General features: G+C 66.0%; 106 protein-coding genes, 2 tRNA genes and 3 rRNA genes (2 of these 111 running past the window's edge). 70 read left to right on the top strand and 41 right to left on the bottom strand.

All coding sequences use genetic code 11. The annotated features are described in order from the left end of the window. From flhF to P4826_RS10150, 10 genes are all read right to left on the bottom strand, one after another. On the bottom strand, positions 1 to 49 hold the 5' portion of the coding sequence (flhF, locus tag P4826_RS10195) for a flagellar biosynthesis GTPase FlhF (protein WP_317700304.1). The gene continues 1,559 nt to the left of window position 1, outside the view; the window shows 49 of its 1,608 coding nt (coding positions 1-49); its start codon is at positions 47 to 49; the stop codon falls past the left edge of the window. Further along, positions 46 to 2,136, bottom strand: a complete 2,091-nt coding sequence (flhA, locus tag P4826_RS10190) for a flagellar biosynthesis protein FlhA (RefSeq protein WP_317700303.1) — start codon at positions 2,134 to 2,136, stop codon at positions 46 to 48. Before flhA ends, flhF begins: the two co-directional genes overlap by 4 nt. After that, positions 2,133 to 3,305 carry an EscU/YscU/HrcU family type III secretion system export apparatus switch protein gene (locus P4826_RS10185; protein ID WP_317700302.1) on the bottom strand — a complete coding sequence of 391 codons (1,173 nt, stop codon included), beginning with the start codon at positions 3,303 to 3,305 and terminating at the stop codon, positions 2,133 to 2,135. Before P4826_RS10185 ends, flhA begins: the two co-directional genes overlap by 4 nt. Positions 3,306 to 3,384: 79 nt before the next feature. After that, a complete protein-coding gene (locus tag P4826_RS10180; protein ID WP_317700301.1) occupies positions 3,385 to 3,678 on the bottom strand; it encodes a type II toxin-antitoxin system RelE/ParE family toxin in 294 nt (97 codons plus the stop codon). Next, positions 3,678 to 3,875, bottom strand: coding sequence for a type II toxin-antitoxin system RelB family antitoxin (gene relB / locus P4826_RS10175; protein ID WP_317700300.1), 198 nt, complete (start codon positions 3,873 to 3,875; stop codon positions 3,678 to 3,680). The genes P4826_RS10180 and relB overlap by 1 nt, the downstream gene beginning before the upstream one ends. A 340-nt stretch (positions 3,876 to 4,215) precedes the next feature. Beyond that, positions 4,216 to 4,860, bottom strand: coding sequence for a protein phosphatase CheZ (locus tag P4826_RS10170; protein ID WP_317700299.1), 645 nt, complete (start codon positions 4,858 to 4,860; stop codon positions 4,216 to 4,218). Between the two features lie 2 nt (positions 4,861 to 4,862). Beyond that, positions 4,863 to 5,249 (bottom strand): chemotaxis response regulator CheY, encoded by a 387-nt coding sequence (gene cheY, locus P4826_RS10165; protein WP_317700298.1) that lies wholly within the window; start codon positions 5,247 to 5,249, stop codon positions 4,863 to 4,865. A 65-nt stretch (positions 5,250 to 5,314) separates the two neighbouring features. After that, a complete protein-coding gene (gene motB / locus P4826_RS10160; protein WP_317700297.1) occupies positions 5,315 to 6,253 on the bottom strand; it encodes a flagellar motor protein MotB in 939 nt (312 codons plus the stop codon). A gap of 15 nt (positions 6,254 to 6,268) precedes the next feature. Next, entirely contained in the window at positions 6,269 to 7,129 is an 861-nt protein-coding gene (gene motA, locus P4826_RS10155; RefSeq protein ID WP_317700296.1) for a flagellar motor stator protein MotA, read from the bottom strand. A 158-nt stretch (positions 7,130 to 7,287) separates the two neighbouring features. Next, positions 7,288 to 8,766, bottom strand: coding sequence for a flagellin N-terminal helical domain-containing protein (locus tag P4826_RS10150; RefSeq protein ID WP_317700295.1), 1,479 nt, complete (start codon positions 8,764 to 8,766; stop codon positions 7,288 to 7,290). A gap of 341 nt (positions 8,767 to 9,107) precedes the next feature. On the opposite strand from P4826_RS10150, the gene P4826_RS10145 reads away from it, so the two are divergent. The 4 genes from P4826_RS10145 to P4826_RS10130 all read left to right on the top strand — a co-directional run bounded on the left by P4826_RS10145 (position 9,108) and on the right by P4826_RS10130 (position 13,018). Continuing rightward, on the top strand, positions 9,108 to 10,544 hold the full coding sequence (locus P4826_RS10145) for a flagellin N-terminal helical domain-containing protein (RefSeq protein WP_317700294.1): 1,437 nt from the start codon (positions 9,108 to 9,110) through the stop codon (positions 10,542 to 10,544). A 217-nt stretch (positions 10,545 to 10,761) separates the two neighbouring features. Then, positions 10,762 to 12,204 (top strand): flagellar filament capping protein FliD, encoded by a 1,443-nt coding sequence (fliD, locus tag P4826_RS10140; protein WP_317700293.1) that lies wholly within the window; start codon positions 10,762 to 10,764, stop codon positions 12,202 to 12,204. 70 nt (positions 12,205 to 12,274) lie between these two features. Then, the gene (gene fliS, locus P4826_RS10135) at positions 12,275 to 12,715 is read left to right on the top strand and encodes a flagellar export chaperone FliS (RefSeq protein WP_317700292.1); all 441 of its coding nucleotides are present in this window, start codon (positions 12,275 to 12,277) and stop codon (positions 12,713 to 12,715) included. A gap of 3 nt (positions 12,716 to 12,718) precedes the next feature. After that, on the top strand, positions 12,719 to 13,018 hold the full coding sequence (locus P4826_RS10130; protein ID WP_317700291.1) for a flagellar protein FliT: 300 nt from the start codon (positions 12,719 to 12,721) through the stop codon (positions 13,016 to 13,018). 112 nt (positions 13,019 to 13,130) lie between these two features. On the opposite strand, the gene P4826_RS10125 is transcribed toward P4826_RS10130, so the two are convergent. The 3 genes from P4826_RS10125 to fliE form a co-directional block, all read right to left on the bottom strand. Continuing rightward, a complete protein-coding gene (locus tag P4826_RS10125) occupies positions 13,131 to 13,586 on the bottom strand; it encodes a type II toxin-antitoxin system VapC family toxin (RefSeq protein WP_317700290.1) in 456 nt (151 codons plus the stop codon). Further along, a complete protein-coding gene (locus tag P4826_RS10120) occupies positions 13,583 to 13,825 on the bottom strand; it encodes an antitoxin (protein ID WP_317700289.1) in 243 nt (80 codons plus the stop codon). Before P4826_RS10120 ends, P4826_RS10125 begins: the two co-directional genes overlap by 4 nt. Before the next feature lie 216 nt (positions 13,826 to 14,041). After that, complete coding sequence (gene fliE, locus P4826_RS10115; RefSeq protein ID WP_317700288.1) at positions 14,042 to 14,353, bottom strand: flagellar hook-basal body complex protein FliE; 312 nt, start codon at positions 14,351 to 14,353, stop codon at positions 14,042 to 14,044. A 176-nt stretch (positions 14,354 to 14,529) separates the two neighbouring features. Between fliE and fliF the strand changes: the two genes are divergently transcribed. From fliF to fliR, 13 genes are all read left to right on the top strand, one after another. After that, positions 14,530 to 16,224 (top strand): flagellar basal-body MS-ring/collar protein FliF, encoded by a 1,695-nt coding sequence (gene fliF, locus P4826_RS10110; RefSeq protein ID WP_317700287.1) that lies wholly within the window; start codon positions 14,530 to 14,532, stop codon positions 16,222 to 16,224. A gap of 30 nt (positions 16,225 to 16,254) precedes the next feature. Then, positions 16,255 to 17,250 (top strand): flagellar motor switch protein FliG, encoded by a 996-nt coding sequence (fliG, locus tag P4826_RS10105; protein WP_317700286.1) that lies wholly within the window; start codon positions 16,255 to 16,257, stop codon positions 17,248 to 17,250. Continuing rightward, entirely contained in the window at positions 17,237 to 17,980 is a 744-nt protein-coding gene (locus tag P4826_RS10100; RefSeq protein WP_317700285.1) for a FliH/SctL family protein, read from the top strand. Before fliG ends, P4826_RS10100 begins: the two co-directional genes overlap by 14 nt. Continuing rightward, positions 17,970 to 19,370, top strand: coding sequence for a flagellar protein export ATPase FliI (gene fliI / locus P4826_RS10095; RefSeq protein ID WP_317700284.1), 1,401 nt, complete (start codon positions 17,970 to 17,972; stop codon positions 19,368 to 19,370). The genes P4826_RS10100 and fliI overlap by 11 nt, the downstream gene beginning before the upstream one ends. Before the next feature lie 5 nt (positions 19,371 to 19,375). Continuing rightward, a complete protein-coding gene (gene fliJ, locus P4826_RS10090; RefSeq protein WP_317700283.1) occupies positions 19,376 to 19,834 on the top strand; it encodes a flagellar export protein FliJ in 459 nt (152 codons plus the stop codon). A gap of 5 nt (positions 19,835 to 19,839) precedes the next feature. Continuing rightward, positions 19,840 to 21,237, top strand: coding sequence for a flagellar hook-length control protein FliK (locus P4826_RS10085; RefSeq protein ID WP_317700282.1), 1,398 nt, complete (start codon positions 19,840 to 19,842; stop codon positions 21,235 to 21,237). Between the two features lie 158 nt (positions 21,238 to 21,395). After that, entirely contained in the window at positions 21,396 to 21,977 is a 582-nt protein-coding gene (locus tag P4826_RS10080; protein WP_317700281.1) for a flagellar basal body-associated FliL family protein, read from the top strand. Between the two features lie 25 nt (positions 21,978 to 22,002). Then, positions 22,003 to 23,007 carry a flagellar motor switch protein FliM gene (gene fliM, locus P4826_RS10075; protein ID WP_317700280.1) on the top strand — a complete coding sequence of 335 codons (1,005 nt, stop codon included), beginning with the start codon at positions 22,003 to 22,005 and terminating at the stop codon, positions 23,005 to 23,007. After that, positions 22,997 to 23,446, top strand: coding sequence for a flagellar motor switch protein FliN (gene fliN / locus P4826_RS10070; protein ID WP_317700279.1), 450 nt, complete (start codon positions 22,997 to 22,999; stop codon positions 23,444 to 23,446). Before fliM ends, fliN begins: the two co-directional genes overlap by 11 nt. A 10-nt stretch (positions 23,447 to 23,456) precedes the next feature. Next, positions 23,457 to 23,795 carry a flagellar biosynthetic protein FliO gene (locus tag P4826_RS10065; RefSeq protein ID WP_317700278.1) on the top strand — a complete coding sequence of 113 codons (339 nt, stop codon included), beginning with the start codon at positions 23,457 to 23,459 and terminating at the stop codon, positions 23,793 to 23,795. After that, a complete protein-coding gene (gene fliP, locus P4826_RS10060; RefSeq protein ID WP_317700277.1) occupies positions 23,788 to 24,543 on the top strand; it encodes a flagellar type III secretion system pore protein FliP in 756 nt (251 codons plus the stop codon). Before P4826_RS10065 ends, fliP begins: the two co-directional genes overlap by 8 nt. A 172-nt stretch (positions 24,544 to 24,715) precedes the next feature. Continuing rightward, positions 24,716 to 24,985 carry a flagellar biosynthesis protein FliQ gene (gene fliQ, locus P4826_RS10055; protein ID WP_317700276.1) on the top strand — a complete coding sequence of 90 codons (270 nt, stop codon included), beginning with the start codon at positions 24,716 to 24,718 and terminating at the stop codon, positions 24,983 to 24,985. Positions 24,986 to 25,091: 106 nt separating this feature from the next. Beyond that, entirely contained in the window at positions 25,092 to 25,862 is a 771-nt protein-coding gene (gene fliR, locus P4826_RS10050) for a flagellar biosynthetic protein FliR (protein WP_317700275.1), read from the top strand. 98 nt (positions 25,863 to 25,960) lie between these two features. Here the strand turns inward: fliR and P4826_RS10045 are convergent, their stop codons facing one another. Both P4826_RS10045 and P4826_RS10040 read right to left on the bottom strand, forming a co-directional pair. Further along, positions 25,961 to 26,590 (bottom strand): response regulator, encoded by a 630-nt coding sequence (locus P4826_RS10045; RefSeq protein ID WP_317700274.1) that lies wholly within the window; start codon positions 26,588 to 26,590, stop codon positions 25,961 to 25,963. After that, on the bottom strand, positions 26,587 to 27,708 hold the full coding sequence (locus tag P4826_RS10040) for a hybrid sensor histidine kinase/response regulator (RefSeq protein WP_317700273.1): 1,122 nt from the start codon (positions 27,706 to 27,708) through the stop codon (positions 26,587 to 26,589). The genes P4826_RS10045 and P4826_RS10040 overlap by 4 nt, the downstream gene beginning before the upstream one ends. A 110-nt stretch (positions 27,709 to 27,818) precedes the next feature. On the opposite strand from P4826_RS10040, the gene P4826_RS10035 reads away from it, so the two are divergent. The 7 genes from P4826_RS10035 (at position 27,819) to P4826_RS10005 (ending at position 34,175) form a co-directional block, all read left to right on the top strand. Further along, complete coding sequence (locus tag P4826_RS10035) at positions 27,819 to 28,268, top strand: hypothetical protein (RefSeq protein WP_317700272.1); 450 nt, start codon at positions 27,819 to 27,821, stop codon at positions 28,266 to 28,268. Between the two features lie 67 nt (positions 28,269 to 28,335). Beyond that, positions 28,336 to 28,698 (top strand): response regulator, encoded by a 363-nt coding sequence (locus P4826_RS10030; protein ID WP_317700271.1) that lies wholly within the window; start codon positions 28,336 to 28,338, stop codon positions 28,696 to 28,698. Between the two features lie 52 nt (positions 28,699 to 28,750). Continuing rightward, complete coding sequence (locus tag P4826_RS10025) at positions 28,751 to 30,880, top strand: chemotaxis protein CheW (RefSeq protein WP_317700270.1); 2,130 nt, start codon at positions 28,751 to 28,753, stop codon at positions 30,878 to 30,880. A 36-nt stretch (positions 30,881 to 30,916) separates the two neighbouring features. Continuing rightward, entirely contained in the window at positions 30,917 to 31,405 is a 489-nt protein-coding gene (locus P4826_RS10020; RefSeq protein WP_317700269.1) for a chemotaxis protein CheW, read from the top strand. Beyond that, on the top strand, positions 31,405 to 32,316 hold the full coding sequence (locus P4826_RS10015; RefSeq protein ID WP_317700268.1) for a CheR family methyltransferase: 912 nt from the start codon (positions 31,405 to 31,407) through the stop codon (positions 32,314 to 32,316). Before P4826_RS10020 ends, P4826_RS10015 begins: the two co-directional genes overlap by 1 nt. An 11-nt stretch (positions 32,317 to 32,327) precedes the next feature. Beyond that, positions 32,328 to 33,047, top strand: coding sequence for a chemoreceptor glutamine deamidase CheD (cheD, locus tag P4826_RS10010; protein WP_425605160.1), 720 nt, complete (start codon positions 32,328 to 32,330; stop codon positions 33,045 to 33,047). A gap of 18 nt (positions 33,048 to 33,065) precedes the next feature. Further along, a complete protein-coding gene (locus P4826_RS10005; protein WP_317700266.1) occupies positions 33,066 to 34,175 on the top strand; it encodes a protein-glutamate methylesterase/protein-glutamine glutaminase in 1,110 nt (369 codons plus the stop codon). A gap of 6 nt (positions 34,176 to 34,181) precedes the next feature. Here the strand turns inward: P4826_RS10005 and P4826_RS10000 are convergent, their stop codons facing one another. Next, positions 34,182 to 36,068, bottom strand: a complete 1,887-nt coding sequence (locus P4826_RS10000; RefSeq protein ID WP_317700265.1) for an ATP-binding cassette domain-containing protein — start codon at positions 36,066 to 36,068, stop codon at positions 34,182 to 34,184. A 539-nt stretch (positions 36,069 to 36,607) separates the two neighbouring features. Between P4826_RS10000 and P4826_RS09995 the strand changes: the two genes are divergently transcribed. The 12 genes from P4826_RS09995 to P4826_RS09940 all read left to right on the top strand — a co-directional run bounded on the left by P4826_RS09995 (position 36,608) and on the right by P4826_RS09940 (position 49,070). Then, positions 36,608 to 38,135, top strand: a 16S ribosomal RNA gene (locus P4826_RS09995). An 89-nt stretch (positions 38,136 to 38,224) separates the two neighbouring features. Then, a tRNA-Ile gene (locus P4826_RS09990) sits at positions 38,225 to 38,301 on the top strand. Positions 38,302 to 38,331: 30 nt separating this feature from the next. Then, a tRNA-Ala gene (locus P4826_RS09985) sits at positions 38,332 to 38,407 on the top strand. Between the two features lie 342 nt (positions 38,408 to 38,749). Continuing rightward, a 23S ribosomal RNA gene (locus P4826_RS09980) occupies positions 38,750 to 41,622 on the top strand. Between the two features lie 126 nt (positions 41,623 to 41,748). Next, a 5S ribosomal RNA gene (rrf, locus tag P4826_RS09975) occupies positions 41,749 to 41,861 on the top strand. Together the 16S, 23S and 5S rRNA genes with 2 tRNA genes alongside form the textbook arrangement of a ribosomal RNA operon. 125 nt (positions 41,862 to 41,986) lie before the next feature. Next, positions 41,987 to 42,394 carry a MerR family transcriptional regulator gene (locus tag P4826_RS09970; RefSeq protein ID WP_317700264.1) on the top strand — a complete coding sequence of 136 codons (408 nt, stop codon included), beginning with the start codon at positions 41,987 to 41,989 and terminating at the stop codon, positions 42,392 to 42,394. 89 nt (positions 42,395 to 42,483) lie between these two features. Beyond that, a complete protein-coding gene (locus tag P4826_RS09965) occupies positions 42,484 to 43,674 on the top strand; it encodes an isovaleryl-CoA dehydrogenase (protein WP_317700263.1) in 1,191 nt (396 codons plus the stop codon). A gap of 31 nt (positions 43,675 to 43,705) precedes the next feature. After that, complete coding sequence (can, locus tag P4826_RS09960) at positions 43,706 to 44,368, top strand: carbonate dehydratase (RefSeq protein WP_317700262.1); 663 nt, start codon at positions 43,706 to 43,708, stop codon at positions 44,366 to 44,368. 33 nt (positions 44,369 to 44,401) lie between these two features. After that, positions 44,402 to 46,228: a bifunctional isocitrate dehydrogenase kinase/phosphatase gene (gene aceK, locus P4826_RS09955; RefSeq protein WP_317700261.1), complete on the top strand. Its 1,827-nt coding sequence runs from the start codon at positions 44,402 to 44,404 to the stop codon at positions 46,226 to 46,228. Then, complete coding sequence (locus P4826_RS09950) at positions 46,225 to 47,415, top strand: acetyl-CoA C-acyltransferase (protein WP_317700260.1); 1,191 nt, start codon at positions 46,225 to 46,227, stop codon at positions 47,413 to 47,415. The genes aceK and P4826_RS09950 overlap by 4 nt, the downstream gene beginning before the upstream one ends. A 92-nt stretch (positions 47,416 to 47,507) precedes the next feature. Continuing rightward, the gene (locus P4826_RS09945) at positions 47,508 to 48,638 is read left to right on the top strand and encodes an acyl-CoA dehydrogenase family protein (RefSeq protein WP_317700259.1); all 1,131 of its coding nucleotides are present in this window, start codon (positions 47,508 to 47,510) and stop codon (positions 48,636 to 48,638) included. A gap of 15 nt (positions 48,639 to 48,653) precedes the next feature. Continuing rightward, a complete protein-coding gene (locus P4826_RS09940; RefSeq protein ID WP_317700258.1) occupies positions 48,654 to 49,070 on the top strand; it encodes a YchJ family protein in 417 nt (138 codons plus the stop codon). A 54-nt stretch (positions 49,071 to 49,124) separates the two neighbouring features. Here P4826_RS09940 and P4826_RS09935 read toward each other — a convergent pair whose 3' ends face one another. Further along, positions 49,125 to 50,630 carry an ABC transporter substrate-binding protein gene (locus P4826_RS09935; protein WP_317700257.1) on the bottom strand — a complete coding sequence of 502 codons (1,506 nt, stop codon included), beginning with the start codon at positions 50,628 to 50,630 and terminating at the stop codon, positions 49,125 to 49,127. A gap of 95 nt (positions 50,631 to 50,725) precedes the next feature. Between P4826_RS09935 and P4826_RS09930 the strand changes: the two genes are divergently transcribed. From P4826_RS09930 to P4826_RS09920, 3 genes are all read left to right on the top strand, one after another. Beyond that, positions 50,726 to 52,705: a GGDEF domain-containing protein gene (locus tag P4826_RS09930; RefSeq protein ID WP_317700256.1), complete on the top strand. Its 1,980-nt coding sequence runs from the start codon at positions 50,726 to 50,728 to the stop codon at positions 52,703 to 52,705. A gap of 39 nt (positions 52,706 to 52,744) precedes the next feature. Further along, complete coding sequence (locus P4826_RS09925) at positions 52,745 to 53,404, top strand: HAD family hydrolase (RefSeq protein WP_317700255.1); 660 nt, start codon at positions 52,745 to 52,747, stop codon at positions 53,402 to 53,404. A gap of 110 nt (positions 53,405 to 53,514) precedes the next feature. Beyond that, entirely contained in the window at positions 53,515 to 56,490 is a 2,976-nt protein-coding gene (locus P4826_RS09920) for an EAL domain-containing protein (RefSeq protein WP_317700254.1), read from the top strand. A gap of 11 nt (positions 56,491 to 56,501) precedes the next feature. Here P4826_RS09920 and P4826_RS09915 read toward each other — a convergent pair whose 3' ends face one another. Beyond that, positions 56,502 to 57,287, bottom strand: a complete 786-nt coding sequence (locus P4826_RS09915; protein ID WP_317700253.1) for a hypothetical protein — start codon at positions 57,285 to 57,287, stop codon at positions 56,502 to 56,504. Positions 57,288 to 57,756: 469 nt separating this feature from the next. Here P4826_RS09915 and P4826_RS09910 point away from each other — a divergent pair, with 469 nt between their 5' ends. From P4826_RS09910 to P4826_RS09895, 4 genes are all read left to right on the top strand, one after another. After that, positions 57,757 to 58,551: a quinoprotein dehydrogenase-associated SoxYZ-like carrier gene (locus tag P4826_RS09910; RefSeq protein ID WP_317700252.1), complete on the top strand. Its 795-nt coding sequence runs from the start codon at positions 57,757 to 57,759 to the stop codon at positions 58,549 to 58,551. After that, entirely contained in the window at positions 58,548 to 59,525 is a 978-nt protein-coding gene (locus tag P4826_RS09905) for a quinoprotein relay system zinc metallohydrolase 1 (RefSeq protein WP_317700251.1), read from the top strand. Before P4826_RS09910 ends, P4826_RS09905 begins: the two co-directional genes overlap by 4 nt. A gap of 163 nt (positions 59,526 to 59,688) precedes the next feature. Continuing rightward, positions 59,689 to 60,012 (top strand): c-type cytochrome, encoded by a 324-nt coding sequence (locus P4826_RS09900; RefSeq protein WP_317700250.1) that lies wholly within the window; start codon positions 59,689 to 59,691, stop codon positions 60,010 to 60,012. An 8-nt stretch (positions 60,013 to 60,020) separates the two neighbouring features. Continuing rightward, on the top strand, positions 60,021 to 60,233 hold the full coding sequence (locus tag P4826_RS09895) for a hypothetical protein (RefSeq protein WP_317700249.1): 213 nt from the start codon (positions 60,021 to 60,023) through the stop codon (positions 60,231 to 60,233). 242 nt (positions 60,234 to 60,475) lie between these two features. Here the strand turns inward: P4826_RS09895 and P4826_RS09890 are convergent, their stop codons facing one another. From P4826_RS09890 to pqqA, 7 genes are read right to left on the bottom strand one after another with little or no spacing between them, the layout of a single operon-like run. After that, positions 60,476 to 61,744, bottom strand: coding sequence for an FCSD flavin-binding domain-containing protein (locus P4826_RS09890; protein ID WP_317700248.1), 1,269 nt, complete (start codon positions 61,742 to 61,744; stop codon positions 60,476 to 60,478). Continuing rightward, positions 61,744 to 62,106: a c-type cytochrome gene (locus tag P4826_RS09885; protein WP_317700247.1), complete on the bottom strand. Its 363-nt coding sequence runs from the start codon at positions 62,104 to 62,106 to the stop codon at positions 61,744 to 61,746. The genes P4826_RS09890 and P4826_RS09885 overlap by 1 nt, the downstream gene beginning before the upstream one ends. A 23-nt stretch (positions 62,107 to 62,129) precedes the next feature. After that, positions 62,130 to 63,263 carry a pyrroloquinoline quinone biosynthesis protein PqqE gene (pqqE, locus tag P4826_RS09880; protein ID WP_317703672.1) on the bottom strand — a complete coding sequence of 378 codons (1,134 nt, stop codon included), beginning with the start codon at positions 63,261 to 63,263 and terminating at the stop codon, positions 62,130 to 62,132. Beyond that, a complete protein-coding gene (gene pqqD, locus P4826_RS09875) occupies positions 63,247 to 63,549 on the bottom strand; it encodes a pyrroloquinoline quinone biosynthesis peptide chaperone PqqD (protein WP_317703671.1) in 303 nt (100 codons plus the stop codon). Before pqqD ends, pqqE begins: the two co-directional genes overlap by 17 nt. Further along, a complete protein-coding gene (pqqC, locus tag P4826_RS09870) occupies positions 63,539 to 64,276 on the bottom strand; it encodes a pyrroloquinoline-quinone synthase PqqC (protein WP_317703670.1) in 738 nt (245 codons plus the stop codon). The genes pqqD and pqqC overlap by 11 nt, the downstream gene beginning before the upstream one ends. A gap of 21 nt (positions 64,277 to 64,297) precedes the next feature. Next, the gene (gene pqqB, locus P4826_RS09865) at positions 64,298 to 65,215 is read right to left on the bottom strand and encodes a pyrroloquinoline quinone biosynthesis protein PqqB (protein ID WP_317703669.1); all 918 of its coding nucleotides are present in this window, start codon (positions 65,213 to 65,215) and stop codon (positions 64,298 to 64,300) included. Positions 65,216 to 65,272: 57 nt separating this feature from the next. Further along, positions 65,273 to 65,347, bottom strand: a complete 75-nt coding sequence (pqqA, locus tag P4826_RS09860; RefSeq protein ID WP_068167214.1) for a pyrroloquinoline quinone precursor peptide PqqA — start codon at positions 65,345 to 65,347, stop codon at positions 65,273 to 65,275. Positions 65,348 to 65,429: 82 nt separating this feature from the next. On the opposite strand from pqqA, the gene P4826_RS09855 reads away from it, so the two are divergent. Then, a complete protein-coding gene (locus tag P4826_RS09855; protein ID WP_317703668.1) occupies positions 65,430 to 66,485 on the top strand; it encodes an alpha/beta fold hydrolase in 1,056 nt (351 codons plus the stop codon). Here the strand turns inward: P4826_RS09855 and P4826_RS09850 are convergent. The 5 genes from P4826_RS09850 to P4826_RS09830 all read right to left on the bottom strand — a co-directional run bounded on the left by P4826_RS09850 (position 66,449) and on the right by P4826_RS09830 (position 72,267). After that, the gene (locus P4826_RS09850) at positions 66,449 to 66,877 is read right to left on the bottom strand and encodes a c-type cytochrome (protein ID WP_317703667.1); all 429 of its coding nucleotides are present in this window, start codon (positions 66,875 to 66,877) and stop codon (positions 66,449 to 66,451) included. The two genes, P4826_RS09855 and P4826_RS09850, sit on opposite strands and share 37 nt — an antisense overlap. 82 nt (positions 66,878 to 66,959) lie before the next feature. Then, entirely contained in the window at positions 66,960 to 67,559 is a 600-nt protein-coding gene (locus P4826_RS09845) for a pentapeptide repeat-containing protein (protein ID WP_317703666.1), read from the bottom strand. Between the two features lie 88 nt (positions 67,560 to 67,647). Beyond that, complete coding sequence (locus tag P4826_RS09840; RefSeq protein ID WP_317703665.1) at positions 67,648 to 69,537, bottom strand: methanol/ethanol family PQQ-dependent dehydrogenase; 1,890 nt, start codon at positions 69,535 to 69,537, stop codon at positions 67,648 to 67,650. Positions 69,538 to 69,705: 168 nt separating this feature from the next. After that, positions 69,706 to 70,230 (bottom strand): cytochrome b, encoded by a 525-nt coding sequence (locus P4826_RS09835; RefSeq protein ID WP_317703664.1) that lies wholly within the window; start codon positions 70,228 to 70,230, stop codon positions 69,706 to 69,708. 24 nt (positions 70,231 to 70,254) lie between these two features. After that, positions 70,255 to 72,267, bottom strand: a complete 2,013-nt coding sequence (locus P4826_RS09830) for a sigma-54-dependent Fis family transcriptional regulator (RefSeq protein WP_317703663.1) — start codon at positions 72,265 to 72,267, stop codon at positions 70,255 to 70,257. 336 nt (positions 72,268 to 72,603) lie between these two features. On the opposite strand from P4826_RS09830, the gene pedF reads away from it, so the two are divergent. Then, positions 72,604 to 73,089: a cytochrome c-550 PedF gene (gene pedF, locus P4826_RS09825; RefSeq protein ID WP_317703662.1), complete on the top strand. Its 486-nt coding sequence runs from the start codon at positions 72,604 to 72,606 to the stop codon at positions 73,087 to 73,089. A gap of 165 nt (positions 73,090 to 73,254) precedes the next feature. On the opposite strand, the gene P4826_RS09820 is transcribed toward pedF, so the two are convergent. The 5 genes from P4826_RS09820 to P4826_RS09800 all read right to left on the bottom strand — a co-directional run bounded on the left by P4826_RS09820 (position 73,255) and on the right by P4826_RS09800 (position 80,099). Continuing rightward, positions 73,255 to 74,283, bottom strand: a complete 1,029-nt coding sequence (locus tag P4826_RS09820; RefSeq protein WP_317703661.1) for a catalase family peroxidase — start codon at positions 74,281 to 74,283, stop codon at positions 73,255 to 73,257. Positions 74,284 to 74,372: 89 nt separating this feature from the next. Then, positions 74,373 to 76,505 (bottom strand): TonB-dependent receptor domain-containing protein, encoded by a 2,133-nt coding sequence (locus P4826_RS09815; RefSeq protein ID WP_317703660.1) that lies wholly within the window; start codon positions 76,503 to 76,505, stop codon positions 74,373 to 74,375. A gap of 118 nt (positions 76,506 to 76,623) precedes the next feature. Then, the gene (gene exaC / locus P4826_RS09810) at positions 76,624 to 78,150 is read right to left on the bottom strand and encodes an acetaldehyde dehydrogenase ExaC (RefSeq protein ID WP_317703659.1); all 1,527 of its coding nucleotides are present in this window, start codon (positions 78,148 to 78,150) and stop codon (positions 76,624 to 76,626) included. A 178-nt stretch (positions 78,151 to 78,328) separates the two neighbouring features. Continuing rightward, positions 78,329 to 79,000 (bottom strand): glutathione S-transferase family protein, encoded by a 672-nt coding sequence (locus P4826_RS09805; protein ID WP_317703658.1) that lies wholly within the window; start codon positions 78,998 to 79,000, stop codon positions 78,329 to 78,331. A 58-nt stretch (positions 79,001 to 79,058) separates the two neighbouring features. Then, complete coding sequence (locus P4826_RS09800) at positions 79,059 to 80,099, bottom strand: AraC family transcriptional regulator (protein ID WP_317703657.1); 1,041 nt, start codon at positions 80,097 to 80,099, stop codon at positions 79,059 to 79,061. Between the two features lie 141 nt (positions 80,100 to 80,240). On the opposite strand from P4826_RS09800, the gene P4826_RS09795 reads away from it, so the two are divergent. The 14 genes from P4826_RS09795 (at position 80,241) to P4826_RS09730 (ending at position 93,577) form a co-directional block, all read left to right on the top strand. Beyond that, a complete protein-coding gene (locus P4826_RS09795; protein WP_317703656.1) occupies positions 80,241 to 81,953 on the top strand; it encodes an AMP-binding protein in 1,713 nt (570 codons plus the stop codon). Positions 81,954 to 81,975: 22 nt separating this feature from the next. Continuing rightward, the gene (locus P4826_RS09790; RefSeq protein WP_317703655.1) at positions 81,976 to 83,580 is read left to right on the top strand and encodes a carboxyl transferase domain-containing protein; all 1,605 of its coding nucleotides are present in this window, start codon (positions 81,976 to 81,978) and stop codon (positions 83,578 to 83,580) included. 9 nt (positions 83,581 to 83,589) lie between these two features. Continuing rightward, the gene (locus tag P4826_RS09785; RefSeq protein WP_317703654.1) at positions 83,590 to 84,369 is read left to right on the top strand and encodes an enoyl-CoA hydratase/isomerase family protein; all 780 of its coding nucleotides are present in this window, start codon (positions 83,590 to 83,592) and stop codon (positions 84,367 to 84,369) included. Positions 84,370 to 84,377: 8 nt separating this feature from the next. Then, complete coding sequence (locus P4826_RS09780; protein WP_317703653.1) at positions 84,378 to 85,097, top strand: DUF4126 domain-containing protein; 720 nt, start codon at positions 84,378 to 84,380, stop codon at positions 85,095 to 85,097. Continuing rightward, positions 85,098 to 87,119, top strand: a complete 2,022-nt coding sequence (locus tag P4826_RS09775) for an acetyl/propionyl/methylcrotonyl-CoA carboxylase subunit alpha (RefSeq protein WP_317703652.1) — start codon at positions 85,098 to 85,100, stop codon at positions 87,117 to 87,119. Positions 87,120 to 87,156: 37 nt separating this feature from the next. After that, positions 87,157 to 88,077: a 2-hydroxyacid dehydrogenase gene (locus tag P4826_RS09770; protein WP_317703651.1), complete on the top strand. Its 921-nt coding sequence runs from the start codon at positions 87,157 to 87,159 to the stop codon at positions 88,075 to 88,077. A 33-nt stretch (positions 88,078 to 88,110) separates the two neighbouring features. Next, on the top strand, positions 88,111 to 89,019 hold the full coding sequence (locus tag P4826_RS09765; RefSeq protein ID WP_317703650.1) for a hydroxymethylglutaryl-CoA lyase: 909 nt from the start codon (positions 88,111 to 88,113) through the stop codon (positions 89,017 to 89,019). An 80-nt stretch (positions 89,020 to 89,099) separates the two neighbouring features. Continuing rightward, the gene (locus tag P4826_RS09760; RefSeq protein ID WP_317703649.1) at positions 89,100 to 89,330 is read left to right on the top strand and encodes an AbrB/MazE/SpoVT family DNA-binding domain-containing protein; all 231 of its coding nucleotides are present in this window, start codon (positions 89,100 to 89,102) and stop codon (positions 89,328 to 89,330) included. After that, positions 89,320 to 89,664: a type II toxin-antitoxin system PemK/MazF family toxin gene (locus P4826_RS09755; protein ID WP_317703648.1), complete on the top strand. Its 345-nt coding sequence runs from the start codon at positions 89,320 to 89,322 to the stop codon at positions 89,662 to 89,664. Before P4826_RS09760 ends, P4826_RS09755 begins: the two co-directional genes overlap by 11 nt. A gap of 25 nt (positions 89,665 to 89,689) precedes the next feature. After that, on the top strand, positions 89,690 to 90,193 hold the full coding sequence (locus P4826_RS09750; RefSeq protein WP_317703647.1) for a YbaK/EbsC family protein: 504 nt from the start codon (positions 89,690 to 89,692) through the stop codon (positions 90,191 to 90,193). After that, complete coding sequence (locus tag P4826_RS09745; protein WP_317703646.1) at positions 90,190 to 90,450, top strand: DUF1289 domain-containing protein; 261 nt, start codon at positions 90,190 to 90,192, stop codon at positions 90,448 to 90,450. Before P4826_RS09750 ends, P4826_RS09745 begins: the two co-directional genes overlap by 4 nt. Continuing rightward, positions 90,447 to 91,088, top strand: coding sequence for a DsbA family protein (locus tag P4826_RS09740; protein ID WP_317703645.1), 642 nt, complete (start codon positions 90,447 to 90,449; stop codon positions 91,086 to 91,088). Before P4826_RS09745 ends, P4826_RS09740 begins: the two co-directional genes overlap by 4 nt. Positions 91,089 to 91,097: 9 nt before the next feature. After that, complete coding sequence (locus P4826_RS09735; RefSeq protein WP_317703644.1) at positions 91,098 to 92,915, top strand: putative nucleotidyltransferase substrate binding domain-containing protein; 1,818 nt, start codon at positions 91,098 to 91,100, stop codon at positions 92,913 to 92,915. Next, positions 92,912 to 93,577: a 3'-5' exonuclease gene (locus P4826_RS09730; protein WP_317703643.1), complete on the top strand. Its 666-nt coding sequence runs from the start codon at positions 92,912 to 92,914 to the stop codon at positions 93,575 to 93,577. The genes P4826_RS09735 and P4826_RS09730 overlap by 4 nt, the downstream gene beginning before the upstream one ends. Before the next feature lie 129 nt (positions 93,578 to 93,706). Here P4826_RS09730 and P4826_RS09725 read toward each other — a convergent pair whose 3' ends face one another. Both P4826_RS09725 and P4826_RS09720 read right to left on the bottom strand, forming a co-directional pair. After that, positions 93,707 to 95,443 carry a cation acetate symporter gene (locus tag P4826_RS09725; protein ID WP_317703642.1) on the bottom strand — a complete coding sequence of 579 codons (1,737 nt, stop codon included), beginning with the start codon at positions 95,441 to 95,443 and terminating at the stop codon, positions 93,707 to 93,709. Beyond that, complete coding sequence (locus P4826_RS09720) at positions 95,440 to 95,748, bottom strand: DUF485 domain-containing protein (RefSeq protein WP_317703641.1); 309 nt, start codon at positions 95,746 to 95,748, stop codon at positions 95,440 to 95,442. Before P4826_RS09720 ends, P4826_RS09725 begins: the two co-directional genes overlap by 4 nt. 314 nt (positions 95,749 to 96,062) lie before the next feature. On the opposite strand from P4826_RS09720, the gene P4826_RS09715 reads away from it, so the two are divergent. The 3 genes from P4826_RS09715 to P4826_RS09705 all read left to right on the top strand — a co-directional run bounded on the left by P4826_RS09715 (position 96,063) and on the right by P4826_RS09705 (position 99,248). Beyond that, positions 96,063 to 97,745, top strand: coding sequence for an MFS transporter (locus tag P4826_RS09715; protein ID WP_317703640.1), 1,683 nt, complete (start codon positions 96,063 to 96,065; stop codon positions 97,743 to 97,745). A 216-nt stretch (positions 97,746 to 97,961) separates the two neighbouring features. Beyond that, a complete protein-coding gene (locus P4826_RS09710) occupies positions 97,962 to 98,945 on the top strand; it encodes a porin (protein WP_317703639.1) in 984 nt (327 codons plus the stop codon). Positions 98,946 to 99,086: 141 nt separating this feature from the next. Then, entirely contained in the window at positions 99,087 to 99,248 is a 162-nt protein-coding gene (locus P4826_RS09705) for a hypothetical protein (protein WP_317703638.1), read from the top strand. Positions 99,249 to 99,314: 66 nt separating this feature from the next. On the opposite strand, the gene P4826_RS09700 is transcribed toward P4826_RS09705, so the two are convergent. Then, positions 99,315 to 100,427: an ABC transporter substrate-binding protein gene (locus P4826_RS09700; RefSeq protein ID WP_317703637.1), complete on the bottom strand. Its 1,113-nt coding sequence runs from the start codon at positions 100,425 to 100,427 to the stop codon at positions 99,315 to 99,317. Between the two features lie 121 nt (positions 100,428 to 100,548). On the opposite strand from P4826_RS09700, the gene uvrA reads away from it, so the two are divergent. Then, positions 100,549 to 106,623 carry an excinuclease ABC subunit UvrA gene (gene uvrA / locus P4826_RS09695; RefSeq protein ID WP_317703636.1) on the top strand — a complete coding sequence of 2,025 codons (6,075 nt, stop codon included), beginning with the start codon at positions 100,549 to 100,551 and terminating at the stop codon, positions 106,621 to 106,623. A gap of 158 nt (positions 106,624 to 106,781) precedes the next feature. Here the strand turns inward: uvrA and P4826_RS09690 are convergent, their stop codons facing one another. From P4826_RS09690 to P4826_RS09680, 3 genes are read right to left on the bottom strand one after another with little or no spacing between them, the layout of a single operon-like run. Continuing rightward, positions 106,782 to 107,117, bottom strand: coding sequence for a carboxymuconolactone decarboxylase family protein (locus P4826_RS09690; RefSeq protein ID WP_317703635.1), 336 nt, complete (start codon positions 107,115 to 107,117; stop codon positions 106,782 to 106,784). A gap of 18 nt (positions 107,118 to 107,135) precedes the next feature. Next, entirely contained in the window at positions 107,136 to 107,597 is a 462-nt protein-coding gene (locus tag P4826_RS09685) for a carboxymuconolactone decarboxylase family protein (RefSeq protein WP_317703634.1), read from the bottom strand. A gap of 19 nt (positions 107,598 to 107,616) precedes the next feature. Continuing rightward, complete coding sequence (locus P4826_RS09680; protein WP_317703633.1) at positions 107,617 to 108,006, bottom strand: DUF488 domain-containing protein; 390 nt, start codon at positions 108,004 to 108,006, stop codon at positions 107,617 to 107,619. Positions 108,007 to 108,152: 146 nt separating this feature from the next. Between P4826_RS09680 and P4826_RS09675 the strand changes: the two genes are divergently transcribed. The 7 genes from P4826_RS09675 to htpX all read left to right on the top strand — a co-directional run. Beyond that, positions 108,153 to 108,458 (top strand): monooxygenase, encoded by a 306-nt coding sequence (locus P4826_RS09675; protein ID WP_317703632.1) that lies wholly within the window; start codon positions 108,153 to 108,155, stop codon positions 108,456 to 108,458. A gap of 3 nt (positions 108,459 to 108,461) precedes the next feature. Beyond that, positions 108,462 to 108,827 (top strand): hypothetical protein, encoded by a 366-nt coding sequence (locus P4826_RS09670; RefSeq protein WP_317703631.1) that lies wholly within the window; start codon positions 108,462 to 108,464, stop codon positions 108,825 to 108,827. A gap of 70 nt (positions 108,828 to 108,897) precedes the next feature. Next, positions 108,898 to 109,122, top strand: a complete 225-nt coding sequence (locus P4826_RS09665) for an antitoxin MazE family protein (RefSeq protein WP_317703630.1) — start codon at positions 108,898 to 108,900, stop codon at positions 109,120 to 109,122. Beyond that, the gene (locus P4826_RS09660; protein ID WP_317703629.1) at positions 109,119 to 109,445 is read left to right on the top strand and encodes a type II toxin-antitoxin system PemK/MazF family toxin; all 327 of its coding nucleotides are present in this window, start codon (positions 109,119 to 109,121) and stop codon (positions 109,443 to 109,445) included. The genes P4826_RS09665 and P4826_RS09660 overlap by 4 nt, the downstream gene beginning before the upstream one ends. Positions 109,446 to 109,607: 162 nt before the next feature. Next, positions 109,608 to 110,651 carry a dihydroorotase gene (gene pyrC, locus P4826_RS09655; protein WP_317703628.1) on the top strand — a complete coding sequence of 348 codons (1,044 nt, stop codon included), beginning with the start codon at positions 109,608 to 109,610 and terminating at the stop codon, positions 110,649 to 110,651. After that, on the top strand, positions 110,633 to 111,418 hold the full coding sequence (locus P4826_RS09650) for a DUF3025 domain-containing protein (RefSeq protein WP_317703627.1): 786 nt from the start codon (positions 110,633 to 110,635) through the stop codon (positions 111,416 to 111,418). Before pyrC ends, P4826_RS09650 begins: the two co-directional genes overlap by 19 nt. 86 nt (positions 111,419 to 111,504) lie before the next feature. Continuing rightward, positions 111,505 to 111,798: the start of a protease HtpX gene (gene htpX / locus P4826_RS09645; RefSeq protein ID WP_317703626.1), read on the top strand. 576 nt of this gene lie beyond the right edge of the window; only the first 294 of its 870 coding nucleotides appear in the window; the start codon lies at positions 111,505 to 111,507; the stop codon falls past the right edge of the window.

Here is a 111,798-nt window from a genome sequence, read left to right as displayed (position 1 = left end):
TGGCCAGGGCCTCGCGGGCGGTGGGGGCGGTAAAGCGTTTGATGTTCATGACGATGCACCTTGGAGGATGGGGCCGATGCGGATGGTGTGGGTTTCAGGAATCTCGCTGTGCGCCAGCACCTGCAGGCGCGGCGCCACGCGGCGCACCAGACGGGCGATGGGGCTGCGAATCACGTCGGGCACCAGCAGGCAGGCGGGCATGCCCAGTTCCTCCTGCTTGAGCGCCACCTCGGCCGCCTTGTGTGTCAGCAGGTCGGCCACGCCCGGATCCAGCGCCTGGCCATTGGCATTGGAGAGGGCCTGCACCAGCAGGCGCTCCAGCCCGGGTTCGATGGCGATCACGGCAAGCTCGCGCGTCGGTCCGTAGATCTGCTGCACGATGGCCGGTGCCAGGGCAATGCGCACGCGCCGTGCCAGCTCGGCGGGGTCGGTGATGCTGGCGGCATGCTCGGCCAGGGTTTCGATGATGGTGCGGATGTCGCGGATGTGCACGGACTCTTCCAGCAAGAGCTGCAGCACTTTCTGGAACGTCGTGATCGAGACCATCTTGGGAACCACTTCTTCTATGAGCTTGGGGGCCAGCTTGGCCACATGCTCCACGAGCTGCTGCACCTCGGTGCGACTCAGGAGCCTGGCGGCCTGTACTTGCATCAAGTGTGACAAATGGGTGGCCATCACGGTTTCCGGATCAACCACCGTAAAACCCGCCATTTGTGCCGCTTCCTTGTGCCCGGCATCGATCCAGTGCGCCGGCAGGCCGAAGGCCGGGTCGGTGGTGGGCGTGCCAATCAGCGGCGTGGAGATGCCGCCGGGGTTGATGGCCAGGAACATGCCGGGAAAAGCCTCGCCCTCGCCCACCACCACGCCACGCAGCAGCACGCGGTAGCCGCTGGGTTTCAGTTCGAGGTTGTCGCGCACATGCACCGGCGGCGGCAGAAAACCCACCTCTTGGGCAAACTTGCGCCGCACGCCCTTGATGCGCGTGAGCAGGTCGCCCTGGCGGTTCTTGTCCACCAGGGTGATCAGGCGGTAGCCCAGCTCCAGGCCCAGCAGATCCACGGGTTGCAGGTCGTCCCAGCTGGCCTCGCCATCGCCCATGGGGACGGGTGGTGCCTCGGGCTCGACGGCGGCCTGCTTCTGGCGCTGCAGCAGCAGCCAGGCACCCCAGGCCAGGCCGCTGCCGATCACCAGGAACACAGCATGCGGCATGCCCGGTATCACGCCCAGCAGGATCAGCACGCCGGCCGTCACGCCCAGCACGCGCGGCGACATGAACAGCTGCTGCACGATCTGCTGGCCCATGTCCTTTTCCTTGCCCACGCGCGAGACCACCATGGCCGCCGCCACCGAGATCAAGAGGCCCGGAATCTGCGCCACCAGCGCGTCACCCACGGCCAGCAGGATGTAGCTGTTGGCCGCGTCGCCGGCCGACAGGCCGTGCGAGAGCATGCCGATGGCAAAGCCGCCGACGATGTTGATGATCAGGATCAGGATGCCGGCCACCGCGTCGCCGCGTACGAACTTGCTCGCGCCGTCCATGGAGCCGAAGAAGTTGGCCTCCTCCTGCACCTCGGCGCGCCGGCGCTTGGCCTCCTTTTCGTCGATCAGGCCGGCGTTCAGATCGGCGTCCACCGCCATCTGCTTGCCGGGCATGGCGTCCAGCGTGAAGCGCGCCGACACCTCGGCGATGCGCTCCGCGCCCTTGGTGACGACGACGAAGTTGATGACCACCAGGATGGCAAACACGATCAGGCCGACGGCATAGTTGCCGCCGATCAGGAAATGCCCAAACGCCTCGATCACCGCGCCGGCCGCGCCCGGGCCGGTATGGCCCTCCAGCAGCACCACGCGCGTGGAGGCGACGTTCAGCGACAGGCGCATCAGCGTGGTGAGCAGCAGCACCGACGGGAAGGCGGCAAAGTCCAGCGGCCGCAGCATGTAGGCCGCGACCATCATCACCATCAGCGCCACGGCGATGTTCAGCGTGAAAAAGGTGTCCAACAGCCAGGCCGGAATGGGCAGCACCATCAGTGCCAATATGGCTACCACCAGGATGGGCGCCGCCAGGCCCTGCAGGGCCGAGCCATGGGTGCCGGCCCATTGCCGCATGGAGTGGAGCGGGGAGGGCGTGGTCATGTCTTATCCACCGCGTTCAGGGCCGCGCCGGCGTGCCGGGGCTGGTGGTGCGGGTCGAGCTCGGGCGGCACATAGGGGTCGGGCTGCGCGTCCGGCATGCGGCCTTCGCCGCGCAACGCCGCCTTCAGGCGGTAGACATAGGCCAGCACCTGGGCCACGGCCGTGTACAGCTGGGCGGGGATGGGCTGCTCCAGCTCGGCGTGGGCATAGAGGGCACGCGCCAGCATGGGCGACTGCAGCACCGGCACGCTGTGCTGCTGGGCCAGCTCACGAATTCTGAAGGCCAGCAAGTCAGTGCCCTTGGCGATCACCTGGGGTGCGCCCATGCTGGCCTCGTCGTACTTCAGCGCCACGGCGTAGTGCGTGGGGTTCATGACCACGAAGTCGGCCTTGGGCACCGCCGTGATGCTGGCGCGGTCGGCAATCTCGCGCGCCCGCTGGCGCTGCTTGCCCTTGAGCTGCGGGTTGCCGTCGGACTCCTTGTGCTCCTGCTTGACCTCCTCATGGCTCATCTTCAGGCGTTGCTTGAAGAAGAAGGCCTGCAGCGGCACATCGATCACGGCAAACACAAACACCACCAGCAGCAGCAAGGCCACGCCCGAGACGACCCACTGTCCCGCATGGCCCAGCGACAGCGGCGAGGGCTGCAGCACCAGCTGCGCCATCTTCTCCACGCTGTCGCTCATGTAGCGCCAGGCGACAAAGCTCAGGATGGTCGTCATCAGCACCATCTTCGAGACGTTGGTCAGCTGCTGCTTGGAAAACAGGTTGGCAAAGCCCGACAGAGGATTCAACCGGTTGAACTGCGGCGTGATCGGCTTGAGGCTGTAGATCCACCCGCCCGCGCCCACGGCGGCCAGCAGCACGGCGCCGCTGGTCAGCAGCGCAAACGCCAGGCTGGCCAGCACGCCCACGCCGGCAATGGTCTGCAGCCGCTGCAGCATGGTGCCGGTGGCCTGCACCGTGGCGGCGTCAAACACCAGCTGCTGGCGCAGCGCGCGCTGCAGGTATTCCACGAACCAGGGCGCCAGCGTCAGCAGCCCCAGCGCGCCCACGCCCAGGATGGCCAGGTGCGACAAATCCCGCGAGCGCGCGGCCTGGCCGTCGCTGCGCGCCTTCTGCAGCTTGCGCTCGGTTGCGGGGAGTTGTTTGTCTTGGCTGGAGCTCATGGTGGCGTGACTGCTGGGTCACGCCATTGTCGGGAGCAGGGGCAGAAGCTAAAGCCCGAATAAAGGGGCCGGGGCGGCGCTATTCGTGAGGGCTGCGCGGGAATTGCTGGCGCGCATGCACGACGTTGACGATTTCTATGCGCCCGGCCGCGACGCGGTACATGACGATGTAGTTGGGGTGGGCGACGATTTCGCGCAGTCCCGGGGCGCGATCGCTGGAGGGGAACAGGTAGGGGTGTTCCGATAGCGGTAATACGCAGGAGCGCAGCCTGTGCCACATGCTTTCTGCGGCGTTGATGTTGCGTGCCCCGATGTAGTCGGTGATGGCTGCCAGATCGGCGTCTGCCGTCTCCAGCCAGAAAATGGGCAGCATCAGGACGCTTCGCGCTTGGCGCGCTCGCGCAGGCGTTGCAGGCGCTCAGCCATGCGGCGCTCTACTTCATCATGCGGGATCGCGGGCCGCGGGTCGGCCAGGCTGGCGGCGACCTTGGCCTGCAGCCAGGCCGTGTAGCTGGCCTCCTGCTCGGCGCTCTCGAATTCCGAAACCAGAGGGGAATAAGCGGCGTTCATGGGGCACAGTCTATTCCAGCCCCGGCATATAGGCCAACTTGAGTCGCGAGCTGACTCGGACGCATTCCCCGTCTGGACATGGGTATCCACACACCTTTTGTATAGCGTGCCACACAACATGTGCGTGGCCTTGGGGCGGTTTCTCCCTCTCCCCCAAGGGGGCGAGGGAGTTAAAACCGGCGCCAAATATGCGTTGCGCGCTATCGAAAGATGTGTGCATACGATAGCCCGCGATGGTAGAGGGAGAAACTAGCCGCAAGCGCCTCCACACTGCGCCTACACCGGCAGATGGCCAAAATATGGCCGCCTGCGACTCCTGGCGAACCAGCCAAGCCAGCGATCAAAACCCCAGGCTGGCCAGCAAGTCGTCCACCTGCGACTGATCCGTCACCACGTCGGTTCTGGACTCGGCATCCACCACCGGCCCCTGCAGGGCTTCGCTGCGCGGTGCTGCGGCAGGGGCTGGGGCGCTGCCTGCGGGCGCGGTCTGCAGCAGCAGCTGCACCAGCTGTTGCTCAATGGTGCTGGCCAGGTTGACCACGCGCGCAATCACCTGGCCGGTCAGGTCATGAAAGTCCTGGGCCATCATGATTTCGGTCAGGTGGCCGTCGGCCTCCTGGGTCACGCGCTCCACGTCGGTCAGAAAGTTGTAGATCTCGCCCCGGGCCACGGCGGCCACCGGGTCGGCCACCAGCGATGTCACCATGCGCCGTGTTTCGCTGGCGATGTAGTCGTGCTGGGCCTTGGCCTGTTCCACGCGGCCCAGCACCTTCTCGGCCGCCTCGCCGGTCAGGCGGGCGATGTAGGACAGGCGGCTTTGCGCATCGGGCAGCTCGCCCATGCTGCCGCGCAGCGGGTCGGCAAAGCCCAGCTCGTTGAGTGCGGTGTGCAGCTGGCGCGTGAGCGAGCCGATCTTCTGATGCACATCGTCCGTGCCAGTGCTTGCGCCTGCGCCTGTTGCCAGGCCTTGATCCGCCACCTCCATGGTCACAACCCCATTTTCTTGAGGATCAGGCCCACTTTTTCTTCCAGTGTGGCCTTGGTGAAAGGTTTCACAATGTAGCCGGCCGCGCCACCCTGGGCAGCGGCGACGATGTCCTCCTTGCGCGCCTCGGCCGTGACCATCAGCACCGGCAGGTGCTTGAGCTTGTCGTCCTTCTTGATCTCGGCCAGCAGCTGAAAGCCGTTCATGTTCGGCATGTTGATGTCCGAGACCACGAAGTCGAAATGGCTGTTGCGCAGCTTGTTCAGCGCGGCCACGCCGTCCTCGGCCTCGTCGGCTTCGGTATAGCCGCTCTCCTTGAGCAGGTTGCGCACGATGCGGCGCATGGTGGAAAAGTCATCAACGATCAGAAAGCGAAGGGCAGAGGACACAAAGGACCCTTTCGGTGCAAGTGGAGAGGTGATTGTCGTTAAAAAAATCAGTTACAAACAAGTAGTTACTGGTTTTTGGGGGGTTCGCCCACATTGTCAGGCTTTTCGGCACGGCTTTCAGGCGCCGCCAATACCGTGGTTTTCTTGCCCAGCAGCCGCTCCTCGGCCTCGTGCGTGAGTACGGTGATGGTGATGCGCCGGTTCATCGCCGCGCGCGGGCTGTCCGGCTCCAGCAGGTCGCTGGCCGCCAGGCCGACCACGCGGCCCAGCTTGGTGTCGGGCATGCCGGCGGCCACCAGCTCGCGGCGCGAGGCATTCGCCCGGTCGGCCGACAGCTCCCAGTTGCTGTAGCCCCGGTCGCCATTGCCATAGGGCGCGGCGTCGGTATGGCCGGCCAGGCTGATGCGGTTCTCCACGCCCCCTAAGGCCGCACCGATCTCGCGCAGTATGTCGCGCATATAAGGTTTGACCAGCGCGCTGCCGCTGTCGAACATGGGCCGGCTCTGGTCGTCCACGATCTGGATCTGCAGCCCGTCGGGCGTCACGTCGATGCGTATCTGCGAGCGGTATTCGTTGAGCTTGGGGTTGCCCGTAATCATGGCGTCGATCTTGGACTGCAGCGCCTTGATGCGCTGCGCATCCACGCGCGCGCGCTCGGCGCGCACCGTGTCTATGCTGCGCGGGTTGGTGTTGGTGTCCGACTCCGAGCGCCGCACCTGGCCATGCACCTTGGCCAAATCGTTGCCGCCGCCAGGAATGATGCTGGAGCTGTTGCCCGAGCCATCGCCACCCTGCATTGCCACCTTGAGCGGCGAGGCGAAATACGAGGCAATGCCCTGCAGCTCCCCCTTGGCCGTGGAGCCCAGCAGCCACATCAGCAAAAAGAAGGCCATCATGGCCGTCACGAAGTCGGCGTACGCAATCTTCCAGGCGCCGCCATGGGCGGCATGGCCGCCCTTCTTGATGCGCTTGATGATGATGGGCTGGAGCTTCTTCTCGGCCATGGCGCCAGACCCCGCTTACTTCTTGCCCTTGACGTGGTTCTCCAGCTCCGAGAAGCTGGGCCGGTCGCCCGAGAACAGCACCTTGCGGCCAAACTCTATCGCCGTGGCCGGGTTGTAGCCCTGCATGCTGGCCAGCAGCGTGGACTTGATGCAGGCGAACTCCTTTGCCGCGTCCTCGCTCTTTTGCTCCAGCAGGCCGGCCAGCGGCTCCACCACGCCATAGGCCAGCAAGATGCCCAGAAAGGTACCCACCAGGGCCGAGCCGATCATGCCCCCCAGCACGGCCGGCGGCTGGCCCACCGAGCCCATGGTGTTCACCACACCCAACACGGCGGCCACGATACCGAAGGCCGGCAGCGCGCCGGCCAGGCGGGTCAGGGCGGCCACGGGGGCATGCGCCTCCTGGTGATGGGTGTCGATCTCGCTGTCCATCAGCGACTCGATCTCGTGTGCGTTCAGGTTGCCCGAGACCATCATGCGCAGGTAGTCGGTGGTGAACTCAATCACATGGTGATCCGAGCCCACGGTGGGAAATTTCTTGAAGATCTCCGAATCCTTGGGCGACTCCACGTCCGCCTCGATGGCCATCAACCCCTCTTTGCGCGCCTTCTGCAGGATTTCATAGAGCATTGCCAGCAGCTCCATGTAGCGCGCCTTGGTGTACTTGCCACCCTTGAACAGCTGCGGCAGCGCGCCCATGGTGGCCTTGAGCACCTTGGGCTGGTTGTTGATGATGAACGCCCCCGCCGCCGCGCCGCCGATGGTGATCATTTCAAAGGGCAGCGCCTCCAGCACCACCTTGATGTTCCCGCCATGGGCGATGAAAACACCGAAGATGCAGCCGAAGGTGATGAGGTAGCCGAGGATGACGAACATGGTGGATCCGGGTTGCTATGGCAGCCTTGGGTCAAGGGTGGCAGGCATACCCTGTATGAGGGATGTACTGTATCTGATTGTGAATCTGGTCAAGGCATGGGGAAGCGCATGGCCGATGCCTCAAAGAGTGCCTGCTGCCGATACGGCCGCCAGGCCGCTCAACCCTTGAGCAGGGACAGCACGCCCTGCGGAATCTGGTTCGCCTGGGCCACCATGGCCGTGCCGGCCTGCTGCAGGATCTGGGTGCGTGACAGGTTGGCGGTTTCCTGGGCAAAGTCCGCATCCTGGATGCGGCTGCGCGAGGCGGACATGTTCTCCGACGACGTGTTCAGGTTGGCGATGGCCGTCTCAAAGCGTGCCTGCAGTGCGCCAAAGCTGGCACGCTGGCCGTTCACGGCGGCCAGGGCGGAGTCGATGATCTTCAGGGCCTTGGTGGAGCCGTCCACGGTGGAGACGTCGATGGTGTTCACTGAGTTGAGCGTCGAAGCTGTGGCGGTCACCGGCGGTGTGCCTCCAAGGTTGCCGATGGAGAAGCCCTTGTCCGAATTCATCTCCAGATAGCCGCGCGCAGTAGCAAAACCACCTGCTGGTGCCGCCGCCACGCCGGGCACAAAGGTCGAGGTGCCCGAAGTGGCGGAGGCTGCGGCATCGTAGGCGCCCAGGGAGATAGTGTTGCCCGCAGCGGAATTGTTCTGAACCTGGATGTCGGCGCCCGACTCGTTGATCAGCACCACGCCATTGCCATTGGCATTGAGCTTGGCCGTGATGCCGGTCTGCGACGACGCGTCGTTGAAGGCCTTGATGCTCTCCGCCAGGCCCGCCGCAGTGGCGCCCGCAGCGCTGACGCTGAAGGTCACGTTGGCGGCCGTGCTGTTGTCGCCCTTGACGGCCAGGGAGTAGGAGCCGCCGGCGGCAAAGTTGCTCAGCTCGACCTGGTTGCGCGCCGTGGCGCTCACCCCCGTGGCCTCCGTCAATGCATTGATCTTGGCCGCGGCCGTCGCCATGGTGTCCGTGGCCGTCAGGGTCACGGTCTTGGTCTGCAGCCCCGCCACGTCGAAGGTACCGGTCAGGGCGGTGGGTGCCGCTGCTGCTGTGACGACGATAGGCGCCGACTGCTTGAGCTGCGTGCCATAGGTAGCAGTGCGAAAGTTGCCGGTGGTGGCAGTGATGGTCTGGTTGGCATTCGCCCCCACCTGGAAGGTGGCTGAGCCGAACGAGCCATCCAGCAGCTTTTGGCCGTTGAACTCGGTGGTCACGGCCATGCGATCCAGCTCCGACAGCAGCTGCCCGACCTCGGCCTGGATGGCCTTGCGGTCGCTGGCCGAGTTGGTGGCGTTGGCCGACTGCACCGACAGTTCGCGGACGCGCTGCAGGATGTTGCCGGCGCCGGCCAGGGCGCTTTCTGCCACCTGCGACAGCGAGATGCCGTCGTTGGCGTTGCGCGCCGCCTGGTTCAGGCCGCGGATCTGGGCCGTGAAGCGCTCGGAGATCGCCAGGCCCGCCGCGTCGTCCTTGGCGCTGTTGATGCGCAGGCCCGACGACAGGCGCTGGATGGAGGTATTGAGCGACCCCTGGCTCACGCCCAGGTTGCGCTGGGCGGTGAGCGAGGCGACGTTGGTGTTGATCGTGGATGCCATGGCGGAACTCCTGCGTGGCTGGGTAAAAGTGTGGTTGCCGGCTCAGGCCTTGCTCCAGCGGCCGACTTTGCGGGAACGATGGGGTGATTGTGGGCAGCTGCCGCCGCCGCGTTGGCTGGATAAACGGCGCAAAAGCCGCCCAATCCGCCGATTCGACCGGACGCCCCTAAAGTTTTTCGGCCACAACCCGAAAACACATTCAACGGGCCGTTTGAAACAAGAAGTGACGACCCGCCGTTCAACAGGCAGCCTGGGTGGCACTGTGAACGCTGTGGCCAGAAGGTTCTGGGCCCAGTTGGCGGCAACGCCATATCCAATCGGTACTTTTCAGGAGATTTGCCATGGCTTCCACCATCAATACCAACGTCGCCTCGCTCACCGCCCAGCGCAACCTGGGCATCAGCCAGAATTCGCTCAACACCTCCATCCAGCGCCTGTCGTCGGGCCTGCGCATCAACAGCGCCAAGGACGACGCCGCCGGCCTGGCGATTTCGGAGCGCTTCACCAGCCAGATCCGCGGCCTGAACCAGGCGGTGCGCAACGCCAACGACGGCATCTCGTTGGCGCAGACGGCAGAAGGCGCGCTCAAGAGCACTGGCGACATCCTGCAGCGTGTGCGTGAACTGTCGGTGCAGTCGGCCAACGCCACCAACAGCGCCGGCGATCGCAAGGCCATACAGGCCGAAGTGGGCCAGTTGCTGTCGGAAATGGATCGTATCTCGCAGACCACTGAGTTCAACGGCCAGAAGTTGCTCGACGGCTCGTTCGGCTCGGCCACCTTCCAGGTGGGAGCGAATGCCAATCAGACCATCACCGCCACCACGGGTAACTTCCGTACCACTACCTACGGCGCGCAGCTGAAATCTTCGGCCAGCGTTCCGGCTGGCACGGCGGTTCCTGCTACCGCAGCAGCAACGGTGATCGTGAATGGCCTGCAAAGCAAGACCTTGAACGTGGATGCGGCTGATACCGCTGCCAAGATTGCCGCCACGGTCAACGGTGCCGCTGAATCCACGGGCGTGACAGCCTCAGCGCGCAATGTGTCGGAATTCAAGATCACGACGGCTGGTGCCGTGTCGCTGGCCATCAAGGGGGATAACACCACCACCGCCGCCAATATTTCCTTCTCAACTACTTCCGCGACGGATCTGGCCGAAGGGGTGAAGGCCTTCAATGACGTGTCTTCGCAGACCGGCATTACTGCCAAGCTCAACAGTGCAGGGGATGGCGTGATCCTGACGAACGAAGCGGGTGCGGACATCCAGATCACTAACAACTCGACTGCGGCTGCCGTGTCGCTGGCGGCCCAGGATGCCACGGCAAACACCCTGACATTCAGCACTGCACAGGCAACTGCTGCTGGCGCCACAGCAGTCTCGCGTGGCACTGTGGAGTTCAACTCTGACAAGGGGTTCTCAATGGGCGGTACGTCTGCGTATGTGGCGGCCGGCAATTCCTCTTTGAAGTCTGTTAATCAGATCGACGTCTCTACCGTCGAGGGCTCCACCAAGGCCCTGAAGATCATTGACTCGGCCCTGGCCGCAGTGAATGGCCAGCGCGCCAGCTTCGGTGCCCTGCAGTCGCGCTTCGAGACGGCGGTGAACAACCTGCAGACCTCGGGCGAGAACATGTCGGCCTCGCGCAGCCGCATCCAGGATGCCGACTTCGCGTCCGAGACCGCCAACCTGTCGCGCTCGCAGATCCTGCAGCAGGCCGGCACCGCCATGGTGGCCCAGGCCAACCAGCTGCCCCAGGGCGTGCTGTCGCTGCTGCGTTGATGCAGGGCCAGGGGCTGCGCCGCCAAGGCCCGGCCCCGGCAACCACCCCGGGCGCGGTGGCGAGGCTTCTCGCCGCCGCATTGCGCTTTGTGGGGCGGCATTGCCCTGGGCGCTACGCGGGAGATTGGCGGCCTTATGCCGCCTTATTCGCGGCGCTGCAGGCCAGCGCAGGTGTAACAATTTCGGCTGTTGCGGCAGTGTATTACGGAGGTAGGTCATGGCAAGTTTTTCATCGATAGGTATCGGCCTGGGCGGCGGCGTCGATGTGAATGCGCTGATCAAGGCCTCGGTCGATGCGGTCAAGCTGCCGATCACCAAGACCGGCGGCCTGCAGCAGCAGGCGGCCATCACCAATGCCAAGGTGTCGGCGTTTGGCAACTTCAAGTCGCTGGTGTCGGCGCTGGGCGAGGCGGCCGACAAGCTGACCAGCGTGACCGGCTGGAATGGCGTCAAGGCCAGCTCGTCGAGCGCCGAGTCGGTGTCGGTCAGCGCCGTGGGCGGAGCGGCGGCCACCTCGTTCAGCGTGCAGGTGCAAAACCTGGCGTCGGCGCAGTCGTCGATCTCGGCGGCTTTGACGCCGGCCAAGCAGCCGGTGGGCGCGGGTACGCTCAAGTTTGAAATTGGCAGCTGGGCAGGCGACCCCAAAACCTTTACCGCCGGCACCGAAAAGGCCGTGGACATCGAGGTCAGCGCCACCGACACCCTGGCCGACGTGGCCGGCAAGATCAACGGCGCCAAGGCCGGCGTGACGGCCACGGTGCTCAACGACGGCACGGGCGAACGCCTGATGCTGCGCAGCAACACCACCGGCGAGTCGGCCGGTTATCGGCTAAGCGCCACCGACGCCGACGGCGTGCACGACGACGCGGCCGGCCTGTCGCGCCTGGTGGCCGGCGGCACGACCGAATACGCCAAGAACGCCAACGCCACCGTCAACGGCATTGCCGTCAGTTCGCAGACCAACGCCTTTGCCGACGCGGTGGCGGGCGTGACCTTTACGGCCGCGAAGGTGACGACCGAGGCGGTGACGATCACGGTGCAGAAGGACGATTCGTCGGTCAAGAAAAACGTCGAGGCGTTCGTGAAGGCCTACAACGCCGTCAACAGCGCGCTCAACGAGTCGATGCAGTACGACAAGGCCACCAAGACGGCCGGCCTGCTGCAGGGCGACGCCACGGCGGTGACGCTGCAAAACACGCTGCGCATGGCGCTGCAGGCGGTGGGCGATTCGGGGGCGCTGAAGAATCTGTCGTCGGTCGGCGTGATCTCGGCCGGCGGCCTGGGCGCGGGCAACGTCAACCCCGACGGCTCGCTGGAGCTGAACGCCACCAAGTTCGACGCGGCCATGAAGAACCCGCAGGCGGTCAAGGAGTTCTTTCGCGGCGTCGACGACGGCGCCAAGGACGACGGCTTTGCCGAAAAACTCAAGGGTGTGACCGACAAGCTGCTGGCCAGCGACGGTTTTTTTGCCAGCAAGACCAAGACCTACGACAACGCCCTCAAGCGCAACACGCAAGAGATCCAGCGCGTCACAGACCGGGCCGAGCGGCTGGAAAAAAGCCTGACGCAGCGCTACACGGCGCTGGACACCAAGATGTCGTCGCTGAACGCCCTCAACACCTATATCTCGCAGCAGGTCACCACCTGGAACAAATCCTAGTGCCCCACGGCTTCAGTTTCTTGGCCGAATGCCGATAAATTGAATAGCACCAAGCCCAAGGACAACCGCCATGTTCAGCAATTTCAGCCCCCGCGCCGCCGCGGCGTATCAGCGCATCAACGTCGAAACCAGCATGCACACGATAGACCAGCATCAGCTGGTCAGTCTGTTGTACGAGGGCGTGCTCGGCGCCATTGCCACGGCCCGCGGCGCGCTGGCGCGCGGCGATGTATCGACCAAATGCAACAGCGTCGCCAAGGCCGTGCGCATTTTGGAGGAGGGTCTGATGACGGCGTTGGATCGCAACGCCGGTGGTGCCCTGGCCGAGAACCTGGGCGCGGTCTACGAATACAGCCTGCGCCGCCTGATCCAGGCCAACGCGCGTAACGACGACGCCATGCTGCAGGAGGTGGCGCGCCTGATAGCGCCAATTGCACAAGGCTGGAAAGACATGAAGAATACCAACGAAGTGGCCAACGACATGCTGCAACCCGCACTGGTGGAGGCCTGAGAAATGCCCGAAATGCTCATCGACTACTACAAGGCCATCGAAAACAGCAGCGCCAAGATGCTGGAGGCCGCGCGCCTGAAGGACTGGGACGAGGTAGTGCGCTACGAGGGCGCCTGTGCAGTGCTGATAGAGCAGCTGCGCTACCGCGCGCAGAACGAGGATCTGGAGCCCGAGCAGCGCAAGGAGAAGACGCGCATCATGCAGCGCATATTGCGCAACGACGCGCAGATCCGCATCCTGGCCGAGCCCTGGCTGGCGCAGTTTGACCATGTGCTGGAAGGCCAGCCCCAGGTGCTGCATTGACGGGTGCGGCGGCGTGGTGGCGCCGCGTGCAAGGTACCCCAAGGCAGTGAGCCGGCGCCGTGAGGTGGCCGGCTCTTTTTCTTTGTGCTCCCGGCCGGTGGCCGGCTTAGGTTCAACCGGTTGAGGTCGTCGCACTGGTGTCGGGAGGCGGCTCGTCGAGGACAGTCAGCCAGTCGGTGAGCTGCAGATCGGTGATTCGAGAAAACTCGCCCACGTTGGCCGTGACCAGCACGCATTCATGGGCCAGGGCCTGGGCGGCGATCAGCATGTCGTTGGGGCCGATGGGGCGGCCCGACTGCTCCAGTGCCCAGCGCAGTTGCGCGTAGGTTGTATCGGCGGGCATGTCCAGCGGCAGCACTTCGATGGCCGACAAAATGGCGTGCACCTGGTGCGAGAGCCGGGCGGAGCCGCGCTTGGCGGCGCCAAAGCGCAGTTCGGCCGCCACGATGATGGATGTGCATACGGCGGCCTCGCCGACGGCCGCAATCTTGCGGGCCACGATGCCTTGCGGGTGCCGCACCAAGTCAGAGAGGACGTTGGTGTCCAGCAAGTAGCGCGGCGCGCTCATAGCTTGATGTCGTCCAGCGCTTGCAAGCCGGAATCCAGGTCATCCGGCCAATCTTCTTCCAGTGGAGCAAGGGCCGCCAGCGTGGCCAGCAGCCCCTGCTTGCGCACGGGTTCGATCACCAGGCGACCGTCTTCTCTTCGCATGATGGCGTCTTGCGCGTCCAGCTCGAATTCACGGGGGATGCGCACGGCCTGATTGCGCCCGTTGCGAAACAGGCGGACATGGCGTTCGGCAAACATGTTCTTTTCCTCCATTTGAATTGGCATATGCCAAAGCATATGCTTGGAGTGACTTCAGGTCAAATCTGGGCAGGACATGCGCCCGCGGTGGAAATAGTCTCCCGGGCCGCGCGCCCCAGCCCGCCGGTACGGGGGCTTTCATGAAAACGGATGTTGTGCCCGTCAATAAGGCGCCATGCGCTATCAAATAAATAGTAATGTGATGCCGCAATAGCGTCACACCTGCATGTTCATGATGTCCGTATAGGCCTGCACCATGCGGTTACGCACATGCAGCGTGGCCTGAAAGCCCACCTGCGCCTTCTGCATGGCGACCATGGTTTCCTCGATGCTGACCCTGGGGTTCTCCAGCTGCACCTCGCGCTGCAGGTCGCTGGCGCGGTCTTGCGCGGCGCTGACGGATTGCAGGGCGTTCTTGAACGCGGATGAAAAACCCACCTCTTGCGTGCCGGGCTGCGGCGCCGTCACGCGGCGCGCCAGCTGGGTGCTGGTCAGCGGGTTCGGGGTGCTGTTGATGCGCAGGTCCATGGCCGGTCGGTGGAGGGTTGGGGCGATGGTGCAATCCTAGGGCGCCACCCGGGCCGCGGCCGTGCGAAAAGATGGCCAAAGGGCGGGCTTATCCAGCGAACGGCATCGCGGCCGACTTCAATAATCGCAGCACGGCCAGAGTCCCGCCTGGCGCCCGCCCTTTTGTGGAAAGCACGATGTCTGCAGTTGCCGAAGTCCCTGTTACCCCGCCCCCCGCCGCCAGCGCCGGCTGGCAGCAGCGCCTGGCTTCGCTCGACCGCGGTGCGCGCCTGCGCCTGGGTGCGGCGGCGTTGTTGCTGCTGGGGGTGATCGCCGCGGCCTTCTTCTATGGCCGCAGCCCGGACTACCGGGTGCTGTTCTCGGGCCTGAACGACAAGGATGGCGGCGCCATCGTGGCCCAGCTGACCACCATGAACGTGCCCTACAAATACACCGAAGGCGGCGGCGCCATCATGGTGCCGGCCGAGCGTGTGCACGACGTGCGCCTGCGCCTGGCCACGCAGGGCCTGCCCAAGGGCTCGGTGACGGGCTTCGAGCTGATGGAGACCAACCGCTTTGGCGTGACCCAGTTCCAGGAGCGGCTGAATTTCCAGCGTGGGCTGGAGGGCGAGCTGACGCGCTCCATCCAGGCCCTGGCCTCGGTGCAGAGCGCGCGCGTGCACCTGGCGCTGCCCAATCAGAACGGTTTCTTTCGCGAGCAGCAAAAGCCTTCGGCCTCGGTGCTGCTGTCGCTGTACCCGGGCCGCATGCTGGATCGGGCGCAGCTGGCGGGCATCGTGCACCTGGTGGCATCCAGCGTGCCCGAGCTGGCGCCCTCGGCGGTGAGCGTGCTGGACGATACCGGCAAGCTGCTGTCGCAGTCGCCCGACGGCGGCGCCAGCAATGGCGTGGACGCGCAGCAGCTGGCCTATGTGCAGCAGATAGAGCAGCAGTACACGCGCCGCATCCTGGACTTGCTGGAGCCCGTGGTGGGCAAGAACAACGTCAAGGCCCAGGTGACGGCCGAGGTGGACTTCAACCAGACCGAGTCCACGGTGGAGCAGCACCGCCCCAACCTGGCACCCGACGCCAGCGCCGTGCGCAGCCAGCAGATCGTGGAAAGCGGCGGCGACAAGGGCGCGCAGCCGCCCACGGGCGTGCCCGGCGCCGTCAGCAACCAGCCGCCGCAGGGCTCCACGGCGCCCATCAACGGCGCCAACCCGCCGCCCACGGCCGCCAATGCCCAGCAGCAGCCGGGTGCGGCGGGGCAGGGCAAGCGCGAATCCATCACCAACTATGAGGTGGACAAGACCACGCGCGTGACGCGCGGCGGTATGGGTGCCATCAAGCGCGTGAACGCGGCCGTGGTCGTCAACTACCAGAGCGTGAGCGAGGAGGAGGGCAAGCCGCCGGTCGCCAAGGCCCTGAGCCCCGAGCAGATCGAGCAGATGACGGCCCTGGTGCGCGAGACCATTGGCTACAGCAAGGAGCGCGGCGATTCGGTGAACCTGATGAACACGCCCTTCCTGGCCGATGCCGCGCCCGCCGCCGACCTGCCGCTGTGGAAGCAGCCCGAGGTGGTTGAGCTGGCCAAGAGCCTGGGCTGGCCCGTGGGCCTGTCGCTGGCCGTGGCGCTGTTGCTGCTGGGGCTGGTGCGCCCGGTGCTCAAGGGCCGCAAGAGCGCCACGCCGGCGCAGGATTCGGCGCCCGGCGGCCAGCTGAATGCCCTGGCCTCCGAGGAGCTGGAGCGCCCCGCGCTGCCCGCCCCCGAGCAACCGCAGGACCTGCAGCCCACGGCCGAACAGCTGCGGCTGGAGGACGCCCGCCGCCTGGCGCGCGAGAACCCGGTGGCCGTGGCCAGCATCATCAAAACCTGGGTCAACGGCGAATGACGCCGGCCCGTAGCTGACGGCGAGACCGATATGGACGAACAGGGACTGAACGACGCAGCCATCATGCTGATGTCGCTGGGCGAGGAGGAGGCGGCCGAGGTCTTCAAGCACCTGTCGCCCAAGGAGGTGCAGAAGCTGGGCGAGACCATCGCCCGCATGCGCGCCGTGTCCAAGGAGAAGGTGGACGAGGTGCTGACCCGCTTCACCAACGACGCAGCGGCGCAAAGCCTGCTGGTGTCCGACACCGGCAACTACGTGCGCTCGGTGCTCAAGCGCGCGCTGGGCGACGACAAGGCGGCGCTCTTGATCGACCGCATATTGCAGGGCGGCGATGTCTCGGGCATAGAGAGCCTGAAGTGGATGGACCCGCTGTCGGTGGCCGAGCTGCTGCGCAACGAGCACCCGCAGATCGTCGCCGCCATCCTGGTACACCTGGATCCGGACCATGCCTCGGGCATCCTGGGGCAGTTCACCGAGCGCCAGCGCGGCGAGGTGATGCTGCGCATCGCCACGCTGGAGGGCATACAGCCCACGGCGCTCAAGGACTTGAACGAGGTGCTGTTCAAGGCCCTGGCCGGGGGCGACAAGGTGCGCAAGAGCTCGCTGGGTGGCGTGCAGGCGGCGGCCAGCATCATCAACCTGATGGGCTCGGGCATGGATGCGGCGGTGCTGGAGTCGATCCGCGGCCACGACATCGACCTGGCGCAGAAGATCATGGACAAGATGTTTGTCTTTGACGACGTGGCCAAGCTGGACGACCGCTCCATCCAGACCGTGCTGCGCGAGGTGGCCTCCGAGACCCTGGTGGTGGCCCTGAAGGGCGCCCAGCCCGAGGTGCGCGACAAGATCCTGAACAACATGTCCTCGCGCGCGGCCGCTGCCATGCGCGAAGACCTGGAGTCGCGCGGCCCCATGCGCCTGTCCGAGGTCGAGGCGCAGCAGCGCGAGATTCTGAAGACCGTGCGCCGCCTGGCCGACGAAGGCCAGATCGCATTGAGCGGCGGAGGTGACGATGCCTTCGTCTAGCCGCCACTACTCGCGCTTCATCCCCGGCGAAGAGCTGGGTAACGTCAGACGCTGGGAGTTTGGCGATGTGCACGACGCCGGCACGCTGCGCCCCCTCATGTCGCCCACGCCGGTGCTGGAGCCCGAACCTGACACTGAGCTGCACGCCGGCATCACCATCGACGCGGCCGAGCAGCAGGCGCTGCTGCAGCAGGCGCATGACGAGGGCCATGCGCGCGGCCTGGCCGAAGGCCAGGAGCAGGCGCGCCTGGCGGCGCAGCAGCAGCTGGACGACTATGTTGCCGGCCAGGGCCGCGAGGCCGCCGAACGCCTGGCGCAGGTGGCGCAAAGCCTGCAGGACAGCCTGGCAGGCCTGCAGCAGGCCATGGCGCAGGAGGTGCTGCAGCTGGCCTGCGACATTGCGCGCCAGGTGGTGCGCCGCGAGGTGGCAGGCAACCCCCGGGCCATGCTGCCCGTGGTGCGCGAGGCTCTGGGCATGCTGGCGGCCGAGAGCCGGCCGGCCACGGTGCGCCTGCATCCGGACGACTGGGCGGCGCTGGAAAAGCCGCTGCGCGAAGAATTCGCCAGCCCGCGCATCGAATGGCAGGCGGACGCCGCCGTGCCGCCCGGCGACTGTCTGGTGGAATCCGCCGGCATGCAGATCGACGGCACGCTGGACAAGCGCTGGCGCCGCGCCATCGCCGCCCTGGGCCTGACGGCCGCCTGGCGTGAGGATGGCCATGCCGATTGAGCCCGCCAGCGCCTGGGGAGAGTTCATGGCCGCGGCGCGCGCGCGCGTGGCGCAGCCGCAGGCGCTGGAGGCGCGCGGCACGCTCACGCGCCTGACGGGCCTGGTGCTGGAGGCCGCGGGCCTGCGTGTGCCAGTGGGCGCGCAGTGCCAGATGCGGATGCCGGGCCAGGAGCCGGTGCTGGCCGAGGTGGTGGGCTTTGCCGGCGACAAGGCCTTCTTGATGCCGGCGGGCGATATCCACGGCCTGTCCAGCGGCGCCAGCGTGACACCGGCCGCGCCCTATGTGCCGGCGCCGCGGCTGGGTGCGGCCGGCGGCGAGAGCTTGGACACAAGCGCCGGCGTGCTGCGCCTGCCTGTTGGCGCGGGCCTGCTGGGCCGCGTGGTGGATTCGCAGGGCCAGCCGCTGGACCATGGCGGGCCGCTGGCCGGGGTGACGGCACTGCCCATGGACAGAAGCCCGATCAACGCCATGGAGCGCGACCCGGTGCGCGAGCCGCTGGATACCGGCGTGCGCGCCATCAACGCGCTGCTGACCGTGGGACGCGGCCAGCGCCTGGGGCTGTTTGCCGGCTCGGGCGTGGGCAAGAGCGTGCTGCTGGGCATGATGGCGCGCTACACCCGGGCCGATGTCATCGTCGTCGGCCTGATTGGCGAGCGCGGGCGCGAGGTCAAGGAGTTTGTCGAGGACATTCTGGGCGCGCAGGATCGCGGCCGCTCGGTGGTCGTAGCCGCGCCGGCCGATGCGTCGCCGCTGTTGCGCATGCAGGGCGCGGCCTATGCCACGGCGATCGCCGAGCATTTCCGCGATCAGGGCTTGCATGTGCTGCTGCTCATGGATTCGCTGACGCGCTACGCCATGGCGCAGCGCGAGATCGCGCTGGCCATCGGCGAGCCGCCGGCCACCAAGGGCTATCCGCCCAGCTGCTTTGCCAAGCTGCCGGCGCTGGTGGAGAGAAGCGGCAATGGGCTCAATGGCGTGGGTTCGATCACCGCCTTCTACACCGTGCTGTCCGAGGGTGACGACCAGCAGGACCCGATTGCCGATGCGGCGCGGGCCATTCTGGATGGCCACATCGTGCTCTCGCGCGCGCTGGCCGAGGGTGGCCACTACCCGGCCATAGACATAGAGCAGTCGGCCTCGCGCGTGATGCACAACGTGGTGCAGCGCGAGCATTTCGACATGGCGCGCAGCTTCCGCGCCATCTACTCGCGCTACCAGAAGAGCCGCGACCTGATCCAGGTCGGCGCCTACATGAGTGGCTCAGACCCCCAGCTGGACGAGGCCATACGCCTGCAGCCGGGCATGGTGGGTTTTCTGCAGCAAAGCATGTTCGAGGCCGCGCCCATGGATGACTGCCTGGCGGCCATGGGCCAGGTGCTGGAGGGCTGAAGCCAATGGGCTCGCTGAACGCCTTTGTCGTCGCCGTGGATCTGGCCGAGCGCCAGCGTGATGCGGCGCGCCAGACGCTGCAGAACCTGCAGGGCGCACGCCAGGCGGCGCAGGCCCAGCTCGAGCAGCTGAGTGGCTACGCGGCGGAGACGCAGCAGCGCTGGGGCATGCGCGAGGGCGCGGCCGTGCAGCCCGAGGTCATGCGCCACCACTACCAGTTCATGGGCCGGCTCGATCACGCCATAGGCCTGCAGACGCAGGCCGTCAGCGGCCAGGATCAGCGTGTGCACCAGGCCGGGCAGGTGCTGCTGCAGGCTGAGCTGCGCCTGGCCAGCCTGCGCAAGGTGCTGGAGCGCCGCCGCGCAGACCTGTTGCGCGAGCAGCAGCGGCGCGAGCAAAAGCAGACCGACGAACTTGCATCACAACGCGCCGCGGCCAGGGCGGGCGCGGTGCATCAGGAGTAACAGCCATGGAAAAGACACGCATAGCCACCCCGGCGCCGCAGAGCGCGCATGAGGCGCGCGCCGCGCGCGGCACGGGGCAAAAACCCGGCAGTGCCGAGGACGCCGCCATCGCCGCGGGCCAGGGCGGCGGTTTTGCCTTGCTACTGGCGGCCCTGGGCGGTGGCGCCAGCGAACAGGCCAGCACGCAGGCAGGAGAACAGGCCGGCGAACAGGTCGGCGGCGCGGTGGCGCTGCTCGATGGCCTGGGCACCACGGCACCCGAAGCCGGTGAGCAGGCGCTGAAGCCCCAGCCGGGCATGCCGGATGGCGCAGCGCTGGCGCCCTGGATGCTGGGCCTGCAGCCCACCGCTGTGCAGGCGCAGGGTGCGGGCGTCGTTATGGATGGCGCAGCTGCCACCACGGGGGGCGAGGTGGCGGCCCTGTCGGGCCTGGCCGGCCGCAGTGGTCAGGGCCTGATGGGCGTGGCCCAGGCCGGTACGCAGCGCTGGACGAGCGGCAGCCTGGTGGGCGAAACCGCCATGCTGGACGGCGCCGCAGAGGCTGCCGCGCTGGGCGGTACTAGCCAGGGCATGGGCGCGGCTGCGCCGGCGGGGCGTGGTGTGGCGGCGCGCGCACAGCCATGGCAGCCGGCCGATGGCCCATCGGGAGCTGCCGGATCAGGACGAAATAACGCCGCAGGTGTTGTATCCATTGCGCAAACAGCTACTGAATCGATAGTGACGATGCCTGCCGCAGCACAGACCACAGGCTTGGCCATCAGCGAGCGTGGTGGTGCCCAGCAGCCCATGCCCCTGGCGCAGCCGGGTGGCGAGGCCGAGGCGGCTGCGCCGGCCCTGTCCGCCGCGGGTTTGATAGTGGCCAATGACCGCCAGCCTGGTGCCGCACAGTCCGACGCGCGTTCTGGCGCAGGCGCTGTGTCCGTGGGCAGTGGCGAGCACCAGGGCTTCGAGGCGCAGCCCGCAGCGGCCGACGCCACGCCGGCCGCCATGGCCGGCGCCGAAGACCAGCTGGCCGAGCAGATCGCCGAGCAGGCCAGCTATTGGGTGCACCAGAAAACCCAGAACGCCGAGCTGACCCTGGACCAGGGCGGCCGACCGGTCGAGGTGCGGGTGGCGCTCACCGGCGACCAGGCCCATGTCAGTCTGCGCAGTGACCAGCTGGAGGCGCGCCAGCTGCTGGACGCCGGCCGAGAGCAGCTGCAGGACATGCTGCAGCGCCAGGGCCTGCAGCTGGCCGGCATGACGGTGGGCGCCGGCGGCGGCCATGGCGCGGGCGCGCGCCAGGAGGGGCGCGAGGCGGGCTACCAGGGCGCGCAGCGCGCCAGCGTGCAGGCGGCGCTGCCCGTGGGCGCCGCGGGCCGTGGATCGGGCGTGGGCGAGCGCTCGGTGGATATCTTTGTGTGAGCGGCGCAAGCGCCCGATAGCCGGGGTTTTGGGCTTTTATTCCGGCGATCGGGGCAGGGGCGGCGGCTGAATAATGGGGCATCGAACAGGCAGCGGCCCCAGGCATGCTGTCTGCGGCTCCACTGTCTGACGCGGCCCGCGCGCAAGAAAGTCCCAACGTGTCCGAACCCACTGCCGCCCCGGCCAAGGCCAAGAGCAAGAAACTGATCATCATCGTGGCGGCCCTGGCCGTGCTGCTGGTGGCCGGCGGCGCCGCCGCCTGGCTGCTGCTGGGCAAACGCGGCGGCGGTGACGAGGAGGAGGGGCATGCGCCCGTGGCCCAGGCGGCCGCGCCCAAGACGCCGCCCACCTTTCTGCCCATGGAGAACATGGTGGTCAACCTGGCCGACCCCGGCGGTGACCGTTTTGCCCAGGTGGGCATCACGCTGGAGCTGGCCGACGCCAAGACCGGCGAGCTCGTCAAGTCCTTCATGCCCAGCATTCGCAGCAATGTGCTGCTGCTGGTGTCGCAGCGCAGCACCGAGGAGCTGCTGACGCGCGAGGGCAAGGAGAAGCTGGCCGTGGACATTCGCCGCGAGGTCTCGCGCCCGCTGGGCTTCACGGTGCCCAAGCCGCGCAAGCGCCCGGTGCAGCGTGACCCGGAGGACGAGGAAGAGGACGACGAGGTCGCGCCCCGGCGCGCCAAGGCGGACAACAACCCGGTGCGCCAGGTGCTGTTCTCCAGCTTCATCATCCAGTAAGTGAACCGCCTGAGGGAGGCTTGCCGTGAGTGATTCCTTTCTGTCCCAGGAAGAGGTCGATGCGCTGCTGGAGGGCGTGACCGGCGAAAGCCAGAAAACCGTCAAGGAGGAGATCGAGGCCGGCGCCGTCCGCGACTACGACATCTCCAGCCAGGAGCGCATCGTGCGCGGGCGCATGCCGACGATGGAGATCGTCAACGAGCGCTTTGCACGCAACTTCCGCATCGGGCTGTTCAACTTCATACGCCGCAGCCCCGAGATCTCGGTGGGCGCGGTGTCGGTGCAGCGCTACAACGCCTTTCTGCGCGAGCTGGTGGTGCCGACCAACTTCAACATCGTCTCCATCCGCCCGCTGCGCGGCAGCGGCCTGATCGTGTGCGAGCCCTCGCTGCTGTTCGGCATCATCGACACGCTGTACGGCGGCGTGGGCAAGTTCCAGACGCGCATCGAGGGGCGAGACTTCTCGGCCACCGAGCAGCGCGTCATCAACCGCCTGGTGGAGGTGATCTGCACCGAATACAAGAAGGCCTGGCAGGGCATCTACCCGCTGGAGCTGTCCTACCAGCGCTCGGAGATGCAGCCGCAGTTTGCCAACATCGCCACGCCCAGCGAGATCGTGGTCTCCACGGCATTCCAGCTGGAGATCGGCGACCTGTCCGGCGCCATCCACATCTGCATGCCCTACGCCACGCTGGAGCCGATACGCGACGTGCTGTATTCGGCCACGCAGGGCGATGCCATCGAGGTGGACAGGCGCTGGGTGCGCGTGCTCACCCGCGAGATCCAGGCCGCCGAGGTCACGCTGGTGGCCGAGCTGGCGCGCGCGGATGCCACCGTCGAGCAGCTGCTGGCCATGAAGCCGGGCGACTTCATCGAGCTGGAGCGCCAGCCGCGCATACGCGCGACCATCGAGGGCGTGCCCGTCTTTGACTGCCAATACGGCACACACAACGCCAAGTACGCGATCCGCGTAGAGGAATGCCTGCGCGGCATAGAGGCCCACTGGATGGGAGAGAAACATGTCAACTGAATCCGATCACAACGACCCCAATGGCGCCGCGGCGGCCGACGATCCGTTTGCCGGCTGGGCCGAGGCGTTGGAGGAGCAAAAGAGCGCCGATGCGCAAGCCGTGGAGGCCGATCAGGGCGGCCCGCTGTCGGGCGAGCCCGCGCGCCCCTTTGGCGGCAATGGCAATGCCCAGGTGCAGGACATCAACATGGTGCTGGACATTCCGGTGCAGCTGTCGGTGGAGCTGGGTCGCACCAAGGTGCCCATCAAGTACATCCTGCAGCTGGCCCAGGGTTCGGTGGTGGAGTTGGACGCGCTGGCCGGCGAGCCCATGGACGTGCTGGTCAACGGCTACCTGATCGCCCAGGGCGAGGTGGTGGTGGTGAACGACAAGTTCGGCATCCGCCTGACCGACGTGGTCACGCCCTCTGAGCGCCTGCGCCGTGTCAGCCGGGGTTGATGGCATGGGCATGACCCAGACATTGCTGCTGCTGGTGCTGCTGGTCGCGGCGCTGGCGGCCCTGCCCTGGCTGATCCGGCGCCTGCAGCAGCAGCGCGCCGGCCAGCTCGGGCAGGCGGGCGCCATGTCGCGCGTGTTGTCGGCCGTCGCCGTGGGGCCGCAGCAGCGCGTGGTGACCGTCGAGGTGGGGCCGCCGCAGCAGCGCACGGTGCTGGTGCTGGGCGTGACGGCGCAAAACATCAACTGCCTGCATGTGCTGCCCGCGGTGGCCACGGATGGCGCCCGCTTTGCCGCGGAGATGGCGGCGGCGCGCGCACAGCCCTTGGTGGATGGGGGCGCAGATGCATAAACGCTTGCGCGCCGCAGCGCTGCTGGGCGCTTTGCTGTGGGCCGGCGTGGCCCTGGCGCAGCAGGGCGGCGCGGCGGGCACGCTGCCGCTGGTGATTGGCTCGGGCGCGGGTGGCAACAGCTATTCGGTGCCCATACAGACGCTGCTGTTCTTCACGGCGCTGTCCTTTCTGCCAGCGGTGCTGCTGATGATGACCGGCTTCACGCGCATCGTCATCGTGCTGTCGCTCCTGCGCCAGGCCATAGGCACGCAGCAGGCGCCGCCCAACCAGGTGGTGGTCGGCCTGTCGCTGTTCCTCACGCTGTTCGTCATGGGCCCGACGCTGGACAAGGTTTACCAGGAGGCCTATGTGCCCTACACCACCAACGCGCTGTCCTTCGAGCAGGCGCTGGACAAGGCCGAGGCGCCCATGCGCGGCTTCATGCTCAAGCAGACGCGCCAGTCGGACTTTGCGCTGTTTGCGCGCCTGGCCAGGCTGGACGATGGCGTGACGGCCGAGACCGCGCCGCTGCGCGTGCTGGTGCCGGCCTTCGTGACCAGCGAGCTCAAGACCGCGTTCCAGATCGGCTTCATGGTCTTCATCCCGTTCCTGATCATCGACATGGTGGTCTCCAGCGTGCTCATGTCGCTCGGCATGATGATGCTGTCGCCGGTGTTGGTGGCACTGCCGTTCAAGCTCATGCTGTTCGTGCTGGCCGATGGCTGGAATTTGCTGATCGGCTCGCTGGCCGCCAGCTTCGCTGTATGAGTAGCAACCCCCTGAGCGACTTCGTCGCTTCCCCCTTCTCTCACGCTGCGCGTGGGAAGGGGGACGCCGCCCGTGCGGCGGGGCGGCCCTTGCACGGCGGCCGCTGGCTTGGCGCGCGCCAGTTTTATACGGTGCCGGCATTTAGCACAACGGCTGACTCAAAGGATTTTTCATGACCTCCCAATTCGTGCTCACCATGGGCCGCGACGCGCTCACGCTGCTGCTGACGATCTCGCTGCCGGTGCTCGGCGTGGTGATGGCCGTGGGCCTGGTGGTCAGCATCTTCCAGGCCGTGACGCAGATCCACGAGGCCACGCTGGCCTTCGTGCCCAAGCTGGTGGCGGCGGTGGTGGTGTTCACCATCGCCGGGCCGTGGATGATCACCACGCTGGTGGACTATCTGCGGCGCACCATTGAGTCGATCCCATCGGTGGTGGGTTGAGACGTGAGGCGCTTGGCTGTCCTGCGATGAGTGTTAGGTTCAAGGACCCGCCTGTTGGTGTTTGTCGCCCAACGCACAACACAAAACGCACAACCTCCCACCCCGCATGATCACCTTCACCGAGGCCCAGATCATGGCCTGGCTGTCGCCGGTGCTGTGGCCGTTTCTGCGCGTGCTGGCGCTGTTCACGGCGGCGCCGGTGTTCTCCATGCGCGCCATTCCGGTGCGCGTGCGCATCGGTCTGGCCTTCTTCGTGGCGCTATGCGCGCAGGCGGTGCTGCCCGATCAGCCGGTGATAGATCTGAACGGGCGTGAGGCCCTGGGCGCCGTGCTGCAGCAGGTGGGCGTGGGGCTGGCTCTGGGTTTTGCCGTGCGCCTGGTGTTCGTCGCCGTGGAGCTGGCGGGCGAGGTCATCGGCCTGCAGATGGGGCTGAATTTCGCCTCGTTCTTCGATCCCATGGCCAACGCCCAGGTGAGCGCCGTGGCGCGCTTCTTCGGCAACATTGCCATGCTGCTGTTCGTGGTCATCAACGGCCACCTGATGGTGCTGATGGCGGTGGTCAAGAGCTTCGACAGCTTTCCCGTGGATGGCCATTTTCTGCAGGCCGTGGGCCGGATGCGCCTGCATGAGCTGGGCGCGTCGCTGTTCGCCAGCAGCCTGTGGATCGCCCTGCCCATGATTGCCATGCTGCTGTTCGTCAACCTGACGCTGGGCATCATCTCGCGCGTGGCGCCGCAGATGAACATCTACGCCGTGGGCTTTCCGGTCACGCTCACCGTGGGCATGCTGGGCATCACGGCGACCCTGCCGATGCTGGAGCAGCCGATGCTGACGCTGCTGCAGCAGTCCATGGATCTGTTTGGCGGCGGACGTTGATTCACCAAAAACGATAGCGTTTTGCGCTTTGTAATTGGGGTAGTCAAATAGAAAAATGGTTGAAATGCTTGTGTGTCAAGCGCAAACAGCTATTGTTTTCATACCAACCGGTTGCGTATGGCGTACACCGTCAGCTCGGCGTTGTTGGCCAGCTTGAGCTTCTCCAGCACGCGCGCGCGGTACACGCTCACGGTCTTGGGGCTGAGCAGCAGCTCCTCGGCAATGTCCGACAGGCGCTTGCCCGAGGCGATCTTCACCAGCGTCTGCAGCTCGCGCTCGGAGAGCGACTCGTGCGGCAGCTCGGGCGTGGGCTGGGCCAGGCTGTCGGCCAGCAGCTGCGCCACCTCGGGCGTGAGGTATTTGCGCCCCTCGACCACGGTCTTCACGGCGGCAATCAGCTGCACCGGGTCGCCGCCCTTGTTGGCGTAGCCATGGGCGCCGGCCTTCAGGCAGCGCAGCGCGTACTGATCCTCGGGGTACATGGAGACGATCAGCACCTTGATCGCGGGGTGGCTCTCCTTCAGGCTGGCCAGCGCCTCCAGGCCGCTGCGCCCTGGCAGGTTCAGGTCCAGCAGCAGCACGTCGCAGGTGGCGGCGCGCAGCACCTCGCGCAGCTCGGCGTAGCTGCCGGCCTCGCCGGTCACGCAAATCTCGGGCGATTCGGCCAGCGTGTCGCGTATGCCGCGCCGCAGCACGGCATGGTCGTCGCAAAGCACCACATGGATCACGATTCTTCTCCTGCGTCGGGTTCGGTGGATGTTAGCGGCAGGCTCATGATGACCGAGGTGCCCTGGCCCGGACGGCTGCTGATGTCCAGCCAGCCGCCGGCGCGCCGCGCACGCTCCTCAAGACCCCTGAGGCCGAAGGAGCGGGGCTTCTGCCGCATCCCGGAGGCGATGCCGCGGCCGTCATCCGCCACCTCCAGCGTCAGGACGCCCTCGTGGTCGGACAGGTCGATATGCACGCGGCTGGCCTGGGCATGCTTGTGCACATTGGTCAGCGCCTCTTGTGCCGTGCGGTAGGCCACCAGCTGCAGGGTCGGGGGCATGTCCATGGCCTCGCGGCTGGCACTCACGCGCACGGGCACGCGCGTGCGCCGCTCGAACGACTCGGCCAGCCAGCGCACGGCCGCCACCAGGCCCTGATCGAGCACGGGCGGGCGCAGGTTGAACATCAGCCGCTGGCTGGCGTCCATGGCGTGTTGCAGCATCTCGGTGGCGCTGGCGGCATGCCGGCGCTGATCGTCATCCGCGCTGTGGCGCCCCAGCCAGGCCAGGTCGAACTTCACGGCGGCCAGTGCGCCGCCGATGTCGTCGTGGATTTCGCGCGCGATCGCCGCGCGCTCCTCCTCAATCGATGTCTGCAGGTGTTCGGCCAGGTCTGCCAGGCGCTGCTCGGATGCCGCCAGCTCGGCTGCCGCCTGCTCGCGCGCGCGGCGCGCCTCGGCCACCTCCAGCGCGCGCTGCAGCACATGCGGCAGGCGCGCCATGTCGTCCTTGAGCAGGTAGTCGGCAAAACCCAGGCGCATGGCGTCCACCGCCGCCGCCTCGCCAATCGCGCCGGACAGCAGCACGAAGGGCGGGTGGCCCGCCTGCTTTTCCACCACGCTCCAGGCATCCAGCGCGGTAAATCCCGGCAGGCGGTAGTCGGCCAGGATCAGGTCGTGGTTTTTTTGCATCACCCACTGAGTGAATTCGTCCAGCGTCTCCACCTGCCGGATCTCGTGCGCCACGCCCGAGCGGCGCAGAGTCAGGCGCACCAGGGCATGGTCGGCGGCCGAATCCTCGAGATGCAGTATGCGCATGGGGCTTTTTAGCGGTTCAAGCTCAGTAGAAATAGGTATCATAGGATACACATTGGAACAAGTTGTACCGATCCGCCGGCCGGCGGCGGGCGGCATGCCCGGACGGGAGAGATGTTGCCCGCGGAAATGTAGCCCGCAGCCATGGAGAAACGATGCAATCAACGCTTATTACGCCAGACGAGGGGCCTGCGGTGCAGGTTCCCGTGATGGTGGCGGCCGATTTGCAGGATTGTCTGCTGATGGCCGCGCACGACCTGCATCGTCTGGAGGGCTTGCTCGACCACGCCACGGACAATTTGCTCGCCCGTTTTGGGGAGGCGAATGCCGTGCTCACCGACGCGCGTGTCGACGGATGCGCCGAACTGCTGGCCTTGCGCACCGCGCTGCGCAGCGCCGTGACCGAGTTGCAGTTTCACGACATGGCCACCCAGCTCATCACCCACACCAGCCGCGTGCTGCAGGCCAGCGCCTTTCGCCTGGCGGCCCAGGTCATGGGCGGCGAGGAAGGCGAGGACGTCGCGCCGACCGAGGGTATGGCGCCGGATCGCCCCAACCCCGTGGCGCAACGGGAGATGGCAGCCGGTTCGGTGGAGCTGTTCTGAACCACTGTCAGCGGCCCCATGCACGCCCTGAACCCATTCAATCAATCAAGAGTCGTTGGAGTTGTCCATGTTGTCCATTCTTGCCGTCGATGATTCTCCGTCCATGCGGAAGATGGTGTCCTTCACGCTGACCAGCGCGGGCTACCACGTGGTGGAGGCGGTGGACGGCCAGGACGCCCTGGAGAAGGCCGAGACCCACCCCGTCAGCCTGGTGCTGGCCGACCAGAACATGCCGCGCCTGGACGGCATCGGCCTGACGCGCAGGCTGCGCGCCCACCCGCGCTACAAGGGCACACCCATCCTGATCCTGACCACCGAGTCCAGCGACCAGATGAAGCAGGCCGGCCGCGCCGCCGGTGCCACCGGCTGGCTGGTCAAGCCGTTCGACCCGGTGCGGCTCATCGAAGTCATACAAAAAGTCATCCGCTGAACCCGGCGCCTGACGACCATCACACCCACGCAGTTCACAGGAAGCCGACACCATGGCGGACACCCATCAAGAGAGCGCAGGCGCAGATTTCGACCTGACGCAGTTCTACCAAATCTTCTTCGAAGAGGCCGCCGAGAACCTGGACCAGATGGAGCAGATGCTGCTGAACCTGGATCTGGAGGCTGCCAACGACGAAGAGCTCAACGGCATCTTTCGCTGCGCCCACTCCATCAAGGGCGGCGCGGCCACCTTTGGCTTCGCCGATGTGGCCGAACTCACGCACCAGATGGAGTCACTGCTCGACCGCCTGCGCCGCCACGAGCTGCGCCTGATTGCGCCCATGGTGGACGTGCTGCTGGAGTCGGCCGATGCCTCGCGCAGCCTGCTGGCGCGCCACCAGGCGGGCGGGCAGGGCGAGGCCATCTCCACCCACGATCTGGTGCGCAGCATCAGCGAGCTGGCGTCCGGTCAGGCACCGGCCATGGCGCCGCAAGCCGTCGTGCCTGCGCCGCAGCCGGCTTTTGCACCCGCGCCGGTGGCCGCTCCGGCAGTGGTGCCCGAGGTGGGCGCAGATGGCATGCGCGCGCTCGAAATCCATATTGGCCCGCTGGAGCAGCTGGCCCAGGCCGACGCCATCAAGGAGCTGTTCCGAGACATCCCCGGGCTCGGGCAGATCGAGGATCTGCCGGGCGAGGTTGCCGACATGCGCCGCTTCGCGGTGCGAACCGCCTCCAGCAACGACGATCTGCTGGATCTGTTCGCGTTCCACGTGGCCAAGGAGAAGGTTTGCATCCTTGCTGCGGTGGCGTGTGCTGCGCCTGCCCCTGATGCACCTGTGACGCAGGCCGCTGGGCCCGATGCGGCCCAGCCCTATGGTTTCTTTGCCGGCGCTCCGGGCGTGCCTGTGGATGAAGTGGCCGTTGCCGCGCTGGCGGCTGCTGCGGCCCCCGCGCAGCGCACCGCCGCGGCACGCGCAGCGCCGGAGGCCAAGGGGGCCAGCCAGGCGTCCATGGAGTCCTCCACCATCCGCGTGGCCGTGAACAAGGTCGATCAGCTCATCAACCTGGTCGGTGAGCTGGTCATCACCCAGGCCATGCTGGCGCAAAACAGCCGCGGCCTGGATGCCGGGGCGCATCAGCAGTTGCTGGCCGGCCTGGCGGACCTGGATCGCAACACGCGCGACCTGCAGGAATCGGTGATGTCGATCCGCATGATTCCCATGTCCATCGTCTTCAACCGCTTTCCACGCATGCTGCGCGACCTGGCGGCGAAGCTGGGCAAAAAGGTTGACTTCATCACCCACGGCGAGGCCACCGAGCTGGACAAGAGCCTGGTCGAGAAGATCACCGACCCGTTGACACACCTGGTGCGCAACAGCCTGGATCATGGTATCGAGTTGCCCGAGGACCGCCTGGCCGTGGGCAAGCCTGAGCATGGCTCGCTGACCCTGTCGGCATCGCACCAGGGCGGCTCCATCGTGATCGAGGTGCGCGACGACGGCAAGGGCATGTCGCGCGAGAAGATTCTCAAGAAGGCGCGCGAGCGCGGCCTGGATGTCTCCGACACCATGCCCGACAGCGAGGTCTGGCAGTTGATCTTTGCGCCGGGTTTTTCCACTGCCGATGTGGTGACCGACGTGTCCGGCCGCGGTGTGGGCATGGACGTGGTCAAGCGCAACATCACCTCGCTGGGAGGGTCGGTGGAGATTGACTCGGCCGAGGGCTACGGCATGCGCGTGTCGGTGCGCCTGCCGCTCACGCTGGCCATCATGGACGGCATGTCGGTTGGGGTGGGCGACGAGGTCTACATCCTGCCGCTGTCGTCGGTGGTGGAGTCGTTCCAGGTCAACGAGGGTGATGTGAACACGGTCACCCAGGGTTCGCAGCTGGTGAAGGTGCGCGAGGAGTACATGCCCGTGATGTCGCTGGAGCGCATTTTCCAGGTGCCCCGGCCGGGCGGCGCGGGTAGCAGTGGCAACAACATCATGGTCGTGGTAGAGGCCGACGGCAGCCGTGTGGCGGTACTGGTCGATGAGCTGCTGGGCCAGCACCAGGTGGTGGTGAAAAACCTGGAAACCAACTACCGCAAGGTGCCCAACGTGTCTGGCGCCACCATCCTGGGCGACGGCACGGTGGCGCTGATTCTGGACACGGGCGCGCTGGTGCGCCGCGCACGCCATTGATGCGTGCCCAAAGCCGAGAAAGCAAGGAGTCAAGACATGAATGTGGTGGACAAGGGCATAGAGATCGTTGCGGCCGGTGCCAGGGAATACCTCACCTTCCGCCTGGGCCAGGAGGAGTACGGCATCGACATCCTCAAGGTGCAGGAAATTCGCGGCTACGAGGCACCCACGCGCATCGCCCACGCGCCGGCGTTCATCAAGGGCGTGATCAACCTGCGCGGCACCATTGTCCCCATCGTGGACATGCGCCTGCGTTTTGGCTGTGCGCAGGCGGACTACGACAGCTTCACCGTGGTCGTCATCCTGAACCTGCGTGAGCGCGTCGTGGGCATCGTCGTGGATTCGGTGAGCGATGTGATGGAGCTGGCGCCCGAGCAGCTGCGCCCCGCCCCAGACCTGGAAAGCAGTATCGACGCGCAGTGCATACGCGGCCTGGGCTCGGTGGGCGAGCGCATGCTCATCCTGCTGGACATCGAGCGCCTGATGGCGGGCGTGGACATGGGGCTGGCGACAGCAGCAAGCTGATGCACGCGCACCGACAAGCCATAGCCACACCAACGGCACGCCGTGCCCATGTGCGCGTCGGTCAGCACCACACGGCGGCGAATGCCGAGCATGAGGACGCGAGCGGGCGCGAGTTTGCCTGGACGCAGACCGATTTTTCGCGCGTGCAGGCACTGATCTACCAGCGCGCCGGCATCAACCTGCACGATGGCAAGCACGCCATGGTCTACAGCCGCCTGTCGCGCCGCCTGCGCGAGACCGGGCACACCAGCTTTCACGACTACCTGGGCTGGCTGGAGGGCAGCGACGGGCCGGAATGGCAGGAATTCATCAACGCGCTGACCACCAACCTCACGGCCTTCTTTCGCGAGCAGCACCATTTCGAGGTGCTGACGCAGTTGCTGCGCACGCGCCCGAATGGACCGTGGAATATCTGGTGCAGCGCCGCGTCCACCGGCGAGGAGCCGTATTCCATCGTCATGACCGCGCTGGAGGCGCTGGCACCGCGTGCCCCGTTCAAACTGGCGGCCAGCGACATCGACTCCAACGTGCTGGCCAAGGCCGCCCGCGGCGTGTACCGGCAAGACGGCCTCAAGGGCCTGAGCCAGTCACAGTTGCAGCGTTTCTTTCTGCGCGGCAAGGGCGATAACGCCGGCATGGCGCGCGTGCGCCCCGAGTTGCGCCAACCCATCGATTTTCTGAGCGTGAACCTGATCCGCGACGACTGGCCATTTCGCGAGCCTTTCGACGTGATCTTCTGCCGCAACGTCATGATCTACTTTGATGAGCCCACGCAGCGGCGCGTGCTCGAGCGCATGCACCGTGTCCTCAAGCCCGGCGGCATGCTGTTTGTGGGTCATGCAGAAAACTTCAGCGATTCGCGCGACCTGTTTGCCCTGCGCGGCAAGACGGTCTATGAGCGTGTTGGGTAGATAGGTCGTCTATGAACCCCCAGTCCATGGCTCCACCTCCGCAGCCCGGCGCGCTGACCGAGCGCAGGCGCATCCCACGCGTCACTGCGCTGGAGGGCGAGGCGCAGGCGCAGCCCGCGCAGACCCTGCAACAACTGAAGGCCCAAGCACGCAAGCCGGGCGAGGCCTCGTTTTTCTTCTTTGATCACCATTTTCAGCACAACGCCGCCAAGGTGTTGCCAGGCGAGTATTTTGTCGCCCGCGAGCCGCTGGCCATCATGACGGTGCTGGGTTCGTGCATTGCCGCCTGCCTGTGGGACAGCCGCATGCGCGTCGGGGGCATGAACCATTTCATGTTGCCCGATGGTGATAACGGTGATTCTTCGGGGCGCTATGGCTCCTATGCCATGGAGCTCTTGATCAACGAGATGATGAAGCTGGGCGCGCGCCGCGAGACCTTGCAGGCCAAAATTTTTGGTGGCGGCCAGGTGATGGCCAACTTCACCACCATGAACGTGGGCGAGCGCAACACGCGCTTCGTGCAGGGCTATCTGGCCACCGAGCGCATACCCGTGGTGTCCGAGGATGTGCTCGACATCTATCCGCGCAAGGTGGTGTTCTTTCCGGTGACGGGCAAGGCCATGGTCAAGCGCCTGGCCCATGCCCATCCAGAGGCGACGGCGCAGGAGGCACGCGGCAACGCCGCCAGCGTGGCGCGAGCCACCAGCGGCGGCTCCGTGGATCTGTTTTGAGATGAGAAAGCCAGCGATATGAAGCCCAAAATTCGCGTCATCGTGGTGGACGATTCGGCCCTGGTGCGCAGCCTGCTCGCCGAGATCATCAACCGCCAAGGGGACATGGAGTGCATAGGCACGGCCAACGACCCGTTGATCGCGCGCGAGATGATCCGCGAGCAGAATCCCGACGTGATCACGCTGGACGTGGAGATGCCACGCATGGACGGCATCGACTTCCTGGGCCGCCTGATGCGCCTGCGGCCCATGCCGGTGGTGATGATCTCAACGCTGACCGAGCGCGGCGCCGAGGTGACCATGAAGGCACTGGAGCTAGGCGCCGTGGACTTTGTCGCCAAGCCGCGCGTGGGCCTGAGCAGCGGCCTGAACGAGCTGGCCACGCAGATCGTGGAGAAGATCCGCGTGGCGGCGGCCGCCCATGTGCGCCGCATGCCGGTGCGCGCTGCCACCACGGCTGCCCACCCTGATGGAACGGCGCAGGCAGCGCCCGCGCCCGCCAGCGCCGCGACCCTGCTGGGTCGCGTGTCCACCGAGAAGGTGATCTGCATAGGTGCCTCCACCGGCGGTACCGAGGCCATACGCGAGGTACTGGTGCATCTGCCGGCCGACTCGCCGGCCATCGTCATCACCCAGCATATGCCGCCGGGCTTTACCACCAGCTTTGCCGCGCGGCTCAACAGCCTGTGTCAGATTACGGTGAAGGAGGCGGTGAACGGCGAGCGCATCCTGCCCGGCCATGCCTATATCGCACCGGGCGGCAAGCAGTTTCATATCGCGCGCAGTGGCGCCAACTATGTGGCCGTGGTCGATGATGGTCCGCCCGTGAACCGGCACAAGCCCTCGGTGGAGGTGCTGTTCAAGTCGGCCGCCACCGTGCTGGGTCGCAATGCCTATGCCATCATGCTCACTGGCATGGGCGCCGACGGCGCCGCTGCCATGCGCGAGATGAAGGATGCTGGCAGCTACAACTACGTGCAGGACGAGGCCAGCTGCATCGTCTTTGGCATGCCGCGCGAGGCCATCGCCCATGGCGCGGCCGACGAGGTGCTGCCGCTCACGCAGATTGCGCCGGCGCTGATTGCGCGCCTGCGTGGCGCCACCGACCGGCTGCACCATCGCATCTGACGACCATCAGGTCGAGAGCTCGGACCAGCGCTCCAGCGCCTGCATCAGCAGCTCCTCGATCTCGCCATCGCGTGCATGCAAAGCGGCGGCGCGTGTGCCGTCTCTGGCATACAGGCTGCCGTCGGCGAGCTCGTCGCGTATGGCGGTTTGCTCGGCCTCCAGTGCGTCAATCTGGGCCGGCAACTGCTCCAGTTCGCGTTGTTCCTTGTAGCTAAGCTTCTTTTTTTGTAGCTGTTCGCGCTTGTCTGTTATGCGTTTTGCTTCGTTTTGACTGGTATTCTTGGCGGCTGGCGCAGCACTGCCAGCCAGCTCGCGGCTGCGGCGTGACTGCGTCAGCCAGTCCTGCACGTCGCCTTCGTACTCGCGCCACAGGCCATCGCCCTCGGCCGCAATGGTGCTGGTGACGACGTTGTCCAGAAAGCTGCGGTCGTGGCTCACCAGGAACACCGTACCGTCGTAGCTCTGCAGCAGCTCCTCCAGCAACTCCAGCGTGTCTATGTCCAGGTCGTTGGTCGGCTCGTCCAGTACCAGCACATTCGCCGGCCGCGCGAACAGCCGGGCCAGCAGCAGCCGGTTGCGCTCGCCGCCCGACAACGTGCGCACGGGCGAATGCGCGCGTGCCGGCGAGAACAAAAAGTCGCCCAGGTAGCTCTTCACATGTTTGCGCTGGTTGCCAATCTCAATCCACTCGCTGCCCGGGCTGATGAAGTCTTCCAGCGTGGCGTCCAGGTCGATGGCGTTGCGCATCTGGTCGAAGTACGCCACCTGCAGGTTATTGCCGCGGCGCACGTCGCCGCTATCGGGTGTGAGCTCGCCCAGGATGAGCTTGAGCAGCGTGGTCTTGCCGGCGCCGTTCGGGCCAATCAACCCCACCTTGTCGCCACGCAAAATGGTGGCGCTGAAATCGCGCACTATCGCCCTGTCGCCAAAGGCCTTGCTCACACGCGTGAGCTCGGCCACGATCTTGCCCTGGTAGCCGCCCTGGCCGCCCGAGGCGATGTCCATCCTCACGCTGCCCAGCGCCTCGCGCCGCGCCGCACGGTTGGCACGCAGCGCCTCCAGGCGGCCGATGCGGCTTTGGCTGCGCGTGCGCCGCGCCTCCACGCCCTTGCGTATCCAGACCTCCTCCTGTGCCAGCAGCTTGTCAGCACGCGCGTTGATCACGGCCTCCTGCGCCAGCTGCTCTTCTTTCTGTGCCTGGTATTGAGCGAAGTTGCCCAGGTAGGAACGCAGCTGTCCGCGATCGAGCTCCACGATGCGTGTGGCGATCCGATCCAGAAAGGCGCGATCGTGGGTGATGGTGACCACGCTGCCCTTGAAGGCCAGGAGTAGTTCTTCCAGCCACTCGATGGAGTCCAGATCCAGGTGATTGGTGGGTTCGTCCAGCAACAGCACGTCGGGCCGTGCCACCAGGGCCTGCGCCAGGGCCACGCGCTTCTTGGTGCCGCCCGACAGCGTGCCTATCAGCGCCTGTGGGTCAAGGTGCAGGCGCTGCAGGGTTTCCTCCACGCGCTGCTCCCAGTTCCAGGCGTCATAGGCTTCTATCTGCGATTGCAGCGCATCCAGATCCAATCCTGGGGCTCCGGACAAGTATTGCTCGCGCAGCGCAATGGCCTGCGCAATGCCTTGTGCCGCCGCCGCGAACACCGTGGCCTCGGGGTCAAGCTCGGGCTCCTGCGCCACATAGGTGATGCGCAAACCCTGCTGCACACTCAGGCTGCCGTCGTCCGCCTTTGCCAGTCCGCCCAGGATCTTCAGCAGCGACGACTTGCCCGCTCCGTTGCGCCCTATGAGGCCCACACGTTCAGCGGGCTCCAGCGCAAAGCTTGCGTGATCCAGCAGGGCTACATGCCCGAACGCCAGTTGGGCTTCCATCAAAGTAATCAATGCCATGGCCGAAATTATCGGCGGTGGTCGCAGTGCCCCCGCAGGGCGCACGGTGACGCTCTGCGCAAAAAAGCTGCGGTTTGGGATTTTTAGGGGTAAACCCGCGCTATACTTCACGCTTCGCTGCAGACAAGGGCTCTCACTGAGTTGCACCGGTCGAAGTGAATGGGAAGAGAAAATTTTCCCACCTTGAGTTGCAAGATGGTTAAAACCCGATGTATACTTCAAGGCTTCGCTGATTGCAGCGGCTGGTTGTTGAGAGATGACTGGTTGGTGCGTGATGCGGGGGGTCGAAAGACCATAAAGTTTGACAGGACTTTAAAATCTGTTGTATAATTCAAGGCTTCGCTGATCGCAGCAGAGTAAGCAAGTTGAAAGCAATTTTGGCTTGTGGGATCGTTAACAACATACAGCCGATAAGCGTGGGCGTTTGATGGCGAATGCCAAGTTCTTCGGAACTATCAAACGCTCATGAGAGAGAGAAGTGAGTTTTCGCTTCAATTTCTTTTTTGAGTGGAAGTCGAAAGACTTTAAATTTCAAGATCGAACTATAGAGTTTGATCCTGGCTCAGATTGAACGCTGGCGGCATGCCTTACACATGCAAGTCGAACGGTAACAGGTCTTCGGATGCTGACGAGTGGCGAACGGGTGAGTAATACATCGGAACGTGCCCGATCGTGGGGGATAACGGAGCGAAAGCTTTGCTAATACCGCATACGATCTACGGATGAAAGCGGGGGATCTTCGGACCTCGCGCGGACGGAGCGGCCGATGGCAGATTAGGTAGTTGGTGGGATAAAAGCTTACCAAGCCGACGATCTGTAGCTGGTCTGAGAGGATGATCAGCCACACTGGGACTGAGACACGGCCCAGACTCCTACGGGAGGCAGCAGTGGGGAATTTTGGACAATGGGGGCAACCCTGATCCAGCCATGCCGCGTGCAGGATGAAGGCCTTCGGGTTGTAAACTGCTTTTGTACGGAACGAAAAGACTCTGGTTAATACCTGGGGTCCATGACGGTACCGTAAGAATAAGCACCGGCTAACTACGTGCCAGCAGCCGCGGTAATACGTAGGGTGCAAGCGTTAATCGGAATTACTGGGCGTAAAGCGTGCGCAGGCGGTGATGTAAGACAGAGGTGAAATCCCCGGGCTCAACCTGGGAACTGCCTTTGTGACTGCATCGCTGGAGTGCGGCAGAGGGGGATGGAATTCCGCGTGTAGCAGTGAAATGCGTAGATATGCGGAGGAACACCGATGGCGAAGGCAATCCCCTGGGCCTGCACTGACGCTCATGCACGAAAGCGTGGGGAGCAAACAGGATTAGATACCCTGGTAGTCCACGCCCTAAACGATGTCAACTGGTTGTTGGGTTTTAATTAACTCAGTAACGAAGCTAACGCGTGAAGTTGACCGCCTGGGGAGTACGGCCGCAAGGTTGAAACTCAAAGGAATTGACGGGGACCGCACAAGCGGTGGATGATGTGGTTTAATTCGATGCAACGCGAAAAACCTTACCCACCTTTGACATGGCAGGAAGATTTCAGAGATGGGATTGTGCCCGAAAGGGAACCTGCACACAGGTGCTGCATGGCTGTCGTCAGCTCGTGTCGTGAGATGTTGGGTTAAGTCCCGCAACGAGCGCAACCCTTGCCATTAGTTGCTACGAAAGGGCACTCTAATGGGACTGCCGGTGACAAACCGGAGGAAGGTGGGGATGACGTCAAGTCCTCATGGCCCTTATAGGTGGGGCTACACACGTCATACAATGGCTGGTACAGAGGGTTGCCAACCCGCGAGGGGGAGCCAATCCCACAAAGCCAGTCGTAGTCCGGATCGCAGTCTGCAACTCGACTGCGTGAAGTCGGAATCGCTAGTAATCGCGGATCAGAATGTCGCGGTGAATACGTTCCCGGGTCTTGTACACACCGCCCGTCACACCATGGGAGCGGGTCTCGCCAGAAGTGGGTAGCCTAACCGCAAGGAGGGCGCTTACCACGGCGGGGTTCGTGACTGGGGTGAAGTCGTAACAAGGTAGCCGTATCGGAAGGTGCGGCTGGATCACCTCCTTTCTGGAAAACCGCATTCAAGATTGAACGCCCACACTTATCGGTTGTTGGAACAAGCCAAGGTGGCAGGAGAGATCCTGGTGCTGAGGAATGGGTCTGTAGCTCAGCTGGTTAGAGCACCGTCTTGATAAGGCGGGGGTCGTTGGTTCGAGCCCAACTAGACCCACCAAGCGTCCAACGCGAGGATAGAGAAATCCTGGGGGGATTAGCTCAGCTGGGAGAGCACCTGCTTTGCAAGCAGGGGGTCGTCGGTTCGATCCCGTCATCCTCCACCATCCAAGAGAAGTTCAACACCAAAGCGGCTTTGCAAGAGGCTGCTTTGGCGTTGATCGATATAGATCGATTGACACGGCTGTTCTTTAAAAATTCATAGAGTCGAATCAGCGTTGCTAGCGGAAAGCGCCGAAAGGCGCACCGTGCCGCTAGCAACCTAAATTTGATTGCGTCAAAACGAACAGAAGCAATTTTGTTCAAGTAATGACGAATCGTTCTCGAGGCTGCGTTGAAAGACGCAACCGAAGAAACATTCACATTACGGCATAACGCGCGAGGTGCGAGACCTCGCAAGTCTTTGAACTCGAAATGGAAGCTTCTTGCAAAAGAAGTCAAAGTTATAGGGTCAAGTGACTAAGAGCATGTGGTGGATGCCTTGGCGATGATAGGCGACGAAAGACGTGATAGCCTGCGAAAAGCTTCGGGGAGCTGGCAAATAAGCTGTGATCCGGAGATCTCTGAATGGGGAAACCCACCCGCAAGGGTATCGCAACCTGAATACATAGGGTTGCGAGGCGAACCGAGTGAACTGAAACATCTAAGTAGCTCGAGGAAAAGACATCAACCGAGATTCCGAAAGTAGTGGCGAGCGAAATCGGAGGAGCCTTCTAGTGATAGTCAGACGGTTAACAAAGCGGCATGGAAAGGCCGGCCATAGTGGGTGATAGCCCCGTATGTGAAAACCGACTGGTGGTACTGAGCTAGAGAAAAGTAGGGCGGGGCACGAGAAACCCTGTCTGAACATGGGGGGCCATCCTCCAAGGCTAAATACTCATCATCGACCGATAGTGAACCAGTACCGTGAGGGAAAGGCGAAAAGAACCCCGGGAGGGGAGTGAAATAGATCCTGAAACCGCATGCTTACAAAAAGTAGGAGCCCGCAAGGGTGACTGCGTACCTTTTGTATAATGGGTCAGCGACTTACATTCAGTGGCGAGCTTAACCGAATAGGGGAGGCGTAGAGAAATCGAGTCCGAACAGGGCGTTCAGTCGCTGGGTGTAGACCCGAAACCAAGTGATCTATCCATGGCCAGGATGAAGGTGCCGTAACAGGTACTGGAGGTCCGAACCGACTGGTGTTGCAAAACCAGCGGATGAGCTGTGGATAGGGGTGAAAGGCTAAACAAACTTGGAAATAGCTGGTTCTCTCCGAAAACTATTTAGGTAGTGCCTCAAGTATTACCTGCGGGGGTAGAGCACTGTTTTGGCTAGGGGTCATGGCGACTTACCAAACCAAGGCAAACTCCGAATACTGCAGAGTACAGCTTGGGAGACAGAGCACCGGGTGCTAACGTCCGGACTCAAGAGGGAAACAACCCAGACCGCCAGCTAAGGTCCCTAAAATTGGCTAAGTGGGAAACGAAGTGGGAAGGCTAAAACAGTCAGGATGTTGGCTTAGAAGCAGCCATCATTTAAAGAAAGCGTAATAGCTCACTGATCGAGTCGTCCTGCGCGGAAGATGTAACGGGGCTAAGCCAGTTACCGAAGCTGCGGATGCACAGTTTACTGTGCGTGGTAGGAGAGCGTTGTGTAAGCCTGTGAAGGTGTCTGGTAACGGATGCTGGAGGTATCACAAGTGCGAATGCTGACATGAGTAGCGTTAAAGCGGGTGAAAAGCCCGCTCGCCGTAAGCGCAAGGTTTCCTACGCAACGTTCATCGGCGTAGGGTGAGTCGGCCCCTAAGGCGAGGCAGAGATGCGTAGCTGATGGGAAACAGGTCAATATTCCTGTACCGATCAATAGTGCGATGTGGGGACGGAGAAGGTTAGCTCAGCCACCTGTTGGAATAGGTGGTTCAAGCCTGTAGTCGTGCCTGGTAGGCAAATCCGCCGGGCTGAGATGAGGGGTGATAACGAGTCTGCTTGCAGACGAAGTGAGTGATACCCTGCTTCCAGGAAAAGCCACTAAGCTTCAGCTATTGACGACCGTACCGCAAACCGACACTGGTGCGCGAGATGAGTATTCTAAGGCGCTTGAGAGAACTCAGGAGAAGGAACTCGGCAAATTGATACCGTAACTTCGGGAGAAGGTATGCCCTGATTAGGTGAACTTGTACAAAGGGAGCCGAAAGGGGTTGCAAAAAATCGGTGGCTGCGACTGTTTAATAAAAACACAGCACTCTGCAAACACGAAAGTGGACGTATAGGGTGTGACGCCTGCCCGGTGCTGGAAGATTAAATGATGGGGTGCAAGCTCTTGATTGAAGTCCCAGTAAACGGCGGCCGTAACTATAACGATCCTAAGGTAGCGAAATTCCTTGTCGGGTAAGTTCCGACCTGCACGAATGGCGTAACGATGGCCACACTGTCTCCTCCTGAGACTCAGCGAAGTTGAAATGTTTGTGATGATGCAATCTCCCCGCGGAAAGACGGAAAGACCCCATGAACCTTTACTGTAGCTTTGTATTGGACTTTGAACGGATCTGTGTAGGATAGGTGGGAGGCTTTGAAGTGTGGTCGCTAGATCACATGGAGCCAACGTTGAAATACCACCCTGGTGCGTTTGAGGTTCTAACCCAGGTCCTTATCGGGATCGGGGACAGTGCATGGTAGGCAGTTTGACTGGGGCGGTCTCCTCCCAAAGCGTAACGGAGGAGTTCGAAGGTACGCTAGTTACGGTCGGACATCGTGACGATAGTGCAATGGCATAAGCGTGCTTAACTGCGAGACTGACAAGTCGAGCAGATGCGAAAGCAGGACATAGTGATCCGGTGGTTCTGTATGGAAGGGCCATCGCTCAACGGATAAAAGGTACTCTGGGGATAACAGGCTGATACCGCCCAAGAGTTCATATCGACGGCGGTGTTTGGCACCTCGATGTCGGCTCATCTCATCCTGGGGCTGTAGTCGGTCCCAAGGGTATGGCTGTTCGCCATTTAAAGAGGTACGTGAGCTGGGTTTAAAACGTCGTGAGACAGTTTTGTCCCTATCTTCCGTGGGCGCTGCAGATTTGAGGAAGCCTGCTCCTAGTACGAGAGGACCGGAGTGGACACACCTCTGGTGTATCGGTTGTCACGCCAGTGGCATTGCCGAGTAGCTAAGTGTGGAAGAGATAACCGCTGAAAGCATCTAAGCGGGAAACTCGTTTCAAGATGAGATCTGCCGGGGCCTTGAGCCCCCTGAAGGGTCGTTGTAGACCACGACGTTGATAGGCTGGGTGTGGAAGTGCAGCAATGCATTAAGCTAACCAGTACTAATTGCCCGTGCGGCTTGACCCTATAACTTTGATTGCTCCAACACGAGCAAAGACTGTTATGCCAAGTACGCAATCAAATACACACCTGATTCCAGACTCTATGAATTCGCCGTGCAGTCACACACCGACTGCATAGCTCCAAGTTATGCCTGATGACCATAGCAAGTCGGTCCCACTCCTTCCCATCCCGAACAGGACAGTGAAACGACTTCGCGCCGATGATAGTGCGGATCCCCGTGTGAAAGTAGGTCATCGTCAGGCTATTACAGCCCAAACCGCCCTCCCACTTACATAGTGGGAGGGCGTTTTGCTTTGGGGGTTTGATGCGTGTCTCGGTTCACACGCGCAAGCTGCGGTAGCATTGACGTTCACGTTAACGTCAAGACATGCCAACCTACAGCATCAGTGATCTGGCACGGGAGTTTGATCTGACTACCCGCGCCATGCGTTTCTACGAAGACATGGGTCTATTGCGCCCCGAACGCGCGGGGCCAGGTGGGCGCAACCGCGTCTATAGCGGGCGCGATCGGGCGCGGCTCAAGTTGACGTTGCGAGCCAAGCGCCTGGGCCTGTCATTGAATGAGGCCAAGGAGATCATCGACCTCTATGACAGCCCACGCGACACTGGGGTGCAGCTACGCAAATTCCTGGAGGTTTTAGCCATGCACCGCAAGCAACTGGAGTTGCAGATGCGCGACTTGCAGGCCAATCTCGACGAGTTGCGTGAACATGAGCGTGAAGCCATGGATCTGCTCGGAAAAATTGAACCACCGACGGCTGAAACTACAGCATAATTGACGTTTACGTAAACGTAATGCGCCAGGGCTTTTGCGGTCTGCCGGCGATAGGTATCCATCTCACACCCCCTTCCAGGAGAGACTCCATGAGCATTGCCACCCAGTTGCCAGGCCTGAATTTTCAGTTGGGCGAAGACATTGACGCATTGCGCGATGCCGTGCGCGAGTTTGCCCAGTCCGAGATCGCGCCACGCGCGGCGGAGATCGATCGCAATGACCAGTTTCCCATGGATCTCTGGCGCAAGTTCGGTGACCTGGGGGTGCTCGGCATCACCGTGCCTGAGGAATTTGGCGGCGCCAACATGGGCTATCTGGCGCACATGGTGGCCATGGAAGAGATTTCGCGCGCCAGTGCATCCGTGGGCCTGTCCTATGGCGCGCACAGCAATCTCTGCGTGAACCAGATCAACCGCAACGGCAACCCGGCGCAAAAGGCCAAGTACCTGCCCAAGCTGATCAGCGGTGAGCATGTGGGCGCCCTGGCCATGAGCGAGCCGGGCGCCGGCTCCGACGTCATCAGCATGAAGCTCAAGGCCGAGGACAAGGGCGGTTACTACCTGCTCAACGGCAGCAAGATGTGGATCACCAACGGCCCGGACGCCGACACCCTGGTGGTCTATGCCAAGACCGAGCCCGAGCTGGGCGCACGCGGCGTCACGGCCTTTCTGATTGAAAAGGGCATGAAGGGCTTTTCGATTGCGCAAAAGCTCGACAAGCTGGGCATGCGCGGCAGCCATACGGGCGAGCTGGTGTTCCAGGATGTGGAGGTTCCGGCGGAGAACGTGTTGGGCATGGTCAACGGCGGCGCCAAGGTGCTGATGAGTGGACTGGATTACGAGCGCGCCGTGCTCACCGGCGGGCCGCTCGGCATCATGCAGTCAGTGATGGACAACGTCGTGCCCTACATCCACGACCGCAAGCAGTTTGGCCAGAGCATTGGCGAGTTCCAGCTTATCCAGGGCAAGGTGGCCGATATGTACACCGTGCTGCAGGCTGGGCGGTCGTTCGCCTACACCGTGGCCAAAAATCTGGACATGCTGGGTGCCGAGCATGTGCGCCAGGTGCGCAAGGACTGCGCCAGCGTGATCCTGTGGACGGCCGAGAAGGCTACCTGGATGGCGGGCGAGGGGGTGCAGATTTTTGGTGGTAATGGCTATATCAACGAGTACCCGCTGGGCCGCCTGTGGCGTGATGCCAAGCTGTACGAGATCGGCGCCGGTACCAGCGAGATCCGCCGCATGCTGATAGGCCGTGAGCTGTTCGCCGAAACTTGCTAAGGTAAGCGCCCCGTAACCACCAAGGAAGCCCATGCCCAGCAGCTCCATCAACGACCTCTTTGAGCACAACCGCGCCTGGGCGGCGCGGATGGAGCGCGAAAAACCCGGCTTTTTCACCGGCCTGATGGCGCAGCAGAAGCCGCGCTACATGTGGATAGGCTGCTCCGACAGCCGGGTGCCGGCCAACCAGATCACGGGCCTGGAGCCGGGCGAGGTGTTCGTGCACCGTAACGTCGCCAACGTGGTTGTGCCGACCGACCTCAATTGCCTGTCCACCATCCAGTACGCGGTCGATCAGCTGAAGGTGGAGCACCTGATGGTCGTTGGCCACTACGGCTGCGGCGGCGTGCTGGCGGCGCTGGAGGATGTGCGCGTGGGCCTGGCGGACAACTGGATCCGCCATGTAAAGGATGTGCGCGACAAGCATGCCGCGCTGCTGGACGGCATCGACCTGCAATGGCGCCACGACGCGCTGTGCGAGCTCAACGCCATCGAGCAGGTGCTGAACATCGCCCATTCGACGGTGATGCAGGATGCCTGGGCGCGCGGCCAGAAGGTGCAGATCCACGGCTGGTGCTATGGCCTGCGCAATGGCCTGATCACCAATCTGCACATGACCGTGCCCGGCGTGGGCGGTCTGCACGAGGTGCACCAGGCCGCCGTGGAGCAGGTGGCGCAGCGCGCGCGCCAATAGCCCACGGGCCACGGCACAGCGCAGGCAGGCCCCATGTTTCCGCAGCGGCTGGACGCCCCGCAGGCCTTTGACATCGCCAAGGCGATGCTGGACGGCTTCAACCGCCACTACCGTCTGTTCCGTGCCGAATCGGCGCGCGCCAAGCACCGTTTCGAGACGGCGGACTGGCACGGCCAGCAGCGCGCGCAGCGCGAGCGCATAGAGTTCTACGACCTGCGCGTGAAGGAATGTGTGCGCCGGCTGGACAAGGAGTTCAACGCCGGCGCCCTGCCCATGGTCGTGTGGCACCAGGTCAAGCTGCACTACATCGGCCTGATGGTGAACCACCTGCGCCCCGAGCTGGCCGAGACCTTCTTCAACTCGGTCACCACCAAGATCCTGCACCGCACCCATTTCCACAACGACTTCATCTTTGTCTGGCCTGCCGTCAGCACCGAGTACATAGAAAGCGAAGACCCCGGCGCGCGCCCCACCTACCGCGCCTACTACCCGGCGGGCGATGGCCTGCACCAGGCGGTGGCCGACATCATCGAGCAGTTTGCGCTGCAGCGCCCGTTTGCCGACCTGCGGCGCGACGTGGACTGCGTGGTGCGCGCCATGCAGCAGCAGCTGGGCGCCGCCAAGCTGCGCAGCAATTTCCAGATCCAGGTGCTGACCAGCCTGTTCTTTCGCAACAAGGGCGCCTACGTGGTGGGCAAGCTGATCAACGGCTTCACCGAGCTGCCGTTCGCGCTGCCCATATTGCATGGCGAGCAGGGCACGCTGGTGATCGATGCCGCGCTGTTCGGCGAGAACGATTTGCAGATGCTGTTCAGTTTTGCGCGCGCCTACTTCATGGTGGACATGGAGATTCCCAGCGCCTACGTGCAGTTCCTGGCCACGCTGATGCCGCGCAAGCGCCGGGCCGAGCTCTACATCTCGCTGGGCCTGGCCAAGCAGGGCAAGACGCTGTTTTATCGCGACTTCCTGCACCATCTGCGCTATTCCAGCGACCAGTTCCGCATTGCGCCCGGCATCAAGGGCATGGTGATGCTGGTCTTCGACCTGCCGAGCTTTCCCTATGTGTTCAAGCTCATCAAGGATCATTTCCCGGCGCCCAAAGACACAACGCGTGAGCAGGTCAAGGCCAAATATCTGCTGGTCAAGCAGCATGACCGCGTGGGCCGCATGGCCGACACGCTGGAATACAGTCTGGTGGCCTTTCCGCGCGACCGCTTCAGCGATGAGCTGATCGCGGAAATTCAAAAGCATGCGCCCAGCCAGTTGGAGATCAGCGACCGCGATGGTGACGGGCGCCAGGAGGTCATCATCTCCCACCTGTACATAGAGCGGCGCATGATCCCGCTGAACATCCACCTGCAGGAATGCCTGGATGCCGGCCTGGACGAACCCGAGTCAGCCAGCGCGCTGGAGCATGCCGTGCTCGAATACGGCAACGCCATCAAGGATCTGGTGGCCGCCAACATCTTCCCCGGCGACATGCTGTGGAAGAACTTCGGCATGACGCGCAACGGCAAGGTGGTGTTCTACGACTACGACGAGATCGAATACCTCACCGACTGCAACTTCCGCCGCGTGCCCGCACCACGCTGCGAGGAGGACGAGCTGTCGGGCGAAATCTGGTGGCCGGTGCGCCCGCACGATGTCTTCCCCGAAACCTTCGGCCCCTTCCTGCTCGGCAACGACGCCGTGCGTGCCGCCTTTATGCGCCACCATGCGGATCTGCTGGACGTGGATTTCTGGCAGTCGCACAAAGAGCGCATACAGGCCGGCCATGTCTATGACGTGTTTCCCTACGACAGCACGCGGCGCTTTGGCGGCGTGCCGTTACCAACCCAACCCCCAGGAGATATCACATGAGCCAACACCAAGACCCCGTCGTCATCGTCAGCGCCGCGCGCACGCCCATGGGCGGCTTCATGAGCGACTTCGCCGACCTGGCCGCGCATGACCTGGGCGGCGTCGCCATCAAGGCCGCCGTTGAGCGCGCCGGTATTGCGCCCGCGCTGGTCGAGGAGGTGCTGTTCGGCAACTGCCTGATGGCCGGCCAGGGCCAGGCGCCGGCGCGCCAGGCGCTTTTCAAGGGCGGGCTGCCGCAAAGCACGGGCGCGGTGACCCTGTCCAAGATGTGCGGCGCCGGCATGGAGGCCACCATCCTGGCCCATGACCAGCTGATCGCCGGCAGCCGCGAGGTGATGGTCTCCGGCGGCATGGAGAGCATGAGCGGCGCACCCTACCTGCTGAAGAAGGGCCGCGGCGGCTACCGCATGGGCCACGACAAGGTGTTCGACCACATGATGCTCGACGGCCTGGAAGACGCCTACGAGCCCGGCCGCTCCATGGGCACCTTTGGCGAGGATTGCGCCGCCAAGTACCAGTTCACGCGCGAGCAGCAGGACGCCTTTGCCATCGCCAGCGTCACGCGCGCACAGGAGGCCGCCAGGAGCGGCGCCTTCGACGCCGAGATTGCCCCGGTTACGCTCAAGACGCGCAAGGGCGAGGTCACGGTCAGCGTGGACGAAGGCCCGGCCAAGGCCCGCCTGGACAAGATCGCCAGCCTCAAGCCCGCCTTCAGGAAGGACGGCACCATCACCGCAGCGTCCAGCTCCAGCATCAACGATGGCGCCGCCGCCATGGTGCTGATGCGCGCGTCCACCGCCCAGCGGCTGGGCTGCAAGCCGCTGGCGCGTATCGTCGGCCATGCCACCCATGCCCAGGCGCCGGAATGGTTCAGCACCGCCCCGGTGGGTGCGACCGAGAAGCTGCTGAAGAAAATCGGCTGGCAGGTGGGCGACGTGGATCTGTGGGAGATCAACGAGGCCTTCGCCGTCGTGCCCATGGCCCTGATGGCGGATCTGAAGATTCCCCACGACAAGGTCAACGTCAACGGCGGCGCCTGCGCGCTGGGTCACCCCATAGGCGCCAGCGGCGCGCGCATTTTGGTCACGCTGGTGCATGCGCTCAAGGCCCGCGGCCTGCAGCGCGGCCTGGCCACGCTGTGCATAGGCGGCGGCGAGGCCACGGCCATGGCCATCGAGCTGATCTGAGGCTTGCTCATTTTTCAATAGCTGTTGGCGCTTATTTCATAGGCGTTGGCGGCATTTTTGGCCACAAGCCACTATTTTGTGAGAGCACGACCATGCTGCTGACCCAAGACCAGGAAATGATCCGCGACGCTGTGCGTGCGTTCGCCCAGGAAGAGCTCTGGCCCCACGCCGCGCGCTGGGACAAGGAGCACCACTTTCCGCGCGACGCGCACCAGGGCCTGGCCGCCTTGGGCGCGTATGGCATCTGCGTGCCCGAGGATCTCGGCGGCGCCGGGCTGGACTACCTGTCGCTGGCCCTGGTGCTGGAAGAAATCGCCGCCGGCGATGGCGGCACCAGCACCGCCATCAGCGTCACCAACTGCCCGGTCAACGCCATCCTCATGCGCTACGGCAATGCGCGGCAACAGCGCGACTGGCTTGCCCCCCTGGCGCGCGGCGAGATGCTGGGCGCGTTCTGCCTGACCGAGCCGCATGTGGGCTCGGACGCCTCCGCGCTGCGCACCACGGCGGTGAGGCAGGGCGACGAATACGTCATCAACGGCGTCAAGCAGTTCATCACCAGCGGCAAGAACGGCCAGGTGGCCATCGTCATCGCCGTCACCGACAAGGGCGCGGGCAAGAAGGGCATGAGCGCCTTCATCGTGCCCACCAGCACGTCCGGCTATGTGGTGGCGCGGCTGGAGGACAAGCTGGGCCAGCACAGCAGCGACACGGCGCAGATCAACTTCGACGACTGCCGCATCCCGGCGGACAACCTGATCGGCGCCGAGGGCGAGGGCTACAAGATCGCCCTGGGCGCGCTGGAGGGTGGGCGCATAGGCATCGCCGCGCAAAGCGTGGGCATGGCGCGTAGCGCCTTTGAATTCGCCCTGCAATACGCCAAGGAGCGCGAGAGCTTCGGCCAGTCCATCTTCAACCACCAGGCCGTGGGCCATCGCCTGGCCGACTGCGCCACGCAGATCGAGGCCGCACGCCAGCTCATCTGGCACGCCGCCGCCCTGCGCGACGCGGGCCGCCCCTGCCTGAAGGAGGCGGCGATGGCCAAGCTGTTCGCCAGCGAGATGGCGGAACGCGTGTGCAGCGCCGCCATACAGACGCTGGGCGGCTACGGCGTGGTGAGCGACTTCCCTGTGGAGCGTATCTACCGCGACGTGCGCGTGTGCCAGATCTACGAGGGCACGAGCGACGTGCAGAAGATCATCATCCAGCGCGCGCTGGCCTGAGGGCCGGGCCCGTTCATGCCTGCCGCCAGCGCACTGCCCGCCTGCCCCTGCGGCCGCACCGACAGCCGCCGGCGTGCGCTGCCGTATGCGCAATGCTGCGGCCGCTATATCGACCATTTCGCGCAATGCCCGGCGCCCGATGCCGAGAGCCTGATGCGCTCGCGCTACACGGCCTTCGTGCGTGAGGACGCGGCCTACCTGCTGGCCACCTGGCAGGCCGCGCACCGGCCGGCGCGGCTCGACTTCGAGCCTGGTACGCGCTGGCTGGGCCTGCAGGTGCGCGCCCATCTGCCGCTGGACGAGACGCATGCCGAGGTCGAGTTCGTCGCCCGCCAGCGCGACGCCACGGGCCGGGCACACCGCCTGCACGAGCGCAGCCGCTTCCTGCGCGAGCAGGGGCGCTGGTACTACGTAGATGGAAAACTTATATAAATAGTGGCTGTAACGCTTGTATGGCAAGCGCAGCACGCTATCAAATTTAAAGCACTACTCCCACCACATGGCAGCAATGTCGTGCACGAAGATGGGGTAGTTCATCCAGGTGCCGCGCAGCCCCTTGCGCACCACGGTGCCCACCTGGGGCGCGAAGATCCAGGCGTTGACGGCATCACGCGCCAGCTGGCGCTGCAGCTCGGCCCACAGCAACTGGCGCTCGCGTGCGTTGTCGGCGGCGCCATGGCGCTGCACCAGGTCGCGGAATGCCGGGCTGTCATAGCCGAAGTAGTAGCCCGGGTCGGCGTAGATCCGGTAGTCCAGCGGCTCCACATGGTTGATCAGCGTCATGTCGAACTGGCCCTTGAACGGGCCGTTCAGCCATTGCTCCCAGGACAGGCGCTGCAGCTCGGCCACGATGCCGACGCGGGCCAGGTCCTGCGCGATCACCGGGCCGCCCTCGTGCGCGTAGGGCGCCGGCGGCAAGGCCAGGGTCAGGCGCAGCGGCGTGGCAACGCCGGCGCTCTTGAGCAGGGCGCGGGCACGCTCCGGGTCATGGGGGTACATGTTGGCCAGGTGCAGATACCCTGCATCCGCCGGGCTGAAGTGGCTGCCAATGGCCACGCCGCGGCCGTCGAGCACGCTGCGTATGAAGCCCTCGCGGTCGATGGCGTGGGTGATGGCGCGGCGCACGCGCACATCATTGAGCGGTGCGCGCCGCTGGTTCAGCGCCAGCAGGCCCTTGCCGGTGGAGGCGCCTATCAGCACCTGGTAGCCGGTTTCATCCTGGAAGCGACGCACGGTCTGCGTGGCGAAGTTGAACGCCACGTCGATCTCGCCGGAGCGCAGCGCGGCGTTCTGCGCCAGGGGGTCGTGCAGAAAGCGAAAGCTGGCCTGGTGCATGCGCAGCCTTGCCGCCTGGCGGTACATGGGCGCCTGGGCCAGCTCGATGCCGTGGCCACGGCGCCACTGCGCCACCTGGTAGGGCCCGGTGCCGACGGGGCGGGTGGCGGCCTGGGCCGCCGTGGCCGGGTGCAGCATCACGGCCGGCCCCTCGCCCAGACGGAACAGCAACTGCGGGTCCGGGTGGTGCAAGGTGAGGGCCACGCTGTGCGCGTCCGGCGTGCCGATGCTGGCAATGTTGTCGAACAAGGCCTTGCGCGCCTTGTTTGTCGCGCTGGGGGCCACGGCGCGCTCGAAGCTGAACCGCACGGCCGCTGCATCGAAGGCCGCGCCGTCGTGAAAGCGCACGCCCTGGCGCAGGCGCAGGTGGTAATGCCGCCCCGTGCCATCCACGCTCCAGGACTCGGCCAACAGCGGCGCCACCGCGCCGTTTTCCTCGATGCGGGTCAGACCCTCCAGCACGTTGTAATGCGTCACCTCGCCCACGGCCGCCGCCGCGGCCATGGTTGGGTCCAGGCTGTCGGGCTCCAGTGCCATGTTGATCACCACGGCGCGCCGGGTGGAGCGGGCCTGGGCGGGGCCGGCGGCCCATGTGCCCAGGCATAGCGCGGCCGACTGGGCCAGGCAGGAGCGGCGGGTAAGGGCAGTTGCTGGCATGGTATTGGGGTATTGTTGCGGAGGGATACAAACTGTGACATAACATCCGGGGTTTGACGACCCCTTCTCCTGTTTTCATTCGCCCGCCACTTGTCATGAAAGCGCCCGACACCATGCCGCCGCACCACGCGCGCTCGCGCGCATGGCTGCTGTTGCTGTTGGTGGCCCTGCTGCTGGGCGGCATGGCCTGGGGGCTGTCGCATGTCTACCAGGAGCGCGAGCAGCGCTACCGCCACCAGATCGAGGGGAGTCTGCAGGCTGTCAACCAGCTGCAGCTGCGCGCCGTCACCGACTGGCGTGCGCGGCGCATGGCCGAGGCTGCGGCGCTGACGCAGGACAGCCTGTTTGCCCGGGCCGTGGCGCAGTGGCGCGGCGCGCCGTCATCGCCCCAGCAGGCGGCGCTGCGCGAGCGCCTGACCATCCTCATGGAGCAGGTGCGCTACACCGCGGCCTACCTGGTCGATGCGCAGGGCCGGCTGCTGCTGGACGCCCAGGGCGCCGTCACCGGACAGCTGCCAGAGCCCGAGCAGCAGGCCCTGCAGCTGGCGCTGGCACAGGCCCGGCCGGTCGTCGTCGAGCTGCGCCGCGACCCGGCGTTTGCCTTTGCCTTCTACGGCCTGATCGCGCCCCTGTTCGATGGTACGCGTGCGCTGGGCGCCGTGTGGCTGCTGGTGGATGCGCGCGCCACCCTGTATCCGCTGCTGGAGACCTGGCCCAACCACAGCCCCACGGCCGAATCCGTGCTGGTGCAGCGCAGTGGCGACGAGGTGGTCTCGCTCAGCCCGCTGCCCCTGCGCGGCAGCGAGTCAGGGGCGCTGCGCCTGCCGTTGGTACAGGGCGGGCGCGACCCCATGGCCATGGCCGCCACCGGGGTGCGCGGCGCCTTCTACGCCCATGACTATCGTGGCCAGGAGGTGCTGGCCGTCGCCAGCGCCGTGGCCGACTCCCCCTGGCTGCTGCTCTCCAAGGTGGATGTGGGCGATGCCTTCACCGATGCCCAGCGCCGTGAATGGCTGGGCCTGAGCCTGTTTGTCAGCCTGGGTTTGCTGTCGCTGGGCCTGGTCGTGCTGCTGTGGCAGTGGCGCGCCTGGCGGCGCGAGCGTGCCTTGAAGCGCGAGCTCGAACGCAACCTGCGCTGGCTGGACAACGCGCAGAAGGCCGCCACCGTGGGTTATTTCACCTATGAGACACGCAGCGAGGCCTTTGTCATGTCGCGCATGGCCAGCGCCATCTTCGGCCTGCCCGACGAGGGCCGCATGAGCTTGCGCCAATGGATGACCATGCTGCACCCGGACGAGAGCGTGCAAACCCTGCGGATCCACGGCCAGGCCATGATGGAGCGCACGCCGCTGCGCACCCAGTACCGCATCCTGCGCCACGGTGACCGGCAGGAGCGCTGGGTGGAGGTCTGGGGGGAATACAGTCAGGCCTCGGAAAATGAACCGCTGCTCATGACCGGCACGGTGCAGGACATCACCGAGCGCAAGCACACCGAGCAGCAGCTGGCGCGCTACCGCGTGGCGCTGGAGGCGCAGGTGCGCCTGGACCCGCTGACCCAGGTGGCCAACCGCCTGGCGCTGCACGAGGCCGTGACCCAGGAGTGGAGCCGAGCCCAGCGCGAGGGCCAGCCGCTGGCGCTGGTGATGATCGACGTGGACCATTTCAAGGCCTACAACGACAGCTACGGCCATGTCGCGGGGGACCAATGCTTGCAGCAGGTGGCGACGGCCATGTCGGCCCTGCTGGGCCGCGCGGGCGACCTGCTGGCGCGCTATGGCGGCGAAGAGTTCGCCGTGCTGCTGCCCGGCGCTGATGCCCCCGCTGCCATGGCCGTCGCCCTGCGGTTGCAGGATGCCGTGCGCCAGCTGGCACTGCCGCACCGTGGCAGCGCCTGCTGCGACAGCGTGACCCTGAGCATGGGCGTGACCAGCCTGCAGGCGGCGCACTATCCGGGCGCCGATGCCGCGCAGGCCCTGTTCCAGCAGGCCGACGCCGCCCTGTACACGGCCAAGCAGACCGGGCGCAACCGCGTCGTGCTGTTTGGTGCAGACTGCATGCAGGCCCTGCATTCATAGCCCTGGTGGGCCAGGGGCAACCACCCAACCCCATGACCCATGATGTTTGACGCGATCTTGTTTGACTGTGACGGCGTGCTGGTGGACAGCGAGCCGATCACCAACGGCGTGCTGTGCCAGATGCTCAATGAGGCCGGCTGGCCGCTGCCGCCCGAGGAATGCATGCGCCTGTTCATAGGCAAGACCGTGCGCAGCGAGACGGCGCGCATCGAGGCCCGGACCGGCCGCCCGCTGACCGATGCCTGGATGGCCGAGTTCTACGCCCGCCGCAACGCGCGCCTGCAGGCCGAGCTGGTGGCCATTCCGAATGCCGTGGAGACCGTGCGCGCCGTGCATGCGCGGCTGCAGGGGCGTATTGCCTGCGCCTCGGGTGCCGATCGGCAGAAGGTGGAGATGCAGCTGGCACAGGTCGGCCTGGCGCCCCTGTTTGCCGGGCGCATCTTCAGCGGCCATGAAATGCCGGCCACCAAACCCGCGCCCGACGTCTATCTGGCCGCCGCCGCGGCCCTGGGCGTGCCGCCCGCGCGCTGCCTGGTGGTCGAGGACACGGTCACCGGCGTGCAGGCCGGGGTGGCCGCAGGCGCCACCGTGGTGGGCTTCAGCCCGGACGGCGTGGGCCACGGCTCGCCCGCTGCGCTGCGGGCTGCAGGGGCGCAGTGGGTGCTCAGCGACATGGCCTTGTTGACCAAAATGATTTAAGTTGCAAGCAGAATCGAACGAAAATAACAAAAAGAGATCAATTGCCAAGGTTGGTACTCACTAAGCCGCTATTCCGCCATCCCTGACATTCCTGCCCGCAGATATCGCACGTGAAGCCTTACGCCACCCCCGCCGCGCTACCCTTCTGGAGCCGTTTGCATGGTGGGCTGGATCACGTCTTGACCTGGCTGCTCATCTATGCCCTGCCCGGGGCCGTGCTGGTGTTGTCGTTGTGGGCCTTGTTCACCTGGGCGCCGCACTTTGCCCACGATGATCCCCGGCCGGTGGCCATGCGTGTGCTCGAAGACGCTGGCGCCGACCTTGGCCCCGCCGCTGCCTTGGCCGCGCTCGAGGCACAGCAGCCGGTGCTGCTGCGCGATACCCAGCTGAAGGAAACCCCGTTCTGGTTCGACTTCCCCGTGCCGGCGCCGCAGCCGGACGGCCCGGCGGTGATCGAGTTCCCCTCGCGCCATCTGGTGCGCCTGGCCTGCTGGGGCGGTGCCCAGCTGCAGCCACTGGGCGAGGGCGACCTCGCGGGCCATCAGGGGCGGTTGTTTGACTCGCGCAGCGGCTTTGGCCTGCGGCTGCAGGGCCTGCAGCCCGGCGCGCCGGTGCTGTGCCGCGCCAACTTTGTCGGCCCAGCGCGCTTGAGCGTGCTGCAGTGGGACGAGGCCTCGTTGCAGACGGCCATCCAGGCCTTCGAGCACAACGCCGGCCTGCTGGAGGGCGGCATCCTGATGCTGGTGCTGTTCGTCTTCCTCACCGGCCTGATCAACCGCAATCCCAGCTATGTGCTGTTCGCTGTTTGGCTGCTGATCAATCTGCGCATGGGCGCCCTGTCCGCCGGCTGGGATCAGCGCTGGCTGGGGCATGACATGCCGGTTGCCTGGTTGCTGCAAGGGCGTCCCATCACCCTGGCGCTGCTGTATGTGCTGACCTTTGCACTGTTTCGCACGCTGTTCCGGGAAGAGCTGGCGAAATGCGCCGCGTCAGGGGTGCTGATCTGGCTGCAATGGAGCTGCGCGCTTCTGTTGCTGTTGTCAGCCACGCTGTCCTATGCGCAATTCCTGCCGCTGATCTGGGTGGCCACGGTCGTCGGCAGCATGCTGCTGGTGATCATCCTGGGGCGCATCATCGCCATCACGCGCTCGCCGGTGGCGGCCTGGTATGGCGCGGCGATTGCGGTGATGCTGCTGTCCAGCCTGTACGAGGTCGTGGCGGCGGCCTTCGGGCTGCAGGCCTGGATTGGCTCGGTCAACAGCGTGACGGCGGCACTGGCATCCAGCCTGCTCGCCACCATGGCCATCGCCGCGCAGATGCGCCAGGAGCACCAGGAGCGCATTCACGCGCAGGCCGAGCTGCAGCACAGCTACGAGGTGACGCCGCTGGGGCTGTTCACGCTGGATCTGGAGGGTCGCTTCATCGCCGCCAACCCCGCGCTGCACGCGGCGCTGGGCCCGGTGGTGCTGGCACGGGGCAACAACCACTGGGATCAGTACTTCGCCTCCATGGACTGGCTGCGCATGCTGCAGTCGCTGAACCGCCAGCCGGCGGTGGAGTTCGAACTGGCAGGACGGCCCCATGCGCGCTCGCCCAAGGGACGCCGTTTCCTGGTGAAGGCCTCGCGCTCCGGCGCACGCATCGAAGGCTCGCTGCAGGACGTGACCGAGCGCTCCCTGGCCACGGAGCGCCTGCAGTTCCTGGCCCACCATGACCCGCTGACCCAGGTGCTCAACCGCGACGGCATTCGCGCCGAGCTGGACTGGGCGCTGCAGTCCGCGCAGACCGGCCCGGCCCTGGCACTGGCCTATCTGGATCTGGATCGCTTCAAGCTGATCAATGACCTGTTTGGCCACTACGCCGGCGACGAGGTGCTGCGCCAGGTCTGCACCCGGGTGACGGCGCTGCTGCAGCCTGGCATGCACATGGGGCGCATGGGGGGCGATGAATTCATCATCCTCATGCCCGGCCTGGGCCTGGCGCAGGCTACTGCCCTGTGCCAGGGCATCGTTGACCAGATTGGCCATCTGCCCTATCGGGTGGGTGACCGGTCTTTTCATGTGCGCGGCTCCGTGGGTTTGATCGAGGCGGCGCCTGGCAGCTCGGCCAAGGATGCGATCTCCACCGCCGACCGTGCCTGCCGCGAGGCCAAGCAAAGCAGCGGCAGCCACCTGGTGGTGTTTGAGCATGACTCGCGTGCGCTGCAGGAGCATGAGGCCGAGATACTGCTGGCCGGCCAGCTGACCGCGTCGGACGAGCTGCAGGGCCTGTACCTGGAGATGCAGCCCATCATGTCGCTGCGCGAGCCCGAGCGTTCACTCAATTTCGAGGTGCTGCTGCGCATGCGTGACGCCGCCGGCCAGAGCGTGCCCACGCCACGCCTGATCACGGCGGCCGAGAACAGCGGCCGCATGGGCATGATCGACCGCTGGGTGCTGCGCCAGACCCTGGCCTGGATGCGTGAGCAACAACGCCAATTGAGCCACACGCGCTTCATCTGCATGAACCTCAGCGGTGCTTCGCTCAATGACGAGAGTTTTCTGCAGGATGCCGTGCAGCTGCTGCAAAAGTACGCCGACGTGGCGCCGCGCCTGTGCCTGGAGATCACCGAGAGCGTGGCCCTGCACGACCTGGAGAACACCCGGCGCTTCATTGCCCAGGTGCATGCCCTGGGCGCCAAGGTGGCGTTCGATGATTTTGGCGCGGGCTACACCTCGTTCTCCTACCTCAAGCAGCTCAAGGGCGACCTGCTCAAGATCGACGGCAGCTTCATCGTCAACATGAACGAGCACCCGGCCAACCTGGCCATCGTCGAGGCCATCGTCGGCCTGGCGCGCAACCTGGGCATGAAGACCATTGCCGAATGGGCCGAGGACAGCGCCACGGTGCAGGCGCTGGCCGAGATCGGGGTGGACTATGTGCAGGGCTTTGCCATAGCCCGCTCGCAAGCGCCCGAGCGCATTCTCGCGGCGCGCTCGGCGGCTGACTTCGTGAGCGATCCGGGCCTGCTGCATTCCCTGGTCTTGCAGGCCTGGCCCGCGCCGCAGCCGCCCACGGGCCTGCCGCCGGGGCGATCCGCTCACTGAGCGACTCGCTCTTACATGACCTGCGCGGGTGCTTGCTGCAGCATGGGATCCACGGCCTGAACGTCCCCGTGGGGCGCTTGTGGCGCATCCAGGCTGATGTCGGGGTGGTGCGTTTCGACCATGAACTTGAGCATGGGGTGGCGCACGGCAGCCCAGCGCTCCTGGGCCGTGCGCACCTCGAACTTCATCACGCGGTGCGGCAGGTTGCCGACATGCCGCATGGGGATGTAGCCGATTTCCGGGTACACGTCCTCGAACAGCATGCGCAGATACTGGCGATCGACCGGCGCGCGGCCCGTCACCACCATCCAGTCGACACCGCTGTGCAGGCAGTACAGGTAAAAGGCCTTGAACAGCACGGTCTTCACCAGGGTGCCCACGCGGCCCTCGGCCACGCCCAGCCGGGTGGCCTCGGCCAGCAGGCAGCCGCTCAAGTCGTCGGGCAGGGCCAGCGACTGCTCCAGCGCCAGCGGCTCGTAGCGGTTGGTCTGTATGCGCATGGTGCCCAGGGGCGAGCCATCAAGGTGGGATTCGGCCAGCAGCACCACGGAGCCGGCGGAAAAGTCGGCCGCTTCAGGCTGCAGCAGGGTGCGCGCCAGATCCGGCACATGGCGCGCGTAGGCCGCGTGGCGTATCTGCACCGCCTTGTCCAGCGCCTCGGCATCGCTGACCACGCGCACCGAAAACGGCAGGCGTTCCTCGACCCGGGCCGGGGCCTGGTTGTCGTGCATGCCGCGGGTCATGATGGGCGGCAGGGGCATGGCGGGCAGGGAAGGCATCAGGGCTGGTGACAACATGATCAGGTCTCCCGGCCTGTCGGACATGCAGGCCATGTACTCCACTATCGGGCGCGCGGCGCAACGCGATGCGTGGATGACGGGGTGAAACAACCCTCTTTTCCGGCGGCATGAAGATGGCCGGGCCGAGGCGCGCAGAGCCGGTGAACACATTCCCCGCGGATATATGGACTGGCGGTGCAACCCCTCCCCGTCGCACGCATGCTGAGCGCGCTTCATGTTTTGCTAGGTGGCGCCTGGGTGACACTTTGGTGCGCGGTGAGCCTGTTCACAGGTTCGATCTGATTCTGTCCAGGCCGCGAGCCTTGCCCAGTAAGCGTTGGTAACTATCAATTTGTGAGTATTGTCACGACAGCGACAAGCCGGCCTTGTGCCCTGGCGGGCAGGCATGGCGATTCTTCTGGCACTGCTTTTGCTTGCTGCCCCAGGGTTGCGCCCGCGTGGCGGTTTGTTGGAAAGGGCACTTATCATGATCAAGCGCAGGGATTGCCTGGGGGCGGCGTTGCTCGGCCCCTGGGCCGTAGGGCCGCTGTGGGCGGCGCCGGATCGCACCGGGGGCGACCCCCTGGGCTCCATGCAATGGCCCAGCCTGCACGAGCAGTATCTGGACAAGGCACCGGTGCGCTTTACCGACGCCGTGCTGGTGCGCACGCCGGCCTTTGCCGACGATGCGCTCAACGTGCCCTTGCAGATAGATGCCCGCGCCTTGTCGGATGTGGGTGGCGGCATTGCGCGCATGCTGGTGCTGGCCGATCGCAACCCGGTGCGCGAGGTGCTGGAGTTCGAGCCCCTGCGCGCCCTGCCCATGCTGGCGTTTCGCATGCGGCTGGAGCAGGCCTCGCCGATACGTGCGCTGGTGCAGACGCGCGACGGCCAATGGCATGCGGGCGGCGCCATGGTGCAGGCGGCCGGCGGGGGCTGCACCGTGCCGGGCGCCACGCGCGCCGACGGCTCCTGGCGCGCCACGCTGAACCAGGTGCGCGCGCGCATCTTCAACAACGTTATCGAGGGCAGCCGGCGCCTGCGCGTGAACATCATGCACCCCATGGACACGGGGCTGGTGGCCGGCATACCGGCGTTCTACATTGAGCGCCTCGCGCTGCTGGACGCGCAGGGCGAGCCCTGGTGGCGCCTGCAGCTCCACGAGCCGGTGTCGGAAAACCCGCTGCTGAGCTTTGAGCTGCCGGCCCAGGGCCCCCAGGCATTTCACCTGAGCGGGCAGGACAACAACGGCAACCGCATCGCCGCCGAGGTGCGCGCATGAAGGCCGCCGCCCTGTTGCTGGCCGCCTGCGCCATGGCCGCCGGCGCGCAGACGCCCCCTGCGCCGCCCACCCCGGCCCAGCCCGACATGGCCAGTCTGGACTACCGCCTGCAGCCGCGCCGCATTGCCGAGAACACCTGGGTCATCGAGGGCGCGGTGGCCGATTTCTCGCGTGCCAACGGCTGCAACATCATCAACACCGCCTTCATCGCCACCGGCGAGGGCGTGCTGGTGATCAATACCGGCCCCTCGCGCCTGTACGGCGAGCAGCAGCGCCGCGCCATCGCCGCCGTGACAGACCAGCCCGTGCGCCAGGTGCTGAACCTGAACCTGCACCCCGACTACTTCTTTGGCAACCAGGCCTGGGCCGATGTCCCCATCCAGGCGCTGGCCGGCAGCATTGAGGGTCAACGCGCCGAGGGCGAGGCCTATGCCGATAACCTCTACCGCCTGTGTGGCGATTGGATGCGCGCCACCCAGGCCACACCGGCGCGTGAGGCGCTGGCGCCGCAGACCTTGCGCCTGGGGCGCCATGTGCTGCACCTGCAGCGCCTGCAGGGCCACACGGGTGACGACCTGGTGCTGCTGGACGAGCACACCGGCGTGCTGTTTGCCGGCGGCCTGGTGTTTGCCAATCGCGTGCCCACCACTCCCCATGCCGATGCCGGCGCCTGGCTGGCCAGCCTGGATCAGCTGCGGCAGTGGCACGCCCAGGGGCGCTTTCGGCTGGTGGTGCCCAGCCACGGGCCGGTGCATGCCGGCCTGCAGGGCATGGAGCAGACGCGCGACTGGCTGCAATGGCTCACCGCCCTGATGCAGACCAGCGCCGCGCAGGGGCTGGACCTGAGCGAGCTGCTGCGCCAACCCGTGCCCGAGCGCTTTGCCGCCTGGGCCGCGCAGCCGGCCGAGCTGCACCGCAGCCTGGCGCAGTGGTACCCGCGCTACGAGCGGCAGGCCCTGGGCGCACGGCCGTGAAGCTGTGACATGCACTGCTTCATTTTTGAACAGTTGGCGCGCGCACTGGCACGCATATGGACAGCAGCGGCGGCATCCGCAGCGGGGCGGGGCTGGCATGGATGTTGCCCCTATCAGCAGCAAGCAAGCCAAACCTCTTTGAATCCACCTGAAGGGCCCCACCATGCGCAACCTCATCCTCCTCGCCTTCCTGTCGGCCGCTGGCGCAGCCGCCCACGCCAGCACCGACCTGGCCGCGGCCGCCGAGATCGCCAAGTCCAATGGCTGCTACAGCTGCCACGCCGCGGCCGAGAAGATCGTCGGCCCGGCCTTCAACTCGGTGGCCGAGAAGTACGCCGGCGACAAGGACGCCGTGGCCACGCTGGCGCAGTCCATACAAATGGGCTCCAAGGGCAAATGGGGCCGCGCCGCCATGCCGGCGCATTCCAGCCTCAGCGCGCAGGATCTGAAGCTGCTGGCCGGCTGGGTGCTCAGCAGCAAGCCATGAGCCGGGCCATGGCCGCCACCCATCCGCATACCGTGCTTGGCGCCGCCTGGGCCATGCTGCAGCCGGCGGCCGATGCCCAGGGCCAGCACTTGCAGGCCCATGCCGCCTGCCTGCTGGGCGACTACCAGCGCGCGCGCCTGCTGTGGGAGCGGCTGGCGCAAAGCGGCGACGGTGAGGCGCAGCTCCACCTGGGGCAGCTGGCACAGCGCCGAACCGCTTGAGGTTCAACCTAAAAACCGCAGTTGACCGCTTGTAATCCTTGGAAAAGTCGCATGGAATCTGACTTTGTGCTACTTGGGATCGTTCACCTTTTGGGTGAGAGCGCTATGCGCCCGCCAGCACCGCGCTCGACGCGCCATGCGGCGTTGCTTCTCCTTGCGCACAGGAGTGCGCTGCGTCGTCGCGCCTTGCCTGGCACGCCGATCACGGCACTGGCGGGCGCATCCAACTGCGGTTTTTAGGTTCAACGATCCCAGATATCGGCGCAGATGGCCGCGTACCAGGCCGCGCCATGCCGCGCCTCGGCGGCGCGGTGGGCGGGTGGGGCGTCCAGCGGGCTCACGCCCACGCTGTGCGGCAGATCCACAAGGCGCCCCTGCTCGGCGCGGTAGACGCCGGCCACCGAGATGCCGTAGTCCGGCGCCAGCAGGCTGTAGCAGGTATTGGCGTACCAGGCGGTGGGGGCGCGCTGGTCGGTCAGCTCGGCGGCAATGGCCGCCGCCACCAGCTTGCCCTGGTTGTTGGCGGCAAAGCCGGACTTCGGCATCGGCCCGGCCAGGGCCGCGTCGCCCAGCACATGGATGCCTGCCACCTGTTTGGAAGCAAAATTTTCTCCCCGCACCGGCGCCCAGCCGCTGGCATCCAGCACGCCTGCGCGCGCGGCAATTAGGCCGGCCTTCTGCGGCGGGATGACGTTGAGCACATCGGCCCTGTGGCGCGTGCCAAACAGCGTCTCCACCTCCAGCGCCCGGGCATCGACGCGCACCACCTGGCCATCCTCGGCCAGGCTGACCCATTCGATCCTGTCGCCGTACAAGGTCTTCCAGGCGGGCAGAAAGAGTTCTTTCTTGGAAAAGTTGTTCTTCGCATCCAGCAGCAGGATCTTGCTGCGTGGCTTGTGCTGCTGCAGGTAATGCGCGACCAGGCTGGCGCGCTCATACGGCCCGGGCGGGCAGCGGAACGGGTTGTCCGGGATCACCATCACGAACAGGCCGCCGTCGGGCATGGCCTCAAGCTGGCGGCGCAGCAGCCGGGTCTGGGCGCCGGCCTTCCAGGCATGCGGCGCGAGTTCGGCGGCCGCCTCGTCGTAACCCTCCAGCGCGCCCCAGCGCATGTCCACGCCGGGCGAGAGCACCAGGCGATCCCAGGGCAACTCCTGGCCGGTATGCAGGCGCAGGCTGCGCCGCTGGCCATCCACGTCCTCGGCCCGGGCGTGGATGACCTGCACGCCGGCGGCGCGCAGGCCGTCGTAGCCGTGGCTGATGCTGTCCCAGCTGCGCAGCCCGGCCAGGTAATGGTTGGAGAACGGGCAGGTGACAAAGCGCTCGGCCGGCTCCACCAGGGTCACCTGCACCCGTGGCGCCCAGGCGCGCAGGTAGCGCGCCACCGTGGCGCCGCCAAAGCCGCCGCCGACCACCACCACGCGGGCGTTCGCGCCCTGGGCGCGCAGGATGGCAGGAGCCGCCAGGCCGGCCGCGCCCAGCAATAACTGGCGGCGCTGGAGCCTGGCCATCAGGGCTTCTCCGCTGGCTGGGCGAACCAGCGCGCCAGGGCCTGCATCTGGGTCTTGTCATAGCCCTGCATCAACAGCGGCATGACGGTGGCGTCTGCCACCTGCCCGGCCTGGAAGGCCTGCATGCGCTCGAGCAGGCGGGCGGCGCTTTGGCCGCGCAGGGCGGGAATGCTGCTCCCGGCCCCCGCTGGTGGCTGGCCGCCGGGGCCATGGCAGGTGATGCAGTTGCCGGCGAGCAGGGCCGTGTCCTGTGGGCTCGGGGCGGACTGCGCCGTGCAGAGTGCTGGCAGCAGCAGACCGGCGGCCAGAAATGCACTGTTTTTGATAGCTGTATGCGCTTGCTGGATAAGCGTTTGAGCCATATTTTGTTTGAAATATGACGGATTCAGGCGCGTGCACATGGCTGCGGGTCGCTGCGGTGGACGATGGGGATGCTCTGCCTGCGCTCGGGCGCACGGCGCACGAACTCGACGATTTTTTCGTGCTGTGGCGATTTACTGCATACCGGGTCGGTCGCGGCGGCGTCGCCCGTGACCATGAAGGCCTGGCAGCGGCAGCCGCCAAAGTCCTTGTAGCGCTCGTCGCAGCTGCGGCAGGGCTCCTGCATCCAGTCCTGGCCACGGTAGGCGTTGAAGGCCTGGCTGCGCTGCCAGATGTCGGCGATTGGCTGCTCGCGCACGTTCGGCAGTTGCAGGCCGGGCAGGTCGCGCGCGTTGTGGCAGGGCATGGCCAGGCCGTCGGGGGCGATCGACAGGAACACCGAGCCCCAGCCGTTCATGCAGGCCTTGGGGCGCTCCTCAAAATAATCGGGCACGACGAACAGCAGCCGGCATTGTTTACCGATGTGCTCGCGCCAGCCCTGCACTACGGCCTCGGCCTCTTGCAGCTGCGCGCGCGTGGGCATCAGGTGGTCGCGGTTCACCCAGGCCCAGCCGTAGTACTGCACGTTGGCCAGTTCCAGGTATTCGGCGCCCAGGTCGAGGGCCATCTCAATGATTTGCCCGACATGCGGCAGGTTGTGCCGGTGCAGCACACAGTTCATGACCATGGGCCAGTCGTGCGCCTTGATGGTCTGCGCCACCTTTTTCTTCAGCTCGAAGGTCTTGGTGTGGCTCAGAAAATCGTTCAGCTCGCGCGTGCTGTCCTGGAAGGACAGCTGCACATGATCGAGCCCCGCGTCCTTGAGGCGCTGCGCCCGCGCCGGCGTCAGGCCGACGCCCGAGGTGATGAGGTTGGTGTAGTAGCCCAGGCGGTGCGCCTCCTGCACCAGCTCCTCCAGGTCGTCACGCACCAGCGGCTCGCCGCCCGAGAACCCGAGCTGCGCCGCGCCGAGCTGGCGCGCCTGGCGCATCACCTCGACCCAGTCGGCAGTCGTCAGCTCGCTGCTCGCCTGCTTGAGCTGGACCGGGTTGTAGCAAAACACGCAGTGCAGCGGGCAGCGGTAGGTCAGCTCGGCCAGCAGCCACAGCGGCTGGCCTACGCCGACCGGCGGCGTGGGGGTGTTAATCGAGCCAGCCACGGCGTGTGCCCTCGGCCAGCAGCTCGTGCACCTGCGGGGCGATGCCCTGGGTGTCGAACAGCGATTCGAGCTCATTGACGATGTCGGCCACGGTGTGGCGGCCGTCGCAGCGGCGCAGGATCTCGGCGGCGCTGTCGTTCAATTGCACCATGCCTTCGGGGTAGAGCAGCACCCAGCGCGTCTGCGCGGCCTCGTACTGCAGGCGCAGGCGGCGCGACAAGTGCGGCAGCTGCGGCGCGTCGGGGTAGGGCGGAGCTGCTGCGTGGGCGGCGGCGTCAAAGTTCATGGCAGGCTTTCTCTATGGCATCCAGCATGGACCAGAGCACGTCCAGCTTGAATTGCAGAATGTCCAGCGCACGCTGCTGTGCGGCGCGGGTGGTGAAATGTTCCAAGGTCACGCGCAGGCCATGCTCGACGTCGCGGCTGGCCAGCGGAATGCGGCTGCGAAAGTAGTGCAGGCCCTCGGCCTCTATCCAGGGGTAATGCCCGGGCCAGGTGGCCAGGCGGTCCTTGTGGATCTGCGGTGCGAACATCTCGGTGAGCGACGAGCACACGGCCTCCTGCCAGGGAGCGCGGGCGGCAAAGTTGACATAGGCGTCGCAGGCAAAGCGCACGGCCGGCGCCACGCGGCGCAGTGACCACAGGTCTTCGCGCTCAATGCCCACGGCCTGGCCCAGGCGTGTCCAGGCCTCGATGCCGCCGGCATTGCCGCCCTGGTGGTCACCCTGGCCGTCATGGTCCAGGATGCGCTCCACCCACAGGCGGCGGTGCGCGCGATCGGGCATGTTGGCCAGGATGGCGGCGTCCTTGCGCGGTATGCAGATCTGGTAATAGAAGCGATTCGCCACCCAGCAGCGCAGCTCATCGGGTGTGCAACCGCCGGCGTTCATGCGCACGTTGAACGGGTGGTGGATATGGTAGGCCGCACCCTTGTCGCGCAGCTGGGCTTCGAACTCCTGCGCGCTCCAGGCGGGCAGGCTGGGCTGGGGGGCGGGGCTGGTGGCGATGTCCATGGTGGGCTGTCCTGTCCAGAATCAGAATTCAATTTCCATGCCATCGAAGGCCAGCTCCACGCCCTGCGCGGCCAGCTCGGCGCGCTCGGGCGAGTCCTCGTTCAGTATGGGGTTGGTGTTGTTGATGTGGATGAGCACCTTTCGCACGCCAGCGGGCAGGCGCGCCAGTTGATCGAGCATGCCGCCGGCGCCGCTTTGCGGCAGATGCCCCATGTCCAGCGCCGCCTTGTTGGACAGGCCCAGGCGCTGCATTTCGTCATTCGTCCAGAAGGTGCCGTCCACCAGCACCACACTGCAGCGGGCCATCAAGGCCAGCAGATCCGGTGTGACCTCGGCCAGGCCGGGGGCGTAGAACAGGCGCGCGCCGGTCGCCGGGTTGGTGACCATCAGGCCGATGTTGTCGCCCGGGCGCGGCGCGCCGCGAAACGGCGAATACGGCGGCGGCTTGGACGACAGCGTCACGGCCTGCAAGGCGATGCCCGGCAGGCCCGGGGCGGCAAAACTGCGCCCGTCACAGACTATGGCCTGGGCGGCCACGCCGCAGTAATGGGAAAGAATCTGGGTGATGGGAAAGCCCGCGCCAATGTCCGACAACACCTCGGGTGTGGCCAAGAGCGGCAGCGGCGTCTTGCGCTCGCGCAGCATCAAGAGACCCGTGACATGGTCGATCTGTGCGTCCATCAGCAGCACCGCGGCAATGCCGCTGTCGCGCAGGCTGCGCGCCGGTTGCAGCGTCGGCGTCTGCTGGATTTGCGTCAGCAGGTCCGGCGAGGCGTTGACCAGCAGCCAGTCCTGCCCATCGGCCGTGACGGCCACGCTGGATTGGGTGCGTGCCCGGGCGCGCAGGCTGCCTGCGCGCAGGCCGGCGCAATTGGGGCAGTTGCAGTTCCACTGTGGAAAGCCACCGCCGGCGGAAGAGCCTAAAACGCGCAATAGCATGGTCTGTGAATGTGGGTGATGTGCGGGGGCGACGCCTGCCGCCCCCGCCAGGGGGGATTAACGGTTGGCGATGTACATGGTGATCTCAAAGCCGAAGCGCAGATCGGTGAAGGCGGGGGTGGTCCATTGCATGGTTGTCTCCTGTGATGAGTGGCATGAAAGATGATTGCGTGCCGCACAAAACCCGTAGAACCTGTTTCACGCAGCCGCAGCCATGCCACGCAAAATCAATGCCACCCTTGATGTACCTCATTGGCCCGCGCCGCGCCGGCTGGCGCGTGGCGGGCTGCACCGCATGGCCTGGCGCGATATGGGACGGGGCGAACCCTGGTTGCTGCTGCATGGCGGCCCGGGCAGCGGCTGCAGCCCGCCCCTGCTGGCACCCTTTGACTTGCAGTGCCAGCGCGTGATCGCGCCGGACCAGCGCGGCGCCGGCGACTCGCGCCCCAGCGGGCGCACGGCGGCCAACCATCTGGCGGCGCTGGTGGCCGACCTGGAGGCACTGCGCCGGCATCTGGGCCTGGAGCGCTGGTCGCTGCTGGGTGGCTCCTGGGGCACGGTGGTGGCCCTGGCCTATGCGCGCCAGCACCCGGATCATGTGGCGCGGCCGGTGCTGCGCGGCGCCTTTGGCCTCACGCGGAGCGAGGTGGGCGGCTTACTGCTGCCCAGCGCGCGGCCCGGCAAGCGCGTGGCGCAGGGCGACTGGCCGGTACCGCACGGGGCCGCACTGCCCCAGGCCCTGTCCGGCCTGTCACAACTGCTCCAAAGCGGAGCAGTGACTGTTCCATCCCTGCAGGCCGGCCGGGGCTGGGCGCTGCGCGAGCGGCGTGACGCGCTGCATGGCCTGCGCCGCAGCCTGCGGCATCTGTCGGGAAAGGATGCAACCGCCCAGCGCCGGCTATGGGCCGGCCTGCAGCGCCAGCAGCGCCGTGCCCTGGCGCAGCTGCCCCGGCCGCGCGCCACGCCGGCGGATCGCCAGGCGCAGGCCAGGTACCGCCTGCAGGCGCATTACCTGCGCCACCGGGGCTTTGTGCGACCCGGAGAACTCGATGCCGCCGTGCTCGCCCTGGCGCGGCATGGGGTGCCGGTCGATTGGGTGCATGGGCGCTTTGACGCCATTTGCCCGCCCGGCAACAGCCGGCGCTGGGCGGCCATGGGCCGGCCCCATGCCCGCCTGCAGCTGGTGGCCAGCGGGCACCTGGGCGCAGAGCCCGCCATGCTGCGGGCGCTGCGCTACTGCGTGGCGGCGGCGGTGGGCGACAGCGACTGAATACCCGTGCCCTTGGGCGCGGTTTCGACAAAGCTGCGCAGCGCCCAGGCCAGCTCGGGCGCAAGCAGGCCTTCCCAGGGCGGCATGTGGACGATGCCGAACTTCTGCTTGCCGTAGCGCACCGACTTGATGAAGAACGCGTCCGCGTCGCCCTGGCAGCGCTGGCGCAGGGCCGCGTCCTGGATGCGCCGGCAGCCCATGCCGATGCGGCGCAGGTCGGGTGCGGGCGAGCGTGTGCCAATGGCATCCTGGCCATGGCAGACGGCGCAGCTCTGGTTGAAGGCGGCCTTGCCGATGGCGGCGGCTTCGGCATTGCCGCGCAGGGGGTTGGGCTCGTGCCAGCCGAGCGCCGGCAGGGCCGAGGTGTCGACCTGGGGCTTGATCTGCTCCACGGCCTGGACATTTGTGGCAAAAATTGCCGCTAGCCCAATGCAGGTAAGCGCAAGATGCTTTGAAAAATATAGCATTCGCATATCATCTCCAGTCCGGTGGGCAGCCCTGACAGCCATCGAGGTTGGATTCCGTGAAGATGGTGTAGAGCGTGTGGTTGCCGTCGAAGAATGCGTTCTGCATGTTGGTGGCGACGAACTTGGTCTCCTGGAAATCATTGGCGATGAAGCGCGTGCCGACGAACCACGCATGGTTCATGCGCGCCATCTCCAGGCTGGTGCCCTCGAACAGGGCGCCCGAGAAGTCCGAGCGCATCAGGCGCGCGCTCTCCAGGTCGGTGCCGATGAATTTGGCGCCCTTGAAATCGGTGTTGGCCGCCGAGACCTTGGACATGCGCGCGCCGGTCAGGTTGGCGCCCTCCAGATCGGCGGCCGAGAGATTGGCGCCGCGCAGGTCGGCGCGCGTCAGGTTGGCGCCGCGCAGGTCGGCGCCAGCCAGGTTCTTGCCCGCCAGGCTGGCATGGCGCAGGTCGGCGCCGGGGCAGCGGGTATAGGGCCAGATCGGGCAGCCGTTGATGACCAGGGGCTCGCTGCGGGCGTCGTCCTGGGCCGGCTGGGCCAGCGCCGCGCCGGCCCCGGCAAGCAAAATCGCCCCGGTCAGGGCGATGCGGGTGAAACGGGTCATGGGCGTGGGCTCCGGGTGGTTGATGGGAGCGCCGGCGTCTCGCCGGCACAGGAAATCCATGCCGGCGAGACGCCGGCGCTCCCAGGGCTTACTTGGCCGCCACCTTCTGCGCCTTGGGCAGCTTGAAGACCCACATCGAGCCGCCCTGCGAGACCTGCTTGGTCAGCTCGGCCATGTCGCCGCCCCACAGCGGCACGGCGCCACCGTAGCCGGACTGGATGGCGATGTACTGCTCGCCGTCCATCTCCCAGGTCACCGGCACGGAGACGATGCCCGAGCCGGTCTGGAACTTCCACAGCTCCTTGCCGGTTTTGTTGTCGAAAGCCTTGACGAAGCCGTCCGAGGTGCCGGTGATGAGCAGGCCGCCGGCCGTGGTCAGCGTGCCGGCCCACAGCGGGAACTGCTCCTTGTGCTCCCAGGCGATCTTGCCGGTCTGCGGGTTGATGGCGCGCAGGATGCCCACATGGTCGTCATACAGCTTCTTGATGCGGAAGCCCTGGCCCAGGTAGGCCGCGCCAGGCTTGTAGGTGATCTGCTCGGACCAGTAGTCCATGGCCCAGTGGTTCGCCGGGATGTAGAACAGGCCGCTGTCCGGGCTGTAGCTCATGGGCATCCAGTTGGTGCCGCCCAGGAAGGGTGGCGAGACGAAGATGCTGTCGCCCTTTTCCTGGCCCTCCTTGGGCTCGGGCGGGCGGTTGCCGTTCTCGATAGGCAGGCCGGTCGTCAGGTCGAAGCCCTTGGCCCAGGTGATGCCGTCCACAAAGGGGTGGGCGCCGATGATGGCGTTCTGCTTCCAGGGATGGCCGCCGTCGTTCTTGGCGAGCTTTTCGCGGTCGGTGACGAAGAAGAAGCCATTGCGGTCGGCATGGGCCGAGGCCTTGATGGTCTTGCCGCTCTTGGGGTCCTTGTAGTCGAACAGCAGCACCGAGTTGTTGCCCGAGAAGTCCCAGGCGTCATTGGGCGTGTGCGAGAAGAAGCCGTTCAGGTCGCCGGTGCTCGGATCGACATAGGCCTGGCCCGAGGTGTAGAGGCTGGGCCAGTTGCGTGGGTCGTCGCCCTTGGCGGTGCGCTTCCAGGTGTTCCAGGGCGCGGGGTTGCCGGTGCCGACGATGATGGTGTTGGTCTCCACGTCGAACGAGGGCGTCTGCCACGGCGCGCCGCCGCCCTGGCTCCAGGCCTCGACCTTGCCGGTGGGGCTGTTCGGGTCGTTGGGCCAGCTGGGCGCCTTGGGGTCGCCGGTGGGGGTGCTGGGCTGGCCGTTCAGGCGGCCGACATGGCCTTCGACCATGGGGCGGGCCCAGACTTCCTTGCCGGTATCCGGGTCGCGGGCGTAGAGCCAGCCGACCACACCGAACTCGTCGCCCGAGGAGCCATGCACCAGCAGGGTCTTGCCGGTCTTCTGATCCTTGATGATGAAGGGCGCGCCGGTCATGGTGTAGCCCACCTTGTGGTCGCCGAATTTCTCGTTCCAGACCACCTTGCCGGTGTTGCGATCCAGGGCCACGACGCGCGCGTCCAGCGTGCCGAAATACACCTTGTCGCCAAAAATGGCCGGGCCGCGGTTGACCACGTCGCAGCAGGGACGGATGTCCTCGGGCAGGCGGTGCTCGTAGGTCCACAGGCGCTTGCCGGTGCGCACGTCCAGCGCCACGAAGCGCGAGTACGAGGCGGTGACATACATCACGCCGTCGTGGATCAGCGCCTGCGCCTCTTGGCCGCGCTGTTTTTCGCCGCCGAAGGAGTAGCTCCACACCGGCACCAGACCATTGACGTTCTTGGTGTTGAGCGTCTTGGCTGGGCTGTAGCGCTGCGCCGTCAAGCCCAGGCCATAGGTCAGCACGTCGGCCGTGGTCTTGTGGTCGTTGGCAATGTCTTCCCAGGTGACGGGCTTGACGTTGGCGGCATGGGCCGTCAGCGCCAGGGTGGCGGCCACGGCCAGGCTGCTCAGGCGCAGTTGCTTGGATACCGATGAGGTCATGGTGGTTTGCTCCTTGTGTTGTGGTGGGTGAGATCCCCGCCACATCAACGCAAGAGCCGTGCCACATTGACAATCGTCACGCTGCCGGCCCGGGTGCCGTGTTTGCCGTTCAAATGTGCAACGCTGTGTGGCGCCGCGGTTGCTCAGCTATGGAGCAGCCGGTGACATTCAGCGCATGCGCTGCAGCAGCGGCTCCTTGCGGATCACCTGGTGGTGCACGAAGGCCAGCACATGCAGGGCGATGAGCAGCACCAGGGCCCAGGCCGACCATTGGTGCACGCCGCTGGCCAGCTCCTTGGCGCCGTCCCAGCGCTCGGCCAGCTGCGGCAGGCGCAGGCCGAAGAAGCGGATGGGGTAGCCCGAGAACACCGAGCCCACGAAGCCCGACAGCGGCATCAGCAGCATCAGCAGGTACAGCAGCCGGTGGGCGCCCGTGGCCAGCAGCTGCATGGGGCGGGGCTGCGGCAGCGCCGCCACGCGCGGGCGCCAGAGCGCCCAGGCCAGGCGCAGCGCGATCAGCAGGCCCAGCACCATGCCCCAGGACTTGTGTACGTTGAACCAGGAGGCGCGCAGGCCGCTGGCATCCTTGGGCAGGCCCAGCATCCACATGCCCAGGGCTATCTGCCCCAGCAGCAGCACGGCCATGAGCCAGTGCAGGGTGACGGAAAAACGGTCGTATCGGTTGCGCTGCACAAAAGCCTCCTGTTGCTCCATCGGTCAATCGAGCAGATCGGGCGGCAGCAGGTTTTTCTTGCGGTAGATGGTGTTTCGCGACACACCCAGGGCCTTGGCCGCCGCCGACACATTGCCCTTGTGCAGGCGCAACATCTGTGCCATGGCGTTGATGGTCACATCCTGCAGGCTCTGGCTGTCATCGGCCATGTCGTCAGGCACGGGCGGGGCCCCCACGCTGGGCATCAGCGGCGGCTCGGCCGCGTGCACGGGGGGGGCGACCATGGGGCTGCGCAGGGGCGTGCGCAGCTCGTCGAGAAAATCGTCGGGCAGGTGTTCCAGGCGGATGACGCAGTCATCCTCCACCATCACCGCCGCCGTGCGCAGCAGGTTGTGCAGCTGGCGCACATTGCCGGGCCAGTGGTAGGCCTGCAGCAGCTCCATCACCTGCGGCGCAATCGTCACCTCGGGGCAGTTCTCGCGCATGCAGTGCAGCACCTTCTTCACCACGGCCTGGAAATCGCTGCGCTCGCGCAGGGCGGGCAGGCGCACCACCAGACCGTTCAGGCGGTAGTACAGGTCGTCGCGGAAGTCGCCGCGCGCGATCAATTCCTTCAGGTTCTTGTGTGTGGCGCTGATGATGGTGACGTCCACCTCCACCTCCTTGGCCGCGCCCAGGGGGCTCACCTTGCGCTCCTGCAGCACGCGCAGCAGGCGCGCCTGCAGGTGCTTGGGCATGTCGCCGATCTCGTCGAGGAACAGCGTGCCGCCATGGGCCTGCAGGATCTTGCCCGTTGCACCCTTCTTGCGCGCGCCGGTGAAGGCGCCTTCCTCGTAGCCGAACAGCTCGGCCTCGATCAGCGTGTCGGGAATCGAGGCGCAGTTCACGGCCACGAAGGGCTGGCGTGCGCGCGCCGAGTCGTTGTGTATGGCCTGGGCCAGCAAGTCCTTGCCGGAGCCTGTCTCGCCCAGGATCATCACCGGAATGTCGCGATCGACCACCTTGCGCAGCTTGGCGATGACGGCCGACAGCTGCGCATCGCCCGTGTCCAGGTATTGCAGCGAGGACAGCTGGGCCTTTTGTGGTGCGCTGCTGCGCGCCGGTGGCGCCGCTCCGTCGCCGGACAGGGGCGAGACGATGGGCGTGGCCCAGGGGCCGACGGGCTTGGTCTCGGTGCGGCACCAGACCGATACGCCGTTGTGCAGGCACAGCTGGCGTGGCGCCAGGCTGGCGCCGCCGAAGAGCTCGAACAGCGCCGATATCGGCAGCCCGAACAGCGAGGAAAAGGTATGCGCCTGCAGCGCGCCGTAGGACATGCCGAGCTGGAACTGCGCGCTGCGGTTGGCCGAGAGAAAGCGCCCCTCGGGCGTGAACGCGGCAATGCCCTCCACCAGGGTGCCCAGAAACTCGGGACGCGAATGGAAATGCACGCGCACGGCCTTCGGGAAGCTGCCCGCGAACATGTGGTTCTCTATCATCTGCGCCGACATGCGCACCAGGGCGATGGTGTGCTGGTGGTAGCTGCGGTGGTCGCCGGTCACGTCCAGCGCGCCGACGATCTGGCCGTAGGGGTCGAGAATCGGCGCGCAGGAGCAGGTCAGCGCCTGGTTGGCGCTCATGAAATGCTGGTCGCCATGCACGGTGACGGCCTGCTGTGCCGACAGCGCCGTGCCGATGGCGTTCGTGCCCTTGGTCTTCTCGCTCCAGTCCATGCCGGGCACCAGGGCCACGCGGTTGGCCTTCTCCAGAAAATCGTTGTCGCCCATGGAATGCAGCACCATGCCCTGGGCCGAGGTCAAGAGCACCATGCTGTGGGTATTGGCGATCTGCCCATACAGCGTCTCCATCACCGGCACCGCATGCTGGAACAGAAAGCGGTTCTCTTCCAGCACCGCCTTCAGCTGGCTGATCGCCAGGCTGGAGAAGTCGGGGGCATCGTCGCTGCAGACACCAAAGGCCTTGGAGCGCTGGTGTGCCTCGTCGATGACGAGATGTGCGTCTTGCTCTGGCGGTGCTTGCACGGCGATGGCGGCCGCGCGTCCAGACTGGGCGTCCATGTTGTCTCCTGGCGCTGGAAGTAGGTTCTTCCAATGGTTTTATGGGTCCTCCTGGGCGGCAGGCGCAGGGGGCGTGGCTCCGGGCAAGAACCAAGTATTGTGCAAATGGTACGGGTGCCTCGCAACCCGGATCCACAGCAGGGATCAAGCAAGAAATGTGCCGCAACTGTGCCACTGAATTGCTCCATGCTGTGACACTCGGCCAGGTTTGGACGGCGCCGGCGGGCACGCGCTGGCGCAAACTGGGACAGCGCCGGGCCCGGACCCGGGCAGCGGCGGGGGTGGCATGCAAATTGCGCAGCTGAGGGCATTCACTTTTCCCACAGGAGACAAACCATGCAACGATCTTTTCTCGCCCCCCTGCAGCGCAGCCTGCTGGCCCTGGCCCTGGCCTGCGGTGCCTCGGCGGCATTTGCGCACGGCGATATGGTGCCCCAGGCCGTGGACACCAGCACGCTGCCCCAGCTGGGCGCGAAGTGGCTCGAATCCAACCCCTACAGCAGCGGCGAGGGCCACAAGGAGGCGCTGCGCATAGGCAGCTCGGCCTACAACCAGAACTGCGCGCGCTGCCATGGGCTGGAGGCGGTGTCGGGCGGCATCGCGCCGGATCTACGCAAGTTTGACGAGGAATGCTCGGGCTACGCCGATGCCGCCAAGAAGAAGGTGTGCTTCCAGGAGATGGACGACTTCTACGCCGGCACCGTGCGCCGCGGCCGCACGCGCGACGGCCGGGTCTACATGCCGCCGTTCGAGGGCACGCTGACGCAGGAGGCGGTCTGGGCCATCCGCACCTATCTGGAAGAGCGCCGCGCGCAGCAGTGAAGACACGCCATTGCACAAAAAAAAGGCCGCTGCGATAGCGGCCTTTTTACTGGGATGCGGCGCTTATTCCGTTTCTACATCATTCGTGTCTAGGCGCGAAGCCGCAGACAGTGCTGTAGCACGGCAAGGCGAAGCAACAACGACACGGGTGATTTAGAAATGGAATTACTTGGCGCCCGCCTCGCTCTGGCGCCGGCCCTGGGATATGGCGTAGGGCGCGGCACGCGCGGCCAGCACCGGGTCGTTGCCCGCCACCACGCCCTTGGGCAGCACGGTGGGGATGAAGGTCACGCCCAGGCAGGCGCCCTGGCCCTCGGCCTCGACCTTGGTGATCCTGAGCTGGCCCAGGTTCACCTTCTGGCGCCCGGCGGGCAGTGGCACGGTGGGGTTGTCCAGTTGGTCGCCGCTCTGGGCCAGTTCCAGGTTGAAGTCAAACCGGGCCTGGCCGGTGGCCACGCGCTGGCGCAGGTCGTCAAACAGGAAGTTGGCGCCCTTGGCCTTGGCCTCGTCGTCGCTCAGGCCTTGCACACCGCCGACGGGCTCGAAGAGCCACTTGCCCCAGGTGGTCGCACCCTGGGCGTTGACAAAGCCAAAGCCATGCACGCCCCAGTAGTTCAGGCCGGCAAAGCTGGCCGGCACGGGTTGCGCCGCCAGGTATTTGCCCTGTAGCAGCACCTCGGGGTTGGCGTCGGCAAAGGCCTTGACCTTGGCCGGGTCGGCCTTCTTCGTCGCCGGATCGGCCTGCAGCGAGGCCAGGCGGCCGAGGAACTGCGCCGGCGTGGCGGCGCCGAACACCGGCGTGGAGATATTGCCCATGAGCCACTGCTCGCCGCCCGGCAGGTTGAACTGCAGGGCCATGTTGCGCTGGCTCTTGGTGTTGTCGGGTGCGGCGGGGTTGGCGCCGGTCAGTGAAAAGCGCGCCACGACGGGCACCGGCTGGCCGCTGAAGGCCGAGGCCGTGGACAGCGCGCGGCCCTGGGCGGAGCCGACGAATTCGCCGGTCGCGCAGATCCCCTTGGCGCCGGAGCGGCGCTGGCCGGGGAACTTGCCGGTGGTGGCCTCGAGCTGGTTCACCAGGGCCGTGGGGTCGGTGTTGTCGGCTGGGCCGGCGGACGGGTTTTGGGCGCAGCCGGCCATCAGGGCCAGGGCGGCGGCGGCGCTGGCGCCGGCCAGCAGACGGGTATGAGGGGGCATGCGAGGAGTCTCCTTGGTGGTGGTTATGAGAGAAAAATGGCTTTTGCGCAAACTGGGTATGCGCAAACAGCTATTAAAAACATAGTTACTCAAAACTGATAGCCCAGGCTGATGCCGGCCATCCACTGCCGTCCGGGCGCCGCCTCGTAGAAGCGGCCGTTGCCCTCGTTGACGATGACGGAGCCTACATATTTCTTGTCTGTCACGTTGTCCAAGCGGGCAAAGGCGTTCAGCTTCCAGGCGCCCCATTGCCGGGTATGGCTGGCGCTCAGGCCCAGCACGTTGTAGCTGGGTGCTTCGATGCTGTTGCTGTCGTTGGCGGCAATGGCGCTGACATGGCGCCAGTCCGCGCCCAGGCGCCAATCACTGTGCGGGCGCCAGTCCAGCCCGAGGGCGGCCTGGGTGCGCGCCGTGCCGGCGATGCGCTTGCCGGCGCTCACGCAGCTGGTGCCGGCGGCGTTGCAGAAGCCGTCGCGCAGCTTGGCGTCGAGCAGCGTCAGGGCGCCGCTGAGCTGCCACTGGCGTGCCAGCTGCAGCTGGGTGCCCAGCTCGGCGCCCTGGCGCCGCGTGCGCCCGGCGTTGCGGTAGGTGGCGCGCCCGCCGGTGTTGTCGGCGGTGACGATTTCGTTCTCGGTGTCTGTATGGAACAGCGCCGCCGACCAATGGCCGCGCAGGGCGTCGCCGTCCAGGCGCTGGCGCAGGCCCAGCTCCAGGCTGCGCGAGGTGGCCGGCTGCAGGCCGAAGTTGAGCCCGGGCAGGCCGCCGGGGCGGTAGGAGATCTCGTTGAAGGTGGGCGTCTCGGTGCCGCCGCCGGCCGAGGCATAGACCTGGGTGGCGGCGCTGATCTGGTGCTGCAGCGACAGCATGGGCAGCCAGCGCCGGTAGCGCGTGTCGCCGCTGCCGTCGCCATTGCCGGGGGCGATGTAGTGGTCGCGCGACTCGAACTTGACGTTGCTCCAGCGCAGCCCGGCATCGAGCCTCCAGCGCGGCGCAAACGACCAGCTGGCCTGCAGGTAGGGGTCGGCGTTGTTCAGCGTATTGCGCTCGTCGCGGCGCAGCGCGCCCTTGACGCCGAGCGCGCTGCCCAGGAAGTTGTTGTAGCCCTGCCGGTCTTCCTCGACCACGTTCACGGCCAGGCCGGCCACCAGGCTGAAGGGGCTGTCTGCCAAGCGCGTGTCATGCGCCCAGCGCAGATCCATGCCGCCATAGTCGCGCCCCAGGTCGATGACGCCGCCGGCACTGGTGGCGGGCGCCTGTGCCGCCCTGGGCGTGGACTGGTACTGGGTGATGTGGCGCTGGCCGGCATACACCATCAGGCGCAGGGCATTGCTGGCGTCCACGCGGTGGTCGTAGCTCAGGCCCACCTGGGTCTGGCGCATGCTCTTGCGCATGTTGTAGTCGATCGGCCCCTGGGCCACGGCGCGGGCATTGGCCTGCCAGTCGGCGGGCGTGACGCCGCCCGGGTCGAGCGCATCCACATCCACGTAGTTGGCCACCAGCATCAGGTGGCCGCTGTCGCCCGGGTTGGTGTCCAGGCGGGCGTTGAACATGTTCTTGTCGGCCGCGCTCTGCGCGCGCCAGCCGTCGGTCAGGTAGCGGCTGGCGCTCACCACATAGCCCACGCCGCTCTGCTCGCCCTGGGCCTTCAGGCCCAGGCGTTTCTGGCCGTTACTGCCGACGGCGAAGCTGCTGTCGATGCGCGGGCGGCCCTCGCCGCGCTCGGTGTAGGCGTTGATCACCCCGCCCGAGGCGTTGCCATACAGCGTGGAATAGGGTCCGCGCAGCACCTCGATGCGCTCGACCGACTGCAGGTCGATGTTGTTCGTCTGGCCCTGGCCGTCGGGCATGGTGGCGGGTATGCCGTCCACGAAGACCTGCACGCCGCGCACGCCGAAGGTCGAGCGTGCGCCATGGCCGCGTATCGACAGCTGCAGGTCCTGGGCGTAGTTCTGGCGGTTCTGCAGCAGCAGGCCGGGCGTGGTGGACAGCGACTCGGACAGATTCACCTGCCACTGGCGGTCGCGCACGCGCTCGCCATCGACGATGGTCACCGAGGCCGGCGAATACTCCAGCGGCGACTCCACCAGGGTGCTGCGCACCGTGACCTCGGGCAGGGCCGGGCTGGTTTGCGCCGCGGCGCCTTGCGCCAGGGCCATCAGGCCGCTCAAAGTGGCAATGCGCAGGGGCCAGCCGGCGCCTGCGCAAACGTGATCGAAATGCATGGAATGCTCCCTCCCTTGTTCTGACCAAAGAGGAGCGGGGCGCACCATCCCGCACTGCTTGCGCCCCGCGACATGGATGGCCCGGCCTGCCGTGCCGCGGCAGGCCGGGTGGACAGGCCTAGAAGAAGCCCAGCGCCTTGGGGTTGTAGCTCACCAGCAGGTTCTTGGTCTGCTGGTAGTTGGACAGGGCCAGCTTGTGCGTCTCGCGGCCGATGCCCGACTTCTTGTAGCCGCCGAAGGCCGCGTGCGCGGGGTAGAGGTGGTAGCAGTTGGTCCACACGCGGCCGGCCTGGATGGCGCGGCCCATGTGGTAGGCCACGGAGCCATTGCGGCTCCACACCCCGGCGCCCAGGCCGAACTCGGTGTCGTTGGCGATGCGCACGGCGTCCTGCACGTCCTTGAAGGTGGTCACCGAGGCCACGGGGCCGAAGATTTCCTCCTGGAACACGCGCATGTCATTCTGGCCATAGAGCAGCGTGGGCTTGATGAAGAAGCCGTCGTTGATCTCGCCGCCGGCGCGCAGGCGCTCGCCGCCGGTCAGGCATTTGGCGCCCTCGCCACGGCCGATGTCGATGTAGCCCAAGATGCGATCGAGCTGAGCTTGCGACACCTGCGCGCCGACCATGGTGCTCCTGTCCAGCGGGTGGCCCTGCTTCATGGCCTGCACACGGGCCACGGCGCGCTCCATGAAGCGCTCGTAGATGGATTCTTGCACCAGGATGCGCGACGGGCAGGTGCAGATCTCGCCCTGGTTCAGGGCAAACATGGAGAAGCCCTCCAGCGCCTTGTCAAAGAACTCGTCATCGGCGTCCATGACGTCGGCAAAGAAGATGTTCGGGCTCTTGCCGCCCAGCTCCACGGTGGAGGGGATCAGGTTGTCGGCCGCGGCGTGCAGGATGCGCTGGCCCACGGGGGTGGAGCCGGTGAAGGCGATCTTCGCGATGCGCTTGCTGGTGGCCAGGGCCTCGCCGGCTTCACGCCCGTAGCCGTTGACGATGTTCACCACGCCAGGCGGCAGCAGGTCGGCGATCAGCTCCATCAGCACCAGGATGGAGGCGGGGGTCTGCTCGGCCGGCTTCATGACGATGGAGCAGCCGGCGGCCAGGGCCGGGGCCAGCTTCCAGCAGGCCATCAGGATGGGGAAGTTCCAGGGAATGATCTGACCGACCACGCCCATGGGCTCGTGGAAATGGTAGGCCACGGTGTTGGCGTCGATCTCGGAAATCGTGCCTTCCTGGCCGCGGATGCAGCCGGCGAAGTAGCGGAAATGGTCAATGCCCAGCGGCAGGTCGGCGGCCATGGTCTCGCGCAGCGGCTTGCCGTTGTCAATGGTCTCGGCGATCGCCAGCAGCTCCAGGTTCTGCTCCATGCGGTCGGCAATCTTCAGCAGGATGCCCGAGCGCTCGGCCACCGAGGTCTTGCCCCACTTTTCCTGCGCGGCATGGGCGGCGTCCAGGGCCAGATTGATGTCGGTGGCGTCGGACTGCGCCACCTTGCAGAACGGCTTGCCGGTGATGGGCGAGACGTTGTCGAAATAGCGGCCGGCGGCCGGGGCCACCCATTTGCCGCCGATGAAGTTGTCGTACTGCTGGCGGTAGGGGAAGGAAAGGTCGAGGTTGAAGCGCTTGAATTCGAACATGTCCATGTTGGTCTCCTTGGGTGGTGGATGCCGGCGCACATGCGCACCGACTGCCTCAGGAGTAATCAAGCTTCGTGCCAGCCCGTTGCGTGCCGGGTGTGCCGACTTTTGTCACAGTCCATGGCGGTGGGTGTTCCAGATTGGCCCACTGGTGTGCAGGCTTGTGACACCGCAGCGCCCGGCATCAGGCCGGCCGCAGATCGGGCGACGGCGTGGGATCGACCGCCTGATCCAGCGCGGCCTGGTGCTGCGCCTGCAGCGCCCGCTGGAAGGCCGGCCTGGCCTGCATGCGCTGCCAGTAGTCGGCCACGGCCGGTGGAAACTGCGCCGCCAGCCCCAGGTGCTGTGCCAGGTGCAGGGCATAGGTCACGGCGACGTCGGCGGCAGTGAAGCGTCCGGCACACAGATATGGTTCGTGCTGCAATGCAGCATCCACCGCCCGCAGCCGCGCCAGGAACCAGCGTGCGTAGTCCGCCGCCACCTGTGGCTGCAGGCGGTCAGGCGGTTCGAAATAGCTATAGCGCAGTACCAGCGTTTGCGGAAAGGTCAGCGTCGCATCGCTCATGAACAGCCAGTTGAGATAGCTGCCATAGGCCGCGTCCGCCGGTGCCACATCCAGAACGCCCGCGCCGTAGCGCGTGGCCAGGTAATGGCACATCGCGGCCGACTCGGTCAGCCGCGTGGCCCCGTCCTCCAGCAGCGGCACCGTGCCCAGGGGGTTGCGCGCCAGATAGTCCCGTGCATGCACGCGTGGCGGGAAGGGCAGCATGTGCAGGCGGTAGGGGATGCCCAGCTCTTCCAGCAGCCATAGTGGGCGGAAGGATCGGGCGCTGACGCAGTGATGTAGGTCGATCATGGGGCGGTCTGTTGATGATGGGGTGGGCTGTGCGGCAGCATTCGGGTCGGGGGTGCCATCAGCCGCGGGATTGGCGCCGGAAGTCTGCCGGCGACTGCCCCGTCCAGCCGCGAAAGGCGCGCATGAAGCTCTTTTCGCTGGCAAAGCCCACGGCCTGGGCCACCTGCTTGATGGCTTGTGGCGAGCGCAGCAGCAGCTCGGTCGCGCGGCGCTGGCGCACCTCGTCCTTGAGCGCCTGCAGCGAGCTGCCTTCCTCCTGCAGCTGGCGGTGCAGCGTGCGCGTCGACACATGCAGCCGCGCGGCCAGCGTGCCGGCGTTGTGCGCGGCCTCGGGGGCGGCGGCCAGCAGCTGGCGCACGCGCTGCAGCAGCAGGCGGTCGCGCCGGTACTGGTGCACGATGAGGGGCAGGGCGTGCTGCAGCATCTGGTGCATGGCGGTCTCGTCGCGTGTGACGGGCAGGGCCAGGTAGCGCGCATCGAAATGCACCGCGGCTTGATGGGCGTCAAAGCGCGTCGGGCCGCTGAACAGCACGGCGTAGGCGCCGGCGTGTGGCGGTGCGGCGAACGGGAATTCGGCCGCCAGCACCGGCAGGCGCGAATCGACGAACCAGCTGGACACGCCCAGCGCGTTGCGCAGCGTGGTCACCAGGCAGAACTCGCGCAGGCGGCCCAGGTCGCGCCGCTCGCTGATCACCAGCCGGGCATGCTCGCCCTCTACCTGCAGCTGCAGCAGGATGTCGTCGGTCAGCAGCGCGTGGTGTCGGCACCAGCGCGCCAGCGCCAGCCCGAGGGTGGGCGCGCTCAGCGAGGCGCGCGCCAGCATCCCATAGCTGCCCCAGGGCAGGCGCCGGCTGAACCAGCCCAGGGCCTCATCGTCGAGCTCGCGCATCGCGGCGGCGGACAGGGCCTCCAGCTGCCCGCTGCTGATGCGCGCGTCGGAGTCGCGCAATTGTGTTGGCGTGATTTGTGCCTGCTCAAGAACCCGTGCGGGATCCATGGCGCGCGCCTGGTAGGCCTGCACGATGGCCTGTGCAAAGGCCATGGGTGTGGCGGCTGTGGGGCTGGACTGCCGAGCGGTTGGGGGGGCGATGCTGGCCATGGTCTTAGTCTGCGTTGTCGTGGCGTGATTTGCAACCTTCCTGGCCTGATCAAAGGTTGCCAACGGCGGCCTGCGGCGTATGCTGTGGGCCCATTGCGGGATGTGCGGCCATGCCTGCCCCGTGGCACAGGAGATGAATACATGGAACTCGCCAACCCATTGGCCAGCTATGCGCGTGGCAGCACCGATACCCCGCTGATCGAGGCCACGATAGGCGATTTTTTCGCCGACATGGCGCGGCGCCAGCCCGACAGCGAGGCCCTGGTCAGCCGCCACCAGGGCCTGCGCTACAGCTACGCCCAGCTGCACCAGCAGGCGCGCCGCCTGGCCAGCGCCCTGCTGGGCCTGGGCCTCACGCCGGGCGACCGCATAGGCATCTGGTCGCACAACAACGCCGAATGGGTGCTGATGCAGCTGGCCACGGCCCAGGTGGGCTTGATTCTGGTCAACATCAATCCGGCCTATCGCACGGCCGAGGTGGAATACGCCATGAACAAGGTCGGCTGCAAGGCGCTGGTGACCATGGCGCAGTTCAAGACCAGCGACTATCTGGGCATGCTGCGCGAGCTGGCGCCCGAGCTGGCCCTGTGCCGCCCCGGCCTGCTGGCATCCAAGTGCATGCCCGAGCTGCGCACGGTGGTCTGGATCGATGTGGCGGGCGAGGGCGAGGAGCAGCCCGGCATGTTGCGCTTTTCCGATCTGATGGCGCGTGGCGACGCGCAGGATGCGCGCATAGCCGCGATCGCCCCCAGCCTGAAGAACACCGACCCTATCAACATCCAGTTCACCAGCGGCACCACGGGCTTCCCCAAGGGCGCGACGCTGACGCACCGCAACATCCTGAACAACGGCTTCTTCATTGGCGAGTGCATGCGCCTGACCCCGGCCGACCGGCTGTGCATTCCCGTGCCGCTGTACCACTGCTTTGGCATGGTGCTGGGCAACTTGGCTTGCATCACGCATGGCAGCACCATCGTCTATCCGAACGACGGCTTTGACCCCTTGAGCGTGCTCGAGACCGTGCAGGCCGAGCGCTGCACCGGCCTGCATGGCGTGCCCACCATGTTCATCGCCGAGCTGGACCACCCGCGCTTCAAGGAGTTCGACCTGAGCAGCCTGCGCACCGGCATCATGGCCGGCAGCCCCTGCCCGATCGAGGTCATGAAGCGCGTGCAGGCGGACATGCACATGACCGAGGTGACCATTGCCTACGGCATGACGGAGACCAGCCCCGTCAGCTGCCAGAGCGACGCCGACACGCCCCTGGAAAAGCGCGTCTCCACCGTCGGCCGGGTGCAGCCGCACCTGGAGGTGAAGATCGTCGACCCGGAGACCGGCGCAGTCGTGGCGCGCGGCGAGCGCGGCGAGCTGTGCACGCGCGGCTACTCGGTCATGCATGGCTATTGGGGCGACGTGGAGAAAACGCGCGAGGCCATAGACCCCGAGGCCTGGATGCACACCGGCGACCTGGCCACCATGGACGATGAGGGCTATGTGAACATCGTCGGCCGCATCAAGGACATGGTGATACGCGGCGGCGAGAACCTCTACCCCCGCGAGATCGAAGAATTTTTGTACCGCCACCCCCAGGTGCAGGATGTGCAGGTGGTCGGCGTGCCGGACGAGAAATACGGCGAGGAGCTGTGCGCCTGGATCATCGCCAAGCCCGGCAGCAGCCCGACCGAGGACGACATCCGCGCCTTCTGCAAGGGCCAGATCGCGCACTACAAGGTGCCGCGCTACATCCGTTTTGTGCAAGCCTTCCCGATGACCGTGACCGGCAAGATCCAGAAGTTCAAGATCCGCGACGTGATGAAGGATGAGCTGGGCCTGCAGGAAAGCAAGACGGCATAAATCCAAACCTTTCGGAGCAACCATGATTCTCGAATCCCAGATCAATCCGCGCTCGGCGGAATTCCAGGCCAACGCCGCCGCCATGCGCGCCGTGGTCGATGACCTGCGCGCCCATGTCGAGCGCGTGGCCCAGGGCGGCGGCGAGACCGCGCGCGCCAAGCATGTGGCGCGCGGCAAGCTGCTGCCGCGCGAGCGCGTGGAGATGCTGCTCGACCCCGGCACGCCCTTTCTGGAGATCGCGCCGCTGGCCGCGCTCAACATGTATGGCAACGATGCGCCCGGCGCCGGCCTGATCGCCGGCATAGGCCGCGTCTCGGGCGTGGACTGCATGATCGTCTGCAACGACGCCACGGTGAAGGGCGGCACCTACTACCCCGTCACCGTCAAGAAGCATTTGCGCGCGCAGGAGATCGCGCAGCAGAACTGCCTGCCCTGCATCTACCTGGTGGACTCGGGCGGCGCCAATCTGCCCAACCAGGATGAGGTCTTCCCGGACCGCGACCACTTCGGCCGCATCTTCTACAACCAGGCCAACATGAGCGCCCAGGGCCTGGCGCAGATCGCCGTGGTCATGGGCAGCTGCACGGCCGGCGGCGCCTATGTGCCGGCGATGAGCGACGAGACCATCATCGTCAAGAACCAGGGCACCATCTTCCTGGGCGGCCCGCCGCTGGTGAAGGCCGCCACGGGCGAGGTGGTGACGAGCGAAGATTTAGGCGGCGGCGACGTGCACACGCGCCTCTCGGGCGTGGCCGACCATCTGGCGCAAAGCGACCTGCATGCGCTGGCGCTGGCCCGTTCCGCCGTGGCTAATTTGAATAGAAAACAGCCTGAAACGCAGGCGGATAATGCGCCAACAGCTCCTAAATATGAAGCAAGCGAGCTGTATGGCGTGATCCCTGTCGATACGCGCAAGCCCTTCGACGTGCGCGAGATCATCGCCCGCATCGTCGACGGCAGCGTTTTCGACGAGTTCAAGGCGCGCTACGGCAACACCCTGGTCTGCGGCTTTGCGCGCATCGAGGGGATGGCCGTGGGCATCATCGCCAACAACGGCATCCTGTTCAGCGAATCGGCGCAGAAGGGCGCGCACTTCATCGAGCTGTGCTGCCAGCGCAAGATACCGCTGGTGTTTTTGCAGAACATCACCGGCTTCATGGTCGGGCGCAAGTACGAGAACGAGGGCATCGCGCGCCACGGCGCGAAGATGGTCACGGCCGTGGCCACGGCGAATGTTCCGAAGTTCACCATCATCATCGGCGGCAGCTTTGGCGCCGGCAACTACGGCATGTGCGGACGCGCCTACAGTCCGCGCTTTTTGTGGATGTGGCCGAACGCGCGCATCTCGGTCATGGGCGGCGAGCAGGCGGCCAGCGTGCTCGCCACCGTCAAGCGCGACGGCATAGAGGGCAAGGGCGGCAAGTGGTCTGCCGAGGAAGAGGAGGCCTTCAAGGCCCCGATACGCGACCAGTACGAGAAGCAGGGCCACCCCTACTACGCCACGGCGCGCCTTTGGGACGACGGCATCATCGACCCGGCCGACACGCGCCGCGTGCTGGCCCTGGCCCTGGCCACCTCGCGCCACGCGCCGATTGAAGACGTGAAGTTCGGCGTGTTCCGCATGTAAGGAGACACCATGACAGCCTTGACGATTCGCTACGACGGCCCGCGTGCCACCATCACGCTGACCCAGCCCGAGATCCGCAACGCCTTCAGCGACGAGGTCATCGCCGAGATCACCGCCGCCTTCACCGAGGTGGGCGCACGCGCCGATGTGCGCGCCGTGGTGCTGGCGGCCGAGGGCCCGGCCTTCTGCGCCGGCGCCAACCTGAACTGGATGCGCCGCATGGCGGACTACACGCGCGAGCAGAACCTGGCGGACGCCGCCAAGCTCGCCGAGATGCTGCGCGTGATCTACGAGTGCCCGAAGCCGACGATTGCGCGCGTGCAGGGCGATGTGTACGCCGGCGGCACTGGCCTGGTGGCCGCCTGCGACATGGCCGTCAGCGTGGACACTGCGGGCTTCTGCCTGTCCGAGGTCAAGATAGGCCTGATCCCCGCCACCATCAGCCCCTACGTGATCCGTGCCATGGGTGCGCGCGCCGCGCACCGCTACTTCTTGACGGCCGAGCGCTTCGGCGCGCAGGAGGCGCTGCGCATCGGCTTTGTGCACGAGGTGGTGACGGCGGAGCAGCTCGACGCCAAGGTCGATGAGCTCGTCAAGGCATTGATCAGCGCCAGCCCGAACGCCGTGCGCGCCTGCAAAAAGCTGGTGCTGGACGTCGCCGAACGCGAAATCAACGCCGCCCTGATCGCCGCCACGGTGGAGGGCATTGCCGACATCCGCGCCAGTGACGAGGGCCGCGAGGGCGTGCAGTCCTTCCTGCAGAAGCGCAAGCCCAGCTGGCTGGCCTGATCGTTGCAATGGACGCGCTCTGGCTCCAGATCGTGCAATGGCTCCATACGGTGGGCCTGCACATCGACTCAGGCACTGCCCAGGCGGTGGCCGAGGGGGCCGCGCGCGCCACGCAGCAGCTGGACATGCCCGGCCTGCTGGCCCTGGCCGCGGCCCTGGGCTGGGCCAGCGGCATGCGCCTGTATGCGGTGGTGTTTCTGGTCGGCGGCATGGGCGCCCTGGGTTGGATCGCGCTGCCGCCGGCGCTGACGGTGCTGCAGCACCCGGTGGTGCTGATGGCCAGCGGCTTCATGCTGCTGGTCGAATTCTTTGCCGACAAGGTGCCGTGGCTGGACAGCGCCTGGGACGCGGTGCATGCCTTCATCCGCGTGCCGGCGGGTGCGCTGTTGGCTGCTGGCGTGTTCGGTGCCGACAACGCCAGCATGGCCGTGGCGGCAGGGTTGTTGGGCGGCACGCTGTCGGCCACGGCCCTGGCCACCAAGATGACGGCGCGCGCGGCGGCCAACACCTCGCCCGAGCCGTTTTCCAACTGGGGCCTGTCGTTCCTGGAGGACGGCCTGGTCGTCGCCACGGTCTGGCTGGCCACGCAGCACCCGCTGGCCTTCGGCGTTGCGCTGGTACTGGCGCTGGCCGTGTCGGCGCTGCTGCTGGTGATCTTGTTCAAGTTTCTGCGCGCCGTGCTGCGGCGTGTTTCTTCCCTGTTTTCTGCTTCTGCCAAGGTGGCCTGAATGTTTACAAAAATCCTGATTGCGAATCGTGGAGAGATCGCTTGCCGTGTTGCTGCGACCGCCAAACGCATGGGCGTGAAAACCGTCGCCGTGTATTCCGACGCCGACGCCAACGCCAAGCATGTCGCCGCCTGCGACGAGGCCGTGCACATTGGCGCCAGCGCGCCCAAGGACAGCTATCTGCGCTGGGAGCGCATCATCGAGGCGGCGCAGCAGACCGGCGCCCAGGCCATCCACCCCGGCTACGGTTTTTTGAGCGAGAACGAAGACTTCGCCCAGGCCTGCGCCAAGGCCGGTCTGGTGTTCATCGGCCCGCCGGCGTCGGCTATTTCAGCCATGGGCCTGAAGGCCGAGTCCAAGCGTCTGATGGCCAAGGCCAGCGTGCCGCTGGTGCCGGGCTACCAGGGCGAGGACCAAGACCCGCAACTGCTGCAGCGCGAGGCCGATGCCATCGGCTACCCCGTGCTCATCAAGGCCAGCGCCGGCGGCGGCGGCAAGGGCATGCGCCTGGTCGAGAAAAGCGAGGACTTTGCCGCCGCGCTGGAATCCTGCAAGCGTGAGGCCATCAACAGCTTTGGCAACGACGCCGTGCTGGTCGAGAAATACGTGCTGCGCCCGCGCCACATCGAGATCCAGGTGTTTGGCGATACGCACGGCAACTGCGTCTATCTGTTCGAGCGCGACTGCTCGGTGCAGCGGCGTCACCAGAAGGTGCTGGAAGAAGCCCCCGCTCCCGGCATGACGCCCGAGCTGCGCGCCCGGATGGGCCAGGCGGCCGTGGCCGCGGCCCAGGCCGTGGGCTATGTGGGCGCGGGCACGGTCGAATTCATCGTCGAGCAGCCGGGCGGCTACGACCAGCCCGAGGCCATGAAGTTCTACTTCATGGAGATGAACACCCGCCTGCAGGTGGAGCACCCGGTGACCGAGGCCATCACCGGCGAAGACCTGGTGGAGTGGCAGCTGCGCGTGGCCAGCGGCCAGCCTTTGCCCAAGCGCCAGGACGAGCTGCGCATCATCGGCCACGCCATCGAGGCGCGCATCTGCGCCGAGAACCCGGACAACAACTTCCTGCCCGCCACCGGGCGCCTGAATGTCTATCGCAAGCCGGTCTGCACCAGCTTCGAGAGAAGCCAGGTGCGCGTGGACGACGGCGTGCGCGAGGGCGACGCCATCAGCCCCTTCTACGACAGCATGATCGCCAAGCTCATCGTGCATGGCGACACGCGCGAACAAGCGCTGGCGCGGCTGGACGACGCACTGGCCCAGACCCACATCGTCGGCCTGGCGACCAATGTGCAGTTCTTGCGCCATGTGGTGCAAAGCGGCGCCTTCGCCCAGGCGCGGCTCGATACCGCGCTGATCCAGCGCGAGGAGGCGGTGCTGTTCCAGCAGGAGAAGGTTGGCCTGCCCCTGGCCGCCGCCGCCGCCGTGGCCAGCCAGCTGCTGCGCGAGCGCGCCGGGCAGGGCGCCAACCCCTTCAGCCGCACCGATGGCTGGCGTTCGCTCACCGCCTGCAAGCGCCGCTTCGAGTTCGACTTTGGCGGCCAGCACGCCAAGGCCTGGCTCAGCTATGAGCGCGATGGCAGCTACCGGCTGGCCATGGGCGAGGGCGAAGGCGCGGTCAGCGGCGCGCTCGCCTTTGCCCTCGCCCCCGGTGGCGCCATGGACCTGCAATACGCCGGCCAGCGCACCCAGGCCCTGGTCTACGCCCAGGGCGAAAGCGATCATGTTTTCACCCCGCGCGGCGCCACACGCATCGAGGCCCTGGATCTGCTCGCCCATGCGGGTGAGACGGCCGGCGAGGGCGGGCGCCTGACGGCACCCATGCCGGGCAAGGTGGTGTCGTTTGCCGTCCAGGCCGGCGACAAGGTCAGCAAGGGCCAGGCCCTGGCGGTGATGGAGGCCATGAAGATGGAGCACACGATTGCCGCCCCTGCCGACGGCGTGGTGGCCGAGCTGCTCTACGCGCCCGGCGACCAGGTGACGGAAGGCGCCGAGCTGCTCAGGCTTTCCGCCGTCTGAACACGCGCGCGGCGCCGTCGCGGTACGCTCGCAGGCCATGAAAATTACCTTTTGCTGTACCGACACCAAGGCCGAGCCCTGGCTCCAGGGCCTGGCCGCCGCCCTGCCGCAGGCCGACATCAGCCTTTGGCAACCCGGTGCGCCCCAGGCCGACTACGCCGTGGTCTGGGCTCCGCCGCAGCAGTTCATTGACGAGCAGGCGAGCCTGAAGGCCTTGTTCAACATCGGCGCCGGCGTGGATGCGCTGCTGAAACTACGTCTGCCGCCGGGTCTGCGCGTGGTACGGCTCGACGACGCCGGCATGGCCGTGCAGATGGCCGAGTATGTGTGCCACGCGCTGATCCGCCACTTCCGTGAATTCGACGACTACAAAGCCAGCGCCCGCGCCGGCCGCTGGAGCTACCGCAAGCCGCGCGAGCGGCGCGACTTTCCCGTGGGCGTGATGGGCCTGGGCGTGCTCGGCGAGCGCGTGGCGCGCGCCGTCGCGCAGTTCGATTTTCCGGTGCGCGGCTGGAGCCGCAGCCCGAAACAGGTGGCGGGCGTGCAATGCTTTCACGGCGCGCAGGGTTTCAACGCTTTTCTGGCCGCCAGCCGTGTGCTGGTGAACCTGCTACCGCTCACGCCCGAGACCCAGGACATCATGAACCGGGACACGCTCGCGCGTCTGATGCCCGGCGCCTATGTGATCAACGTGGCGCGTGGCGCGCATCTGGTCGATGACGACCTGCTGGCGCTACTGGATGGCGGCCATGTCGCCGGCGCCACGCTGGACGTGTTCCGCACCGAGCCGCTGCCCGCCGGGCACCCGTTCTGGAGTCACCCCCGGATCACGCTCACGCCCCACACCTCGGCGCGCACGCTGCGCGACGAGAGCATTGCCCAGATCGCGGGCAAGATCGCGGCCCTGGCACGCGGCGAGGCCATTGCCGGCGTCGTGAGCCTGGAGCGTGGTTATTGACCCGCACCCATTTCCTACTTCAAGAGACAAGCCATGCCCTATCCCTCCCGAGTCCGCATCATCGACGTAGGCCCGCGCGACGGCCTGCAGAACGAAAAGACCCCCGTGCCCGCCGACATCAAGATCGGCCTCGTGCAGCGCCTGCAGGACGCGGGCCTGCAGGAAATCGAGGTCACCAGCTATGTGTCACCCAAATGGGTGCCGCAGATGGCCGACAACCATGCGGTGATGAGCGGCATGGCGCGCAAGGCCGGCGTGCGCTACAGCGTGCTCACGCCCAACCTGAAGGGCTGGGAGGCGGCGGTGCTTGATAAGCCCGACGAGATCGTCGTCTTCGGCGCCGCCAGCGAGGCCTTCAGCCAGAAGAACATCAACTGCAGCATTGCCGAGAGCATCGAGCGCTTCGCCCCGGTGGTGGATGCCGCCCTGGCCGCAGGCGTGGCCGTGCGCGGCGCCATGAGCTGCACCGTGGGCTGCCCCTACGAGGGCGAGATCGCACCGGAGCGCGTGGCCTACCTGGCCGGCCTGATGCGCGGCATAGGCGTGCAGCGCGTGGACGTGGCCGACACCATAGGCGTGGGCACGCCGCTCAAGGTGCAGCGCGCCATAGAGGCCACGGCCCAGCATTTCGGCATCGACGATATCTCCGGCCATTTCCACGACACCTACGGCCAGGCCCTGTCCAACACCCTGGCGGCGTTGGAGCTCGGCGTGTGGAACTACCAATCCTCCATCGCCGGCCTGGGCGGCTGCCCCTACGCCAAGGGTGCCACCGGCAACGTGGCTACCGAGGATCTGGTCTACATGCTGCAGGGCATGGGCATTGAGACGGGCATCGACCTGGACGCTCTGGTCGATGCCGGGCAGTACATCAGCGATTTTCTGGGCCGCAAGCCCCAGTCGCGCGTGGCGGTGGCGCTGTTGAACAAGCGCGCGGGGTGATGAACAGCGGAACGCCACCGCTTGCATGCAGGCCTGCCCATGTATAAAGTAATGAATCCTTACGGTAAGGAATTCACTCCATGACGGCTGTCGCCAAGATCACCAGCAAGGGCCAGACCACGATTCCGGCCGATATCCGCGCCGCCCTGCAGGTCGGCCCGGGGGACAAGCTCGCCTGGGAGGTGTTGGAGGCGGGCGTGGTACAGGTGCGCCGCGTACAGCCGCTGGATATGGAGTTTCTCCAGGCCATGGAAGGCACACTGGACGAATGGGCCGGCGCCGCCGACGAAGAGGCCTACCGTGATCTATGAGCGCTGGCAGGTGGTGCGCGTGCCTTTTCCCTTTACCGACCGCCTTGCCAGCAAGAACCGCCCGGCACTGGTGCTTTCCGCCGCCGCGGCCTTCAACGCCCCGGCTGGGCATCTGGTGCTGGCCATGATCACGTCCGCCGGCAATGCCCCGTGGCCGCTGGACTGTGCCATCCAGGATCTTGCCGGTGCTGGTTTGCCGGCGCCGTCCGTGGTGCGCTGCAAGCTATTCACCCTGGATGCGCGCCTGGTTCGCGGCAGCCTCGGGCGCCTGGCGCCCCACGATGTGCAGGAGATCGAGCACAGTCTTGGCCGCCTGTTCGGCGCTGCCGTCTGACGCTCCTGATGCAACCTATTTGCTTATGAATCCCGCTGCCGTTTCCCCTCTCCCCGAAGCCGTACAACGCGTAGCCGCTGCCTTGCAGGCGGCCCGCCACCCGCATATGCCGATCATGCTGGACGACGCCGCGCGCACGGCGCAGCAGGCGGCCGACGCCTTGGGCGTGCAGCTGGGCCAGATCGCCAAGAGCATCATCTTCCGGCGCAAGAGCGACGACGCGGCGGTGCTGGTCATCACCTCGGGCGACCGGCGCGTGGATGAGAAAAAGGTGGATGCCCTGGTCGGCAAGACGGGCCGGGCCGACGCCGAGTTCGTCAAGGCCAGGACCGGCTTTTCCATCGGCGGTGTTTCGCCGCTGGCGCACGCGCAGGCGCCGGTCACGCTGATCGACCGCGAGCTGCTGCGCTTCGAGGTGATCTGGGCCGCGGCCGGCCATCCGCATGGCGTGTTCCAGCTGCGGCCGCAGGATCTGCAGGCCTTCACCGGCGCGCCGCTGGCCGATGTGGTGCAGGTAGTCGTGTCATGAAACTATCAACATTGATAGCTGCTCGCGCCCAACAGATAAGCGTTACGGGCCAATTTCATTCAAATTTCACGGGAGTGATCCCCTCGCCCTGCCTGTCCATCTGTCGCATGACGCGCGACGGCAGCCACTGCGAGGGCTGTTTTCGCACCCTCGATGAGATCCGCACCTGGTCGCAGGCGGGCGCTGCCCGGCGCCGGGCCATCTGGGCAGACTTGCTGCGGCGTGCCGGGGTTGCATTGCCCGAGGAACTGGCATGAAAGAGATCACCTGTTACCTGGACTTCGTCTCCCCCTACGCCTGGTTGGCCTTCGAGCGCCTGCCCCAGGCGCTGGAGGGGCTGTCCTACCGCCTGAGCTACCGTCCGGTGCTGCTGGGCGCGCTGCTGAACGCCCATGGCAATCCCGGGCCGGCCGGCATTGTCCCCAAGCGCGACTGGACCTACCGCCATGTCAGCTGGCTGGGCCACAGCCTGGGTGTGGGCCTGGACATGCCGGCGCGCCACCCGTTCCCGCCGCTGCCGCTGTTGCGCCTGGCGCTGGAGTGCAGCGACGATGGCCTGGTGAACCGCTTTGTCGCCGGCAGCATCCTGCGCCATGTCTGGCAGGGCGGGGCGGACGCGCTCGACCCGGCGCGCCTGGACGCGCTGCGCGCCCTGCTGGCCGAGCAGCTGCGCCCGGACGAGGCCGCGCCCGAACGCGCCAAGCAGCTGCTGCGCGCCAACACCGAGCTGGCGGCGCAGCGCGGCGTGTTCGGCGTGCCCATGTTCGAGGTCGATGGCCATTTGTTCTGGGGCCTGGACAGCCTGCCCATGCTGCGTGCCTATCTCGATGGGGATGGCTGGTTTGCGCAACACTGGCAGCGCTGTGCAAGCGTGCCGCAAGGCTTGCCGGGTTGAATTGGGCTCATGCCCAATGCCTTCAACTTCTCCGCCTCGCCGTTCGACTGCCTGACGGCCGAAGAACAGTCGCTGGTGCGCGACAACGTGGACATTGCCTACTACCCCGAAGGGGCGGTGGTGCTGGATGTGGGCAATGCGCCCGAGCATCTGTTCGTCATCATCAAGGGCTATGTCACGCAGACCGAAGGCGAGGAGGTGCTGGCTACCTACGGGCCAGAAGACTGTTTTGACGGCCGCGGCCTGGTGGCCGGGCGCGTCAGCAGCCGCTTCACCGTGGCCGAGGAGCTGGTGGCCTACCAGTTGGCGCGCAGCACCGTCAAGGATCTGATCGCGCGCAACCGCGGCTTTGGCGCGCTGCTCTTTTCCGACCTGGGCAACAAGCTCTCGGCCCTGGCGCAGCGCGCCGAACAGCACCAGATGCAGTCGCTGACGCTGGCGCGGGTCGATCAGGCCTTTCTGCGCCCGGCGCATGTGGTGGCCGCGGGCACCGACATCGTCTCCGTGGTGCGCATCTTTCAGGATCAGCGCACCACCAGCGTGCTGGTCAGCGGCCTGCCCGATGGGCTGGGGATTTTTTCCAACACCACGCTGCAGCGTGCCATCCTCGATGGCCGGCCCTTGGAGCGCATCACCGTGGGCGAGCTGGCCAGCAGCCCGGTGGTCACGGTGCGTGCTGCCGAGCAGATTGGCGACGCCATGGCGTTGCTCTTGCGCGCGCGCGTGCACCGCCTGGCGGTGCTGGGCGAGGACGGCCAGGTACTGGGCATCCTGGAGGCGCTGGACCTGTTCAGCTACCTGGCCAACCACTCGCACCTGATCACGGTGCAGATCGAGGAGGCGCGCGACCTGCCGGCGCTGGAGGCCGCCGCCGCGCAAATCACCCGCCTGGTGGCCGCCCTGCACCGCGGCGGCACGCGCATCGCCCTGGTGGCGCAGCTGGTGCAGCAGCTCAACGCGCGCCTGTTCGAGCGCGCCTGGCAGATGATTGCCCCGCCCGATCTGCTGGCCAACAGCTGTTTGTTCGTCATGGGCAGCGAGGGGCGCGGTGAGCAGCTCTTGAAGACCGACCAGGACAACGGCCTGCTGCTGAGTGACGGCTACGAGCCGCCGGCCGATCTGCAGGCCATTTGCGACCGCTTCTCACAGGCCCTGGCCGGTTTTGGCTACCCCGAATGCGCCGGGCGCATCATGCTCAACAACCCCGAGTGGCGCGGCACGGTGACCGGCTTTGGCGACAAGGTGCGCGGCTGGCTGCTGCAGCCCCAGGGCGAGAGCCTGATGTACCTGGCCATCTTCATGGACGCCCACGCCGTCGCTGGCAAGGCCCAGCTGCTGGCCGAGGTGCGCCAGCGCGTGATGCAGCTGGCCACCGACAACGATGCATTGGTGGCGCGCTTTGCCATGGCCATAGACGCCTTTGGCGGCGCCGCCGGCTGGTGGAACCGCCTGCTCAGCCTGGGCGGCGACGCCGACCTGGTGAACCTCAAGAAAGCCGGCATCTTCCCCATCGTGCATGGCGTGCGCAGCCTGGCGCTGGCGCGGCGCATCAAGGCCACCGGCACCGTCGAGCGCATTGCCGCACTGCAGGGCGAAGGCCAGCTGGACGAGGCCATGGCGCAGGAACTGGTGCAAGGCCTGCACTTTCTGATGGGCCTGCGCCTGCAGGCCGGCCTGGCCGAGCTGGAGCTGCAGCGGCCGGTGACCGGCAACGTCGATCCGCAGCGCCTGTCCAGCCTGGAGCGCGATCTGCTCAAGGACACGCTCTCGGCCGTCAAACGCTTCAAGGCCCTGCTGCACCAGCGCCTGCGCCTGGACGCCGTATGAGCCGCCACTACAGCCAGGCCGCCCCGCTGTGGTGGGAAAAGCTGCGCCGCTGGTGGCTGATCTATCACCTGGGCGAGCCCGAGTTCGCGCCCATGTTCGACCCGCCGCCGCACGATGAATGGGTGGCGCTCGACTGCGAGACCACCGGGCTGAACACGCGCAGCGACGAGATCATCTCCGTCGGCGCGGTGCGCATCGTCGGCGACCGCATCATGACCAGCGAGCGCCTGGAGCTGTTGATACGCCCCGAGAAAGGCGTGTCCGCCGACAGCGTGCGCATCCACCGCCTGCGCGAGCGCGACCTGGAGGGCGGCCTGCCGAAGGACGAGGCCATGCGCCGGCTGATGCGCTTCATAGGCAGCCGCCCGCTGGTGGGCTACTACCTGGAGTTCGACGTGGCCATGCTCAACCGCGCCATCTGGCCGCTGCTGGGCATGGGTCTGCCGCAGCCCAAGATCGAGGTCTCGGCCATGTACTACGACTACAAGTTCAAGCAGCTGCCGCCCTACCAGCAGCAGGCGACCACCGAGATCGACCTGCGCTTTGCCACCCTGATGCAGGATCTGGCCCTGCCTGAGCGCGAGGCACATGACGCGCTCAATGACGCAGTGATGGCCGCCATGGCCTTCATCAAGCTGCGCCGCTTGCGCGGGGAAGCATAAGCAAAAATTGGCATAAACCGCCTGTCTATCGGCGCAATAAGCTATTCTAAAGATAGCAAAAAACCGGGCCCTTGTGGGGCCCGGTTTCGTTGATGGGGGCTTCGCAGCCCCTCCCTCCTTGGAAATCGATCAGTGGCCGGATGCGCCGGAAGCGCCCAGGCCGGTTTCCGAGCGCACCTGCTGCGCCGGGAAGGCTGCGCGATCCTTGGCCGCGCGGGCGCTGCTGTCGGTGATCGAGAACAGCCACACGCCGACGAAGCCGATGGTCATGGAGAACAGCGCCGGCGACGAGTAGGGGAACAGGGCCGAACCGGCCGGGTTGCCCAGCGTGGCTTCCCACACCGAGGGCGAGACGACGGTCAGACCCACCGACGAGATCAGCCCCAGGAAGCCGCCGAACACCGCGCCGCGCGTGGTGCAGCCCTTCCACAGGATGGACAGGATCAGCGCCGGGAAGTTGGCCGAGGCGGCGATAGCGAAGGCCAGCGACACCATGAAGGCGATGTTCTGCTTCTCGAAGGCAATGCCCAGAATCACCGCGACGACGCCCAGAGCCAGGGTGGTCATGCGCGAGACTTTCAGTTCGGCCGCGCTGTCGGCCTTGCCCTTCTTGATGACCGTGGAGTACAGGTCATGCGACACGGCCGAGGCGCCCGACAGCGTCAGGCCGGCCACCACGGCCAGGATGGTGGCGAAGGCCACGGCCGAGATGAAGCCGTAGAAGATGTTGCCGCCCACGGCCTTGGCCACCAGCACCGCCGCCATGTTGGCCGTGCCCGCGCCGCCCTTGATCACGCCCTTGACCGTGTCGGCCATCTCGGGGTTCGTCAGCACCATGGTGATGGCGCCAAAGCCGATGATGAAGATCAGGATGTAGAAGTAGCCGATCCACACCGTGGCCCAGCCCACCGACTTGCGGGCTTCCTTGGCGTTGGGCACGGTGAAGAAGCGCATCAGGATGTGGGGCAGGCCGGCGGTGCCGAACATCAGCGCCATGCCGAAGGAGATGGCCGAGATCGGATCCTTGATGAAGCCGCCCGGGCCCATGATGGACAGGCCCTTCTTGGCTGCTTCTTCCGGCGTCAGGCCGGTGTTGGCGGCGATCTGCGTGCGCACTTCGACACCCTTGGCGAACAGCGCCTCGGGGCTGAAGCCGTAGTTGGCCAGCACCATGAAGGCCATGAAGGTCACGCCGCACAGCAGCAGCACGGCCTTGATGATCTGCACCCAGGTGGTGGCCGTCATGCCGCCGAACAGCACGTAGACCATCATCAGCGCGCCGACGATGACCACCGCGACCCAGTACTCCAGGCCGAACAGCAGCTTGATCAGCTGGCCCGCACCCACCATCTGCGCGATCAGGTAGAAGGCCACCACGATCAGCGTGCCGGATGCCGCGAACATGCGGATCGGCGCCTGCTCGAAGCGGTAGCCGGCCACGTCGGCAAAGGTGAACTTGCCCAGGTTGCGCAGCCGGTCGGCCATCAGGAAGGTGATGATGGGCCAGCCCACCAGGAAGCCGATGGAGTAGATCAGTCCGTCATAGCCCGAGGCCATCACGGCTGCCGAGATGCCCAGGAAGGAGGCGGCCGACATGTAGTCGCCGGCAATCGCCAGGCCGTTCTGGAAACCCGTGATGCCGCCGCCGGCGGTATAGAAGTCGGCGGCGGAGCGGGTCTTGGAGGCGGCCCATTTCGTGATCCACAGCGTGGCGACCACGAAGATGCCGAACATGATGATGGCCGTCCAGTTGGTCTCCTGCTTGGCGGCCTGACCTACGTCGCCACCGGCGGCGTAAGCAACATTGCTCGCCCACAGGGCGGCCAGGGCCAGCGCCGTGCTGGCGGTGTTTTGCAGGCGCTTCATTTGGTGACGTCCTTGAGGATTTCTTCGGTCAGCGCGTCGAACTTGTTGTTGGCGATGCGCACGTAGTAGACCGTGATGGCGATGGTGAACAGGATCACGCCCATGCCTATGGGCACGCCCAGCGTGGTCACGCCGGCGCCGATCGGCTTGGCCAGGAAGGCCTTGTCGAACGCGATCAGGCCGATGTAGCCAAAGTAAACGACCAGCATCAGGATGGTCAGGACGACACCCAGCGGGTTGCGCCTTGCGCGCAACTCCTGGTACTTGGGATGGCGTTGAATCTTTTCAACGACGGGGTCACTCATGCTTGTCTCCTTGAGGGATGAAACGCCGTGCATGCAATGGACGCAATACACAAACGGGGCGGATTCTGCGAAGCCGGGCTGACCAAACGCTTACGCGCTGCAATGCAGCAAAAACGCGGCATTTCGGCCGTTTTGGCCGGTTTTTCACATCAAAAAACGCCGCCTAAGGGTTTCTTCCGAACTTGTAAGTTTGTATTCAGCCAGTCGTCAGCTTGCGTAAGAAATGCGTCAGCACTCCGTCAGTAGCCGGGCAGATAGTGCAAACACAGGCATTTGTAAGCACCTGTGTTTCAAAACCAACTAGGAGACAAGCAATGGCAATCAGCGCTACGCAAGGCGCGGGCGGCAAGGCGGCGGCCCGCCCCATGACGCCCGAGGAACGCAAGGTGATCCTGGCGTCGTCCCTCGGCACGGTGTTCGAGTGGTACGACTTTTATCTATATGGCTCGCTCGCGGCGATCATCGCCAAGCAGTTCTTTGCCGGACTCGATCCCACATCGGCCTTCATCTTTGCCCTGCTGGCCTTTGCCGCGGGCTTCATCATCCGGCCCTTCGGCGCGCTGTTCTTCGGCCGCCTGGGCGACCTGATCGGGCGCAAGTACACCTTTCTGGTGACCATCCTGATCATGGGCATCTCGACCTTCATCGTCGGCATACTGCCCAACTACGCCAGCATAGGCGTGGCCGCGCCGGTGATCCTGATCTGCCTGCGCCTGCTGCAAGGCCTGGCGCTGGGCGGTGAATACGGCGGCGCCGCCACCTATGTGGCCGAGCATGCCCCCAATGGCAAGCGCGGCGCCTACACGGCGTGGATCCAGACCACCGCCACCATGGGCCTGTTCCTGTCGCTGCTGGTCATCCTGGGCACGCGCACGCTGATGGGCGAGCCGGCCTTCAACGACTGGGGCTGGCGCATTCCTTTCCTGGTGTCCATCCTGTTGCTGGCCATCTCGGTGTGGATCCGCATGCAGCTGTCCGAGTCGCCCGCCTTCCGCAAGATGAAGGCCGAGGGCAAGACCTCCAAGGCGCCCCTGGCCGAGTCCTTCGGTCAGTGGAAGAACCTGAAGATCGTGCTCATCGCGCTGTTCGGCCTGACCGCCGGCCAGGCCGTGGTCTGGTACACGGGCCAGTTCTATGCGCTGTTCTTCCTGACGCAGCAGCTCAAGGTGGACGCCGTCACGGCGAACCTGCTGATCGCCGCCGCGCTGCTGATCGGCACGCCCTTCTTCCTGATCTTTGGCTCGCTGTCCGACAAGATTGGCCGCAAGACCATCATCATGGCAGGCTGCGCCCTGGCCATCGTGTCCTACTTCCCGGCCTTCAAGGCCCTGACCCAGGCCGCCAACCCGGATCTGGCAGCGGCCCAGGCCAAGAGCCAGGTGTTCATCGTCGCCGACCCCAAGGAATGCTCGTTCCAGTTCAACCCCACGGGCACGACCAAGTTCACCAGCTCCTGCGACATCGCCAAGCAGGTGCTGGCCGCCAGCTCGGTCAGCTATGACAACGAGGAAGCCCCCGCCGGCACGCCCGCCGTCATCAAGATTGGCGACGATGTGATCCAGAGCTACTCCGCCAAGGGCCTGTCCGCGGCCGACGCCAAGGCCAAGGACGCAGAGTTCAAGAAGGCCGTGGCCGACACGCTCAAGGCTGACGGCTACCCCGCCAAGGCCGACCCGGCGAAGATGAACAAGGTGATGATGGTCGTCATCCTGACCTACCTGGTGATCCTGGTGACCATGGTCTACGGCCCCATCGCCGCCATGCTGGTGGAGCTGTTCCCCACGCGCATCCGCTACACCTCGATGAGCCTGCCCTACCACATCGGCAATGGCTGGTTCGGCGGCCTGCTGCCCACCATGTCGTTCGCCATCGTGGCCCAGACCGGCAACATGTACAACGGCCTGTGGTACCCGATCATCATCGCCGGCATGACGCTGGTGGTCGGCATGCTGTTCCTGCGCGAGACCAAGGACGTGGACATCTACGCCAACGACTGAGCCTTGCCGCCCCGAGCCGGCGTGACGGCCCCCTGACGACAGCCCCGCCCCGGCGGGGCTGTTGCGTTTAAACGTCAGATTGCAAACCGATTGCAAGGCTCCAAGGCTCCAGCTCCTAAAATCGGGGCTGTAGACGCACAAGGCGCTCACCGGCCATAGGCAGGCCGCAAGCGGTGCCTACTACCCCTGATAGACACAAACATTCAAGGAACCCATATGCAAAAGAAACACCTCCTGCTCGCCCTGGTTGCCGCAACTGGCGCCTCCACCGTCATGGCGCAAAGCAGCGTCACCCTGTATGGCCGCGTGAACACTACGGTGGAACGTCAAAAGGTTGGCGACGTTTCTACGACCGGTCTGTTTAACAACAATTCGCGCTGGGGTGTCCGTGGTACGGAAGACCTGGGTGGTGGTCTGAAGGCTGGCTTCCAGTTGGAAAGCGGTTTCGAGTCTGACACTGGTGCTGGCTCTTCTTCCACTGGTGGCATGACCTTTGGCCGCCAGAGTGAAGTGAATCTGTCGGGTGGCTTCGGCATGGTGCGCTTGGGTAACTTCTTCCCCGCTTCGTACTACGCCACGGCCGACTACGTGAGCATGCACAACCATGACACGGGTTCGTCATCTGACGCTCTGTACCGTGATCCGGTGTGGTTCAGCTCCCCGGCCAGTCTGGGCTCTGGCAACAAGATTGGCTATACCAGCCCCAACCTGGGTGGCCTGGTTCTAGAGGCCGCAGTATCGCTGCATGAAAAGGCTGGCGCGAAGAAGAACGGTTACGACCTGGCAGCTAACTACAACCTGGGTGCCCTGGCCCTGGGTGCCGGCTATAGCCAAGTCGACGACGACAAGCAACTGGGCCTGCGCGCCTTGTACACCTTCGGTCAGTTCACGGTTGGCGGCTACTACCAGCGCAACGACCAGGATGTGATCGGGACACGCAACAACTATCGCCTGTCGGGCATGTACACCCTGGGCGCTTCCGAGTTCCACGTGAACCTGGGTCGTGCGGCCAAGTGGAGCAAGGTGGCCGATAGCGCCGCCACGCAGTGGACTCTGGGCTACAACTACAACCTGAGCAAGCGCACCAAGGTTTACACCTACTACACCAAGGTGGACAACAAGGCTGGCGCCGATTACGTGACTGGTGCTGCTGGCGCTGACTTCAGCTCCTTCGCCCTGGGCGTGCGCCACAACTTCTGATCTCCCGCAGCGTAGGCTGCCTGCAACCCAGGCCTGATTCAATCGAGTCGGGCTTGGAGCCAGAGAGAACAGGCCTCACACATCCGTGTGGGGCCTTTTTTGTGGGCGGCCCGTTCTCACAACAACCATCAGGAGACAGGCATGTGGAAGCTGGTATTGGGATTCGTGCTGTTCGCGGCGCTATCGCTGTTCGTGATCATGCAGGCCGGGGACAAGGTGGACATGAGCGGGGAAAAGCATGGAGCGGACGCCGTGCATGCGCCCGAGCCGGCCGCGCCAACGGCCGCTGGTGCCGCCAAGTAGTGCCACCGCTTGCCAACAAAAAAACCCGCGCAGGCGGGTTTTTTTTACGGGCTGTGCGGGGCGCCTTCAGCGGCGGAACTTGCCGTCTGCGCCAATGATGGACAGATCGGCGAAGTCGAGACCTGTGTGATCCTTCTGGCCGTATGAAATCGGCAGGCCGCCCAGGTCGTACTGCTGTATGGCCTCCAGCGCCGCCTGTATCTTCTCGCGCGTGGGCTTGGGGCCGGCGCGGCGCAGGCCTTCCACCAGCACCTTGGCGGCGGCAAAGCCCTCCAGCATGGCGGGGCTGATGTCGCCCTGGCCGCCGGCCTTGCTCAGTTCCAGGGCTTCCTTGACCAGCGGATAGGCCAGGCTGCGCTCGTTCGGGAACACCTGGCTGACGATGACGCCGCGCGCCTGCTCGCCCAGGCTCTTGATGAAACCGCTGGAGGCGTTGTTCGACAGGGTGACCAGCTGCGCCGTGGAACCCGCCTTGCGCAGCGCCGCATAGCCGTCTGCCACCGTGGTGCCCGAGCCAATGATCAGCACCGCCTGGGCTTGCGCCTGGGCGATCCTGGCCGCCAGCGGAGCAAAGTCGGGTTGGGCGCGGTTGAACTTGTCCAGCACCACCGGCTGCAGCCTGGCTGCGTCCAGGCCTTTCTGGGCGCCGGCCACGCCGTCGGCGCCAAAGCTGTCGTCGGCATACAGCACGGCGATGCGGTTCATGCCCAGCGTGGCCAGATGGGTCATGGCCTTCTCGGCCTCGCGCTGGTAGGTGGCGCGCACGTTGAACACATGCTTGCGCACCGGCTGGTGCAGCACCATGGCGCCGGTGGAGGGCGCCACCAGGGCCACGCCATGCCTGTCCAGGTGCGGGATGATGGCCTCGGTGTGCGGCGTGCCGCGGGTGAGGAACATCACATCGACCTTTTTGTCCTCGATCAGCACGCGGGCGTTCTCGCCGGCGGTCTTGGGGTCGAACTTGTCGTCCAGCGAGATCAGCTCGATCTTCTGCCCATGTACGCCGCCCTTGGCGTTCACGGCGTCGATATAGAGCTTGGCGCCGGCGGCGGTTTCCTGCACGCCCGCGCCCACCACGCCCGAGAACCCCGCCGTCTGGCCCACCAGAATCTGCGCCTGTACGGTGCCGAGGGCCGCCCCCAGCATCAGGGTGCTACCCCATTTTTGCCATGTGCGCATGGTATCGCCTCCTTGCTTTTGTCAACAAATGTTTTGCGGTGCGGTGCAGTCTAACGGACACGACGCTCAATGGGCAATCCGAATCCCTAGAATGTTCCGCCTCACCGAACAAAGACCGGCCATGACCCAGGGACTGATACGCATCCACGGCGCGCGCCAGCACAACCTCAAGAACCTCGACCTGGACATACGCACGGGTGAACTGACCGTGGTCACCGGCCCCAGCGGCTCGGGCAAGTCCAGCCTGGTGTTCGACACCCTGTACGCCGAGGGCCAGCGTCGCTACGTGGAGACCTTCAGCGCCTACGCGCGCCAGTTCCTCGAGCGCATGGACAAGCCGGCCGTGGACAAGGTGGAGGGCGTGCCGCCGGCGATTGCCATCGACCAGACAAACCCGGTGCGCAGCTCGCGCTCCACCGTGGGCACGATGACCGAGCTGAACGACCACCTGAAACTGCTGTTCGCGCGCGCCGGCCAGCTGTTCGACCGCCAGACCGCGCAGGGCGTGCGCCACGACTCGCCGGACACGATTCATGCCGAGCTGCAGGCGCGCTGCGCGCAAGAGGGCGACCCGCGCATCGTGCTCACTTTCCCGGTGGAGCTGCCCGCCAGCATCACAGCCGAGCAGCTGGAGCAATGGCTGTCGGCCAGCGGCTTCACCAAGGTGCAGGCCGAGCGCGAACTGGGCGACAAAAAGCTGCTGGACGTGGTGGCCGACCGTTTTCGCATGGCAGGCGTGGAGCGCGCGCGCGTCATCGAGGCCATAGAGGTAGCGCTCAAGCGCGGCGGGGGGCGGCTCAACGTGTATCGCCTGCGCGATCAGGGCGAGCCGGAGTTGTGGAGGTTTTCCACGGGGCTGCACTGCCCCGACAGCGACCTGCGCTACGCCGAGCCCATCGCCTCGATGTTCTCGTTCAACTCGGCCGTGGGCGCCTGCGACAGCTGCCGCGGCTTTGGCCGGGTCATCGGTGTGGACTGGGGCCTGGTGATTCCGAACCACAGGCTGACGCTGCGCGCCGGCGCCATCAAGCCGATTCAGACGCCGGCCTGGAAGGAGTGCCAGGACGACCTGATGCGCTATGCCGAGGACGCCGGCATTCCGCGCGACACGCCCTGGTACAAGCTCACGGCCGAGCAGCGGCATTGGGTGATAGAGGGCACGCCGGGCTTCAAGGAGGGCAACTGGAACCGCCAGTGGTATGGCATCAGGCGCTTCTTCGCCTACCTGGAGACCAAGGCCTACAAGATGCACATCCGCGTGCTGCTGTCCAAGTACCGCAGCTACACGCCATGCCCCAGCTGCGCCGGCGCGCGCCTGAAGACCGAGAGCCTGCTATGGCGCGTGGGCGGCAAGCAGGATGCCGATGCGGTGCTGGAGCCCGCGCGGCGCTTCATGCCGCAGGGCGTGGATTGGAGCCGTGAGCAGCTGGAGGCGCTACCGGGGCTGTGTCTGCATGATTTGATGCTGCTGCCGATTGAGCGGCTGCGGCGGTTTTTTGCGGCGCTTCTCCCTCTCCCGCAGGCGGGAGAGGGCAGGGGTGAGGGTGGGCCCGCAGCTGGCGCTGCGCTCGATCTACCCCCTCACCCCCACCCTCTCCCCCAAGGGGGCGAGGGAGTAAATACCGGGGAGATACAGGCCCTGGCGCTGCTGCACGAAGAGATTGCCACCCGCCTCAAATACCTGTGCGACGTCGGCATCGGCTATCTCACGCTGGATCGGCAAAGCCGCACGCTGTCGGGCGGCGAGGTGCAGCGCATTAACCTGACCACGGCCCTGGGCACGTCCCTGGTCAACACCCTGTTCGTGCTCGACGAGCCCAGCATAGGCCTGCACCCGCGCGACATGCAGCGCATCAACCAGGCCATGCTGCGCCTGCGCGATGCCGGCAACACCCTGGTGGTGGTGGAGCATGACCCGGCGGTGATGCTGGCGGCCGACCGCATCATCGACATGGGCCCCGGCCCGGGCGAACGCGGCGGGCAGATCGTGTTCGACGGCAGCGTGGCCGCGCTGCGCCGGGCGGATACGCTGACCGGCCAATACCTGGGCGGGCACAGGCAGATAGGCACGGGCCTCAAGCGCATGGTCACCGAGGCCACGCCGCGCCTGATTCTCGAAGGCGCACGCCAGCACAACCTGCGGGACGTGACGGTGGAGTTCCCGCTGCAGCGCCTGGTCACCGTCACCGGCGTGTCGGGCTCGGGCAAGTCCACGCTGATCCAGGACATCCTGGCGCCCGCGCTGATGCGCCACTTCGGCAAGGCCACGGAGTCACCCGGCGCCCATGAGCGCCTGCTGGGCGCGGACCATTTGAGCGACGTGGTGTTCGTGGATCAGTCCCCCATTGGCAAGACGGCGCGTTCGAACCCCGTGAGCTATGTAGGCGCGTGGGACGCCATTCGCGAGATCTTCGCCACCGCGCCGCTGTCGCGCGAGCGCGGCTACACGGCCGCCAAGTTCAGCTTCAACTCGGGCGACGGGCGCTGCCCCACCTGCGGCGGCTCGGGCTTCGAGCATGTGGAGATGCAGTTCCTGTCGGACGTCTATCTGCGCTGCCCGGACTGCGACGGCCGGCGCTACCGGCCCGAGATCCTGGAGGTGCGCATAGAGCGCGGAGGGCGAACGATGAGTGTGGCCGATGTGCTGGAGCTGACCGTGCACGAGGCCGCCCAGCTGTTCGCCAAGGATCGCGAGGTGATCCGCGCCCTGCAGCCCATAGTGGACGTGGGCCTGGAGTACGTGCGCCTGGGCCAGCCCGTGCCCACGCTATCCGGGGGCGAGGCCCAGCGCCTGAAGCTCGCCGGCTTTCTGGCCGACGCCGCCAGGAGCCAGGCCAAGTCGCGCCAGCCGCTGGCGCGCAAGGGCACGCTGTTTTTGTTCGACGAGCCCACCACCGGCCTGCATTTCGACGACATCGCCAAGCTGATGCGCGCGCTGCGCAAGCTCATGGAAGCGGGCCATTCGCTGATTGTCATCGAGCACAACCTGGACGTGATCCGCGCCAGCGACTGGCTCATCGACCTGGGCCCCGAGGGCGGCGACGCCGGTGGCCAGCTGGTGGCCGAGGGCACGCCCGAGGACTTGCGCCGGCACGCCAGCTCGCACACCGGCGCGGCGCTGCGCGAGTATGAGCAGGCGCTGGGCGAGGGTGGCCATGCAGTCCACGACGGCGTGCCGCCCTATGACTCCCTCTCCCGCTTGCGGGAGAGGGCAGGGGTGAGGGGGGATGCCCAGGGCGCCGGCCCCCACCCCCACCCTCTACCAGAGGGAGAGGGTGCAGCAGCCAACGCCATTCAGATCATCAACGCCCGCGAGCACAACCTCAAGCATCTGAACGTCAACATCCCGCGCGGCAGGTTCAACGTCATCACCGGCGTCAGCGGCTCGGGCAAGTCCACGCTGGCCTTCGACATCCTGTTCAATGAGGGCCAGCGCCGCTATCTGGAGAGCCTGAACGCCTACGCGCGCAGCATCGTCCAGCCCGCGGGCCGGCCCGAGGTGGACGCCGTGTATGGCATACCGCCCACGGTGGCGATAGAGCAGCGCCTGTCGCGCGGCGGCAGAAAGAGCACCGTGGGCACGACCACCGAGGTCTGGCACTTTCTGCGCCTCTTGTACGTCAAGCTCGGCGTGCAGCACTGCGTGCACGACGGCGCGGCCGTGCAGCCGCAGACCAGCGAGAGCATCGCCGCGCAGCTGCTCACGCAGTTCCGCGACCAGCACATCGGCCTGCTGGCGCCCCTGGTGCTGAACCGCAAGGGCGTCTATACCGAGCTGGCCGACTGGGCGCGCCCGCGCGGTTACACGCATCTGCGCGTGGACGGCAACTTTCTGCCGACTACCGGCTTCCCGCGCCTGGACCGCTTCAAGGAACACACCATAGAGCTGCCCGTGGCCAGCCTGGATGTGTCGCCCGAGCACGAAGACGCCCTGCGCAGCGCGTTGTCCAAGGCACTGGAGCTGGGCAAGGGCGTGCTGCATGTGCTGAGCGGCCTGGACGGCCTGGAGCAGGCCATGGAAGAGGGCGCGCCCACGGCGCATATCGGCCGGCTGCAGGTGTTCTCCACCAAGCGCGCCTGCCCGGTCTGCGCCACCAGCTATGCCGAGCTGGACCCGCGCCTGTTCTCGTACAACAGCAAGCATGGCTGGTGCCCGGACTGCGTGGGCACGGGCGTGCGCCTGACGAAAGAGCAGCGCAAGGCCTTCGACGACTCCGTGCAGTCGGACGACCGCGGCCGCGAACAGATCTTTGCCGAGCCCGAGGTGGAAGACCTGGCCGACGCCGCCTGCCCCAGCTGCGCCGGCACGCGCCTGAACCCCGTGGCGCGCGCCGTGCGCTTTGCCGGCACGCCCATCACCGAGGTGGCGCGCCTGGCCGTGAGCGAGGTGCGGCAGTGGATAGAGGACCTGCGGCTGACCGGCCGTGAGGCCGAGATTGCGCGCGACCTGGTGCCCGAGATCAAAAGCCGGCTGGAGTTTCTGGAGGAGGTGGGCCTGTCCTACCTGACGCTGGACCGCGGCGCGCCCACGCTCAGCGGCGGCGAGGCCCAGCGCATACGCCTGGCGGCGCAGCTGGGCAGCAACCTGCAGGGCGTGTGCTATGTGCTGGACGAGCCGACGATTGGCCTGCACGCGCGCGACAACCAGATCCTGCTGAACGCCCTGAAAAGCCTGAGCGACAAGGGCAACACCCTGGTCGTCGTGGAGCATGACGAGGACACCATACGCCGCGCCGACCACCTCATCGACATAGGCCCCAGCGCCGGCAAGCGCGGCGGGTGCCTGGTGGCCCAGGGCCAGGTGGCCGACCTGCAGGCCGCCGCCGACTCGCAGACCGGCCGCTACCTGCTGCATGCCATGAGGCATCCGCTGCAGGCGCGGCGTGCGGTATTTCTCCCTCCCCTCCCGGGGGAGGGCAGGGGTGGGGGCCAGTCTCTCTTAGATGAAAAATATGAGCAAAATAAGCCTCAAACGCTTGATGGTAAAGCGCAAATAGCTATCAATTTAGATGTTGCCGACCCTTACCTCCACCCTCCCCCAGAGGGGGAGGGAGTGAATACCGCCGCGGCTGCTACTCCCTCTCCCCCCGCAGGGGGAGAGGGCAGGGGTGAGGGGGTATCCGCCCCGGCACCGCACTGGCTCACCGTCCTCGGCGCCCACCTGCACAACCTGCAGGCCGTGGATCTGCGCCTGCCACTGAAACGCCTGGTGGCCGTCACGGGGGTCAGCGGCTCGGGCAAGTCCACGCTGGCGCGCGACGTGCTGCTGGCCAATGTGGCTGCCTGGGTCGGCCAGCGCGCCACCAAGGCCGGGCGCGAGGCCATGGATGCCGGCAAGGCGCCCGCGCTCGTGGGCTGCGCCGGCCTGCAGGGCTTCGAGAGCGTGGATCGCGTGCTCGAGGTCGATCAAACCCCCATAGGCAAGACCCCGCGCAGCTGCCCCGCCACCTACATCGGCTTCTGGGACACCATACGCAAGCTGTTCGCCGAAACCCTGGAGGCCAAGGCGCGCGGCTACGCCCCCGGGCGCTTCAGTTTCAACACCGGCGAGGGCCGCTGCCCCGGCTGCGAGGGCCAGGGCCTGCGCACCATCGTCATGAGCTTTCTGCCCGACGTCAAGGTGGCCTGCGAGCGCTGCCACGGCGCGCGCTTCAACCCCGAGACCCTGGCCGTCACCTGGCGCGGCAAGAACATTGGCGATGTGCTGCAGATGGAGGTGGACGAGGCCGTCGAGTTCTTCGCCAGCATGCCCAGCATTGCCCACCCGCTGCAGCTCTTGAAGGACGTGGGCCTGGGCTACCTCACGCTGGGCCAACCCTCGCCCACGCTCTCCGGCGGCGAGGCCCAGCGCATCAAGCTGGTGACGGAGCTGACCAAGGTGCGCGACGAGGTCGGCCGGCGCGGGCAAAAGGCACCACACACGCTGTATGTGCTGGACGAGCCCACCGTGGGCCTGCACATGGCCGACGTGCACAAGCTGATCCAGGTGCTGCACCGCCTGGTCGACGGCGGCCACAGCGTGGTCGTCATCGAGCACGACCTGGACGTGATCGCCGAGGCCGACTGGGTCATCGACCTGGGGCCCGAGGGCGGCAAGGACGGCGGCCGCATCGTCGCCGCCGGCACGCCCGAGGAGCTGGTGCGACTGGCCACGCATACCGGGGTGGCGCTGGCGCCAGTGCTGGCGCGCGGTTGAGGTATTGGCTCCCTCTCCCGCACGCGGGAGAGGGAGAAACAGCCAAAAACCATCGCCCACGCTGCACAACACGCTATAAAAATGTGTGCGCGCAAATCTTTGTGCGGTGGCGGTACCGGGAGCGCCGGCGTCTCGCCGGCATGTACCCGCCGCGCGGTTCAGCCCTTGTGCCCCGCCATCGTGTCTATCGCCAGCGCCGAATGCGCATAGGCGCCGCCCGCGCGCATCTCGGCCGCGACCCAGATGGCCTCCATGATTTGCGCCTCGCTGGCGCCGGCCTTGAGCGCGCCCTCGGTGTGGCCGCGAATGCAGTACGGGCACTGCGTGACATGGGCCACGGCCACGGCGATCAGTTGCTTGGTGCGCGCGTCCAGCTCGCCTTCGGCAAACGCCGCCGCGCTGAACTGGCGGAAGGCCTCCAGCTGCTTGGGCGCCAGCTCGCGGCGCTTGCGTGCGATGTCGGCACTGCTGGCCGGGTACATGGCTTGGTCCATGGTGCTGTCCTCCGGTAGTCAACTGTGGTGCTGGGGTTGGTAGGTTCCGGCCGGCGTGCGGAACGCGATCGACAGCCGGTTCCAGCCGTTGATGGCGACGATGGCCAGCGTCAGGTCCACCAGCGCCTTGTCGTCGAAATGCTCGCGCGCCGCGTGGTACTGGGCGTCGCCCACCTCCCGGTCTTTCAACAGCGTCACCGCCTCGGCCCAGGCCAGGGCGGCGCGCTCGCGCGTCGAGTAGCAGGGCGCCTCGCGCCAGGCGGCCAGCAGATACAGGCGCTGCTCGTCCTCGCCGGCGGCGCGCGCGTCCTTGCTGTGCATGTCCAGGCAGAAGGCGCAGCCGTTGATCTGCGAGACGCGCGTCTTCACCAGCTCCAGCAGCGCGTGATCCAGCCCGCTGCTGCGCGCGTGCTGCTCCAGCCCCAGCATGGCGGCAAAGCCCTTGGGCGATGCCTGCTTGTAGTCCAGTCGTTGGGTCATTGAATACCTCCGGTTGCCGTCATTGCGCCGCATCCAGCCCGCCGGGCTGCAGCAAAAAATCGCGCATGGCGACGGCGTTGTTCACCGCCTCGTCATGCGCCGAATACACCAGCGTCACCACGCCATGGCGGGCGCGCTCGCGCAGCTGCGCCCAGGCCTCGGGCTGCTGGCGCAACTCCGCGGCGTAGCGGCGGCGGAATTCGTCCCACAGTGCGGGGTCGTGGTTGAACCACTGGCGCAGCTCGGTACTTGGCGCCAGCGGCTTGGCCCATTCGGCAAGCAGCAGCGCCTCCTTCTTCACGCCGCGCGGCCACAGCCGGTCAATCAGGATGCGTGCGCCGTCCGCTGGCGTGGGGGCCTCGTAGGCGCGCTTGATGCGCACATGGGAGGCGGGGATGGTCTTGTTCATGGCATGGCCTTGCTGTTGCAACCCGACACCGGGGCAGGATACGCCCGCCCCGGCCTGCAGCCACCAGCAGGGGTATTGGCCGCTGGGCCGATGGGACAATCGCCCCACCACCACCGGCCGCATCACTGGCCACACAAGGAGTGCACATGGTCTTTGTCCTGCAAGTCGATTTCTCCATGGACGGCCCCTTTGGCGCCGACATGGTCCAGGCCTTCGAGGGCCTGGCGCGCAGCATCAATCAGGAGCCCGGCATGCGCTGGAAGATCTGGACCGAGGACGCCCAGGCCCGCGAGGCCGGCGGCATCTACCTGTTCGATACGCGGGAGCACGCCCAGCGCTACCTGGACATGCACGCACAGCGCCTCACGCAGGCCGGCGTGCGCAACATCCGCAGCCGCATCTACGCCGTCAACGCTGCGCTCACGGCCATCAACCAGGGGCCGGTGGCGTAGCGCATGCCTCAGCCGCCCCTGCCCGCCGGCTGGCAGCGCGTGCACTGGCAGCCCCAGGCACCCGCCAAGCCCGCGCTGGGCCAACCCTGCAACGGCTGCGGCCTGTGCTGCCTGGCCGAGCCCTGCCCGCTTGGCATCTGGGCATCGCGCCGGCGCAGCGGCCCCTGCGCGGCACTGCGCTGGGACACGGGGCAGGGGCGCTACCTCTGCGGCGTGCTGGCCGACGCCACGCAGGCCGCAGCCACCCAGGGCGGCTGGCGCCGCCGGCTCTGGCTGGCCCTGGTGCGGCGCTGGATTGCCGAGGGCCAGGGCTGCGATGCCGATTTGCAGGTGCTGGATGTACTTGGAGAAAAGGCAAAACGACCTTGACTCGGGCTTGTGCGCTACATGCAACGACCCTATCATGTTGCATGTAACGCCAGATCTTCAAGAGCACCCAATGTCCACATCCACCAGCAATGCCCGCGTGCAGCGCCATCGTGACGCGCTGCGCCAGGCCGGGCTGCGCCCGGTACAGCTGTGGGTGCCCGATACCCGCCGCCCCGATTTTGCCCAGGAATGCCGCCGCCAAAGCCTGCTGGCCTCTCAGGCCGACGCGGCCGATGCCGCGCTGGTGCCGCTGATGGATGCCGCCCTGGCCGATGTGGACGGCTGGACGGATTGATGCGCGGCGACCTGGTGACCATTGCCTTGCAGGGCGATTTTGGCAAACCCCGGCCCGCGCTCGTCATCCAGGCCGATTTGTTTGATGCGCACGCCAGCGTCACGCTGTTGCCCATCACCAGCACCTTGGTGGCCGCGCCGCTGCTGCGCGTGCCGCTCACGCCCAGCGCAGGCAACGGCTTGCAAAAGCCCTCGCAGGTCATGGTGGACAAGGCCATGACGGTGTCGCGCGACAAGCTCGGCCCCAGCATTGGCCGCATCGACCCCGACAAACTGGTGGAGGTGGAGCGCTGCCTGGCGGTTTTCTTGGGGATTGCCAAGTGATGTCTTGGATGCCCGCAGAACAGCAACGCAGGACTTGAAGCCTTCGTTTGGGGCGAGAGTTTTGGTGGGAGGAGGGGCGTCTTCGGCTTCTTGAATATGCCGGCAAGGCTCGCTACTTGATCAGCGCGGTAAAGGCACTGTCTGAATGGGACAATCGCCGGTATGACCGCCACCACGAACACCCTCACCATCACCCGCCCCGACGACTGGCACCTGCATGTGCGCGACGGCGAGCCTTTGCTGACCGTCGTGCCGCACACGGCCGCGCAGTTCGGTCGCGCCATCATCATGCCCAACCTGCGCCCGCCCGTGACCACGGCGGCCCAGGCGCTGGAGTACAAGCAGCGCATCCTGGCGGCCGTGCCCGCCGGCGTGCAGTTCGAGCCGTTGATGACGCTGTATCTGACCGACAACCTGGCGCCCGATGAAATCGCCCGTGCCAAGGATGCGGGCGTGGTGGCCCTCAAGCTCTACCCGGCCGGCGCCACCACCAACAGCGACGCCGGCGTGACCGATATCCGCAAGACCTACAAAACGCTGGAGGCCATGCAAAGGGCCGGCCTGCTGCTCTTGGTGCATGGCGAGGTGACCAGCCCCGACATCGACCTGTTCGACCGCGAGGCGGTGTTCATAGAGCAGCAGCTGATCCCGCTGCGCCGCGACTTCCCCGAGCTGAAGATCGTCTTCGAGCACATCACCACGTGCGAGGCCGCGCAGTATGTGATGGGCAGCGATGCGTACACCGCCGCCACCATCACCGCCCATCACCTGCTGTACAACCGCAACGCCATCTTCACCGGCGGCATACGCCCGCACTACTACTGCCTGCCGGTCCTGAAGCGCGAACTGCATCGCCAGGCGTTGGTGCAGGCGGCCACCAGCGGCAGCGCCAAGTTCTTCCTGGGCACTGACAGCGCACCCCACCCCGCGCACCTGAAGGAGCACGCCACGGGCTGCGCCGGCTGCTACACCGCGCACGCCGCCATCGAGATGTATGCCGAGGCCTTCGACAACGCCGGCGCGCTCGACAGGCTGGAAGGTTTCGCCAGCTTCCACGGCCCGGCCTTCTACGGCCTGCCGCGCAACCCGGGGCAGATCACGCTGCGCCGCGAAAGCTGGACGCCGCCCGACAGCTTCGTTTTCGGCGAGGCCGAGCTCAAGCCTCTGCGCGCGGGCGAGGCGCTGCCGTGGCGGCTGGTGGCCTAGGCGCCATTGACTGGCACGCCCCCTGGCTGGCCCCTCTGGCCCCTCTGGGGCGCCGGGCGACCCAGCGCGTGCAGGCCGGCGCCAGCGTGGCCACTGCGCTGAATGCGCTGGTCGACGAGGGCGCAGTCCCGGCGCCCGGCGTGCGCTTCGTGCCGCAGGCGGCACTGCCGGCGGGCATGGCTTACGAGCAGTTCATCCACGACCGGCGCAGCGTGCCCACGCGCGACAACCTGCATGACTTTTTCAACGGTCTGGTGTGGCTGCGCTACCCAGCCACCAAGCGGCGCTTCAACCAGTTGCAGGCGCAGGCGCTTGCCCAAGATGGCGTGGGGGCCGTGCGCGGGCCGGTGCGCGATGCGCTCACGGTGTTCGACGAGAACGGTGCCTTGCTGTTGGCGCCGCCTGAGCTGCATGCCGCGCTGGCTGCGCGCCAATGGCGCCGGCTGTGCGTGGAGCTGCGCCCGCTGTGGCGCCAGGCGCGGCTGTTGCTTCTGGGCCATGCGCTGCTGGAAAAACTGATTTCGCCAAGAAAATCGATCACGGCCCATGTGTATCAAGCACAAACAGCTATTGATAATGTAGTGAATCTGGACGATGCTCTGGCCCGCGACCTGACGGCACCATGGCTGGCCGCCAAACCCTTTTGCCCGCTGCCGGTGCTGGGCGTGCCCGGCTGGTGGCCCGAGAACGAGAACTTTTGCTTTTATGATGACTCTGTCGTTTTCCGTGGCGCACGACAGCTGACACAGGCGCAACCCAACGCTTGAAGCGCCGCGCACCGTCCCCATCTTGTTTTCTGCCCAAGGCGGCCTGCCGCGGGCCCACCCGAACCCTTCACCTGAGAACATTCTCGATGAAACGCATTGCGCTCTTTTTGTTGACCAACATCGCCGTGGTGGCAGTGCTGGGCATAGTCGCCAGCCTGCTGGGCGTGAACCGCTACCTGACGGCCAACGGCCTGAACCTGGGGGCGCTGCTGGGCTTTGCCTTCATCATGGGCTTTGGCGGCGCCATCATTTCGCTGCTGATGAGCAAGCCCATGGCCAAGATGAGCATGGGCGTGCAAATCATCAACGAGCCGCGCAACCAGGATGAGGCCTGGATCGTCGAGACCGTGCGCGGCTTTGCCGACAAGGCCGGCATACAG

Origin of the sequence: Diaphorobacter limosus, assembly GCF_033100095.1 — a bacterium.
Lineage (GTDB): Bacteria > Pseudomonadota > Gammaproteobacteria > Burkholderiales > Burkholderiaceae_C > Alicycliphilus > Alicycliphilus limosus.
This window is presented reverse-complemented; position numbering and strand designations above follow the sequence as displayed.

Excerpts from the sequence above, each read along its gene's own strand:
- flhA (WP_317700303.1), bottom strand. The coding sequence starts at position 2,136 with ATGACCACGCCCTCCCCGCTCCACTCCATGCGGCAATGGGCCGGCACC.
- P4826_RS10185 (WP_317700302.1), bottom strand. The coding sequence starts at position 3,305 with ATGAGCTCCAGCCAAGACAAACAACTCCCCGCAACCGAGCGCAAGCTG.
- P4826_RS10180 (WP_317700301.1), bottom strand. The coding sequence starts at position 3,678 with ATGCTGCCCATTTTCTGGCTGGAGACGGCAGACGCCGATCTGGCAGCC.
- relB (WP_317700300.1), bottom strand. The coding sequence starts at position 3,875 with ATGAACGCCGCTTATTCCCCTCTGGTTTCGGAATTCGAGAGCGCCGAG.
- P4826_RS10170 (WP_317700299.1), bottom strand. The coding sequence starts at position 4,860 with ATGGAGGTGGCGGATCAAGGCCTGGCAACAGGCGCAGGCGCAAGCACT.
- motB (WP_317700297.1), bottom strand. The coding sequence starts at position 6,253 with ATGGCCGAGAAGAAGCTCCAGCCCATCATCATCAAGCGCATCAAGAAG.
- motA (WP_317700296.1), bottom strand. The coding sequence starts at position 7,129 with ATGTTCGTCATCCTCGGCTACCTCATCACCTTCGGCTGCATCTTCGGT.
- P4826_RS10150 (WP_317700295.1), bottom strand. The coding sequence starts at position 8,766 with ATGGCATCCACGATCAACACCAACGTCGCCTCGCTCACCGCCCAGCGC.
- P4826_RS10145 (WP_317700294.1), top strand. The coding sequence starts at position 9,108 with ATGGCTTCCACCATCAATACCAACGTCGCCTCGCTCACCGCCCAGCGC.
- fliD (WP_317700293.1), top strand. The coding sequence starts at position 10,762 with ATGGCAAGTTTTTCATCGATAGGTATCGGCCTGGGCGGCGGCGTCGAT.
- fliS (WP_317700292.1), top strand. The coding sequence starts at position 12,275 with ATGTTCAGCAATTTCAGCCCCCGCGCCGCCGCGGCGTATCAGCGCATC.
- P4826_RS10130 (WP_317700291.1), top strand. The coding sequence starts at position 12,719 with ATGCCCGAAATGCTCATCGACTACTACAAGGCCATCGAAAACAGCAGC.
- P4826_RS10125 (WP_317700290.1), bottom strand. The coding sequence starts at position 13,586 with ATGAGCGCGCCGCGCTACTTGCTGGACACCAACGTCCTCTCTGACTTG.
- P4826_RS10120 (WP_317700289.1), bottom strand. The coding sequence starts at position 13,825 with ATGTTTGCCGAACGCCATGTCCGCCTGTTTCGCAACGGGCGCAATCAG.
- fliE (WP_317700288.1), bottom strand. The coding sequence starts at position 14,353 with ATGGACCTGCGCATCAACAGCACCCCGAACCCGCTGACCAGCACCCAG.
- fliF (WP_317700287.1), top strand. The coding sequence starts at position 14,530 with ATGTCTGCAGTTGCCGAAGTCCCTGTTACCCCGCCCCCCGCCGCCAGC.
- fliG (WP_317700286.1), top strand. The coding sequence starts at position 16,255 with ATGGACGAACAGGGACTGAACGACGCAGCCATCATGCTGATGTCGCTG.
- P4826_RS10100 (WP_317700285.1), top strand. The coding sequence starts at position 17,237 with ATGCCTTCGTCTAGCCGCCACTACTCGCGCTTCATCCCCGGCGAAGAG.
- fliI (WP_317700284.1), top strand. The coding sequence starts at position 17,970 with ATGCCGATTGAGCCCGCCAGCGCCTGGGGAGAGTTCATGGCCGCGGCG.
- fliJ (WP_317700283.1), top strand. The coding sequence starts at position 19,376 with ATGGGCTCGCTGAACGCCTTTGTCGTCGCCGTGGATCTGGCCGAGCGC.
- P4826_RS10085 (WP_317700282.1), top strand. The coding sequence starts at position 19,840 with ATGGAAAAGACACGCATAGCCACCCCGGCGCCGCAGAGCGCGCATGAG.
- fliN (WP_317700279.1), top strand. The coding sequence starts at position 22,997 with ATGTCAACTGAATCCGATCACAACGACCCCAATGGCGCCGCGGCGGCC.
- P4826_RS10065 (WP_317700278.1), top strand. The coding sequence starts at position 23,457 with ATGACCCAGACATTGCTGCTGCTGGTGCTGCTGGTCGCGGCGCTGGCG.
- fliP (WP_317700277.1), top strand. The coding sequence starts at position 23,788 with ATGCATAAACGCTTGCGCGCCGCAGCGCTGCTGGGCGCTTTGCTGTGG.
- fliQ (WP_317700276.1), top strand. The coding sequence starts at position 24,716 with ATGACCTCCCAATTCGTGCTCACCATGGGCCGCGACGCGCTCACGCTG.
- fliR (WP_317700275.1), top strand. The coding sequence starts at position 25,092 with ATGATCACCTTCACCGAGGCCCAGATCATGGCCTGGCTGTCGCCGGTG.
- P4826_RS10040 (WP_317700273.1), bottom strand. The coding sequence starts at position 27,708 with ATGATACCTATTTCTACTGAGCTTGAACCGCTAAAAAGCCCCATGCGC.
- P4826_RS10035 (WP_317700272.1), top strand. The coding sequence starts at position 27,819 with ATGCAATCAACGCTTATTACGCCAGACGAGGGGCCTGCGGTGCAGGTT.
- P4826_RS10030 (WP_317700271.1), top strand. The coding sequence starts at position 28,336 with ATGTTGTCCATTCTTGCCGTCGATGATTCTCCGTCCATGCGGAAGATG.
- P4826_RS10025 (WP_317700270.1), top strand. The coding sequence starts at position 28,751 with ATGGCGGACACCCATCAAGAGAGCGCAGGCGCAGATTTCGACCTGACG.
- P4826_RS10020 (WP_317700269.1), top strand. The coding sequence starts at position 30,917 with ATGAATGTGGTGGACAAGGGCATAGAGATCGTTGCGGCCGGTGCCAGG.
- P4826_RS10015 (WP_317700268.1), top strand. The coding sequence starts at position 31,405 with ATGCACGCGCACCGACAAGCCATAGCCACACCAACGGCACGCCGTGCC.
- cheD (WP_425605160.1), top strand. The coding sequence starts at position 32,328 with ATGAACCCCCAGTCCATGGCTCCACCTCCGCAGCCCGGCGCGCTGACC.
- P4826_RS10005 (WP_317700266.1), top strand. The coding sequence starts at position 33,066 with ATGAAGCCCAAAATTCGCGTCATCGTGGTGGACGATTCGGCCCTGGTG.
- P4826_RS10000 (WP_317700265.1), bottom strand. The coding sequence starts at position 36,068 with ATGGCATTGATTACTTTGATGGAAGCCCAACTGGCGTTCGGGCATGTA.
- P4826_RS09970 (WP_317700264.1), top strand. The coding sequence starts at position 41,987 with ATGCCAACCTACAGCATCAGTGATCTGGCACGGGAGTTTGATCTGACT.
- P4826_RS09965 (WP_317700263.1), top strand. The coding sequence starts at position 42,484 with ATGAGCATTGCCACCCAGTTGCCAGGCCTGAATTTTCAGTTGGGCGAA.
- can (WP_317700262.1), top strand. The coding sequence starts at position 43,706 with ATGCCCAGCAGCTCCATCAACGACCTCTTTGAGCACAACCGCGCCTGG.
- aceK (WP_317700261.1), top strand. The coding sequence starts at position 44,402 with ATGTTTCCGCAGCGGCTGGACGCCCCGCAGGCCTTTGACATCGCCAAG.
- P4826_RS09950 (WP_317700260.1), top strand. The coding sequence starts at position 46,225 with ATGAGCCAACACCAAGACCCCGTCGTCATCGTCAGCGCCGCGCGCACG.
- P4826_RS09945 (WP_317700259.1), top strand. The coding sequence starts at position 47,508 with ATGCTGCTGACCCAAGACCAGGAAATGATCCGCGACGCTGTGCGTGCG.
- P4826_RS09940 (WP_317700258.1), top strand. The coding sequence starts at position 48,654 with ATGCCTGCCGCCAGCGCACTGCCCGCCTGCCCCTGCGGCCGCACCGAC.
- P4826_RS09935 (WP_317700257.1), bottom strand. The coding sequence starts at position 50,630 with ATGCCAGCAACTGCCCTTACCCGCCGCTCCTGCCTGGCCCAGTCGGCC.
- P4826_RS09930 (WP_317700256.1), top strand. The coding sequence starts at position 50,726 with ATGAAAGCGCCCGACACCATGCCGCCGCACCACGCGCGCTCGCGCGCA.
- P4826_RS09925 (WP_317700255.1), top strand. The coding sequence starts at position 52,745 with ATGATGTTTGACGCGATCTTGTTTGACTGTGACGGCGTGCTGGTGGAC.
- P4826_RS09915 (WP_317700253.1), bottom strand. The coding sequence starts at position 57,287 with ATGTTGTCACCAGCCCTGATGCCTTCCCTGCCCGCCATGCCCCTGCCG.
- P4826_RS09910 (WP_317700252.1), top strand. The coding sequence starts at position 57,757 with ATGATCAAGCGCAGGGATTGCCTGGGGGCGGCGTTGCTCGGCCCCTGG.
- P4826_RS09905 (WP_317700251.1), top strand. The coding sequence starts at position 58,548 with ATGAAGGCCGCCGCCCTGTTGCTGGCCGCCTGCGCCATGGCCGCCGGC.
- P4826_RS09900 (WP_317700250.1), top strand. The coding sequence starts at position 59,689 with ATGCGCAACCTCATCCTCCTCGCCTTCCTGTCGGCCGCTGGCGCAGCC.
- P4826_RS09895 (WP_317700249.1), top strand. The coding sequence starts at position 60,021 with ATGGCCGCCACCCATCCGCATACCGTGCTTGGCGCCGCCTGGGCCATG.
- P4826_RS09890 (WP_317700248.1), bottom strand. The coding sequence starts at position 61,744 with ATGGCCAGGCTCCAGCGCCGCCAGTTATTGCTGGGCGCGGCCGGCCTG.
- P4826_RS09885 (WP_317700247.1), bottom strand. The coding sequence starts at position 62,106 with ATGGCTCAAACGCTTATCCAGCAAGCGCATACAGCTATCAAAAACAGT.
- pqqD (WP_317703671.1), bottom strand. The coding sequence starts at position 63,549 with ATGAACTTTGACGCCGCCGCCCACGCAGCAGCTCCGCCCTACCCCGAC.
- pqqC (WP_317703670.1), bottom strand. The coding sequence starts at position 64,276 with ATGGACATCGCCACCAGCCCCGCCCCCCAGCCCAGCCTGCCCGCCTGG.
- pqqB (WP_317703669.1), bottom strand. The coding sequence starts at position 65,215 with ATGCTATTGCGCGTTTTAGGCTCTTCCGCCGGCGGTGGCTTTCCACAG.
- P4826_RS09855 (WP_317703668.1), top strand. The coding sequence starts at position 65,430 with ATGCCACGCAAAATCAATGCCACCCTTGATGTACCTCATTGGCCCGCG.
- P4826_RS09845 (WP_317703666.1), bottom strand. The coding sequence starts at position 67,559 with ATGACCCGTTTCACCCGCATCGCCCTGACCGGGGCGATTTTGCTTGCC.
- P4826_RS09840 (WP_317703665.1), bottom strand. The coding sequence starts at position 69,537 with ATGACCTCATCGGTATCCAAGCAACTGCGCCTGAGCAGCCTGGCCGTG.
- P4826_RS09830 (WP_317703663.1), bottom strand. The coding sequence starts at position 72,267 with ATGGACGCCCAGTCTGGACGCGCGGCCGCCATCGCCGTGCAAGCACCG.
- pedF (WP_317703662.1), top strand. The coding sequence starts at position 72,604 with ATGCAACGATCTTTTCTCGCCCCCCTGCAGCGCAGCCTGCTGGCCCTG.
- P4826_RS09820 (WP_317703661.1), bottom strand. The coding sequence starts at position 74,283 with ATGCCCCCTCATACCCGTCTGCTGGCCGGCGCCAGCGCCGCCGCCGCC.
- P4826_RS09815 (WP_317703660.1), bottom strand. The coding sequence starts at position 76,505 with ATGCATTTCGATCACGTTTGCGCAGGCGCCGGCTGGCCCCTGCGCATT.
- exaC (WP_317703659.1), bottom strand. The coding sequence starts at position 78,150 with ATGGACATGTTCGAATTCAAGCGCTTCAACCTCGACCTTTCCTTCCCC.
- P4826_RS09805 (WP_317703658.1), bottom strand. The coding sequence starts at position 79,000 with ATGATCGACCTACATCACTGCGTCAGCGCCCGATCCTTCCGCCCACTA.
- P4826_RS09800 (WP_317703657.1), bottom strand. The coding sequence starts at position 80,099 with ATGGCCAGCATCGCCCCCCCAACCGCTCGGCAGTCCAGCCCCACAGCC.
- P4826_RS09795 (WP_317703656.1), top strand. The coding sequence starts at position 80,241 with ATGGAACTCGCCAACCCATTGGCCAGCTATGCGCGTGGCAGCACCGAT.
- P4826_RS09790 (WP_317703655.1), top strand. The coding sequence starts at position 81,976 with ATGATTCTCGAATCCCAGATCAATCCGCGCTCGGCGGAATTCCAGGCC.
- P4826_RS09785 (WP_317703654.1), top strand. The coding sequence starts at position 83,590 with ATGACAGCCTTGACGATTCGCTACGACGGCCCGCGTGCCACCATCACG.
- P4826_RS09780 (WP_317703653.1), top strand. The coding sequence starts at position 84,378 with ATGGACGCGCTCTGGCTCCAGATCGTGCAATGGCTCCATACGGTGGGC.
- P4826_RS09775 (WP_317703652.1), top strand. The coding sequence starts at position 85,098 with ATGTTTACAAAAATCCTGATTGCGAATCGTGGAGAGATCGCTTGCCGT.
- P4826_RS09770 (WP_317703651.1), top strand. The coding sequence starts at position 87,157 with ATGAAAATTACCTTTTGCTGTACCGACACCAAGGCCGAGCCCTGGCTC.
- P4826_RS09765 (WP_317703650.1), top strand. The coding sequence starts at position 88,111 with ATGCCCTATCCCTCCCGAGTCCGCATCATCGACGTAGGCCCGCGCGAC.
- P4826_RS09760 (WP_317703649.1), top strand. The coding sequence starts at position 89,100 with ATGACGGCTGTCGCCAAGATCACCAGCAAGGGCCAGACCACGATTCCG.
- P4826_RS09750 (WP_317703647.1), top strand. The coding sequence starts at position 89,690 with ATGAATCCCGCTGCCGTTTCCCCTCTCCCCGAAGCCGTACAACGCGTA.
- P4826_RS09745 (WP_317703646.1), top strand. The coding sequence starts at position 90,190 with ATGAAACTATCAACATTGATAGCTGCTCGCGCCCAACAGATAAGCGTT.
- P4826_RS09740 (WP_317703645.1), top strand. The coding sequence starts at position 90,447 with ATGAAAGAGATCACCTGTTACCTGGACTTCGTCTCCCCCTACGCCTGG.
- P4826_RS09735 (WP_317703644.1), top strand. The coding sequence starts at position 91,098 with ATGCCCAATGCCTTCAACTTCTCCGCCTCGCCGTTCGACTGCCTGACG.
- P4826_RS09730 (WP_317703643.1), top strand. The coding sequence starts at position 92,912 with ATGAGCCGCCACTACAGCCAGGCCGCCCCGCTGTGGTGGGAAAAGCTG.
- P4826_RS09725 (WP_317703642.1), bottom strand. The coding sequence starts at position 95,443 with ATGAAGCGCCTGCAAAACACCGCCAGCACGGCGCTGGCCCTGGCCGCC.
- P4826_RS09720 (WP_317703641.1), bottom strand. The coding sequence starts at position 95,748 with ATGAGTGACCCCGTCGTTGAAAAGATTCAACGCCATCCCAAGTACCAG.
- P4826_RS09715 (WP_317703640.1), top strand. The coding sequence starts at position 96,063 with ATGGCAATCAGCGCTACGCAAGGCGCGGGCGGCAAGGCGGCGGCCCGC.
- P4826_RS09710 (WP_317703639.1), top strand. The coding sequence starts at position 97,962 with ATGCAAAAGAAACACCTCCTGCTCGCCCTGGTTGCCGCAACTGGCGCC.
- P4826_RS09705 (WP_317703638.1), top strand. The coding sequence starts at position 99,087 with ATGTGGAAGCTGGTATTGGGATTCGTGCTGTTCGCGGCGCTATCGCTG.
- P4826_RS09700 (WP_317703637.1), bottom strand. The coding sequence starts at position 100,427 with ATGCGCACATGGCAAAAATGGGGTAGCACCCTGATGCTGGGGGCGGCC.
- uvrA (WP_317703636.1), top strand. The coding sequence starts at position 100,549 with ATGACCCAGGGACTGATACGCATCCACGGCGCGCGCCAGCACAACCTC.
- P4826_RS09690 (WP_317703635.1), bottom strand. The coding sequence starts at position 107,117 with ATGGACCAAGCCATGTACCCGGCCAGCAGTGCCGACATCGCACGCAAG.
- P4826_RS09685 (WP_317703634.1), bottom strand. The coding sequence starts at position 107,597 with ATGACCCAACGACTGGACTACAAGCAGGCATCGCCCAAGGGCTTTGCC.
- P4826_RS09680 (WP_317703633.1), bottom strand. The coding sequence starts at position 108,006 with ATGAACAAGACCATCCCCGCCTCCCATGTGCGCATCAAGCGCGCCTAC.
- P4826_RS09675 (WP_317703632.1), top strand. The coding sequence starts at position 108,153 with ATGGTCTTTGTCCTGCAAGTCGATTTCTCCATGGACGGCCCCTTTGGC.
- P4826_RS09670 (WP_317703631.1), top strand. The coding sequence starts at position 108,462 with ATGCCTCAGCCGCCCCTGCCCGCCGGCTGGCAGCGCGTGCACTGGCAG.
- P4826_RS09665 (WP_317703630.1), top strand. The coding sequence starts at position 108,898 with ATGTCCACATCCACCAGCAATGCCCGCGTGCAGCGCCATCGTGACGCG.
- pyrC (WP_317703628.1), top strand. The coding sequence starts at position 109,608 with ATGACCGCCACCACGAACACCCTCACCATCACCCGCCCCGACGACTGG.